At 45.8% G+C, this 115343-nt stretch carries 103 protein-coding genes, 1 tRNA gene and 2 pseudogenes (2 of these 106 cut by a window edge); 65 read left to right on the plus strand and 41 right to left on the minus strand.

Annotated elements, in window-relative coordinates; genetic code table 11:
- The 3 genes and pseudogenes from C9I99_RS01270 to C9I99_RS27375 all read left to right on the plus strand — a co-directional run.
- Positions 1-355 carry the 3' portion of a cation diffusion facilitator family transporter gene (locus C9I99_RS01270; RefSeq protein ID WP_107347031.1) on the plus strand. 569 nt of this gene lie to the left of the window's left edge, so only the last 355 of its 924 coding nucleotides appear in the window; the start codon falls outside the window, past its left edge; its stop codon occupies positions 353-355.
- 150 nt (positions 356-505) lie between these two features.
- Positions 506-892, plus strand: coding sequence for a hypothetical protein (locus tag C9I99_RS01275; protein WP_107347032.1), 387 nt, complete (start codon positions 506-508; stop codon positions 890-892).
- A gap of 96 nt (positions 893-988) precedes the next feature.
- A pseudogene (locus C9I99_RS27375) lies at positions 989-1118 on the plus strand (QacE family quaternary ammonium compound efflux SMR transporter); the annotation flags it as partial.
- Here the strand turns inward: C9I99_RS27375 and C9I99_RS01280 are convergent.
- A complete protein-coding gene (locus tag C9I99_RS01280; RefSeq protein WP_107347033.1) occupies positions 1082-1408 on the minus strand; it encodes a hypothetical protein in 327 nt (108 codons plus the stop codon). The pseudogene C9I99_RS27375 and the gene C9I99_RS01280 overlap by 37 nt on opposite strands.
- Before the next feature lie 9 nt (positions 1409-1417).
- Here C9I99_RS01280 and astB point away from each other — a divergent pair, with 9 nt between their 5' ends.
- Together astB and C9I99_RS01290 are read left to right on the plus strand one after the other, a co-directional pair.
- On the plus strand, positions 1418-2752 hold the full coding sequence (astB, locus tag C9I99_RS01285) for an N-succinylarginine dihydrolase (RefSeq protein WP_107347034.1): 1335 nt from the start codon (positions 1418-1420) through the stop codon (positions 2750-2752).
- Positions 2753-2878: 126 nt separating this feature from the next.
- A complete protein-coding gene (locus C9I99_RS01290) occupies positions 2879-3400 on the plus strand; it encodes a DUF2058 domain-containing protein (protein ID WP_107347035.1) in 522 nt (173 codons plus the stop codon).
- Positions 3401-3548: 148 nt separating this feature from the next.
- Here C9I99_RS01290 and C9I99_RS01295 read toward each other — a convergent pair whose 3' ends face one another.
- Positions 3549-4520 (minus strand): LysR family transcriptional regulator, encoded by a 972-nt coding sequence (locus C9I99_RS01295; RefSeq protein ID WP_107347036.1) that lies wholly within the window; start codon positions 4518-4520, stop codon positions 3549-3551.
- A gap of 286 nt (positions 4521-4806) precedes the next feature.
- On the opposite strand from C9I99_RS01295, the gene fabG reads away from it, so the two are divergent.
- Positions 4807-5541 carry a 3-oxoacyl-ACP reductase FabG gene (gene fabG, locus C9I99_RS01300; protein WP_107347037.1) on the plus strand — a complete coding sequence of 245 codons (735 nt, stop codon included), beginning with the start codon at positions 4807-4809 and terminating at the stop codon, positions 5539-5541.
- A gap of 587 nt (positions 5542-6128) precedes the next feature.
- Here fabG and C9I99_RS01305 read toward each other — a convergent pair.
- The 7 genes from C9I99_RS01305 to C9I99_RS01340 all read right to left on the minus strand — a co-directional run bounded on the left by C9I99_RS01305 (position 6129) and on the right by C9I99_RS01340 (position 13757).
- A complete protein-coding gene (locus C9I99_RS01305; RefSeq protein WP_107347038.1) occupies positions 6129-7133 on the minus strand; it encodes a substrate-binding domain-containing protein in 1005 nt (334 codons plus the stop codon).
- Positions 7134-7177: 44 nt separating this feature from the next.
- The gene (rbsK, locus tag C9I99_RS01310; protein ID WP_107347039.1) at positions 7178-8098 is read right to left on the minus strand and encodes a ribokinase; all 921 of its coding nucleotides are present in this window, start codon (positions 8096-8098) and stop codon (positions 7178-7180) included.
- Between the two features lie 216 nt (positions 8099-8314).
- Positions 8315-9193 carry a ribose ABC transporter substrate-binding protein RbsB gene (gene rbsB / locus C9I99_RS01315; protein WP_107347040.1) on the minus strand — a complete coding sequence of 293 codons (879 nt, stop codon included), beginning with the start codon at positions 9191-9193 and terminating at the stop codon, positions 8315-8317.
- Positions 9194-9422: 229 nt separating this feature from the next.
- A complete protein-coding gene (rbsC, locus tag C9I99_RS01320; RefSeq protein ID WP_107347041.1) occupies positions 9423-10406 on the minus strand; it encodes a ribose ABC transporter permease in 984 nt (327 codons plus the stop codon).
- On the minus strand, positions 10403-11908 hold the full coding sequence (gene rbsA / locus C9I99_RS01325; RefSeq protein ID WP_107347042.1) for a ribose ABC transporter ATP-binding protein RbsA: 1506 nt from the start codon (positions 11906-11908) through the stop codon (positions 10403-10405). The genes rbsC and rbsA overlap by 4 nt, the downstream gene beginning before the upstream one ends.
- A gap of 41 nt (positions 11909-11949) precedes the next feature.
- The gene (rbsD, locus tag C9I99_RS01330; protein ID WP_107347043.1) at positions 11950-12369 is read right to left on the minus strand and encodes a D-ribose pyranase; all 420 of its coding nucleotides are present in this window, start codon (positions 12367-12369) and stop codon (positions 11950-11952) included.
- A gap of 593 nt (positions 12370-12962) precedes the next feature.
- Positions 12963-13757 (minus strand): TOBE domain-containing protein, encoded by a 795-nt coding sequence (locus C9I99_RS01340; RefSeq protein ID WP_107347045.1) that lies wholly within the window; start codon positions 13755-13757, stop codon positions 12963-12965.
- A 137-nt stretch (positions 13758-13894) separates the two neighbouring features.
- Here C9I99_RS01340 and C9I99_RS01345 point away from each other — a divergent pair, with 137 nt between their 5' ends.
- Positions 13895-14260 carry a DsrE/DsrF/TusD sulfur relay family protein gene (locus C9I99_RS01345; protein ID WP_107347046.1) on the plus strand — a complete coding sequence of 122 codons (366 nt, stop codon included), beginning with the start codon at positions 13895-13897 and terminating at the stop codon, positions 14258-14260.
- A gap of 50 nt (positions 14261-14310) precedes the next feature.
- Here C9I99_RS01345 and C9I99_RS01350 read toward each other — a convergent pair whose 3' ends face one another.
- The gene (locus tag C9I99_RS01350) at positions 14311-15342 is read right to left on the minus strand and encodes a LacI family DNA-binding transcriptional regulator (RefSeq protein ID WP_107347047.1); all 1032 of its coding nucleotides are present in this window, start codon (positions 15340-15342) and stop codon (positions 14311-14313) included.
- A 314-nt stretch (positions 15343-15656) separates the two neighbouring features.
- Here C9I99_RS01350 and C9I99_RS01355 point away from each other — a divergent pair, with 314 nt between their 5' ends.
- The 8 genes from C9I99_RS01355 to C9I99_RS01390 all read left to right on the plus strand — a co-directional run bounded on the left by C9I99_RS01355 (position 15657) and on the right by C9I99_RS01390 (position 22413).
- A complete protein-coding gene (locus tag C9I99_RS01355; RefSeq protein ID WP_107347048.1) occupies positions 15657-16100 on the plus strand; it encodes a PTS sugar transporter subunit IIA in 444 nt (147 codons plus the stop codon).
- A 79-nt stretch (positions 16101-16179) separates the two neighbouring features.
- The gene (locus C9I99_RS01360) at positions 16180-16467 is read left to right on the plus strand and encodes a PTS sugar transporter subunit IIB (protein WP_107347049.1); all 288 of its coding nucleotides are present in this window, start codon (positions 16180-16182) and stop codon (positions 16465-16467) included.
- A gap of 9 nt (positions 16468-16476) precedes the next feature.
- Positions 16477-17733, plus strand: a complete 1257-nt coding sequence (locus C9I99_RS01365) for a PTS ascorbate transporter subunit IIC (protein ID WP_107347050.1) — start codon at positions 16477-16479, stop codon at positions 17731-17733.
- A gap of 192 nt (positions 17734-17925) precedes the next feature.
- The gene (locus C9I99_RS01370) at positions 17926-18105 is read left to right on the plus strand and encodes a hypothetical protein (RefSeq protein ID WP_244916296.1); all 180 of its coding nucleotides are present in this window, start codon (positions 17926-17928) and stop codon (positions 18103-18105) included.
- Positions 18106-18236: 131 nt separating this feature from the next.
- A complete protein-coding gene (selD, locus tag C9I99_RS01375) occupies positions 18237-19280 on the plus strand; it encodes a selenide, water dikinase SelD (protein ID WP_107347051.1) in 1044 nt (347 codons plus the stop codon).
- Positions 19281-19803: 523 nt separating this feature from the next.
- On the plus strand, positions 19804-20211 hold the full coding sequence (locus C9I99_RS01380; protein ID WP_107347052.1) for a FixH family protein: 408 nt from the start codon (positions 19804-19806) through the stop codon (positions 20209-20211).
- Complete coding sequence (locus tag C9I99_RS01385; RefSeq protein WP_107347053.1) at positions 20183-21439, plus strand: cytochrome-c peroxidase; 1257 nt, start codon at positions 20183-20185, stop codon at positions 21437-21439. The genes C9I99_RS01380 and C9I99_RS01385 overlap by 29 nt, the downstream gene beginning before the upstream one ends.
- Entirely contained in the window at positions 21436-22413 is a 978-nt protein-coding gene (locus tag C9I99_RS01390; RefSeq protein WP_107347054.1) for a hypothetical protein, read from the plus strand. Before C9I99_RS01385 ends, C9I99_RS01390 begins: the two co-directional genes overlap by 4 nt.
- A gap of 62 nt (positions 22414-22475) precedes the next feature.
- Here C9I99_RS01390 and C9I99_RS01395 read toward each other — a convergent pair whose 3' ends face one another.
- The 3 genes from C9I99_RS01395 to C9I99_RS01405 all read right to left on the minus strand — a co-directional run bounded on the left by C9I99_RS01395 (position 22476) and on the right by C9I99_RS01405 (position 24108).
- On the minus strand, positions 22476-22961 hold the full coding sequence (locus tag C9I99_RS01395; protein ID WP_107347055.1) for a VOC family protein: 486 nt from the start codon (positions 22959-22961) through the stop codon (positions 22476-22478).
- Between the two features lie 115 nt (positions 22962-23076).
- Positions 23077-23379: a hypothetical protein gene (locus C9I99_RS01400; RefSeq protein ID WP_133638200.1), complete on the minus strand. Its 303-nt coding sequence runs from the start codon at positions 23377-23379 to the stop codon at positions 23077-23079.
- Positions 23380-23664: 285 nt separating this feature from the next.
- Entirely contained in the window at positions 23665-24108 is a 444-nt protein-coding gene (locus C9I99_RS01405; RefSeq protein ID WP_107347057.1) for a GrdX family protein, read from the minus strand.
- Between the two features lie 345 nt (positions 24109-24453).
- Here C9I99_RS01405 and C9I99_RS01410 point away from each other — a divergent pair.
- The 3 genes from C9I99_RS01410 to selB all read left to right on the plus strand — a co-directional run bounded on the left by C9I99_RS01410 (position 24454) and on the right by selB (position 27932).
- Positions 24454-24545 (plus strand) — tRNA-Sec (locus C9I99_RS01410).
- Between the two features lie 208 nt (positions 24546-24753).
- The gene (selA, locus tag C9I99_RS01415) at positions 24754-26121 is read left to right on the plus strand and encodes an L-seryl-tRNA(Sec) selenium transferase (RefSeq protein WP_107347058.1); all 1368 of its coding nucleotides are present in this window, start codon (positions 24754-24756) and stop codon (positions 26119-26121) included.
- Complete coding sequence (gene selB / locus C9I99_RS01420; RefSeq protein ID WP_107347059.1) at positions 26118-27932, plus strand: selenocysteine-specific translation elongation factor; 1815 nt, start codon at positions 26118-26120, stop codon at positions 27930-27932. Before selA ends, selB begins: the two co-directional genes overlap by 4 nt.
- A 278-nt stretch (positions 27933-28210) precedes the next feature.
- On the opposite strand, the gene C9I99_RS01425 is transcribed toward selB, so the two are convergent.
- Entirely contained in the window at positions 28211-28945 is a 735-nt protein-coding gene (locus C9I99_RS01425) for a class I SAM-dependent methyltransferase (RefSeq protein ID WP_107347060.1), read from the minus strand.
- A gap of 504 nt (positions 28946-29449) precedes the next feature.
- Between C9I99_RS01425 and C9I99_RS01430 the strand changes: the two genes are divergently transcribed.
- Positions 29450-29710 carry an HP1242/YdcH family protein gene (locus C9I99_RS01430; protein ID WP_107347061.1) on the plus strand — a complete coding sequence of 87 codons (261 nt, stop codon included), beginning with the start codon at positions 29450-29452 and terminating at the stop codon, positions 29708-29710.
- 70 nt (positions 29711-29780) lie between these two features.
- Here the strand turns inward: C9I99_RS01430 and C9I99_RS01435 are convergent, their stop codons facing one another.
- The 4 genes from C9I99_RS01435 to C9I99_RS01450 form a co-directional block, all read right to left on the minus strand.
- Positions 29781-30611, minus strand: coding sequence for a class I SAM-dependent methyltransferase (locus tag C9I99_RS01435; protein ID WP_107347062.1), 831 nt, complete (start codon positions 30609-30611; stop codon positions 29781-29783).
- Between the two features lie 116 nt (positions 30612-30727).
- Positions 30728-32605, minus strand: a complete 1878-nt coding sequence (locus C9I99_RS01440; RefSeq protein ID WP_107347063.1) for a hypothetical protein — start codon at positions 32603-32605, stop codon at positions 30728-30730.
- On the minus strand, positions 32592-33866 hold the full coding sequence (locus C9I99_RS01445) for an ATP-grasp domain-containing protein (protein ID WP_107347064.1): 1275 nt from the start codon (positions 33864-33866) through the stop codon (positions 32592-32594). Before C9I99_RS01445 ends, C9I99_RS01440 begins: the two co-directional genes overlap by 14 nt.
- Positions 33867-33982: 116 nt before the next feature.
- Complete coding sequence (locus C9I99_RS01450) at positions 33983-35200, minus strand: multidrug effflux MFS transporter (protein WP_107347065.1); 1218 nt, start codon at positions 35198-35200, stop codon at positions 33983-33985.
- A 194-nt stretch (positions 35201-35394) separates the two neighbouring features.
- On the opposite strand from C9I99_RS01450, the gene C9I99_RS01455 reads away from it, so the two are divergent.
- The 14 genes and pseudogenes from C9I99_RS01455 to C9I99_RS01515 all read left to right on the plus strand — a co-directional run.
- Positions 35395-36297 (plus strand): transporter substrate-binding domain-containing protein, encoded by a 903-nt coding sequence (locus tag C9I99_RS01455; RefSeq protein ID WP_107347066.1) that lies wholly within the window; start codon positions 35395-35397, stop codon positions 36295-36297.
- A gap of 85 nt (positions 36298-36382) precedes the next feature.
- A complete protein-coding gene (locus C9I99_RS01460; RefSeq protein ID WP_107347067.1) occupies positions 36383-37489 on the plus strand; it encodes an amino acid ABC transporter ATP-binding protein in 1107 nt (368 codons plus the stop codon).
- A 56-nt stretch (positions 37490-37545) separates the two neighbouring features.
- Entirely contained in the window at positions 37546-38748 is a 1203-nt protein-coding gene (locus C9I99_RS01465; RefSeq protein WP_133638202.1) for a B12-binding domain-containing radical SAM protein, read from the plus strand.
- 14 nt (positions 38749-38762) lie between these two features.
- Positions 38763-39398 carry a hypothetical protein gene (locus C9I99_RS01470; protein WP_107347069.1) on the plus strand — a complete coding sequence of 212 codons (636 nt, stop codon included), beginning with the start codon at positions 38763-38765 and terminating at the stop codon, positions 39396-39398.
- 13 nt (positions 39399-39411) lie between these two features.
- Positions 39412-40230: a nucleotide-binding protein gene (locus tag C9I99_RS01475; protein WP_107347070.1), complete on the plus strand. Its 819-nt coding sequence runs from the start codon at positions 39412-39414 to the stop codon at positions 40228-40230.
- Positions 40231-40239: 9 nt separating this feature from the next.
- A complete protein-coding gene (locus tag C9I99_RS01480) occupies positions 40240-41598 on the plus strand; it encodes a nitrogenase component 1 (RefSeq protein ID WP_107347071.1) in 1359 nt (452 codons plus the stop codon).
- A gap of 10 nt (positions 41599-41608) precedes the next feature.
- On the plus strand, positions 41609-42910 hold the full coding sequence (locus C9I99_RS01485; RefSeq protein ID WP_107347072.1) for a nitrogenase component 1: 1302 nt from the start codon (positions 41609-41611) through the stop codon (positions 42908-42910).
- A gap of 6 nt (positions 42911-42916) precedes the next feature.
- Positions 42917-43066 (plus strand): hypothetical protein, encoded by a 150-nt coding sequence (locus tag C9I99_RS27105; RefSeq protein WP_166645345.1) that lies wholly within the window; start codon positions 42917-42919, stop codon positions 43064-43066.
- A 7-nt stretch (positions 43067-43073) separates the two neighbouring features.
- Entirely contained in the window at positions 43074-43802 is a 729-nt protein-coding gene (locus tag C9I99_RS01490) for an ABC transporter permease subunit (protein WP_107347073.1), read from the plus strand.
- A 1-nt stretch (position 43803) separates the two neighbouring features.
- On the plus strand, positions 43804-44505 hold the full coding sequence (locus C9I99_RS01495; protein WP_107347074.1) for an amino acid ABC transporter permease: 702 nt from the start codon (positions 43804-43806) through the stop codon (positions 44503-44505).
- 26 nt (positions 44506-44531) lie between these two features.
- Positions 44532-45437, plus strand: coding sequence for a 4-hydroxy-tetrahydrodipicolinate synthase (gene dapA / locus C9I99_RS01500; RefSeq protein ID WP_107347075.1), 906 nt, complete (start codon positions 44532-44534; stop codon positions 45435-45437).
- 7 nt (positions 45438-45444) lie between these two features.
- Positions 45445-47661, plus strand: coding sequence for a molybdopterin-containing oxidoreductase family protein (locus C9I99_RS01505; RefSeq protein WP_133638204.1), 2217 nt, complete (start codon positions 45445-45447; stop codon positions 47659-47661).
- A 10-nt stretch (positions 47662-47671) separates the two neighbouring features.
- The gene (nifB, locus tag C9I99_RS01510) at positions 47672-49111 is read left to right on the plus strand and encodes a nitrogenase cofactor biosynthesis protein NifB (protein ID WP_107347077.1); all 1440 of its coding nucleotides are present in this window, start codon (positions 47672-47674) and stop codon (positions 49109-49111) included.
- 173 nt (positions 49112-49284) lie between these two features.
- Positions 49285-49542 (plus strand): annotated as a pseudogene (locus tag C9I99_RS01515) (family 1 glycosylhydrolase); the annotation flags it as partial.
- A 71-nt stretch (positions 49543-49613) separates the two neighbouring features.
- On the opposite strand, the gene C9I99_RS01520 reads toward C9I99_RS01515, so the two are convergent.
- Positions 49614-51242 (minus strand): endonuclease/exonuclease/phosphatase family protein, encoded by a 1629-nt coding sequence (locus C9I99_RS01520; RefSeq protein ID WP_243734274.1) that lies wholly within the window; start codon positions 51240-51242, stop codon positions 49614-49616.
- Between the two features lie 526 nt (positions 51243-51768).
- On the opposite strand from C9I99_RS01520, the gene C9I99_RS01525 reads away from it, so the two are divergent.
- Entirely contained in the window at positions 51769-53484 is a 1716-nt protein-coding gene (locus C9I99_RS01525) for an NAD-dependent malic enzyme (protein ID WP_107347078.1), read from the plus strand.
- A 327-nt stretch (positions 53485-53811) separates the two neighbouring features.
- Here C9I99_RS01525 and C9I99_RS01530 read toward each other — a convergent pair whose 3' ends face one another.
- Positions 53812-54147, minus strand: coding sequence for a DUF3392 domain-containing protein (locus C9I99_RS01530; protein ID WP_107347079.1), 336 nt, complete (start codon positions 54145-54147; stop codon positions 53812-53814).
- A gap of 104 nt (positions 54148-54251) precedes the next feature.
- Between C9I99_RS01530 and C9I99_RS01535 the strand changes: the two genes are divergently transcribed.
- The 5 genes from C9I99_RS01535 (at position 54252) to C9I99_RS01555 (ending at position 57482) form a co-directional block, all read left to right on the plus strand.
- Complete coding sequence (locus C9I99_RS01535; protein ID WP_107347080.1) at positions 54252-54389, plus strand: DUF2256 domain-containing protein; 138 nt, start codon at positions 54252-54254, stop codon at positions 54387-54389.
- Positions 54390-54486: 97 nt separating this feature from the next.
- Entirely contained in the window at positions 54487-54900 is a 414-nt protein-coding gene (gene arfB, locus C9I99_RS01540) for an alternative ribosome rescue aminoacyl-tRNA hydrolase ArfB (protein WP_107347081.1), read from the plus strand.
- Positions 54901-54988: 88 nt separating this feature from the next.
- Positions 54989-55438: a hypothetical protein gene (locus C9I99_RS01545; RefSeq protein WP_107347082.1), complete on the plus strand. Its 450-nt coding sequence runs from the start codon at positions 54989-54991 to the stop codon at positions 55436-55438.
- A 124-nt stretch (positions 55439-55562) separates the two neighbouring features.
- Positions 55563-56459, plus strand: a complete 897-nt coding sequence (locus tag C9I99_RS01550) for an aspartoacylase (protein WP_107347083.1) — start codon at positions 55563-55565, stop codon at positions 56457-56459.
- Positions 56460-56744: 285 nt separating this feature from the next.
- Entirely contained in the window at positions 56745-57482 is a 738-nt protein-coding gene (locus tag C9I99_RS01555) for a helix-turn-helix transcriptional regulator (RefSeq protein ID WP_107347084.1), read from the plus strand.
- Positions 57483-57668: 186 nt separating this feature from the next.
- Here the strand turns inward: C9I99_RS01555 and C9I99_RS01560 are convergent, their stop codons facing one another.
- From C9I99_RS01560 to C9I99_RS01585, 6 genes are all read right to left on the minus strand, one after another.
- Entirely contained in the window at positions 57669-59264 is a 1596-nt protein-coding gene (locus tag C9I99_RS01560; protein WP_107347085.1) for a BCCT family transporter, read from the minus strand.
- Between the two features lie 139 nt (positions 59265-59403).
- Positions 59404-59718: a DOPA 4,5-dioxygenase family protein gene (locus C9I99_RS01565; protein ID WP_107347086.1), complete on the minus strand. Its 315-nt coding sequence runs from the start codon at positions 59716-59718 to the stop codon at positions 59404-59406.
- Positions 59719-59803: 85 nt separating this feature from the next.
- Positions 59804-60559, minus strand: coding sequence for a glutamine amidotransferase-related protein (locus C9I99_RS01570; RefSeq protein ID WP_107347087.1), 756 nt, complete (start codon positions 60557-60559; stop codon positions 59804-59806).
- Positions 60560-60567: 8 nt separating this feature from the next.
- Positions 60568-61731 (minus strand): iron-containing alcohol dehydrogenase, encoded by a 1164-nt coding sequence (locus C9I99_RS01575; protein WP_107347088.1) that lies wholly within the window; start codon positions 61729-61731, stop codon positions 60568-60570.
- A gap of 30 nt (positions 61732-61761) precedes the next feature.
- The gene (locus C9I99_RS01580) at positions 61762-63186 is read right to left on the minus strand and encodes an aldehyde dehydrogenase family protein (protein ID WP_243734275.1); all 1425 of its coding nucleotides are present in this window, start codon (positions 63184-63186) and stop codon (positions 61762-61764) included.
- 15 nt (positions 63187-63201) lie between these two features.
- Complete coding sequence (locus tag C9I99_RS01585; RefSeq protein ID WP_107347089.1) at positions 63202-64569, minus strand: glutamine synthetase family protein; 1368 nt, start codon at positions 64567-64569, stop codon at positions 63202-63204.
- A gap of 296 nt (positions 64570-64865) precedes the next feature.
- On the opposite strand from C9I99_RS01585, the gene C9I99_RS01590 reads away from it, so the two are divergent.
- The 3 genes from C9I99_RS01590 (at position 64866) to C9I99_RS01600 (ending at position 66454) form a co-directional block, all read left to right on the plus strand.
- Positions 64866-65543: a DNA alkylation repair protein gene (locus tag C9I99_RS01590; protein WP_107347090.1), complete on the plus strand. Its 678-nt coding sequence runs from the start codon at positions 64866-64868 to the stop codon at positions 65541-65543.
- 133 nt (positions 65544-65676) lie between these two features.
- Complete coding sequence (locus C9I99_RS01595) at positions 65677-66027, plus strand: RidA family protein (protein ID WP_107347091.1); 351 nt, start codon at positions 65677-65679, stop codon at positions 66025-66027.
- A 109-nt stretch (positions 66028-66136) separates the two neighbouring features.
- On the plus strand, positions 66137-66454 hold the full coding sequence (locus C9I99_RS01600; protein WP_107347092.1) for a DUF1496 domain-containing protein: 318 nt from the start codon (positions 66137-66139) through the stop codon (positions 66452-66454).
- Between the two features lie 117 nt (positions 66455-66571).
- On the opposite strand, the gene C9I99_RS27110 is transcribed toward C9I99_RS01600, so the two are convergent.
- The 4 genes from C9I99_RS27110 to C9I99_RS01615 form a co-directional block, all read right to left on the minus strand.
- Positions 66572-66736 carry a hypothetical protein gene (locus C9I99_RS27110; RefSeq protein ID WP_166645346.1) on the minus strand — a complete coding sequence of 55 codons (165 nt, stop codon included), beginning with the start codon at positions 66734-66736 and terminating at the stop codon, positions 66572-66574.
- Between the two features lie 345 nt (positions 66737-67081).
- Complete coding sequence (locus C9I99_RS01605) at positions 67082-67381, minus strand: YfcZ/YiiS family protein (protein WP_107347093.1); 300 nt, start codon at positions 67379-67381, stop codon at positions 67082-67084.
- Between the two features lie 234 nt (positions 67382-67615).
- Positions 67616-69541: a RecQ family ATP-dependent DNA helicase gene (locus C9I99_RS01610; protein ID WP_107347094.1), complete on the minus strand. Its 1926-nt coding sequence runs from the start codon at positions 69539-69541 to the stop codon at positions 67616-67618.
- Positions 69542-69682: 141 nt separating this feature from the next.
- Positions 69683-71269 carry a methyl-accepting chemotaxis protein gene (locus tag C9I99_RS01615; protein ID WP_243734276.1) on the minus strand — a complete coding sequence of 529 codons (1587 nt, stop codon included), beginning with the start codon at positions 71267-71269 and terminating at the stop codon, positions 69683-69685.
- A 387-nt stretch (positions 71270-71656) separates the two neighbouring features.
- Here C9I99_RS01615 and C9I99_RS01620 point away from each other — a divergent pair, with 387 nt between their 5' ends.
- The 3 genes from C9I99_RS01620 to C9I99_RS01630 all read left to right on the plus strand — a co-directional run bounded on the left by C9I99_RS01620 (position 71657) and on the right by C9I99_RS01630 (position 74835).
- A complete protein-coding gene (locus tag C9I99_RS01620) occupies positions 71657-73300 on the plus strand; it encodes a methyl-accepting chemotaxis protein (RefSeq protein ID WP_107347095.1) in 1644 nt (547 codons plus the stop codon).
- Positions 73301-73435: 135 nt separating this feature from the next.
- Positions 73436-74380, plus strand: a complete 945-nt coding sequence (locus tag C9I99_RS01625; protein ID WP_107347096.1) for an SPFH domain-containing protein — start codon at positions 73436-73438, stop codon at positions 74378-74380.
- Positions 74377-74835 (plus strand): NfeD family protein, encoded by a 459-nt coding sequence (locus tag C9I99_RS01630; protein WP_107347097.1) that lies wholly within the window; start codon positions 74377-74379, stop codon positions 74833-74835. Before C9I99_RS01625 ends, C9I99_RS01630 begins: the two co-directional genes overlap by 4 nt.
- A gap of 148 nt (positions 74836-74983) precedes the next feature.
- On the opposite strand, the gene C9I99_RS01635 is transcribed toward C9I99_RS01630, so the two are convergent.
- Positions 74984-75538, minus strand: coding sequence for an ankyrin repeat domain-containing protein (locus C9I99_RS01635; RefSeq protein WP_107347098.1), 555 nt, complete (start codon positions 75536-75538; stop codon positions 74984-74986).
- Between the two features lie 77 nt (positions 75539-75615).
- Positions 75616-77130 (minus strand): catalase, encoded by a 1515-nt coding sequence (locus C9I99_RS01640; protein ID WP_107347099.1) that lies wholly within the window; start codon positions 77128-77130, stop codon positions 75616-75618.
- A 372-nt stretch (positions 77131-77502) separates the two neighbouring features.
- On the opposite strand from C9I99_RS01640, the gene C9I99_RS01645 reads away from it, so the two are divergent.
- Together C9I99_RS01645 and C9I99_RS01650 are read left to right on the plus strand one after the other, a co-directional pair.
- Complete coding sequence (locus C9I99_RS01645; RefSeq protein WP_107347100.1) at positions 77503-78342, plus strand: 2OG-Fe(II) oxygenase family protein; 840 nt, start codon at positions 77503-77505, stop codon at positions 78340-78342.
- A gap of 159 nt (positions 78343-78501) precedes the next feature.
- Positions 78502-78960: a c-type cytochrome gene (locus C9I99_RS01650; protein ID WP_107347101.1), complete on the plus strand. Its 459-nt coding sequence runs from the start codon at positions 78502-78504 to the stop codon at positions 78958-78960.
- A 115-nt stretch (positions 78961-79075) separates the two neighbouring features.
- Here the strand turns inward: C9I99_RS01650 and C9I99_RS01655 are convergent, their stop codons facing one another.
- From C9I99_RS01655 to C9I99_RS01670, 4 genes are all read right to left on the minus strand, one after another.
- On the minus strand, positions 79076-80074 hold the full coding sequence (locus C9I99_RS01655) for a YdcF family protein (protein ID WP_170108141.1): 999 nt from the start codon (positions 80072-80074) through the stop codon (positions 79076-79078).
- A 238-nt stretch (positions 80075-80312) separates the two neighbouring features.
- Positions 80313-82295, minus strand: a complete 1983-nt coding sequence (locus C9I99_RS01660) for a flavohemoglobin expression-modulating QEGLA motif protein (protein WP_107347103.1) — start codon at positions 82293-82295, stop codon at positions 80313-80315.
- On the minus strand, positions 82279-83307 hold the full coding sequence (gene gshB / locus C9I99_RS01665) for a glutathione synthase (protein ID WP_107347104.1): 1029 nt from the start codon (positions 83305-83307) through the stop codon (positions 82279-82281). The genes C9I99_RS01660 and gshB overlap by 17 nt, the downstream gene beginning before the upstream one ends.
- Before the next feature lie 117 nt (positions 83308-83424).
- Positions 83425-83766 (minus strand): MaoP family protein, encoded by a 342-nt coding sequence (locus tag C9I99_RS01670; RefSeq protein ID WP_107347105.1) that lies wholly within the window; start codon positions 83764-83766, stop codon positions 83425-83427.
- 164 nt (positions 83767-83930) lie between these two features.
- Between C9I99_RS01670 and hdfR the strand changes: the two genes are divergently transcribed.
- The 5 genes from hdfR (at position 83931) to ribA (ending at position 87405) form a co-directional block, all read left to right on the plus strand.
- Positions 83931-84791, plus strand: coding sequence for an HTH-type transcriptional regulator HdfR (gene hdfR / locus C9I99_RS01675; RefSeq protein WP_107347106.1), 861 nt, complete (start codon positions 83931-83933; stop codon positions 84789-84791).
- Positions 84792-85131: 340 nt separating this feature from the next.
- On the plus strand, positions 85132-85290 hold the full coding sequence (locus C9I99_RS27115) for a hypothetical protein (protein WP_166645347.1): 159 nt from the start codon (positions 85132-85134) through the stop codon (positions 85288-85290).
- Positions 85291-85400: 110 nt separating this feature from the next.
- Positions 85401-85724 (plus strand): DUF6916 family protein, encoded by a 324-nt coding sequence (locus tag C9I99_RS01680; protein WP_107347107.1) that lies wholly within the window; start codon positions 85401-85403, stop codon positions 85722-85724.
- A gap of 84 nt (positions 85725-85808) precedes the next feature.
- Complete coding sequence (locus tag C9I99_RS01685) at positions 85809-85991, plus strand: restriction endonuclease subunit S domain-containing protein (protein WP_107347108.1); 183 nt, start codon at positions 85809-85811, stop codon at positions 85989-85991.
- A gap of 361 nt (positions 85992-86352) precedes the next feature.
- Positions 86353-87405, plus strand: a complete 1053-nt coding sequence (gene ribA, locus C9I99_RS01690) for a GTP cyclohydrolase II (protein ID WP_107347109.1) — start codon at positions 86353-86355, stop codon at positions 87403-87405.
- A gap of 82 nt (positions 87406-87487) precedes the next feature.
- Here the strand turns inward: ribA and C9I99_RS01695 are convergent, their stop codons facing one another.
- Positions 87488-88249 carry a substrate-binding periplasmic protein gene (locus tag C9I99_RS01695; protein ID WP_107347110.1) on the minus strand — a complete coding sequence of 254 codons (762 nt, stop codon included), beginning with the start codon at positions 88247-88249 and terminating at the stop codon, positions 87488-87490.
- 79 nt (positions 88250-88328) lie between these two features.
- On the opposite strand from C9I99_RS01695, the gene C9I99_RS01700 reads away from it, so the two are divergent.
- Complete coding sequence (locus tag C9I99_RS01700; protein WP_107347111.1) at positions 88329-90680, plus strand: response regulator; 2352 nt, start codon at positions 88329-88331, stop codon at positions 90678-90680.
- Positions 90681-90752: 72 nt separating this feature from the next.
- Here C9I99_RS01700 and C9I99_RS01705 read toward each other — a convergent pair whose 3' ends face one another.
- The 3 genes from C9I99_RS01705 to C9I99_RS01715 all read right to left on the minus strand — a co-directional run bounded on the left by C9I99_RS01705 (position 90753) and on the right by C9I99_RS01715 (position 93915).
- Positions 90753-91061, minus strand: coding sequence for a hypothetical protein (locus C9I99_RS01705; RefSeq protein ID WP_107347112.1), 309 nt, complete (start codon positions 91059-91061; stop codon positions 90753-90755).
- A 257-nt stretch (positions 91062-91318) separates the two neighbouring features.
- Positions 91319-92800 carry an FMN-binding glutamate synthase family protein gene (locus C9I99_RS01710; protein ID WP_107347113.1) on the minus strand — a complete coding sequence of 494 codons (1482 nt, stop codon included), beginning with the start codon at positions 92798-92800 and terminating at the stop codon, positions 91319-91321.
- Positions 92801-93012: 212 nt separating this feature from the next.
- Entirely contained in the window at positions 93013-93915 is a 903-nt protein-coding gene (locus C9I99_RS01715) for a chemotaxis protein (RefSeq protein ID WP_107347114.1), read from the minus strand.
- Between the two features lie 398 nt (positions 93916-94313).
- Here C9I99_RS01715 and C9I99_RS01720 point away from each other — a divergent pair, with 398 nt between their 5' ends.
- The 10 genes from C9I99_RS01720 to C9I99_RS01765 all read left to right on the plus strand — a co-directional run bounded on the left by C9I99_RS01720 (position 94314) and on the right by C9I99_RS01765 (position 109914).
- Positions 94314-96662 carry a glycosyl hydrolase family 18 protein gene (locus C9I99_RS01720; protein WP_107347115.1) on the plus strand — a complete coding sequence of 783 codons (2349 nt, stop codon included), beginning with the start codon at positions 94314-94316 and terminating at the stop codon, positions 96660-96662.
- A 158-nt stretch (positions 96663-96820) separates the two neighbouring features.
- The gene (locus tag C9I99_RS01725) at positions 96821-97000 is read left to right on the plus strand and encodes a hypothetical protein (RefSeq protein ID WP_107347116.1); all 180 of its coding nucleotides are present in this window, start codon (positions 96821-96823) and stop codon (positions 96998-97000) included.
- Between the two features lie 434 nt (positions 97001-97434).
- Positions 97435-99072 carry an ABC transporter substrate-binding protein gene (locus C9I99_RS01730; RefSeq protein WP_107347117.1) on the plus strand — a complete coding sequence of 546 codons (1638 nt, stop codon included), beginning with the start codon at positions 97435-97437 and terminating at the stop codon, positions 99070-99072.
- A gap of 54 nt (positions 99073-99126) precedes the next feature.
- The gene (locus C9I99_RS01735; RefSeq protein ID WP_107347118.1) at positions 99127-100101 is read left to right on the plus strand and encodes an ABC transporter permease; all 975 of its coding nucleotides are present in this window, start codon (positions 99127-99129) and stop codon (positions 100099-100101) included.
- A gap of 9 nt (positions 100102-100110) precedes the next feature.
- Complete coding sequence (locus C9I99_RS01740; protein WP_107347119.1) at positions 100111-101091, plus strand: ABC transporter permease; 981 nt, start codon at positions 100111-100113, stop codon at positions 101089-101091.
- Positions 101088-102044: an ABC transporter ATP-binding protein gene (locus tag C9I99_RS01745; RefSeq protein ID WP_107347120.1), complete on the plus strand. Its 957-nt coding sequence runs from the start codon at positions 101088-101090 to the stop codon at positions 102042-102044. Before C9I99_RS01740 ends, C9I99_RS01745 begins: the two co-directional genes overlap by 4 nt.
- Positions 102045-102054: 10 nt before the next feature.
- Positions 102055-103032 (plus strand): ABC transporter ATP-binding protein, encoded by a 978-nt coding sequence (locus tag C9I99_RS01750; RefSeq protein ID WP_107347121.1) that lies wholly within the window; start codon positions 102055-102057, stop codon positions 103030-103032.
- 61 nt (positions 103033-103093) lie between these two features.
- Positions 103094-106540, plus strand: coding sequence for a hypothetical protein (locus C9I99_RS01755; RefSeq protein WP_107347122.1), 3447 nt, complete (start codon positions 103094-103096; stop codon positions 106538-106540).
- A gap of 16 nt (positions 106541-106556) precedes the next feature.
- On the plus strand, positions 106557-106988 hold the full coding sequence (locus C9I99_RS01760; protein ID WP_107347123.1) for a hypothetical protein: 432 nt from the start codon (positions 106557-106559) through the stop codon (positions 106986-106988).
- 148 nt (positions 106989-107136) lie between these two features.
- Positions 107137-109914: a glycoside hydrolase family 3 protein gene (locus C9I99_RS01765; protein WP_107347124.1), complete on the plus strand. Its 2778-nt coding sequence runs from the start codon at positions 107137-107139 to the stop codon at positions 109912-109914.
- 172 nt (positions 109915-110086) lie between these two features.
- On the opposite strand, the gene C9I99_RS01770 is transcribed toward C9I99_RS01765, so the two are convergent.
- Complete coding sequence (locus C9I99_RS01770; protein WP_107347125.1) at positions 110087-111088, minus strand: LacI family DNA-binding transcriptional regulator; 1002 nt, start codon at positions 111086-111088, stop codon at positions 110087-110089.
- A gap of 909 nt (positions 111089-111997) precedes the next feature.
- Here C9I99_RS01770 and C9I99_RS01775 point away from each other — a divergent pair.
- Entirely contained in the window at positions 111998-113188 is a 1191-nt protein-coding gene (locus C9I99_RS01775; RefSeq protein ID WP_107347126.1) for a carbohydrate porin, read from the plus strand.
- A gap of 82 nt (positions 113189-113270) precedes the next feature.
- Positions 113271-115343 carry the 5' portion of a glycoside hydrolase family 3 protein gene (locus tag C9I99_RS01780; RefSeq protein ID WP_107347127.1) on the plus strand. The gene runs 1173 nt beyond the window's last position, so 2073 of the gene's 3246 nt are visible here — the first part of the coding sequence; it begins with the start codon at positions 113271-113273; the stop codon falls past the right edge of the window.

Below are 115343 nucleotides of genomic sequence, written 5' to 3' on the forward strand. Positions count from 1 at the left end.
GATGATCTTTAAAGCGGCGTTCGAAATTTTGTGGCCTGCCATTATGGAATTGACCGATGCACAGGTCGATGAAGATATCGAGATTAAAATTCAAGGCTATGCCAGTGAAGTGTCTCAAATCAAAGAAGTGCATGCTATTCGAAGCCGTCGTACGGGCAGTACTATTTTATTAGACTTCCATATGCTGGTGGATCCTGACATGCGGGTTGAAGATGCTCACACCATCAGCGAAAAATTTAAGTCACATATCTTGGCCCAGATTGACGAACTGGTAGATGTCGTGATCCATATAGAACCTTATACTTGTGCTGAGCGGGTGATAAACCCATGTTGTGAGGATAAAAGCTGCGATTAATTAGTATCGCGGAGCGTGACAAAAAAGTTCAAATTCTCACTATTGAGAGGGTGTAACAGTAACGCGCTTAGCTATCTTCTAAAAAGTGACCCACAACCATTGACCTAGCAACAATGATGTTGCTAGGTCAGGTCATAAAGGAGAAGCGCCATGCCGTTAATCAGAATCAAGTCATTGCCTTTTGCTCAAGAAGTGAATATTCCTATCACCTTGAATGTGCTTTCAAAAGCGGTTTCAGGAACGAGTGATATCGAGTTAAAACATGTCATGGCGACATGGGATTACCTTTCTCCCCATCATTATGCCCACAACGGTAAAGTGGTTGATTGCCAGCCAGAGACAACACACCCTTTGTTGGTTCATCTCATCGCACCAAACTTCAATACTGAAGAGCAGATTGCCAATATGTTGGAAGTCATTGCCGATACTCTGGCTGACGTCTTGCCGATTGCGAAGGAAAACATCTTTATTAATTTCTCCCCAGCCTACAGCGACGGGATTTATGATGCGGGGCACGTAGTCGAGTGGGATGATTAAGCTGAGCACGGTACTGCGTTAACACCATGTCATTCTCCATGACTTATATATGAAACTCGAATACGATTGGCATTTTCTCTAGGCTATAAGTTTCAGATGTTCAAGTTTATAGCGTCTATGCCATCCTATGATGGCATTGTTTATTGCGATTGTGTGTGAAGTTATTGCCACTTCAATGCTGCCGAAAACTCAACAGTTTCCCCCGATCATGCCGACCCTGATTATATCTTCCAGTGACTTTTTATAATGATCAAGCGCACAAAATAGTAAAAAACCGGCTTGTTTGAAGCGGGCTTTTTTTAAACCCAAAACGCGTAAGTATGTGTTGAGCGATAGGTCGGGAAAGTCGTAACCCGTATCAGTATGCACGATTAAACTCTCAGCACCACGTGGAGGCTGCATAGCCATGCCACAAGAAGCCATTTCTATCTTGCTCGCCAGTATAGCGAGAACATTGTGCCAAGCTTGTTGTAAATGTAGCGAGTTTGTTATTGTGTGCATGTGGTAATCAAACATGGAATGTCTATGAGCGCAGTTGAAGCAAATTTCGATGGCCTAGTTGGCCCGACACATAATTACAGCGGGTTGTCTTTTGGTAATGTCGCCTCGGCAAAGAGTCAAGCGACTCCCTCTAGCCCTAAACAGGCTGCCTTGCAGGGATTAGCCAAGATGAAGGCGCTGTCTGATATGGGGATGGTGCAAGGTGTATTCGCGCCGCAAGAAAGGCCTGATATAGCGACGCTTCGTCGGCTGGGCTTTACTGGCAGCGATCAGTCGGTATTGGCCGCGGCAGCCAAGCAAGCACCGAAGGTGTTGGCGGCTTGTTGCTCTGCTTCAAGCATGTGGACGGCCAATGCGGCAACGGTTTCGCCTTCGGCAGATACCCAGGATGGAAAAGTCCATTTTACACCAGCCAATTTAACCAATAAATTCCATCGCTCTATCGAGCATGAGGTGACAGGGCGGGTATTAAAGGCCACTTTTGCTGATGAGCGACATTTTGTCCATCATCCGGCCTTGCCCAGTGTCGAACATTTTGGCGATGAAGGGGCGGCTAACCACACCCGTTTTTGTCTCGATTATGATCTGCAAGGGGTCGAGCTCTTCGTCTTTGGCCGCTATGCCTTCGATAGCCGTTTTCCTGAACCAAAGAAATTTCCTGCCCGCCATACGTTCGAAGCGTGTGAAGCGGTAGCAAGATTGCATCAGCTGGATACTGACAAGGTGGTTATTGCCCAGCAGAACCCGGCTGTGATCGACCAAGGTGTGTTCCACAACGATGTCATCGCCGTCGGTAACCGCAATATCCTTTTCTGCCATGAGCAGGCGTTTTTAAATCAGCAGGCGGTTTACGATGAACTTAACCTGAAACTATCGGGAAAAATGCGCATTCTCGAAGTACCAACAAAAAGCGTATCGATAGAAGATGCCGTGTCCAGTTACCTGTTTAACTCGCAACTTATCACTATGCCTAACGGTGACAATGTGTTGATCTTGCCAGAAGAGTGCCGAAATAACCCGCGGGTGTGGACATACTTAGAGCACCTCTTAGCCAATAAGCAGGGAATTGATGAGATTAAAGTTTTCGATTTAAAACAAAGTATGGCTAACGGTGGGGGGCCAGCTTGTTTGAGGCTGCGTGTCGCACTAAATCAGGCCGAATTGGCCGCTGTTAACCCACATACACTGATGTCCAGTGCATTGTACAGTCAGTTACACCAATGGATAGAGCGTCATTACCGTGATCAATTGGCTGAAGCGGATTTGGTGGATCCATCGTTGCTGGTGGAATCACGGACTGCGCTTGATGAGCTCACTCAGCTTCTTCAATTAGGCTCTGTCTATCCTTTCCAGCGTTAATATTCTGATTTGTGGTGCGATTGTGCCGCTTATCTTACTGATAGTGGGCAACACAAGGTTGACGTGATTCAAGCGACAAAGGGATAATAGGGGGGATTAAAATTTTATGCCCGTGACGGAGTCGATATGGCGAAACTATCCCTTCAAGAGCAGATGCTAAAAGCTGGGCTCATTGATAAGAAAAAACTTAAGAAAGCGGGTAAACAGGCTAAAAAATCCCGAACATTGCGCAACGAAGCCAAAGCTGCTGTAGAAGCGAATAAGGCTGCCCAGTTGGAGCAAGATCAAGAACTGAACCGACAAAAGCAGGCTGAAGCTGATAAGAAAGCGATCACATCTCAAGTCAAGCAATTGATTGAAATGAACAAAATCGATATCGCCGACGGTGACATCGGCTACAACTTTACTGATGGCACGTTGGTGAAGAAAATTTATGTTAATAAGCAGACGCAAGATCAGCTTGTTAGCGGCCGCTTGGCCATAGCTCGCTACCTAGAGAGCTACGCAGTAATTCCCGGTGTCGTAGCCGATAAGATCAGTCAGCGTGATGAAGCAAGCATCATCGTTAACAATACCTCTTCTGAACAAGAGATTGATGAAGACGATCCGTATGCTGATTTCCAGATCCCTGATGATCTAATGTGGTAAGCCGCTACTCGTAATATTGTTAAAGCCCAGCCCCGCTGGGCTTTTTGTTATCTGAACGTTCTACTTAGCAGTTAAGGAAACCGCGAGCGCTGGCCTTGCCATTTTAGGCGTGGGTGGTATTCCCAGATTCTTTGCTTGTGCTACGGCATCATTGAATGATTTTAGCCGTATCGGCAGGCTTGTTCGTATGTCTGCCATGCGAATACCCTTGTCGTTTTAGTTGTTCGATTTCGGGAACGCGTTCAATGAGATAATCTTTGAAATTGGCGCAACGCGCCGGCATATATTTACGGGGTTTGAAATAAAGGTTGAGCTCGAACTGGCTGCTGACGTAATTTTCTAAGACTGGCAGCAGCGTTTTTCTATCGAGCTCATTGGCAATCAAGCTAAATGGCAAATAGGCAATCCCTCCGCCGTGTACGGCGATATTCTTGAGGATTTCACTGTCATCGGCCTCCACGGTTTGAGTGATCTCAACAGTGGAGTACTCACCATCCAACTCGAAGATCCAACGATTACCTCCAACCAGTGTACTGGCATAAAGGCAGCGGTGGTGTTTGAGATCATCGGGGACAATCGGTTTGCCGTTTTTCTTAATGTAGGCCGGCGAGCAGCACGCGATTAATGGCTCTCGTAGCAATGAACGTTTCACTAGCAAACTATCTTTGTCTTGAAAGCCCCGGTAGGTGGCATTGGCTCGTATCGCAAAGTCTACATCGTGGACATGATCGACCTCGAAAGCTGTTTCGAGTACGACAAAGTTAATCGATGGGTGAAGCAGTAGGTATTCACCGATAATCTGGCTTAGGTAACGCTTGGCAAATAGCGGGGTACTGGCAATTTTGATGGTACCTTTGTCCTCACTGCTCATGTTCTGGACTTCATTGAACACATCGTCAATTTGGGTATACAACAAGCTGAATTGCTCAAACAGCCGCTGTCCGGCTTGAGTTGGGGTGATCTTGCGTGTTGTACGCTTGAGTAAACTGACTCCCATTTTTTCTTCCAACTCGTTTAGCCACCGACTGGCGGCAGAAGGCGAGATATTGTTGTGTTTAGCCGCTTCGCTGATCGAGCCGGTTCTCACAACATGAAGGAAGAAGACAACCTTGTCTAACATGATCACACCTTAAAATCCATTTACCCTCATATATTTATAGCAAAATAATGCAAAAAAATGATGAATAAATGCTCAGGGTGGCGACCGGTACTCTATTTTGAGGCTGCGGGGAAGTAGTCATATTAGCAAAGCTGATTTGCATTAATGTGAGTAATCTATTGGGGTGAATCTTCTAAAATACCAGAATACAGTGAGTTGTGTTGCCCGTCACAACTGCAGGCACTCGCTAATACCAGTTCTAACCGTTTTGATGTCAACAGTTTGGTATTCATACAGGGGAATTAAAATGCTAAATAACAAAGTGTGTATAGTGACCGGTGGAGCCCAAGGGATTGGTCGCTGCATTGTCGAAACCTTTGCGAAAAATGATGCAATTCAGGTGTATGCGTGTGATATGAACGCAGCCGCTATGACAGACCTAGAAGCTAAGTATCCGAACGTTACAGCCGTCGAGCTGAATGTTTGTGATCGCGATAATATTGCAAACTTCGTTGAAAAAGTGAAAGCAGAGCATGGCAAGATCGATGTGCTCGTCAATAATGCCGGTGTGACGCGGGACAACCTGATTGAAAAAATGACAGAGGAAGACTGGGACTTGGTTTCTGATGTTAATTTGAAAGGGGTCTTTAATATGACCCAGGCCATTGCGCCAGTGATGATTGAAGGAGGCTCTGGCTCCATCATAACTATGTCCTCAGTGGTGGGGACCGACGGCAATATTGGGCAGTCAAATTACGCGGCTACCAAGGGCGGGGTTATTGCGATGACAAAGGGCTGGTCGAAGGAGTTTTCGCGTAAAGGCGCTCAAGTAAGGGCCAATTGTATTGCTCCTGGATTTATTGAAACACCGATGACTGTTGATTTACCGGATAAAGTATTGGATTACATGAGACAGAAAACGCCATTAGGACGCATGGGCAAACCGCAAGATATTGCCAATGGTGCCTTGTTCTTAGCGAGTGACAATTCCGCATTTATTACGGGCCAAACATTGAAAGTTGATGGCGGGCTAGTTATTTAAAGCGCTCTACTTGACTGATTGATAAAATCCCCTGCTGTTAGGTAGGGGATTTTTTATGCGTGTTATTAAATCTTTTATGCTTGTATCTCATTGTTATGTAAATATTTATTGTTTTCGCCCAGAGTGAGGTACTCGGTATGTCCAGGCACCTTGACGTTACTTAGGCGCAGCATGTCAAAAATGATTGGAAAAGAAATCATTCTCCCATTGAGCAGATAGAGAAGAGCCGAGTAAGCGAAGTTTAATCCAGTGCGTAATGCTATCTAGCATGATGTTGTCCTTTAGCCAGGTTACAACTGGCTGTGAAATTGAGATCCAAAGTTATATCACGTAAGTTCGGCTTACAGTTGTACGCTGAATTGATTGGTTGGTCAATGAAATAGTGTTCATAATTATGACAAACTGTTAATGACACATGCCGAATTCGCTCTGCTGGGAAGTCACAGAGCGTCAGGTTTGCACGTTGCAGGGCGGGGACATTGATTGGTTAGGCTTGAAAAGCAAAAAAGCCCTTCTGTTAGGGCTTTATATGTATCGAGGGTTCTTGGCTACAGCGTGTGTTGAGCTTTAAGTCGCTTCAGGCATTCCTACGGAATGTACTTTACGCTATCGCGCTCAACCAGCGTCGGCTCAAGTTGGATCACCGTATTGGCTTGATGTTTGTTTTGGATTCTGTCGAGCAGGATATCGACCGCTTGTTGGCCCAACCGGTGTTTAGGCTGGTGGATAGTGGTCAATGACGGGGTAATGTACTTCGCCAGTTTAATGTCGTCGTAGCCGACAATAGAAAGATCGTCGGGCACACGTATGCCTTTTTTGCTGGCGGTGTTAATCACACCCATTGCCATCATGTCATTACACACAAAGAGTGCTGTGGGTAACGGGCCTCTAGCCAAAACGTCGTTAAAGGCAATTTCCCCGCCTTCACACTCGAAGTTCCCTGATGCAATCCACTGTTTATTGACGTCTAAACCGGCTTCTTCCATTGCCTGTACATAACCGGACAAACGCTGTTGGGCGGTCAGCTTATCGAGCGGTCCCGTTAAGCAGCCAATTTGGGTATGACCTTGCTGAATAAGGTGTTTGGTGGCGAGATAGCCGCCGTGATGCGAGTTGTCTTGGATCTTGTCACTTGGAAAATCAATCGGCCCCCAGTCCATGACTACCGTCGGTACAGGCTGGTGGCGGGAAAACAGATCAAACGCCTGACCATCGACCTCACTGCACATCAGCAGCAGACCATCGACGCGCTTTTGCAGCAAGATATCAAGGCTATCACGCATGCGGGCGAGATCCCCCTCGGTGTTACAGAGGATCAGGTTATAGCCTTGTTCATAGCAGCGGCGCTCAACCCCTTTTACCACTTCGCCAAAAAATGGATTGGTGGAAGTGGTGACCAACATACCAAAAGTACGGGTGTGGTTAACCTTCAGGCTGCGCGCTAACGCTGATGGGGCGTAGTTCAGCTCTTTCACTGCCGCCATTACGCGCACGGAAATGTCTTCACTGACAAAGCGGGTTTTATTCAGGACGTGGCTAACGGTGGATGTTGAGACTCCAGCATGTTTTGCTACATCTTTGATTGTCGCCATAGGTTCTCCCTGAACCGTGCCGCAGTGGGCACGGTATCAATTACTTATTGGTGCTCAATAAGAAAGCGTTCCACTTCACGCCGGTGTGGAATAGACGTTTGAGCACCCATTCGGGTGACTGAAATTGCAGCAGCGGCATGGGCAAACCGGATAGCATCGTCCATCGCCTTGTTCTCCTGAAGGCCGGTCAACAATGCACCGTTGAAGGTATCACCTGCTGCCGTTGTGTCTTTGGCATCCACACGATAGCCAGGGACTTGACGGCTTTCACCGTTTGCACTGATCCATACCCCTTGGCTACCCAAGGTGATCATAACCTGCTTGATGCCTTTTTCATGGAGGGCATCGGCTGCCTGCTGCGCACTGATGGTATCGGTAACCTTGATACCAGTCAGCAACTCCGCTTCAGTCTCGTTAGGCGTAATCATATCAATATGTTGTAATAAGTCATCCGATAATGGCTGGGCAGGGGCTGGGTTGAGTACCACGCGGGTGCCTGCCTGTTTGGCCACTTTAGCTGCGGCTTCAATAGTGGCCATCGGTGTTTCTAGTTGCATCAGTAGTGTATCGGCCTGCTTGATCAGGTTGTGGTGCGGTTCGATACGAGCTGGGCTCAGGCAGCCATTGGCTTCAGCTGAAATGGCAATGCTGTTCTCACCGGTTGCCGCTACCTGAATCATGGCAATGCCGGTTGGCATATCTTTCTCAATCATTACGCCATCGGTATTCATGCCTTCTTTGGTAAATGTTTCACGCATCTCATGGCCGAAGCTGTCATCGCCGACACATGCGATAAAGGCAATATCAGCGCCTAGGCGAGCGGCTGCCACTGCTTGGTTCGCCCCTTTACCACCAGGGATCACACAGTAGCTATGGCCATGCAGCGTTTCCCCCGGACGAGGGAAAGAAGCAACTTGCAATACATGATCGGCGTTCACGCTGCCAAGAACGACTAATTTATTCATATTGGGACCTTTCTCATTCTCATTGGCCAAAATGTATGGCTTAGCAGTTAGCAAAGTGGTGGTATGTTGCTAAACGATAGACTTTGAACAGTATCTAGGTTGTTGGGAGGCAGGATATAACCAGAAGTTCAGTTATATCCTGCCCGGCTATTGGCTATTGGCTATTGGCTATTGGCTTTGAACCTTTGCCTATCGCCGCTGGCCTCATGCCTTCTCTTATTCAGAAACCACTTTTAGAGGTACTGGGATGTTTGCCTCAACTTGCTCGCCTTTTAGCATTTTGTCTGCAGTTTCCACACCCAATGCGCCAATCAAATCAGGCTGCTGGGCGATGGTAGCACCAAGCATACCGCGTTTAACTGCTGCGATACCGTCATCTGTACCATCGAAGCCGACGATCAGGATATCTTTGCCAGAAGCTTGAACGGCGCGAAGGGCACCCAGTGCCATTTCGTCGTTTTGGGCAAATACCGCTTGTACATCTGGGTTAGCTGCTAGCATGTTTTCCATGACGTTCAGGCCCTTAGTACGGTCGAAGTCAGCTGGCTGGCTTGCTAGCAGTTCCATACCGCTGCCATCAACGGCCTGCATGAAGCCTTTACCGCGCTCACGGGCTGCTGAGGTCCCTGCGATACCTTCTAGCTGGATAACGCGTGCTTGTTCGCCCACTTTCTCCATGATGTATTTACCGGCCATCTCACCACCCGCCACATTGTCAGACGCGATGTGGCTGACCACTTCACCACGGCTTGCCCCACGGTCTAGTGTCAGGACCGGGATGTTTGAACGGTTTGCTATGCGGATAGCATTGGAAACGGCATCAGAATCGGTAGGGTTGATAAGAATTGCCTTCACACCACGCACCGTCAGATCTTCCACGTTGGATAGCTCTTTGCTTGGGTCGTTTTGTGAGTCAAGAACAATCAGGTTATAGCCCAGCTCTTTTGCTTTGGCCTCGGCCCCTTCCTTCATGGTGACGAAGAATGGGTTGTTCAGTGTTGATACGACCATGGCCATTGTGTCCTGCGCGGCAGCCGTAGAGCTGAATGAAGCTGACAGTACAGCGGCAGAGATCAGGGTTGCTAACTTTTTCATTCTATTTTCCTTTCTACATATGTCGGGTGAAGGCGGGCATAGGGGTACCCGCATACAGAGGTTGTGGTATACCAACCTACATAAATATTTGATCAGTCTTGCAGGTTAAAATCGCTGTTCTCTGTGTTAGAGATTTTATAATTAGAGCCGCTAGTTACTGCAATATCTGCCTTGATAACAACGATTTTTCCTGTGCAAATCCTTGGTCAACTACTTATCCAGATTGGTATTACTTATTTTTATTATCTACAAGGACTGCCAGCAAAATTACCACTGCTTTTGCAATCATTTGGTAGTAGGAGGAGACATCCAATAGGTTAAGGGCGTTGTTCAAGAAGCCGATGATCAGTGCACCAATCAAGGTACCCATGATGCGGCCTTTACCACCGGCGAGGCTGGTGCCGCCAAGAACAACAGCAGCGATAGCATCGAGCTCGTAGCCCATACCTGCTGTAGGCTGTGCTGATGATAGGCGAGAGGTGACGATGATACCGGCAAGCGCGGCAAGCAAACCACAGATGGCGTAAACACCAATCTTAACGCGATCCACATTGATACCAGATAGGCGAGCCGCTGATTCGTTACCACCTAGCGCATAGATGTAGCGACCGAAACGGGTATGGTTCAGTAGGTACCAAACCGCAGCAAAGACAAATACCATCAGCCAGATTGGCACAGGGATGCCCATAGCGTAACCCGTCCCGAACCATGCAAAGCTGTCAGCAACATCAGTAAAGCCCGTTGAGATAGGTCGACCATCGGTGTACACCATGGTTACACCACGTAGCAAGGTCATGGTCACCAGTGTCGCGATGAAGGCCTGGACTTTACCCTTGGCGATAATCACTCCACTGATAGCACCCAGCGCGGCACCGGCCAGCAAGGCCGTCGGTACGGCGATCAGTACCGGTACTTCCATGGCAATTAAAGAGGCAGCGAAAGCACCGCATAGCGCAAGGACAGAGCCAACACTTAGGTCAATACCTGCCGTCAGGATAACCAGAGTCATCCCCACCGCAATGATGGCATTGACAGAGGTCTGGCGCAGGATATTAAGAATATTGTCGACCGTGAAAAAGTTCGGGTTCAGAAATGACACCACGACAATAAGGAATACGAGGGCAATCAGAGACTTTTGCTCGATTAGCCACTCTTTGCTAAATAGCTTGGCGCTACCGGTGTTCTGTTGTTTGGTCATAGCGTTGCTGCTCATGCTGCTACCTCGTTGATTTGTTTACCCACAGCGCAGGCGAGAAGTGTTTCTTGGTCGGCATCTTCAGCCATGAATTCGCCGCTGATTTTGCCTTCGTGCATGACCAAAATACGGTCACTCATGCCGAGTACTTCCGGCATTTCAGAAGAAACAAGAATGATGCTCATCCCTTCTGACTTGAATTGGTTGATTAGCTGGTAGATTTCTTTCTTGGCGCCGACATCAACACCGCGAGTCGGTTCGTCCAGGATCAGAACTTTAGGTCGGGTCATCAAGCCCTTAGCGATAGCGACCTTCTGCTGGTTACCACCAGACAGGTTACCGATGATCTGGTTGCGGCTTGGGGTCTTGATGTTGAACAGGCGAATGAAATCTTCAACTGCGGTCACTTCGTCGTAGTGTTGTAGTTGGACCCCTTTTGACAGTTGCTCCAGTGAACAAATTGACATGTTCTCTTTCACGGATAGGCCGAGGATCAGGCCATCGCCCTTACGATCTTCCGAAATGTAAGCGATGCCATTAGCAAGACCGTCTTGCGGGGTTAATGGGTTGATAGTTTTGCCATCAAGCACAATGTCACCGGACTCACGCTTGAGTGCGCCATAAATGATTTTCATCAGCTCGGTACGACCGGCGCCCATCAGACCAGAGATCCCTAATATTTCACCGCGATCCAAGGTAAAGCTAACATCTTTAACCCCAGCGCCATTCAAGCTTTTCACTTCAAGGCAGGTTGTGCCATGTTTAACATCGATACGCGGGTATTGCTCGTCGAGGCGACGGCCAACCATCATCTCGATCATGGTGTCTTCATCAATATCAGCCACTGCGCGCTGGCCGATGAATTTACCATCGCGAAGCACCGTGATGTCATCGCAGATCTTGAAGATCTCTTTCAAGCGGTGGGAAATATAAACAATGCCGGTACCTTCTGCACGTAGCTCATTGATTACCTTGAAAAGGGATTCGGTCTCGGTGTCGGTGAGGGCGTCTGTCGGTTCATCCATAATGATGACTTGAGATTTTAACGACAGCGCTTTGGCTATCTCTACCATCTGCTGTTCGCCAAGGCTCAGTTCACCAAGCAAACAGCGTGAGCTGTGCTTAACATTCAGACGTGCGAGTAGGGCATCGGCTTCCTTGTACATCTGCGACCACTTGATGCCACCAAACGAGTTGGTTTTTTCGCGGCCAAGAAAGATATTTTCGGCGATGGTCAATTCAGGTATCAGGTTCAACTCTTGGTGGATGATGCTGATGCCTGCTTCTTGCGAATGGCGCGGGCCATTGAAGTTGACGGTTTCACCTTGGTAGCGAATCTCACCGGCATCCATATGGTAGATGCCGGTCAGCGCTTTCATGAGTGTTGACTTACCTGCGCCGTTTTCACCCATCAAGGCCATGACCTTACCTGGGTAGACATTCAGGCTGGCTTTATCCAAGGCTTTGACGCCGGGAAAAGCCTTTTCGATGTCTTTGAGTTCTAGAATTGGCTGAGTCATAGGGAGTCCTTACAGCGAGTTCTTGCAACTAAGGCTTGCGCTTAAAATACGACGCCGGCTTGGAAAATAACATTGGCATACGGGGTACATTCACCTGTACGGATCACCGCTTTACTGTTTTGGGTATGTACTTTAAATGCTTCGTGAGGCACATAAGCGATGGTGATTTTTTTCCCGCACAGGGTTTCTTCTTCACGGAGTAGGGCAATCAGCGCATCGTGGTGCTCTGGGCTGACTTGCTTGAATTCTTCAGCCATCACCACACCTTCAATCTGCATTTCTCCCAACAACGCTTTTACTGTTTGGATGAAAGTCGGGACGCCTGGGATAAGGGCAAGATCAATACGTTGGGTTTCATCCGGGATTGGCAGACCCGCGTCACACACAGTGACTTCATCGGTATGGCCGAGAGTGGCGACCAAATAGGACAGCTCAGAGTTGATGAGTGTGCTCTTTTTCATGCTTGCACCTTAATCATTGGTGGTGGTGATGCTTCTAATGTCGTTGCCAACCTTGGCGGTGTCATCCGTGTCTTAAATAAACATCGAAACGATTACGCAAACGTTTCGATGGCTGTAAATGTAAAAGCAAACGTTTCGATGCGCACTAATTATGGTTGAAAAGTGTGATTGGACGCAGAAGAAATATGCTTTGGGTGAATGTTTTCTGTGCGCTGTAAAAAAATCTAGGCAGAAGGGATGTGATTTTTGTGTAAGGTTTTGCAAAGGTGGCGATTTTACTTTGATATTGGATAGCCTAAAAGCGTATTATTACGCCGTTCTCGTTCTTTAATCACCTAAATGGACTTGCTAGTGATGGTAACCGTGCTTCAACTACAACCTGTATTTCTCAGCATTGCGCCTGTTTCAGTGGCCGTTATGCTGTATGCCATGAAGAGCAAGAAATTGTGGTTAATGCGGTTCTCATTGATTGGAATGGTGATTTCTGTCTTTCTGTTGTTTGCATTTCAGTATCTTGATTACCGTTATCTTGAAAACTGTCTGCTACAAGGGGAAGTTTACAACCCGCTATTGAGCTCCTGCATCAAACTTAACTAGCTTAGGGTCGCCAAGATAACCTGTGCACTCGGGAATACGGCGTAAGCGTCATCCCCGATAACGAGCCTTGTAATATCTTCGCTTCCCTTATCGATCAGGGCGCAAATCTCATCTTCATGATTGAGTGTCAGAGTAACCTCAACCGAGTGGTCATCGCTCGCAATATCACGCACTTTCCCTTTTAGCCAATTCTGCTCAGGTGTGGGTTTAGCTAAAGACGAGGAGAGTTTGATATCAATCGCTGGTCCCTTGATGAGCGCGACGACCTCTTTGCCCGGATGAAGGTCCAACCGAATTGTACTGCCATGGGTAATAGTGGCAGTGAGCTTTATGCCTTCTTGCAAAACGACGGTGATCAAATCATGAAGGGCATGGTTTTCAATTTTCTCTATAGTGCCGAACAGCTGGTTTCTGGCGCTGGTTTGCAATGATAGTTTACTCATAACACCCAGCAGGCTGTGCAGTGGGACAGATTCGTCATTAAGCGCTTCCAATCCCATAGACTGGATTTGATCAAGTAGCTCATACATTTGTACCAGTCTTTGGCCATGATGGGTGAGTGAAGCTCCGCCCCCTCCTTTTCCACCCTTTTCACTCTCGATAAGTGGGGATTCAGACTGGTTGTTCATTTCCTTGATAGCATCATAAGCGGCTTTGTAGCTGATCCCTGCTTGTTTGGCTCCCTGGCTAATCGATCCTGTTGCTGCAATCGCTTTCAATAAAGCGATTCGACGAGGGTTGGCGAACATTTTGCCTTGTTGTGACAAGGTAAGAATTGCGTCGAAATCCATAGAGCTATCCAATCCCCTTTAACCAATGTGTACTAGATCATAAACCGTTGTGATGCTTTGCCGTAGAGTATACCCGACTTTATGTAGTGATTGATTTATAGAACAAAAATATTCAAACAATTAAGGAAAGCGGAACGATGAAAGCAAAGCAAACTTTACTGTTTATTCTGAACGATGCCCCCTATGGTTCCGAGCGTTCCTTTAATGGCTTGCGGTTAGCCATTAATCTTGGCGAACAAAATGAGGCCGACACAGAGATAAAAATTTTCCTGATGTCAGATGCCGTAAGCTGTGCGCTATCCCTGCAAGCGCCGGGAGAAGGATACAATGTGCAGCAAATGCTAGAGATCTTACTGGCTCAAGGTGCCGAGGTGAAACTGTGTAAAACGTGCTGCAATGCTCGCGGCTTATCTACGCTGCCGCTTATCGAAGGGGCTGAAATAGGTACCTTGGATGATTTGTCACTGTGGACATTACAAGCCGATAAGATTGTGACGTTTTAATTGGCATAGGGCTGAAGTGATCAGCCCTTTATATCAGTGCATGAAGTTTTTTAGATCTGACTACTGGCGCGGTTGGTAAGCTGGAAGCCGATATCGATGCTTGCTTGAGGGGGCGTTGTCGAGCCTTGGATTTTACCAACCACTAAGCCTGCCGCTTTGGCAGCCATATCAAGATAGTCGACTTGGATAGCCGTAATAGCCGGATAGCTCTGTTGGCAAAAAGCGGCACCGTCCAAGCAGGTGATAGCCATTGAGTTAGGCACTTTAATGACACGTCGTTGGCATTCGAACAGCGCCCCCATGGCAATGTTTTCATGAGTACAGATGAGGGCATCCAAATCCCGCTCACGTAGCAGAAGCTTGGCTAGGCCTTCTGCGCCTAACTCGATACTGGCTTGCTCATGGGAGGTCAGGAAATGATCGGGCGTTAAGTAGCCTTCCAGCATGCCGGCCTGCCAACCCCTTAATTGCTTGTTGAGGATAGCTTGGTCTCCATGACCACCGATAAAGCCGATATTTTTGAAACCTTGGCCGATCAGTTGTTGAGTCATGACTTTGGCAGCCTGATAGTGATCGACACCGATATTAAGATCGATGGCCAGCGGGGTGAGTTCATTCACCTCGAGCACTGGGATATTACACGTTTCCAGCAGCTTCCTGCCTTTTGCCGATCTTTCACTACCAAACAATACAATCGCGGCAGGGCTGCTAGCCAAAATATTCGCCAGGATATTTTCTTCTTGATCAAGAACATTACCGGTGTAACTAATTTGCAGCTGGAAATTGCGCTTGGCCAATTGTGATTGAAATGGGCCGATGAATTGGCAACAAGCACTCTCCGTCATAGATGGAATTAGCATAGCAATAGTGTCACTTTGGCCAGAGGCCAGCGCACCAGCAGCTTTATTGGGAATATAACCAAGCTCATCAACGGCTTGTTGGATCTTGTCACGCAGTTTATCTGAAACTTGCTCTGGGGTGCGCAACGCCCGCGATACCGTCATAGAACCCACACCTGCGAGTTTGGCGACATCGGCAAGGGTTGCACGGCCCGTACTTCGACGTTTTCGAGGCTCAGCCATCGAATCTCCCTACATCATAAAATAGCTTTGCTAATTCAAACGGATTAGCAAAGATATCTTCTACTTAATAATCAGCGGCTTATTTATTTTACCCTGGTCTAATTATTGTTGAACATGCATTTTAACCTTGTTGATACCAAGGTTCCAACTGGTTTGCTAGCTCTGTGATATTAAAAATGGTAGCGCTATCACAAATTTTGGTAGCGCTATCAGGTAGCGCTACCAAATGTGATTTTGATCGCTTTATTTGTCCACGTCGATCGTTAAAGTGGCGCCATAGACACAAGTTATCCCTTTAATTGACGAGAAGAGCGATGCTGAAAGAACTGCTTACCCCGGATGTGATTACCCTTCATGAATCGGCAGAAAACTGGCAACAGGCGATAGAGCTATCTTGTAAACCCCTGATTGACAATGGCGCTATCGAACCAAGTTATGTACAGGCGATTTTCAAGTCTCATGAAGAAATGGGCCCTTATTACGTCATTGGCCCGGGTATGGCGATGCCGCATGCTCGTCCTGAAGACGGCGTAAACCGTTTGGCTCTTGGTCTTACCGTGATCCGCAATGGCGTTAGTTTTGATGCTGATGAAAATGATCCGGTGAAAATGCTGGTAACCCTTGCTGCGACTGATAGTAACAGCCACGTAGAAGCGATTGCTCAGTTAGCTGAACTCTTTATGAATGAAGAACATGTGGCCGAGATTTGTGCCGCACAAGATGTGGCTGCTATCCGCCGCATTATCGAAACCTATTAATGCAAATGGCTTCGGCCAAACAAATTACAGCGAATTTTTCGCAAACTAATAACGTGTAAGAAGTGAAAGGTAGAATATTATGAAAATTATGGTTGTATGTGGTCACGGTCTTGGTACTAGCCTAATGATGGAAATGAGCCTGAAGAGCATCGTTAAAGAACTAGAAGTGGCTGCGGCAGTTGATCACTGTGACTTGGGTTCGGCGAAGGGTACAGCATGTGACATTTTCATCGGTACTAAAGACATTACTGAGCAACTGGTTGCTCAGGGCGTTGAAGGCAAGATTGTCTCGCTAGATAACATGGTTGATAAGAATGCGATGAAAGAGCGCTTGTCAGCAGCCCTAAAAGAACTTGGCGCTCTGTAAGAGGTAGCGATGGAATTTTTCAGCTTTTTAATGAATGACGTGCTGGCCGAGCCAGCCGTCCTTGTCGGCCTGATTGCTTTGATCGGCCTGATTGCCCAGAAAAAACCAGTAACAGAGTGTATCAAGGGTACCGTCAAAACTATTATGGGTTTTGTGATCCTTGGTGCCGGTGCCGGCTTGGTAGTGACTTCACTTGGTGATTTCGCCACCATTTTCCAAGAAGCTTTTGGCATCACAGGTGTTGTTCCGAATAACGAAGCGATTGTGTCGATTGCGCAGGAAGCCTTCGGTAAAGAAATGGCGATGATCATGTTCTTTGCGATGGTTGTGAATATCGTGATTGCACGCCTGACGCCGTGGAAATTCATCTTCCTGACAGGTCACCATACCTTGTTCATGTCGATGATGGTGGCAGCGATCCTGTCTTCTAGCGGCATGTCTGGTGTACCGCTGATTGCGGTAGGCTCATTGGTCGTCGGTGTGGTGATGGTGTTCTTCCCTGCGATTGCGCACAAGTACATGAAGCAGGTAACGGGTTCAGATGATGTGGCAATCGGTCACTTCTCTACCATGTCTTACGTACTAGCGGGTTTCATTGGCAGCAAGTTCGGTAACAAAGAACACTCGACTGAAGATATGAATGTGCCTAAGAGCCTACTGTTCTTGCGCGATACACCGGTGGCGATTTCTTTCACCATGGGCATTATCTTCATTATTACCTGTCTGTTCGCAGGTGGTGACTTCGTACGTGAAGTGAGCGGTGGTAAGCACTGGTTTATGTTTGCCCTGATGCAGTCAATCGCATTTGCAGCGGGCGTATATGTCATCTTGCAAGGTGTACGTATGGTTATCGCGGAAATCGTACCGGCGTTCAAAGGGATTTCTGACAAGTTAGTACCAAATGCTAAGCCTGCACTGGATTGCCCGGTTGTCTTCCCTTACGCACCCAATGCGGTACTGGTTGGTTTCCTATCAAGTTTCACCGCGGGTCTTATCGGTATGTTCCTGCTGTACATCATGGGTTTGACAGTGATTATCCCAGGTGTTGTTCCCCACTTCTTCGTAGGTGCAGCGGCAGGTGTATTCGGTAACGCAACTGGTGGTCGTCGCGGTGCAATGCTGGGTGCATTTGCCCAAGGCCTACTGATTACCTTCCTACCGGTATTTTTGCTACCGGTGCTGGGTGACCTTGGCTTTGCCAACACCACATTCAGTGATGCTGACTTCGGTATCGTCGGTATCTTGTTGGGGCTGATTGTTCGCTAATTGCACCTGATATAACGCTGATAAAATACTATTAAGAGCCCGCAACGTTTAAGGTTGCGGGCTCTTATTATTTCGTTGATTACGCCGTCTGTGTGTCTTTCGTTGTTGTTTCTTCCGTAACAACCGTCTCGATAAGTTTGTTGAGACGGGGTACAAGGTAAACACAAACCAAGCCGGCTGCTGAAGTGAAAGATGCGGTGGTTGCCCCACCAGAGAAAGTCACTGATGCAGAGATCGGCGGGATTGATATCCTCGCTATCGAAGATGTTTGCCCGTATTGGGATGGGGTGTACCGGCCCTATCGTGCTAGTGGCAAAAGATGATTTGGAACAAGCAAAAAACCAGTTAGTTGAGGCAGACTATATCAGCTGACATGGATTTATGCTTTAAATCCAGATAATTACACTATTCTGCTCCATTGGAATAGATCATCGGGTACTTAGGTGTGTTTCGCTGTTACAGCGTGCTAGGTACCCTTACCGTCCACTTTAAAGGAATTAGAGATGACAGAGAAAGTACGTCTGACACAGATGACCAAGAAAGCCGGGTGAGCCGCTAAAATAGGCCCCAAGGCCATGGCGCAGGTTCTGCAGTCCATTTCACCCCTTTTTCCCGAACAAGCGTATCCCAATCTGATGGTTGGGCTGACGGTAAGCGATGATGCTGCCGTCTACAAAATCAACGACGATGTTGCCGTTATCCAAACATTGGATTTCTTTACTCCAATCGTGGATGACCCCTATGACTTTGGTGCTATTGCAGCGGCGAATGCCCTTAGCGATGTCTATGCCATGGGTGGGCAGGTAACATTGGCGATGAATATCTTTTGTGTGCCAACCGACCTTCCACAAGAGGTTGTCGGCCAAATCCTCAAAGGCGGGGCGGAGAAAGTCCGTGAAGCTGGCGCGGTATTGGTTGGCGGTCATACCGTGGAAGACAGTGAGCCGAAGTTTGGCTTGTCTGTCATGGGCATTATCCACCCGTCTAAAGTGCAAACCAAGGCGGCGGTGGAAAGTGGCGATGTACTGGTACTGACCAAACCGATTGGTACCGGACTTATCTCAACCGCGGCGAAACGCGACAAAGCCAGTCAGGCGGCGATTCAAGCCTCTACTGACAATATGAAAAAGCTAAACCGCAAGGCGGCTGAGATATTTGCCAACTACCCCGTCAAAGCTTGTACCGATGTTACTGGTTACTCACTGCTGGGCCATGCCCATGAAATGGCAGAGAAAAGTAATATCTGTATGCACTTCAAGGCGGAGCAGGTGCCGTTCTTACCAGAAGCTGAAGACTATGCCGCCCAAGGGTTATTCCCTGGCGGGGCGAAGCGCAATCTTGATGCGTATCGTGAAGACATAGCTTTCGACGATGGTTTGGATGAAAGTTGGCATCGCAAGTTGTGCTGTCCGGAAACATCCGGTGGCCTGCTGGCAGCTGTACCGAAAGATTGTCTGGATGCGTTATTAACTGAATTTAGCAGTCAAGATGAACCCTGTTGGGTTGTCGGGTTTGCCGAGGATGGTTCTGGCCTCAAGGTCAGCTAGTCCCGGTATTTAATCAGGTTGTCCGGCTTTAGCCGAAGCCGGCACCTTGCTAAATCAATTCTATCTTGGGATCCCCTCCCAGTGCACTTCAAACCAAGATTGATGACCAAACGGTATTCTAAGTCTAGCCTTGTGTCATTGTTTTATTACATGAGACCAAGCCAGCCGGAAACGGCTGGCTATTTTATTTTTTCTGATAAGTAATAAATATTTCAATTTTGAACGTGGCTAATTAACCACTTGTGAATTATGGTTATTGGTGGTGACTATTGACTAAAATACTATGCAGCTGTGATTGGCTTTTCTTTAATGTGTGACGCTGCTTCATAAAGGAATAATTGCAACGAGAGTGAGACATTCTCAATGGTATTTTTTCCACTTTTTAGATTAAAAATATTATGGATTAATTATATTTAACTGTTTTTTAGTGTGTTGTCATTATATTGATTATTGAATCAATATAAGAGCTGAAAAAGAGAGATAAAATTAAACAACAAAATTATCTAATAGGGTGAATATATTTATGATTTGGCCTCAAAGGCTCATTATCCTCTTTGGCTTAACGCTACATAATGCGTTTGCAACCCCATCAGTGAAACTTGAAGCGGTTAGTGAATTTGGCTGGCTAGCGCAAAGTGTTCAGCCTGCAACAGAGCTGCAGGTTCCAATTAACCAGATACATAGCTGGCACTTGCAGATAACGGGTAAAAAAGGAAAAGCAGCCGATTGCCGTCCACAGCAAGTGAGCGGGGGGATGCCAGCCCATCGTCATGGCTTACCGACGCAACCGCAATGGCACCAAGATATAAAGGCTGGTTGGTATCGAATCGATGGCTTGAAATTTCAAATGCCAGGGGCATGGCAAGTGATCTTGTCATGTAAGGACGACAGAGAGCGGAACCATGAATTTATCTTTGAGTTTATGCTTTAAGGCTTTCACTTTTTTATCATTGTGCACGATAGCGATTGGGTGCCTCGATGAAGAGCTAGCTCTCCGCCATCAATGGAGCCAGGCAGAATTAAAGCAACTGCAGTCTCTGCACTTAGCCAGTCTTCCGACGGTGACGGATCCCGGCAATGCCTACCTAGACAGTGATACTGCAGCAGAGTTTGGTCGGAAACTGTTTTTCTCCCCGTTGCTTAGCCAAGACGGCAATACATCTTGTGCCCATTGCCATCAACCTAAGCATTATTTTACCTCAGGTAAGCCTGTTGATGGAAAGCGTAATACACCGACGGTGGTTGGTGCTGCTGCTTTCTCTTGGCAATTTTGGGATGGCCGAGCTGATAGTTTATGGGCCCAGGCATTATTTCCGCTAGAAGATCCTGGTGAACATGCGCTGACTCGGCTTGAAGCTGTTGATATTGCTCTTAACCATTTTTTAGCAGACTTTATTGGTGTGTTTGGAGAAACGCCCGCATTAACGTGGTTCCTCCAGCAACAAACGTCTTCATTCAGCCATAATGAAAATTGGGAGGGGTTGAGTGAAGAGCAACGAGCTCAGGTAAACCAGCTTTTTGCCTCTATCGGAAAAGCACTAGCGGCTTACCAGGCTCGTCTTATGCCAGATGTCTCTCGGTTTGATCGGTATGTTGAAGCGGTCGTGAGGAAGGACTTTGAATCGGCAAGCCAATACCTAGACCCAGCCGAAGAGGCGGGTCTCCGCATTTTTATTAGCGAGAGGGGAGGGTGTATTCGTTGTCATAATGGCCCGATGTTTTCTAATGGTGATTTTACCGCAACCGCCGTTCCAAAGAGTATTGAAGATGAAGGGCGTCTAGCGGCCATTCCACAAGTCATTTCCAGTGAGTTTAATTGTTTAAGCCAATATGCCGACAGGCAGGGCAGAAATTGTGATGAGCTCACTTATTTAAAAACACAGGGAGAAGAGTTACGCCATGCCTTTAAAGTACCGTCACTGAGGAATATCACCCTGACCGCTCCCTACATGCATAATGGGTCATTTACTCATCTTAGCGAGGTATTGGATTATTATAATCGTTCTCCTCGCAATGGCTTGGGTCATACAGAACTAGAGCCACTTTATCTTTTCCCATTTCAACTTGAGCAACTCGAGCAATTTTTATCATCACTTGAAAGTGGAATAGCTCCTTCATCAGTATGGGGGTTAACTCACGGCAAGGAGAAAATAGAATGAAATTCATTTTACTTTTAGTTTTTGGTTTATTTTCGTTACCCTCTCAGGCCCATGTCCGATGGTTTGTTAACTCGTCGGAGTATACTGATGCCACTCTACCTATTGATGTGTTGTTTGCCTCTATATTAACCTTTATTCTCGGGTTTTGCTTGATGGCAACTATTGTCACCCGAAGCGTGTTGTTGGGCTCTATCACATCAAAGCCTATAATGACCGATTCCTTTTTTTTCTGGCGTATATTAACCGTTGTTATGGCGCTGTTTTTCATTCTTAATGTTGTACTCGGTGAGTTTATTGCACCGAACCTGCAATTAAATACGGGCCAAGAAATGATAGGTATCAGCCTGCAAATCGCGGTGGCAACGGTGATGGTTTTTTCGGTAACAATCAGCGGTCTGGTTATACTCTTCATTGCGCTAGCATCAAGCATACTATTACCTTTTGCGGCCGCGGTTGATTATTTACCCGAACTCCTGGGAATTGGTGGTGCACTGGTACTTATTGGCCCTTATATTTCACCGTTTGATAAAAAAATGTTCTCTGGCATTGTATATCAACTGGGGGGACGGCAGGCCGCAGTAAACTTGTTGCGAATGATGCTGGGTTTACAATTATTGATATTGGGGCTTCACAACAAATTAATGCTTCCCGGATTATCGCTTACTTTCCTCGATATGTATCCACATTATAATTTTTTCCAACTGTTCGGGTGGGAGAGTTTCACCAACCATCATTTCGTTTGGTTTGTTGGATTAAGTGAAGCTCTGCTTGGCCTGATGTTGATTCTGGGTTTAGCCAATCGGCTAGTCGTGGGGTTACTGGCAACCATTTTTCTGATCACAACGTATGTTGCAGGGCCAAAAGATGTGCTGGGTCACCTGCCTATTTTCGCGATTGCATTTATTCTGCTGTGTGAATCGGTCAACAGAACAGCTGGTTTGCAGCCATCGAAAGTAAAAGATTGCAATGCGTAATCTCATCATAGCAAAAAGGATTGGCATCACTGCCAATCCTTTTTATTCAATATCTTACGATCTTATTCGTAATCTGTCGCGTAAGTTTCTTCATAGGTATGCGAGTACAGTTCAAACAGGTTGCCGAACGGGTCTTCTAGGTAAATCATTTTTGCTGGCTTGTTATCATCTTCAGGGTGGTAGCGCATGATGTCCATACGTACTTTACCGCCGAATTGCTCAACCCTTTCAATCACGCCCGCGAAGTCGTCTGTCTGTAGACAGAAGTGGAAAATACCAATGCGTGAGAAATCGACTTCGTGGCGTTCTTGGCGCTCTTTCATTTCAAACAGTTCAACGCCAATACCATCGCTTGTCACAAGGTGTGCAATATTAAAACCTTTGAAACCTTCGCCAAACACGGCGATACACATTCTACCAATGGCTGTTTCGCGTTCTTCAATAACGTTGGTGTTATCCATAACGATATGAAGGCCAAGTGCTTTGGTATAAAACTCAACGGCTTTATCCATACTGCCGACCATGATACCAATGTGATTCATTTTCATAATTCGCTCCAGGCTCTGATGATTGTTGCGTGATTCGTTTTGATGGGATGAGTATATGGAGGAATGATGATTAACTGAAATTATCAAAAATTATAAATATAATAAATCTACGTTATCATTTCTGGCTTTTGTTGTATTTCGCTTTTCGCAGCAAAATCTTTTCGAGATCACGAATAGCCGTTGATAGTTTAATTCCGCTGGTGATAAAACCATGTTCATGGAACAGGATGGAAGGGATCCGCTTTAAGTTATACTGGTAACAATCCGCTGCCGTAGTGATGACGACCTCTACACCGGCGAACTCAATATCATGCACCCAGTTCAGTTGATGCTCTGAACAAACAACAGTCACTCGGCCTACTTGCTCCACCTGGCAAGCGCTGTCATACATGGAGTGTTGTGGCTGTAAATTAGACATGCCATCCCTTTAAAATCGTCTACTTGGGTACAACTATTCTACTTTCTTTTTAATAAGTTAAAGTTAGAGTTATGTCATTTGATGGACTGGTTATTTACGGACTCTACAAGTGCTTCAATTCTTCCCCAGTTAAAATTTACAGGCGGACTGCATACCATTTCAAGCTCTAGGACTAAATCGATGAAAAGGTGAGGGTAGAGCTCTGAAGCTAGCGGTGAATACTGTAAGAGGCTAGATATACCGTTAGCCTCTTACCAAGTTATGGATGATGTACGGTATGTTGTGTTAAACAACGGCAGCTTGATAATCGGCAAACCGGATCCCCAATGCACTTAAGCTGGACTTGATCAGTTGTAGATCAATGAATTGGAAATCTCTGTTCTGTTTCTCGGGAAACACCCGATGAATATCCGCTGCAGTTAACGTCATGTGATCTGGGTTGGGTTTACACAGAATTTGATAACGCTCAATAGCTTGCTCGATGGTGCTGAGTGACTCCATGTCTAAGCCGTCTTGCTGGTTAAGCAACACAATACTCCGATAAGGGGTTTTGTGGGGCTTAACGCTACCCGCTAAAGGATGGGAAACTAATCTTGCACCTTGATGAATTTTGTCACGGGCCAATGTTAATACATCCAGAATATGATCCCGGTGAGTGATGGTGATGTGGGGTGATAAGGTCGCAAGGCTCAAGTTGTTGCTGATAATTTCTAGTCTGTCGTATCTCACGTTTTAATCCATTATTTTTGTTATATCACGCTACATTATAAATTCATTCTCAATGCACAAATTTGATCCTGTTAGTTATTTTATCTAAAAATTAAATCTTGAATGCAAACTAATGTTTCATATAAGTTAATTTGTTGGTGATGTTAATTGGCTGTAATTAATCTGTATTTAAAAGTGATAAAAGAGACAAGGTGCAAATAATAGGTAGGAGAGATAATGTTAACTGGCGCACAGTTAAATACATTTTGTTGCATAATATTTTCACTTTGCCTGTAAGCTCACAGAATGACTAGAACTACCTTTAAAGCAATGATTAATATAGTTATATTGAATTCATCGAAACACGGAAGTGGATGGGGTCTGGTGGCCCTCCTGGTCTTCAAAACCGACGTGAGCCGAATAGGCTTTGGCAGGTTCGATTCCTGCTCCTTCCGCCAACTCATTTCTAACAATTCAGAAATTATAAAACATCGAAAATACGCATGTTTTATTCAGGGGAGAAAATGACGGCGGCATTTTAGTACCACTGATTCTTTTATAAGTCTCCATTTATTATTGTCCCTGACTTTTTCAAAGCCCTACGCAATTCTTAACGGTTGGAATATTTATTTCCGCAGTTTTATTTTTAACTTATGGGGCTTTATCATGGCTGTAAGCACCTTATCGTCAATTCCACAAATTGAAAAAATCCTCCAGCAAACTTTTCTAGCACCTTTCATCGAGCGCTTGAGCCGGCCTGTGGTTGCAGATGCTGTCCGAGAACAAGTCGCACAGTATAAGACGCAGCATTTGCAGGATCCTGATACACATCTATTTTCTCTTGAGCAGTTGTATCACAATATTGAGGGAGCATGTTGGCTGTTAAACCAACAGCGCTTGCAGCGAGTTGTAAATGGTACAGGGGTTATTGTTCATACAAACCTGGGACGCTCACCAATCAATGCTGAACTCTGGCAGCAGGTGGCAGAGGTTAATACCCATTACAGTAATTTAGAAATTGATTTGAGCACCGGTAAGCGAGGTAAGCGCAAAGGGTTGCTCCAGCAACTGATGCAATATCTCGTCAAAGGCGAGAATACCCTCGTTGTGAATAATAATGCCTCATCCATTTACTTGTTGCTGCATGAATTAGCCAAAGGCAAAGAAGTGATTGTGTCTCGAGGTGAGCAAATCCAGATCGGTGGTGGGTTTAGGATCCCTGATATCTTGGCTTTATCGGGTGCCAAGCTGGTGGAAGTCGGTACCACTAACATAACGACGACTCAAGATTATCTCGATGCCATAACCGATGAAACGGCCATGGTGCTGATTGTGCATACTTCAAACTTTAAGATCCGTGGCTTTACCGAATCGGTGGATGTGAAAGAGCTGGCAAATGCACTTCCGGATCACGTTGTTCTCGCGGTTGATCAAGGTTCTGGTACCACGACCGAGCAGATGCCAGAAGAGCCAACTGTTGCCAGTTATATCGATGCTGGGGCGGATCTGGTGTGCTACTCCGGTGATAAGATCCTTGGTGGTCCGCAAGCTGGCATGATCTCGGGGAAAGATGCGTTAATCCAGCAACTGGAAAAGAACCCGATGATGCGCGCTTTCCGCCCGAGCCGGATTGTTTACTCATTGCTGGAAGAGCTGGTGGTGCGAAAGCTTAACCAGCGGGAAGAAGGAAAGGGGGTCGCGGAAACAAAGAGTCATGCCGATCTCACATGTCTTGAGCAAAGGGCTGAAGAGCTCATCACTGGGTTTAATGAGCACATATCGGTTGTGCAATCTGAGATGATCGTTGGTGGGGGATCACTGCCGGATCAGTCTGATCCATCATGGTCAGTACAGATCAATCCACGCCAGCCTGCATTCCAGCGGTCTCCAGAGAAGTTACTTGCCGTAATGAGGCAATGGCCATTGCCGGTGATTGGTGTTATCAAGCGTGACAAGGTCCAGCTCAATATGGCGACGATTGAACCGTCAGAGATTCCATACCTGCGAAGCCAACTGGCGGAGCTACTGCAATGAGTTATGTTGTCGGCACGGCAGGGCACGTCGATCACGGTAAGTCTGCATTGATCAAAGCGTTGACGGGTATCGATACCGCACACTTACCACAGGAAAAAAAGCGGGGTATGACCATTGATTTGGGCTTTGCCTATTTCAAACATCAGAACGGTGAGCCTGTAGGGGTGATTGATGTACCCGGCCACGAGCGCTTTATTCGCAACATGGTGGCTGGGGTGTGGAGCCTCGACATGGTGCTCTTTGTCGTCGCGGCCGATGAGGGATGGATGCAAATGTCCACAGATCACCTCAAAGTGATCGCCTCGATGGGGATTGATAATGTCACTTTGGTGATCACCAAATCGGATCTGGTTGATGATGATATGTTGGCCTTGGTCGAAGAAGAATCTCTTGAGCAGTTTCTCGATATCGCGGGCTTTATTCCTGACTCAGTCACGGTTTCAGCCCACGAAGATAAAGGCATAGAGCGGCTGCGGCAGTATATTTGCCATACGCTTGATAAAGAGATAGACAGCGATCGTGAAGATGCTGAACGTCATGCCCACCTGTACATTGACCGCGTCTTTACCGTCAATGGTGTGGGTACGACAGTAACGGGCAGTCTCTGTGGCGGAGAGTTTGCCGTTGGGCAGAAGCTCTACATGCTGCCGGGTGGTCGTGAAGTGCAGGTGAAAAGCTTGCAGTCGTACCATCAGAATATTGAACTGGCCAAACCGGTTTCCCGGGTGGCGATTGGCCTTAAGGGCATCAAGAAAAAAGACGTCGAGCGGGGCTTCTGTTTGACCCGTCGCAAGGAGAGCTCATTTGTCACCGATGAGCTGATTGTGCGGCTGGACAATCAATTGTTTGAGGGCTCTTCATCTGGCAAGCCGTGCCGAAACAACAGTGAAGTAGAACTGGCCTTTGGCACGTTCAATACACTTGCTAAGATATTTGTCTTCAAGGGTACCAACCTTGCCAGACTACGTCTGAAAGCGCCGGCAAGTTGCTTTTGGAATCAGCGAGCGTTGCTTATTCAGCATGGCGGTAGCCGGATCCTTAATTGTGGCAGCATTGTCTGGTCAGGCGCCGTTGCTAAGAGTGACCGTAACAAACTTTATGAGCTTCTGATGGCGATGCCTGAACACCCTGCCTGGGAAGATTACGTTACCATCAATATGGCTTTGTATGGGTATGCAAAACGCGGTGAGCAAGTACTTGATGAGTCAGGTTATCAAGTGTGTGGTGATTGGCTCTTTACCGCAGAGTGCTTTAACCAGACTCACCAGCACGTCGAAGATACCCTCAAACTAGGCCTGATTGACCTATCCGTGAATGAGCTGAGTGGTAAGTGCCAGATGGCGGTTGCCCCATTATCCGCCGCGCTCGATGTGCTGGTCGAGGAGGGCAAGCTTCGCCGTTCTAATGAGCTTTACTCACTTGGAAGCGGCCAGAATGAAGCCCAGCTATCGCCAACGGCGAAGAAGATCCTTGCGCATATGGATCATGCTGGCCAGCAAGGCTACGAGGCCGACAAAGAGAAAATCCCAGGGGCTCAGAAGGAGCTCAGAAACCTTGTCCGGCTGGGTTTTGCGGTACCGATGGAAGGTAAGATCTACTATTTGGCATCGGTTTACCAAGGTTTAGTTCACGACTTACTTCAAGAGCAGTCAGTGGGTGACCGTTTTGCTATCTCTGAAGCGCGAGAGCGAACAGGACTATCCCGCAAATATATAATCCCACTACTCAACCGTATGGAAGCTGATGGCTGGATCAAGCGGGTTGATAATGACAGGCAAGTGTTGAAAACGCTGGAGACCGAGTGCGTCTAGTGATTATCTATTGGTCAGCTGTTAGGTAGATCAGAGCCGATGCTTAGATTGAGCATCGGCTTTTTGATTTTTGTACGCAGCAAGAAAACCTTGCTGCGTATGTGCGTGATATAACAGCGCTCAAACCTGATAAGGGCATTGAGATTTATTTGGTCTTGATCACACCTATTTGGTCTTGATCGGAGTGTCATAACTAGACAATTCGGCGTTGCGGTATTGACTAATTTAGCAAAACACGAATTAGGTGGCGTATGGACACCTACCACATGGCACCCTTGTTATGTATTTGATATAGCATAGAGGTTTATAACGCCGTTTGGTCTAGTTTGCACAGCCCTTAGAAAAGAGACTAACTTGTGAGTAATAAATAACTTTGGCCATTCCCCAAAACGCAACTGTGCTTGACCAAAGCTATCAAATTGCACCAAGTCCAACTGGTAGTCTTTTAATATCAGTTCCAACTGCCATGGCGATACTGGATTAACATGCCCGCCATTGTAATAATGATCATCATCAAAATATGGGTACGTACCTTTACATATCATTTCTGCAATTGCGTAGTCTGAACCTATGTTGGGTGTTGAGATGACCAGTAAACCTCCAGGCTTTAGCAACTCTCTACAGTTCTTGATAAAATGACGGGTGTTATTGATGTGCTCAATGATTTCCAGTGCAATGATGACATCAAACTTCTTGCTTAGATATCCAGAAAAATCGTTATTTAAGTCAAGCTTATGAAAGTGACATGATGGATGTTCAACTCTAAAGTTTTCCTCGACTAAATCTGCAGAAGTTACACTCGCCCCATTATCAAGTAAACGTAATGACATCGCCCCAGAGCCTGCTGCAATATCAAGCACTTCGGCGTTTTTTAACGTTCGGATATCAGTAACAATCTCAAGTGCGCGTTGATGTAAACCTTTACGAGCGTGTATAGGTAAGCCTTTGTAGCTGTCGGTAGTCTTACACTTACCCTTGGCAGTATCTCGATAAAGCTCAATAAACTGTTCCATAATCTCATCCTAATTCTCAATTTGCATGTCGATTTGAAAATAAGCTCGACAAATTGATTGTTAAAAAAAGCATCAGGAATCAGCATTTTTTATGCCAATGGTGGTTCATTTCTCGTATTGTGAATAACTCCCCACTCAGTAGACACTTGAGTGTTTCGAGTCTAGGACGTTTGTTAGCATGAGAAAAAGTTATTAACTGACTCTTTGATGAAAAGTCAGTTATCGGGCGTAACTTACAACGGATCAAAAACTTGCTGGCGGCGCCTCCGTTGGTATGCCTTGGCACTGGAGTGAGTCAACTCACAGGGGAAGGATTAGAAACATACTTTCCGGTAAGCAGAGCGCAAAATTGGCTTTTAAAGCTCAGAATACGCCACGTCATGGGCAGCACCGATTAGGACAGCACTTTGCAACGCTATTTCGTTCGCGATAAAAGCTAGGACACAGTTTTTCGCCTATGTAGATTCTATACTAGGTGGTACGCCACCTAATGAGGGAATGCCGATGCTAAATGAAAACCATGCGTTTATTTTAGATTTTCCAGAACTCAAATTAGATATTGTCCAGCTCAACCACGATGATCCGACGTTTAAAGCCGAACTCCAGCGCTACCATGAACTTGATTATGACATTCGTCAGTTGGAAATCTCAGGTAGCCCGATTGATGACACCAATATGCATGATTTAAAACACCAGCGTATGGTGTTAAAAGATGTGCTTTATAAACAGCTTACCAAACACCATGAGCAGGCTGGCAACGAATAGAGTCAGCCCAAATCAAAGTCTTGTGATGCATCACAAGGCTTTTGTATTTTATATCAATTCTTTACCGTTGTTACTTTTGAAGAACAATCATGTCTAAGTCCATCATTAGTCCTTTCGAATTCGGATTGTGTGGCAGCGTCTTAAGCTCGACACTGCGGAAGCCCAATTGTTGCTGGAATTTTCGATAAGAGTATTTTCCTGGCTCATTAATCTCTACCGGATATATTGCAATGGAGCGATGGGTTGTCTCTTCAAGTTGACCATGGATATATTTTTTCGTTATACACTCTGATTGCTGAGTGTGCTTGTTATAAGTACGAGAGCTTTTGAATACGGTGCCATCTTCTTTGCTTACACTAAATGTGAAAGGGTTAGACTTATCTCTAGCGAGATTGACGTCATATTTTGGCACGGTCAGGAAGAGTAAGCCGTCATGGTCCAGGCGTTGGTAGAGGCTGTGTAGCACGGCTTGGTTTACGGAATGATCGAAAAAACCAAAACTGTTACCAAAGAGACATATGCAGTTGTACTTTCTCTTTATTTTTTGTTGTGCCAAAGTCTGCATGTCCATTTCGATATATTGGCACTTACCTTCATCGGTCAATGCCTGATGGCGCTTTGAGCTGGCGTTGAACTGACTTTTGCTAAGCGCAAGGAACTGCTTGTTAATATCTATATGATCAACATATGAGAAGGCGTCTTCGTTTGCTAAGGCGATACTATGCGCTGCATTTGGACCGCAAGCGAGGTTTAAAAGAGCGAGGTTCGTATTGCTCCGTTGCCTCAACAGTTGCCTAACAACCGCAATTTCATTATTGATCCTGAAGTCTTCGAAATATATTTGATAATCATAGCGCGATGCTAAGTCGCCTGTTTGATAGTAAGAAAGGTGCCAGCTCATAGTGCTTCTCATGGATCCATCGATTGTGGCTGTTTGCCACAAGGAGAGGAATGTATTTGTGAATAATTAAGTCATGATGAACAGGGCATGACCTTCGGTATATGTTGTCACTTGGTTTAGGACAGCGGCCATTGTCGATACTGGCCTCTGGGTATAAGCAACAAGTCATGCTCGAGCAACTCGGCATTGGTGGAAATATGGCATTTCTTTTTCTTTGCTTCGACCATATCGTAGTTGCGCTTTTGGCTCGCGGCGGAGAGAGGGAGGCTACCGCAGTCAAGATAGCGCACTGCGTAGTTATTATCTCTAGCGGTCGTAACCTTGCCCATGTTGTACCGGCTCGGCGAAAAGGGGATATCAAGCCAGCCGCGGTTAAAGGCGTTAATAATCGCGTCGCGGTAGTCAGTCTGGTGGCTTAGAATCGCTGTGAGAAGCTCAGTGGCCTCTTGATGAATAATCGTCTTTTCAATATTCACCCTTTCCCAGTCGGCTGTTGCTATGTCATGCATAGCACTTTGAATCAACTGGAGTGCTTCGGTGTTGTCTTTCAGGCTTGGAATATTATTGAACTCGGCTGCCGTTTTGTAGAGCAAGCGGTCAGCACCGGCGAGTACAGCCGTCTGCGCTGAGGCATAGATGAGCTGCTCGCTACGCTCACGGGTTGCCGGGAACGCAGCCATGTACTGATGGAATACCGTTTGTATGGTGATGTCATTAAAGCCGTGAGCGGCAGCGGTTTGCTCGGCGAGTTCACCCATCACAGCGATTGCAGCGATATCTTGGCTGCGACAACCCTGCTCAGCGTAGCCGAGCGACACGTTTTTGACCCCATGGCTGATGGCGGTCAGCATTTCAAGGATATTACTGACAATGGCCAGCGAGGGGGGGATCAGGGTGCCCGTCAGGGTACCAAAGAACTCGCGATCAATAGCAACGCCATGATGTTGGTAGTAATAGGCGCATAGTTGATCGACGTAAGCCCAGCGGTTGAGTGACTCGGCAAGTGAATAGTCTTTGTAATAGGGAAGGTTATAACATATTGGGCCTCCCTCAAAAGACGTACAGCCTGCCGCGAGGCTGATTTCAGCAAGAAGCCGAGGATCTTTGGTACTGTGGCGAACTTGTATCGGGGGAGCGACGGCTTGACAAATTGCACTTACTGATTCAACGCCATGATTAATAAGGGGGAATCCGTTAAGCTTGTTCTGCTTTAGTCCTTCCTCGGCACCGTTGTAATCATTGTTTCGGGTCAGCGAGTCTATTTGAAACGAGAGTATTTCGACGCCTTGGGAACTAAAGTGCTCAAAATAGCGCAATTGCTCACCCGCGCTAGAGACGCCAGATCGCGGTTGGAGGACCGGAAGGTGGTAATGCGATTTGGAGCAGCTGACAATATGGCTAAAAGATGGCTGCTGGGCAAGAAAACGCCCGTTCTTTTGCAGATCGGCTGCTGCTTGTCCATTGGGGTGCGAGGCCAACACTTGTGATCTTGCCTGCATGAAAGATCTGTCAGTATCCAGTTCCTCGATGCGTGATAGCGAGTGCCAGTGGATCCCCGCCTGTGCATACTTTGTTTTTGGCTGGGGAAATGCTTTGTTGTTGGAAGTAAACAGCTGCTCTAGTTCCAAATAAAAAGTGGTCAGGTCAACATACTTGGGGTAAACCAAATCGAACCCCTTTGTTTTGAATGCATTGGCAAGATCACCGGGCTCAGCGTCGATGGTCAGATTGCCGCCGATCACCCAAAGCGCTCCCTGTTTGTCCTGTTCGCTAATCGTGAAGCTCTGGAGATATAGCGAAGCATGGCCGTCAAGGGTCGATAGCATCACGAGTTGGTAATCTTTGCTCAAAGACTTGAAGTCTTCCGGGGTGTTTTGGATCCCTCGAAAATCAACATCAAAACCGCGCTCGGCTAAGGAGAGTTTAAGCAGGTAGAGGCCGACAGAGTGAGAGTCTTTGCCTATACCGGCTAACAGAACCTTACAATTGGGCATCTGAGATAACCTCGTATGAAGGTGTAACGGTATATGGGTAATAGGATCTCAGCTTCTCAAAATCGGCACGGAGTGCCGTTTCGTCGTCGTTCCATAACAGCATTCTCCCTGCATTCTTGCACAGGCCCGTGTTGGCATTGACGGCATCGCCGACGTGGTAATTCCAATATGTTTGGAAATCACTCGTTAGCTGAGGAGGGTTGATCCGGTTGACGACCCCCTCCATGGGAGGTAGTGGGTAGATATAGCGAGCAACGTAATTGGTGGGTGTAAACGCAAGATCCATTTCTGGGTCAACCTGGATGAAAATGTGCAGCTCCTTGAGTGGGATGCCGCAGCGCTGAAGATACATCTCTGAAGCGAGGTTGCCTGGTGGACGGTAAGCAATTTCAAGAAATACCAAAGTGCCATCATGTTTCTTAAAGACTTCAAGATGAGTAACCCCATGCTTGATTGGTGCTAGCAGGGCGTGGACTTTCCTGCTCATGATGCTGATGTTGATATGGTCGGGATCGGTTTCCGCCAGCGTGATGCTACCCAGAGCCTGGCCAAGTGTAATGTTAAAGCATGGGGTTGAGTATTCGTTCACTTGCGAATAGATGATTTCGCCGTGCCGGAGTATTGATTCACAATGGTAAAGAGTGCCATCAATAAACTCGTCTATTTCGTACTGGTAACCGTCATCCTGCCAGTTGGCAAGCCAGTGCTCCAGTGCATCCTGGTTATCCAGCCTTGCTGCTCTTACCGCACCGGCTTGATCAATGGGCTTGATAAAACAGGGAAAAGGGATCGTGGCGACAAGCTGGTCAAGATAGCTTGCCGGGGCATTAAGCCAGGTTTGACGACATAATGCTTGATGTTGAGGGATCACAATACCGCTATTGCGTAACCGGGCTTTCATTTCGAGCTTATCGACATAGGATTCATGGTCAAAGTCCTGAAGCCCATAATGGCGTTTTAGCTTGCCGCACAGTGACACGGTAGGCTCTTCAATCGATAAGATATCGAACTGCTCATGCTGGATATCGACGTTAGCCTCGATGGCCTCGGTGATGGCTGAAAAATCATCCATAGAGGGGACTGAAAGTATCGCATCGAAGTAGATGTCCTTGCGTTGCCGGCGAAGGTGACTTCGAAAGCAATTTGAGCAGATGAGATAGAATTTGCCTTTGATGTGCTGGCGCAACAATGCAAAATCGATACTGATATCTGCACTGCATTGGCGATGCAGAAGGTAGATGGTGCGCTCAGGGAACGTCATAATCTTAGGGCTCCTTTAAACCAATCTGACTCAGCTTTCCATCATGGGATACCCCCACCGCATTATCTTATATGCTGTGTTGAGTAGGAGATGGGTAATAGCCGAGCAGGGAAGTGTTAGTTCAATTCGTTTGAAATCAGTAGCTGGTTTTGTCGCATGAAGTACAGAAATTGGCACAAAGCAAACGAGCTACCGACTAATAAAACCAACGCCAGCGGAAGTTGGCTTGATTTGGGCAAATACCCGATCAAAGCACTGGTGAGGACCGAGCCGGCAATCTGGAAAAAACCATAAAGCGATGAGGCGACCCCCGTTATGCCTCGAAAATCAGACAGGGCGCCAGCCATGGCATTGGCAAAAATAAGCCGCGTACCAACCATGAAAAAGCACATTGGTATCACCAAGGCGTAGAGGTTGAGAATACCGACCACACCAATCAATGTCAGGCTCAACGAGGAAAGCAACATGGTAGTGAGACCAATGGCAATCACATGGTCGATTGTGTGTTTATCGATAAGGCGGTTGTTCAACCACCCTCCTGTGATGTAGGAGAGAGTAATCGTGATAGTTAGCCAGCTAAATTGTTCCATAGTCAGACCCAGTAGGCTCTGGAACAAAAAAGGGCTGGAGGTGGTATAAGCGATAACACCCGCATAGGCTAGACAGGTGCACAGACTATAGGCAACGAAGCTGCGGCTGGCGAATAGGCGGCGATAGTTTGCAAGGAGCTTTCCTTTAGTCGCGTCTTTGCTAAATCTCTGCTGATTTGTTTCTGGTAAAAAACGTAGGATAAGTAGCAACACCAATACCGACAGTATTAGCACAAAAATGAATGTGGATTGCCAGTCAAAATACTTAACTAGATAAGCGCCTAATATTGGGGAAAAAGCCGGTAGAACGGCAAAAATGCTGTTAAGTAGTGACGCCGCTTTCGAAACGTCTTTCTTGTCGTACAGGTCAGTCAAAATCACTCGTCCGATAGGAATACTGGCCGCAACGCCGATCCCAAGAACTAACCGACCCAGAAGAAAAGTGGATATAGAGGTAGATAAAGCGCAAATAGCGGAGCCTAATAATGCTATTATCAAGCCGAAAATAATAAGAGGTTTTCGACCATAATAATCAGAAGCAGGGCCGTAAGCGAGTTGGGCGATAGCAAATCCAACGAAATAAATGGAAACAGAGTACTGTAATACACTCGTTGTTGTAGCGAAATATTCTGTCATTAATGGAAGAGCAGGTAGATAACTATCTGATGCTAATGAAGGTATCGTGCATAAAATAACTAGTAATGACAGGATTAAAGTTTTTTGTGCTTTATTTATATCGGACATTCTGGGTCAACTCATATCGAATAGCTAAATTATATATCCTACCTTTTCTTTATCTTGTCAATAAAAACATAAATACAGTAATGCCTTTAACATTGCCGTTGGCAAACAAGTCATAAAATTTAATTTTAAGCGAAAATTATTTGCTGGCGTTTTTTATTGTTCTTTATGTTAATTGATTTTGATCAAGAATACTCATGACTAGACTGTTATTGTTTTTTGAGTTTTATTTTTCATTATCATTAATAACACGTCTGTCAATAATCAATGGAGTTGATGTTTTGCGTAGGATCGTATCTTTTATTTGTATTTTGTTTTCGCTCAGTTCACTTCAGCTTCAAGCTAGGAATTTATTAAATGAAATTAGTGCTAGAGAGGAAATAAATATTGGCGTGGGGTATATGGTTCCGCCGATGAATTATATTGATGATGATGGAGTACATACTGGTTTCGACGTGGATTTAGCGTTAGCAATTGCTAAGCACATGGGGAAAACCGCTAACTTGGTTAAGGTCAATAATAAAACACGAGTTAGTTTTCTGGTTACGGGCAAGGTCGACATTGTTATTTCCAGTATGAACCACACTGTCGGAAGAGATAAGGTGATCGACTTTAGCGACGTCTATCTTTATGACGGTAAGCGTATATTGGCTAAGCGCGGACGCTTTAGCTCTCTACAAGACTTCGTCGGTAAGCGGGTTGCTGTCGTACAGGGAAGCAATGCGCGCACCGCTCTTCATGAGAAGCTCATCGAGTTGGGCGATCCTAATCCACAGATTCTTTCTTTTCAAAGTAACGCAGAGTGTTTATTGGCATTAAAAACGAATAAGGTCGATGGCTACACCAACGACACCGTTATTTTGTTAGGAACGTCAGGCGGTGACAGCCAATATGAAGCCGTCGGCGAGATATTCAGTCCTACATTCTTCTCTATTGGTGTACCAGAAAATCAATCAAAACTGCGCGATGAGGTGAACTTTATTCTGCGGGATATGCACCTCTCAGGCGAGTGGCGAGCAATTTACGACAAGTGGTTTGGCCCATCTTCTCAATACTCCTTGCCCGGTGAGCCTAAGCTGCCACCGATATGGCCAATGTAATTGGTTCGGTAAGGGGAAGTACCTGTATGAGCGTGGCTGTGCCCGTTGATTGTTTCACGACTTGTTGCCTACAAAGTGATGATAGATGATTGAAATTAATAATGTTAGTAAGCACTTTGATGGCGTCCCTGTAATATCGAACGTCTCGTTCGATATCAGATCTAGTGAGGCTGTCGTTATTTGTGGACCGAGTGGGTCAGGCAAGAGTACTCTGCTAAGGATGATCGCTGGACTTACGAACCCCTCGGCAGGTGCCATTTCCATCGACGGTGAGCCTGTCCAACGTCGCACTTTTAACGGGCGGATAGGGCTGGTACTGCAGGAGCCTTTTCTGTATTCGCACCTTAGCGCTGTTAACAATATTGCGTTGGCACCTTGTCGGGTCAAAGGCATATCAAAGAAGAAGGCGCAGGCCCTCGCATTGAACTTGCTGCAAGAGTTTAATTTGCTCGAGAAGGCTGATGCTTATCCCCACGAACTGAGTGGTGGGCAAAAACAGCGGATATCGATACTCAGGGCTTTGGCAATGGAGCCTGAAGTGGTGTTGCTTGATGAGCCTACTTCCGCTCTTGATACCATCAGTACTCAGGAAGTTATTGGGACAATAAAACGGCTGACCGAACGTCATTGTACGGTGGTAGTTGTGACACACGAGTTGAGTATATCCAATATGATTGCTGATCGTGTTGTATGCATGGACCGCGGCGAGGTACATGAGATAAGTACGCCATATGATCTTGTGACAAGGCCGCGTTCGTTAATTGGCAAAGAGCTATTCTCGCAAAGTGTATCTAGCGTATCCACCCATGATCGTATCCGTCTAACAAAGAATATTAATGTCGGAGTGAGGGGCGGGCTTCATGTAGAGCATCTTCCTTTTATTACAGTGATGGAGCGAAAATTAGCAAGCAAAGCAAAATTTCACCACTTCGAAAATATTAGTCCCGAGGTGTTGTTGAGGCTGGGTATTGTCGATATATATATTGACTATTGCTGTGGGCAGAATGTTTCAATAGCCACCAAGTCATATCAATTGCTCGGTAATGCAAGCGATTATCAGGTGACTACATTTGCGAAAGATATTATATGGAATCAATTGGTATTAGGAATGATTGAATCGGATCATCCACCTATTGAACAAACCAGTATGTCAAAACCAGCATTGCACTTAATCGAGACGGCAATAATTTAAGTTCAGATAATATTCTATTGTGCGATAAGCCGAAAAGAGTAATTCGGAGATAAATCTTGACCAATATAAAGATGAAAGAAACACCGGTTAGTGTTCTGGTGTTGTCGACCTATGAGGCTTATTTACAGCCTCTTACCGCAGCAAAACTATCGAGGCAATTAAAACAAAGTGGCTGTGAAGTTAGAGTGGTTGATTGTTTTGTACAGTCTCTTGATACAAAACTAGTGAAAAATTTTGATAATATCGCTATTTCTGTACCATTATCTGACTCAATAACGACAGCGATTAAACTGCTTGATGTTGTTAGGGAATTAAACCCTAAAGCGAAAGTCGCGTTGTTTGGTGCGCATGCGATATTAAATAAAGTCGAGCTTGAAACCCAATATTCCGTTGCGATCCCCTCTGATGTAGCAGGGTTCTTTACGGGATTAAAAACTGTCAATGACCATAATATAATCCCAGATAGAGAATCTTTATTGGGTTTTAAGCATTATGTATACCCGGGTGGACTGATAAACGACAAGGTGGTTGCCAATATTGAAACCACGGAAGGGTGCCGATTCAAATGTACGCATTGTAGTGTGTTTTCACTGGCCAAGGGAAAAGTCCTTTATAAAAAGCTCGAGTGCGTGATGGAAGAAATCGCCTTCGCGGTTGAAAATGGTGCGGAGCACATTTCATTTACAGACCCTGAGTTTATGAATAATGCGACACACACGCCGGCAATTATCGATGCAATGTATCGCTCCTACCCGCAATTGACCTTTGATGTTATTACCCGTGTCGACAGACTGTTGCGCTATAAAGACGCCTTCATTGCCTTTTTTGACAAGGGATGCCGGTTTATCACGACGGCCATTGAATTTCCCGATGACAAGGTGCTAAAGGCACTGCAAAAAGGTTATCGGACCAAGGACCTCGGGGCGTTGGCTGAGCTGATCAAGACGACCGGTATTGTTGTCAACCCAACGCTGATCACTTTTACCCCTTGGGTCGACAAGGCCACGATATTGGCGGGGGAGCAGTATCTGGCCGAGATTGGGCTTACAGAGATCATCGACCCGGTCCAATCGACGACCCGCCTTATGCTAACTAAAGATTCTAATCTTTTGGGCACCCCCCATCTTGAAGGTATCGAGTTGAGCGAAACTGAGTTTGGCTATGATTGGTGCCACCCTGATCAGGAGGTCGATGAACTATACCGTCAACGGGTATCTGCTATGGGCGGCGGCTTCAACCGTTGCTGCGTCCGTTGTTAATGCAAGGAGTGATCATGAACGAAGAGCGAAGAGGTTGTTACAGCGTTACTGCCTTCGATAACAGTAACCAACAAGTCGTGTTGAACTACTTGTACAGCGAACAATTGATACAGCCTGAATCTGGAAGCGAGACCTGTTGTTGCGACACTAAAGATGAGTCGTACTTTAGGTTGAATCCTACCCTTGTACTGTGGTGCAGCGACAGGTTTGGGGATCAGAAGCCTTGTGCCGTGATGGTATTTGAACTGAGTAAACCGGAAGAAAAGTTGGCCAGCCTTGAGCTGATTCATCTTGGTTCATGCAAAGAACCGGATTCAAACATCCGGCTGATGTTGCAGCATGGTTGCCAGCACATGTCGTCGTTAGGCTTCAAAAAAATTGAGTTAAGCCTGGATACTCATCCTTCGTTGACCGAAGCCGCTGTGAGGAGGAGTGGTTTTGCTCAGGAGTGCCGTAGCCTGTCGGCGGTCTTCCACAGTTACCTGCCCATGTATTTTTCCAGTATGGCAGACAGCCAAACAGTTGCGCAGCTACTTTCGGTGGTAAACGCGGGAACGTTTAGTGCGGTAGCCAATTACCAAGACGGCCATATCGTACTGTCCATTGACAGCTTCTTAGGTGCCGAGCGTCACCTAGTCATCCAATCATAAGAGTAGGAATAACATGCTAAAGCTAGCTATTTACGGCAAAGGTGGAATTGGGAAATCAACAACATCTGCCAACCTCTCGGTCGCGCTGGCAGAGATGGGGTACAAAGTGATGCAGATTGGTTGCGATCCCAAAGCGGATTCGACCAAGAACCTCACCGGTGGTGTGAAGATCCCGTCGGTATTGAGTATTACCAAAGACAAGCGGATCCACGAAATCAGTATCGAGGACGTCGTCCATGAAGGCTATAAAGGTGTTTATTGCGTTGAGGCGGGGGGGCCCGAGCCGGGGATTGGATGTGCCGGACGCGGGGTGATCTCGGTACTCGAGTTTCTGACCAAGTTGGACGTATACAACAAGCTCGGCATTGATATCGTGCTTTATGACGTCCTTGGGGATGTTGTGTGCGGTGGATTCGCCGTGCCGCTGAGGGCTGGCTATGCCGAGCTTGTCTATGAGGTTACCTCAGGCGAGATGATGGCAATGTATGCCGCTAATAATATTGCAAAAGGGATTAAACGTTTTGCTGAGCGTGGCGGCAAAGTACGCCTTGGTGGTCTCATCTGCAATGAGCGCAACGCCTTCCTTGAGAAAGAGAATGTTAGCATGCTGGCCGACCGTCTCGGGAGCCGAGTGGTGAAATTTGTACCGCGCGACAACATAGTGCAAGAGTCGGAAATGGTAGGGAAAACCGTATTGGAGTTTGCCCCGGAGTCGGCCCATGCCGACGTGTATCGTCAATTAGCGAGAACCATCCTTGATAATCAAATTTGCAGCATTCCCACCCCGATGGATGATCAGGCGTTTGAGTCTATGTTAAGTGCAGCGCGATAGGTGGATGGGATGGAGATAGATCAAAGGATTGAAACCGCTAGCTCGTCGATTGGGAGATTGAGCGATCTGGTGTATGGCATAGAGAAAGATTGGATCAATATTAATGAAAGCCTGGATATGCACCAGTTTTGCGCCTTCTGGGGGGCGTCAGACGTCTTTAGCTATATCAAAGACTGCGTTGTTCTCACTCATGGAACCGCCGGCTGTATCAACAACCGTCGTTTTTTGATCCCCCAGGGTAGCCAGGACAGTTGTGATACGGCGCCGCACCTCTCTACTGACTTTAAAGAGAACGATGTTGTTTTTGGCGGTGAGCAAAAGCTCGAGCAGGCTGTCAGTCAGGTTATCTCTGATATGCAGCCAAAATTATTGGCTGTGATCACCAACTGCTGCGCGGATATTATCGGTGACGATGTCGGTGGTATTGTCGGGATGGCCTCTGGCGGGGAAACCGAGACAACTTGGCTCGATACCGGGGGCTTTACCGGTAAGTCCTACCGGATCGGAACCGAATACGCCTTTGAGAAGATCGTTGAACTTATGGCTCGCCAGTCGTCTGTACCGGTGAAGAAAAAGAGTGTCAATGTCTTCCTGCGACGGTGGCTTCGTGGGGATACTCAGGTGCGGGAAATCGAAGAGTCTGTGCGTCTTATGGAGTTGATGGGACTGACAGTCAATAGTGTTTTCCACAAAGGGAAAAGCTTCGATGAGGTCATGGCGCTGCGAGAAGCTGAAGTCAATGTTGCCCTTTGTTTTTATTTTGGTATGTCCCTGTTTCAGGGAATGGAGGAGCACTTTGGGACGAAGATGGTTAAAGCCACCACTCCGGTAGGCTTGGACAATACTCTCCATTGGTTAGGCGAAATTGCCTCGGTTTTGGATACCGAATTTTCGCCCGAGCTGCATGATGAAATCACCCAGACCAAGTCGTTGCGCCAGAAAGCCCGTGACAAAATAGGCAAAGGCCGGGTGGCCATTATTTGGACCCAGACTGGAGAGCGGCTTATCGCGATGGCGAAATTGGCACAGGATCTTGGCCTCACGCCGTTGATTGTGGGGATAGACCCGGCAATAGTGCGCGACAAGCTGAAGATCTTCAAAAAGGAGCTTGATGGTCAGTTTGATCCCTATATCACCATTCTCAGTGGTATTGATGAAGTGCGGGCCCTTGCCCATCAACTCGATAACCCAGTGATATTTTGTAACGACGACTATTTTCATGAGTTCGATGTATTCCGGTACCGCTTTGCCAACAATCAGGTATATGGCCTGAAAGGCGCCAAGCTAATCTACCAGAAAATCTGCGACGAGCTCGGACGCAGACGCAGTCGGTACTCGCTTATCAGCGAAGTTACCTATTCGGGTTAAGGAGAAAATAATGCAAGGACTAGCACTTACGGATGACACGCACTGTGCCTATATCGATCCCGCCTCGCGCTGCTCGATTCTTGGGGTTGGTCAAGTCGCCGCACAGGTCAAGAACGCAGCGGTTGTTGTGCATGGCCCAAAGGGATGCCTGTATCCCGTCTATGAAGCCACGCTGCAGAGCAACTTTCCTTACAATTATACCGAAATGTGCGAAAGCAGTGTTGTGTTCGGTAACGAAGAAGTGATCCGCGACAAAATTCTCGATACCTATTACGACAATGCCCCCAGCCTGATTGTCGTGGTGACGACGTGCAGCTCGGAAATTATCGGGGATGATGTTGACGGGGTCATATACTCGCTCAAAGAAGAGATTGCATGCCCGATAGTCAAAGTCGAGGGGGTAGGGTTTAAGAAGAACCATGCAGAGTCCGTCCCCCATGCGATGGGCGTGATCACCGAGCATCTCGCCAGGCCTGCATGCTGCAGTAAACAACCGGCACCCGATATTAACCTTATTCCCCATATTGGGACGACATCGCGCTGGAAGGATGAAGCAAATGCGGTCAGGCAATTGTTGGAAGAGGCGGGATATACCGTGAACCTGCTGTTTTGCGATAGCGAGACGACCGCTTTGGCAGATGCTGGGCGCGCGAAGCTCAATGTGTGTATCAACAGTGAGGTAGGGGAGCCGCTGGCTAAGCAGCTTGAGCAGACGTTCGGTACGCCATACTTGGCTCCAGTACTGCCAATCGGCCTGGAAAATTGTGTGCACTTTATGGATAACGTTGACCACTTTTTTTCTCGCAATAACCATCAGCGTTATGATGACCTCGCTGATACCACCCGGACCTATTTTCGGGCGGCACTGGGGAAAATGGCCAACCTTAATCCTTTGGAGCTTGCCCAGCGAAGTGCCACCGCCGTCATTGGTGATAAGGAGCAAGTCAGCGCGTATATGCATACCTTGAGCCGCGAACTGGGTATCACCCCTTGCCTTGCGATCATTAAGGCGACCGAATTGGACAAGGATCATATTCAGGCGCTGGCTGATGAGTATCGAGACTGTCGTTTTGTGTGTACCGATGACAACATGGTCATTAAAAAAGAGCTCACTGCAGTCAAACCGGCCATTCTCCTGGCTAACGACTTTGAATACCAATTATGCAAAACGTTCTGTGAACCGAGCTACATCAATATCAGCTATCCGGGGGCCCGGATGATACGTATGCGCGAGGAATATCATGTCGGATTCAAAGGGGTACTCATTTTGGCCGAGCAAATCATTAATGCCGTTATTCAAATGAGGTTTTAACCGATCATGAGTCAAGAGCAAGAAAAGAGCAAAGCAGAAAAGCTCCCTCAACCGCAGGAGCGTCAGCTGACAAAAGAAGAGCTCAATAAAAAGTTCGGCTATCAACGCAACAATGACCTGAGCAATATAAAGAGAAAGAGGAGCAGCTGCTGCTAGGTGAATTATGAGCTACGCGTTTAGGTGGGATCTTGTTTTATCACCATTTTGGTTAGATTCACTTTTAATGGGCTTTTACTATACAGCTGGCCTGTTTATATTTTCATCCATGCTATCTCTTATGTTGGGAGGGGCTTTTGCGTTTGCTGAATTATCAAATTACAAGCTAGTATCAAAAATCGCTAAAGTGATTTGCCATTTATTGAAGAATACGCCAGCACCGTTTCTTATGCTTGCATGCTATATCTTGTTTCCAGTTCTGTTTCCCGCAGAGATAAGGGATATGATCAATGGTTACCAATATTTCGGGTTTTATTCAGCGGTTGCTGGATTAACTCTCAACTGTGCGCCTTATATGAGTGATGTTATTAAGTCAGGCTATGGTGCTATTCCAAGAGGCGTATACGATGTTGCCCGTGTTTCGGGTTTGAAGAAATATCAGATCGCATGGTTAATTGTTGTGCCAGGGTTACTCATTTCAATTTTTCCTGCGATGAACTTACGTTTGGTACACAATTTTAAGAATACATCACTCGCGATGCTGATCAGTGTACCTGAACTAACATGGCAGTCCCAAGAAATTGAGTCAATAACGTTTGCGAGCATTGAAGTCACGACCGTGGTTACGGTTATCTACATTGTTTCCAGTCTCTTGATTTCGAGGGCAATTATTACACTCGAACACGTACTTTTCAGCCATCTGCGATGGCCGAGATTTGATCTGCTTGGAGGATAGCTTGGATATAAACGCGCTGTCGTATTATTGGGATCTCATGGTTGACCTCTACTTCGGGCTCGGAGCAACAACCGGAGGTCTGATGATAAACCTCGGCTTGGCTTTGGTCGCCATTCCAACCTGTTTCGTACTCGGCTTGTTGGTGGCATGTCTAAGTGGCAGCCGTTTAATGCCATTACGCGTTTTGAGTAAGTTATATATTGAATGCGCAAAATCAACGCCCTTGATTTTGATGATTTTTTGGTTCTATAGTTTACTGCCTGCGTTTTTTGGGATTGACGTCGGCCTGATAGAAGGTGGCTTTTACGCGATTGTTTTTATTGAAACTGCTTATATGTCAGAGGTCTTTAGAAGCGGGCTTAACTCTATTGAACATAGAGCTATCGAAATTGCCAAAGTTAATGGTTTAAATCGTTTTAGCATTATTGTTTATATTATAGTACCTCAGGTAGTGATTCGTATGTTGCCAGCTTTGATTGGCGTATGTATTTCACTGTTTAAGGATACGAGTGCTATATATATTATAGGTGTGGTTGAGTTGACCCAAACGGGAAGCATCATTGCTAATCGTGATCCAGATTCCTTAATCTTTATCTATATCGTTACAGGCTTAGGTTATTATGTTGTATGCTCGCTATTTTCATTTGTTGAGCGAATTGTAAGTAGTAGATGCGTATATCAAAGCGTAAATGGATTACAGTAAAATAAAATTAATTAAAAAGGACTAATATGAACACTTATGAAGGAATATACGTTCCCCTAGTGACCCCTTTTAAAAATGGGGATATCGATTGGGAGAGTTTGGGTCAGTCAATCGAATATTATATCAGTGTGGGTGTTGCCGGTATTGTTCCCTGTGGCAGCACTGGCGAATGTTGTACGATGTCACATGATGAACACAATAAAGTCATTCAGTTTTCTGTTGAGCAAGTTGCAGGGCGCATAAAAGTTGTTGCTGGAACGGGTTCAAATAGTACCTATGAAGCCATTAAATTATCGCAGGCGGCTGAGCTGGCTGGAGCTGACGCGGTGCTGGTGGTATCACCTTACTATAACCGTCCATCACAAGAGGGTATCTACCAATACTTTGCAGATGTCGCTGCCTCAGTCAATATCGATGTCATTCTATATAACATCCCAGCTCGAACCGGATCTAATATCAGTGTTGATACTGTTGTCCGACTGTCAGAAATTGCCAATATCAAAGGGATCAAGGAAGGTTCCGGTGATATTCAGCAAATGACCGATCTCGCTCATCATTTCTATGATCAAGATTTTGCCATCTTGACAGGCGAAGACACGCTGCTCTATCAGCTTTCCACGCTCGGCGGTAATGGTGGGATCATGGCAGCTGCGTGTGTTTACCCTGAGCCGTTGATCCAGATACATCAGCTAGTCCGTGACGGTAAGTTCCAGCAGGCAAGTGAGTTGGACCGCCTGCTACGTCCGGTTATAAAAGCCTTATTCCTCGAAGCGAATCCCGTGGTCGTCAAGTACGCTGTTTCCCTGAAGCTCGATATACCTTATGAGCTGCGCAAACCTCTGCTACCGGTTACCGAGAGCAATAGGCAAAGAGTGGAGGCGGCGATGCGGACAGTGGATAGCGCTCTGAGCAAGAGTGTGGTACCAGTGTGAGCCCTGCGTGAGTGTGGCAACGCGAGAGGACGATCCGCTTGGCGAGGGGGCGGCGCTAGTCGCAACCTTGTGCTATATGTGTTCGAGTGAGTGTGGCTTGTTGGTTTCGGAAGAAGCTGGCAAGGTTAGAATAAAAGGCAACCCGGCCCACCCGGTTAACCGAGGTAAAATCTGCCCTAAAATCAAGTCGGCACTTAGCCTACTGCACTCACCCAGCCGAATTTTGTCCCCCAAGAAACGGGTTGGCGCCCGGGGGGAAGGGAAGTTTATTGATATAAGCTGGCAACAGGCATTTCGTGACATTGCAACAAAACTTGAGGCGGTCCGTGAGCAATACTGCAGTGAAGCGCTGACGATGTTATTTGGCGAGAAGCCGGATCATGATGTTGCCTATTGGTTCGCTTTTCTCTATGGCACGCCCAATATCTTAGATCACAACAGCCTGTGCGATACCAGTAAACGCTTGGCTTATAAGTCGGTGTTTGGCGAAGAGCAAGAGCGGCCTTTACCTGATCTTCAGCGTCCAGCCTGGACCAACTTGGGATACCGAGAAAAGCACGATTGCCGTCTGCTGATCTTGGTCGGCGAAAACCCGGCTGAGGCAATACGCTATTTTTGGTTTTGGCAAGGGATCTGCGAGGCAAAACGGCAGGGAATGACCCTGGTCGTGATTGATCCTTACCAAACAAAAACCGCAAAACTGGCGGATCTGTGGCTTCCTATTCGACCGGGGACTGACGTTTGTTTGTTGCTTTACTTGCTGAAGATCGTTGTCGAGTCAGGCGCTTATGACCATGACTTTGTAGACGTTCATGTCAGTGATTTTACTAACATGCAGCATGAATTGTCGGCGCCCGTATTGGATGGCGGACTGACGCGATACAGCCTGGAGTGGGCGGCGCATATGACTGGCCTTGAACAGCGGTATTTGCAGCGATTATCAGCGTTAGTCTGCACAGAGAACCCACTGCTTATTTCTGTGGGCAAGAATGGCGTTGCCCACCAATACAGTGGCTTTTGCACGACCCGGCTAGCCGCGATTATCACGGCACTTCGCGGTAGCCTTGATGTGCCCGGCGGACTCTTGCTACGGGATCCGCCGCGCTACAAGTCTCTCAGCAATGCAAGCGACTTGCTAAGGACCGGTCAGGCAGACAAGCATAAAGACTACAGCGGTCGCTTTCCCCTCGCATCTCATGGCGTCGTATCAACGATCCCCAGCGAGATCCTCGATGGTGTAACGATAATGGAAGGGCCATGCAGAGGTCACCAATACCAGACAAAAGCGCTGATTGTAACCCATGGTAACCCGTTGCTTACCGCCCCAGACAGTGCGCAGTGGCGTAAGGCGATGACGGCCAGAAGCGGTGATGGGTACCAGTTATCCCTGCTTGTGGTCAATGATAGTGTTTTGCATGATACGGCACTGTATGCCGATTATCTGCTGCCGATGCGCCATTTCCTCGAAAGGCAAGGGGTCACTGAGCAGGAATCGGCAATCCCGCTAACAGGGCTGCGTCAAATGGCGGTTACTCCGCCTGCGACAACCCGCTCACCGCTCGAAATCTATCAGGGCTTAGCTCAAGCATTCGATTCATCAGATGGCTTTGCCCCTCTGCTGGCATTAGCTGGAGATGATGATTGGTGTGATAGAACACTCGGCAAGGCGGGCGAAACGGCAGGGCTTCGCATGCAGGGAGGGATGCAGGCCAGGCCTATCCACTACCAAAAGTTTACCTCTCAAGGCTTCGCCACCCCCACAGGCAAAGTAGAGCTCTACCCTCATGGCGCTAAGACACTAGCAGAACAGGCTTATTACAGAAATGAAGCAAGCTGTTATGCACAAGCTTCGTCAAAAGCGCGATTTCGGCTGATCACCGGCCGGGTTTTAGGCCATGTCCACTCGCTGACACCGCTGCTTGATGGGGCTTCGGCATCTCCTTATGTATGGCTGAACAATGTTGACGCGCAAGACAAGGGGATAAAAACGGGTGATCTCGTAAAGTTGGATGTTGAAGGTAAAGCCTCGCTTGTAGCCCGCGCCAAGGTGAGCCCGGTCTTACGCCAAGGTGTCGTTAGGGCGCTATACGGCTGGGGCAGCGCACTCTCCTCGACACCCCATAACTACAACATCAATGAACTCATAGATAGTCGTCATTTGCATCCGATCAGTGGTAATGCAATTTTTGGCGCAGTGTGGGTAACAATTAACAAGTTAACTTGAATGAAAAATAATGGATGAAATCATACCCGTAGTTAATCTAGATGCGCACCCTGATAACTCATGTAAATCTCGTGGCTGTACCGTCCCTCGCTCTCAAGACGATAGCCTTAATCACCTGCCGATGGCTGTGCGAGCCAAAATAGAGGATCACCCTTGCTACAGCGATGAGGCACACAACTATTTCGCGAGAATGCACGTGCCAGTTGCCAGTCGGTGTAATATTCAGTGCAACTACTGTAATCGGAAGTTTGATTGTGCCAATGAAACAAGGCCCGGGGTGGTAAGCAAGCGCTTAAAGCCGCTTGAGGCGGTTGATAAGGTGCTTGCTGTTGCCAAGGAGATACCGGAACTTTCCGTCGTCGGTATTGCCGGTCCCGGCGATGCGTTTGCGTCGGCAAAACAGACGATGCAAACCATCACGGAGCTTTCGCGCGTCGCCCCCAACCTCAAGCTCTGCGTCTCGACAAACGGCCTGATGTTGCCCGAACATGTCGATGAACTGGTTGCCAAAGGCGTCGAGCATGTGACGGTAACGATAAATACCCTGCGCCCGGAAGTCGGTGCCAAGATTTATGCGTGGATCTACTATGACGGCCAGCGTTTGAGCGGTGAGAAGGCCGCCAGGATACTGATTGGCCGCCAGCTTGAGGCGGTCTCGATGTTAACTCAGCAGGGGGTGTTGGTTAAGGTCAATACCGTCTATATTCCCGGTATCAACGATCGCTGTATCGCCGAAGTCAGCCGTGAAATCCAACAGCGCGGTGCCTTTGTTCACAATGTAATGCCGCTGATCTCCAAACCGGAATTTGGTACGGCATTCTCCAAAGCCGGCCAGCGCGAACCCACAGCCGCAGAGCTCGATGCAGTACGTGAGGAAAGCTCTGGTGGTATCCAAATCATGAAACACTGCCGGTTATGTCGGGCAGATGCCATTGGTAGGCTGGGGCAGGATAAAAGGGCAATGTTTGAATCGGCGGGTGCGCCTTCGGTTGCGGAACCCCGTTCGTACGATAGCCATTCACTGTTGCGCTATAAGCAGGCGGTGACAACGATCCGATCCCGGCGTAGGGCGCTACGTGAAAGCGTAGATCTCAGCGCACTTGACTCAAGTATCGTTCGGTTTTATGTGGTGGCGACCACAGGCGATAGCCTTATTAATCTTCACTTTGGCCACGCGCAAGAGTTTTTGGTCTTTAGGGTAGATCCCTATGGCTGTTCGCTCCACTCACGGCTTGAGGTCGAGCAATATTGTGCCAATGGTCATGGCAAAGAGGGGGTATTGCTTTCCCTGATTGATAAGCTCAAAGGGTACGATGGTATTTTTGTTGCGAAGATCGGACGCAAGCCCCGGCTGACGCTTCAGGCGGCAGGAATTAACATTATTACCGATTATGCCCATCAGGATATCGAATATGCGCTTAGGAAGCATACTGTCGAGCTGCTTAATTGATAACCCCGAGCCATTGTAGAGCTCTATTGTCAATTTAACGGAATGAGTCTGAGTGACAGGAGAATGTGGCGCACAAGCCTGTTGCTTAATTTACTCATCTTGCTCAAACACCTCAAACGGTCCACAGTCATTAACATATAGATCTGTCGCTTCGTTGATGTGTACGGGGGACTGAGTACCGTATTCAATATCCTAATGATCACTTGGTGCAAGCCAGAGAGGCCATATTGGATGGTGTCGAGCTGATGGGTTTCACCAGTTGGGGGCCAATTGATCTCGTTTCACACTCGACCGCTGAAATGAGCAAATGATATGGTTTTATTTATGTTGAGCGCCATGATGACGGGGCAGGAACACTAGAGCGTAAGTGCAAGAAGAGCTTTTTTTGGTATCAGGACGTTATCAGAACTCAGGGAGGCTCTCTGAAATAAAAATAATTCGTTCGCTGATACGGGCCAACAAAGCCTCACCATAGGGTGAGGCTTATTTAGATAGCAAATGATTATTTGGTCAGATCCAAGTCTACCCACACCATGCGGTGGTCGGAAGAAACCCCTTTGCTATTGCCGAGCTCATCATCATAAACAAGGTAGTAACCGTCCTCACTACCAGCTGGCCAGAATACCCCTGAGCCCTTGACGCTGAGCGTGGCCGACGGAATAACATAGTCCAGGCGAAGCCCGCTTGTGCTTGTAATATTCTCAACATGCGGAGTATCCGCGTTACGGGTACAAATACCTTCATTTAGGCAATATTCGCCCCCATTACTGCTTGGCGCATAGCTACCTAACGTGCCTTCAACATTGACCATTGAGTGCGTGATAAGGTTTGCAATGGTCTCACGATCACCGTCGCCCATTTGATGATCTGCATTCAAATCACCCGCGACAACGAAGTTACTACCAGCTGCTAGGCCACCATATACACCATTGTCATCATACATGTAGTTCTTTGAGTCGATGTAATCGTTCCAGAATTTTAGTTCGGCGCGGTTACGCTCGGTGTTGTGCTTAGCCGGGTTGTCAAAAATGGGTGGTGCTGGATGGGAGACCAAAAAGTGAATAACTTCGCTTCCGCCATTTGGTGTTGGAATGATAACAGGGATATCTGCATGGTTTTTCGATGAAAGAGGGTATTCGGCCCAAGCTTTATCACTGTACCAGTTATCACCGGCTTTTTTACCGTCAGGGCAGATATCAATAATATCTCCGTTTTTATCTTCACCTTCACACGTCACAATTTTCAGGTTGCCTTCACCCGGCATGTCTTTCCATTTGAAGTTTTGGAAAGTTCGCACATTGGCCTCGTCAATTTCAAATTGAGAAAACACCGCAAAGGCGTATTGACCATGGTAGAAACCAAAGCCCCATGCATCATCTCCAGTGCCTGAAGCCGAACCATTAAGGTTCAAGTCATAGTTACTCGGCAGGCCAGTATTGGTTGCAATGTTTTTCTTGTGGGCAAAATCAATTGGTTTTTGAGCATGTTGAGAATGAGCCAAGTAGTTATCTTGGAAGCCATTTAGAGCTCGCATATCTTCGCCTTTACCGTCGTTGTTGAACTCTGCTAGGACAAAGGCGTTAGGGCGTACTCGTTGGATGGTTTCGGCAACATTTCGGATTTGCAGTACTTTTTCAGTGGTTTCAATTTCTTTTTCTGTTAATGAAGCATAGTCATTGTTGTAACGCTCAATGAAAGCTGACTGTTCCTCATGAGTGAATGACATTTCAGTCACCAAATCTTCGTATGTAGCACGGTCAAAAGAAAGGTTAAAAGTGGCAAATCGAGCCTCTGTATATGTGCTAACAGAGTCGCTATTGTTACAGCCAGAAAGAGCGGCAAGGGCAATAGCTGCCGCAATAAATGTTTTCTTCATTGTCATTGTATTTTTGTCGTTCAGAGCTAAATGAGTGACAAAGGCTAAAGAATTTTTTTGCTTGTATCTGTTGATTCTCAATTTTATGTGACTGATTTCAAATAAATCTAATGTAAATGGCTTAATTTTGACCATGACGATAAAAAGTAACCGATTGCTTGTGTGATTAATGTACGTAGAACCGTTTGCTTGCCTACCGCTGGCAAGAGTGTGCAGGGGTATTCTAGATGGTAAAGCTAAAGTTGGGATGTGCATTCCACAAGTTCAAACCTTACAGGAAACAAACATAGATTTTACATTCTTCTGAAAAAAACAATTAGGACTATGACATAGTAATTATCAAATGACTTAATATAAAAACCAGTTGGTTAGCTGTATGTGTGATTATTGCTGTGGGCGTCTTATCCAAGTTCGTCGTAGTTGGATTCAAAAATTAAAATTTAAATCAATATGGAAATGTGTTGATTGCGGAAAAGAGAAAAGGCTATGAAGGATAAGGCGTTGGTTCGAGAGCTTATAAAGCATAAGTCAATAAAACTACTCAACAAAACAAGGAGTAAGCATTTGGATAAAAAGACATTGAAATGTATCAGACAAACTCTCTAACGCATAACGATTAACATTGCCCCTGCCGTGTACATCAATATTTTGCGTTTATTCATGTTAGACAAGCCTTCAACTGTCACATTTTTCATACCTCATAAGGATTACAATTTCTTTTACTTTCTCTTTAGAAGAAAGCCAGATAAAAACAATGAAAATAATGTGAATGGAGGTTGAGATGACGATAGGAAAATACCTACGTTGGAAGGATGAGAATGGCAATGAATTTAGACCCGTATCGCTAACAGGTACTGAATTACTCAATGATCGTACCCTGAATAAAAGTACGGCGTTCACCTATGAAGAAAGAGATGCTTTTCAGTTAGACGGTTTGCTTCCACCACGTGTTCAGACCTTTGAAGATCAATTAAATCGGGTATACGACGGCTTTAAAAATGCGTCAACCGATATTGAAAAGTACCTCTTCTTGCGCGCCCTTCAAGATAGGAACGAGACCCTCTTTTATGCGCTGCTTTCACGGCATGTAGAAGAAATGACACCAATTATTTATACCCCGACAGTTGGCAAGGCGTGCCAAGAGTTTAGCCATCGCTATCAAAAAGCCCGTGGCCTTTACATTACCGAAGATAATGTTGAAAACATGGACGAGCTTGCTCGTCACTTTACCGGTAAGGACATTAAAATTATTGTCGTCACTGATAGCCAAGGTATTTTGGGCCTGGGCGACCAAGGGGTTGGCGGAATGGGGATCCCTATCGGTAAGTTGTCTTTATATACATTAGGCGCGGGTATACACCCAGCGCATTGCTTGCCGATTGCACTGGATGTTGGCACTGATAATCAAGATTTGCTAGATGACCCAATGTACCTTGGTGTGCCACGTCGTCGTATGAGGGGCGAGGAGTACAAGCGCTTTATTCATCAGTTTGTGGTGCAGGTAAAACGTAATTTCCCTAAAGCGGTGCTGCAATGGGAAGATTTCAGTAAATCCAATGCGTTTGATAACCTCTCGGACTACGAGGAATATTTACCGTCATTTAATGATGATATTCAGGGGACGGGTTCGGTTGTTTTAGCCGGTATTCTGGGTGCGGTAAAAATTAAAGGTGAGTCGCTAGTTGATCAACATTATGTTGTCTACGGAGCGGGTGCCGGTGGTGTTGGTGTTGCCGACCAGATCTTTGCGGGTCTGCTTAAAGAGGGATGCTCTCATGCGACGGCGAGAGGAAAAATCTTTATTTTGGACTCGCAAGGCTTAGTGTTTGATGACCGTGATGGGTTAGATGAATACAAGAAGCGTTACGCTAAACCGAGAGCTCTAGCTCAAGGGTGGGAAGTGTCTGAGCACGGTAAGGTGTCATTAACCGAATTAATTGATAACTACCCAGTTACAGTACTCTTGGGGACGAGTGGTATTGGTGGTGCGTTTAAAGAGGGCCATATCCAAAAAATGATGGAATATACCCGACGGCCGATGATTTTCCCATTATCTAACCCTACAGCTAACTGTGAGGCCTTACCTGAAGATATATACCGTTGGAGTGATGGTCAGGCTATTGTGGCGACAGGAAGCCCATTTGCTGACGTGAATTACAGTGGTCAAGATTTTCGGATAGGTCAGGGCAATAATGTCTTTATCTTCCCTGGGGTTGGCTTGGCTGCGATTGTGTCGAAAACCCAAAAGGTGACACTCGATATGTTCACGACGGCGTCATATGCGCTTGCGGAGATGGTTGCTGATGATGATTTAGCTGCAGGGTGTGTTTACCCCCGCATCAGCAGTTTGAAGCAGGTGTCTTTGCATGTCGCCACCCGAATCCTTACCGATATGCAGGCGAAAGATCCGAAATGTGATTTAGCGAACAAAGATATTGTTCATGAGTTAGCTGAGCACACGTGGGAGCCGATCTACTTACCCTATCGCCGGGTATAAAATTACGTGATAGAGATAGCCCGGTGAGTGCCGGGCTTTTTACACTTTATGCCAAAGGTTTAGCATTTCGGGCCACTTCTCCAGAAGCTGATCTGTCTCTTAACGGCTTGTTCAGTATCAGGGGTAAGATGTTGTTAAAGCTTGGTTAATCGATACATTCCAAGTCTAGTGACAGTCAGGGAGGTTCGTTATGCATATGTCGTGCTTTCTATCAAAATTAAAGCAGCTCTTTGTGTTCTCGTTTGTTGCCGCTTCGGGTATTGGCCTGTGGCTGATGATGATGTTTTATATCTTCAAACTGGCCGTGTAACAGCGATAATGCCTTGGTTAGACTTGTTGGCGGTGTCGTTGGGCCCAGACACCGATGACAATAAACAAGATCGTGATAACCGTAATAAGCCAGTGGTTAGCTAACTGGCTTAGTTGCGTTGACAACAATGGCGCGGTGCTGACAATGAAAAAGCCGTAACCAAAGGCATTAATTAAAATAAAAATTATCGTTCTGACTATAAAATTGGTGCCGACTAACTGTTTTCGCATAAACCGATTGATGTCAGCTGCAAACATCACCAGTAAGCAAGTGACGACTGCAGTCGCGATATCATCAACCCAAGGTCGGATCCAATTGCCGAGATCGGTGATCAGTGAAGCCATAAATTCCATAAGATGTAACCCAGAACACCGGACAACTAGCCTGAACAGCTGTTGAGCGGTTTTACAATGTTGATCGTATATAGACAAGACGACCACTATTGAGTGCGGGTTAAATGAAAAAAAGCGACCTACCGCAGAAAATATGCAAAGTCTGTAGCCGCCCGTTTAACTGGCGGAAAAAATGGCAGCGATGCTGGGATGATGTCCGCTATTGTTCAGAGCGCTGTCGGCGGCATAAGTCCGCCAAGTAAGCTTGTCCTTTGGTCGCCAATGTAGAAGCGATCAATCCTGCATCTTGAGCTCACTTGGGTATATACTATCCCCTGAACTCTTTTATATTTTAGATTTATGATAGAAATCTCCAACTCAGTCCAGTTAGGTGATTGGGAAGTCGAACTGACTCCGATACGTGCTCAGGGGGCTGGTGGGCAAAACGTCAATAAAGTCTCATCGGCTATTCACCTTCGCTTTGATATTTCTCGCTCTTCACTGCCTCCATTCTATAAAGAAAGGTTGCTGGCGTTATCCGATAGCCGAATATCAAAAGAGGGGGTCATCGTCATCAAAGCCCAGCAATATCGGACCCAAGAACTCAACCGTGAAGATGCGTTGAATAGGTTGGTTACGATGATTAGATCGGCGGTTGTACAGCAAAAATCCCGTCGTGCAACGAAGCCAACTCGCAATTCACAAAAAAGGCGAGTCGATAAAAAAACACAGCGAGGCCAGACAAAAGTGATGCGCGGCAAGGTGAAGTTTTGACTTGTATTGCAAAATCAAGTTTTAACACTAATGCTGTAATTTAATTAGCGTTACATTTGAAAGTCTAAACGGTTATAGGGAGATAGGGATGTCTGATAATAAAACCCAAAAGTTGTTGCAGCTGTTTTACCGCGAATCGGAGCGCGTCAGGTTACTGGATTTGGATAAGTTACCAGCGCCTGATGGCAAGGAGCAAGATGAGCTGCAAATGTGGTTGGCAGGCAAACGCGATTTTTCTCTAACAGAGATAACCCAGCAACATTGGATTAAAACCTGTTCAGCAGGGTATATCACTGAGCTGTTGTTCCACCCGAACGGTAGCCTGGAAGAATTTACTTTGTTTAGAAGGCAGAAAACCTGTGGTGAGTGGCAGTTGGTGAACGGTATGCTAGAACTGGCTATCTACAAGGACGATAAGCGTTACACCAGCACCGTGGTTGCCAGTCAGGGAAGCAGTATTCATTCAGCCATTGAATATAAAAATGGCCAGCTACATTCCTATTTAAAATTGGTGCAAACACGCCCCCAATGGCATTAGTGTGTATTGGAGCCTGGCACGACCAATATCTTAATAGTGACTTTTTATGCATTTATAATGGAAATGTATTGGAGAAACTGTTATCAGTGGAGGTATTAATTGATGAAGGCGAGTTTGAGCAAAGATGACAGGGACGATTAAATTGAATAAAGTCGCGATTGTAGGTGGCACCCATGGTAATGAATTCAGTGGTATTTACCTATTGCGAAAGTGGCGCGAAACACCGCAACTGATTGCGCGTGAGAGTTTATCGGTTGACACTGTTTTTGCGAACCCCAAAGCGTTTGAAGAAAACAAACGCTATCTCGATAGTGACATGAACCGTCAGTTTGGTACTGATGAGCTTTGCAACCTTGAGCTGGCTAATTATGAGCAAAGTCGTGCGAAGGCCATTAATGAGCAGTTAGGGCCAAAGGGAGCTGCCAAAACCGATTTCATTATCGACCTTCACAACACGACCAGCAATATGGGGCCATCACTGATCCTGTTACAGACCGATGCTTTTAATCGGCAGTTGGGGGCATATGTTGTTGCAAAAATGCCAAATGCTGTTGTGGTGCTGGAAGATCATATCCCGGTTCATGAACATACGTTCTTGAGCTCTATTACTCAGCAGGGTGTGATAGTCGAAATAGGCCCGCAGCCGCAGTCTGTTATCCGCCAAGATGTTTTAGATTGGATGGAAGAAATGACAGGTCACATTTTAGATTTTGTCGATCTTTATAATCGTGACGCCTTGCCTGAGCTACCGTCTAGCTTTGAAGCGTATAAGTACCAGGAAACGCTAAAACTGCCTGAAAATGATCAGGGCGAGCGATTAGGAATGGTCCATCGTAATGTGCAAGATGCCGATTTCAAGGTTCTCCGCCATGGCGATCCTATCTTCACCTTGTTTGATGGTCAGGAAGTATACTGGGAAGGGGACTATGAGGCGTACCCGCACTTTATTAATGAAGCGGCTTACTACGACAATAACCTAGCGATGTCGCTGGCAAAGCGTGTCATGATTGATGTGAATTAGGCGCGAGTAACTTCAAGTTGCTTGGGATAAGCAGTAGCTACATATCGGCTACTGCTTAATTTAATAGGCATATGAGAAATGTTTTAAGCGATTTTGTTATCGTCTGTGATGGGTATGGTGTGAATTCAATCATATGTTGTAATATTTCAAATTTACATATAATTCTTTACAAAGTAAGAGTTAAATCCCTTGACGTTTATTTCTGATTAGGTATTTTATTCGTCAGTTCACCACTGAAAAAATAGTCTATCTTTATTCATTAAGTAAACTTAACGAACTTGAAAAATGAAAATTACAGATGAGCAATATGTTTATGCGGTAGGCCTTAAGAACATACACTGTCCTTTCCCATGTGCTGTCTATGATGAAAATGGCAACTATAGTTCAATAAACAAGTCTTATGAAGAGATTCTAGGGCTGAATAACGAACAAGTTATAGGGTTAAGAAACTCAGAAATTCAAAGTAATTTTAATGATTTCGCTAAGGTTATTGACGTCCAAAACAAATACGTGTTAGAGAGCAAGGACTACCTCTTTTCAATAAACATTATAAAAGTTGGCTCGGATTATAAGGCATATTACGTATCTAAACGACCAATGATCAATACGTCTGGGAAAAATGTGGGTATTGATGTCAGTATGTATAGTACTGGCTTTATTTTTACATTATCGTCTGCCTTTAATGACCCGAATGTTTACTATAATCAAGGTACTGAGATTGACTTTAATACATCAGGATTATGTGAAACGTTTACACCATTACAGGAAAGCTATGCCTATTTTATTATGTGCGGTTTTTCTAATGAATTTATCAGTACTGTTCTTGGTAAGTCTATTAAAACGGTTGAAAATAATATGGCTAGGTTGTTTGATAAGGCACAGCGTCGTTATAGTTTAAGTATAAATAGTAGAAAATCACTTCGTGATTATTTACTGCAAAATAGAATTACTAACTTATCCCCTGCGGGAATAATGAAAAGCACGATTAAAACTTTGAACACAGTACCAAGTATTAATCCCTGAAACGCGTTGTGCATATCTAAACTCTCCCTTTATGGAATGTTTATACAGGCCGTTTAATCTGAATATATAATATTAATATGGTAAACTCCGCTATTCATCCTATTCTGATAAATCCACTTGGTTTGAATAAAGAAAAAGCCGTAGCGAAATGTCTACGGCTTTGTTGTTTTAACAGCGGTATATGGATTAGTTAGCGTAAGCTGAGTGGTAAACTTTCAACTCGCTTCGCATCCCCAAAACCAAGCTTATACACATTACCATCAAGATCAGGGTAAATGGCAAGGCGGTAGAAATAGCGCCCGCCTGCAGAGCTTGAATCGCTTCTGTACCACCAATCCAAAGCAGCATTGCAGCGATAGCACCTTCAACGGTTGCCCAGAAAATACGTTGAGGAACCGGGGCATCAATTTTACCGCCTGCTGTGATGCTGTCGATAACCAGCGATGCTGAGTCAGATGATGTGATGAAAAACACCATGATTAGGACAATAGAGATCACCGATAGGGCTGTGCTAAACGGTAGGGCGTCGAATGCATGGAATAGCGACAATGTGACATCGGTAAGACCATTTGTCCCAAGCTCACCCACTTTGCTTACCACTTGCTCAATGGCAAGGCCGCCGAAAGCTGACATCCAAATGAGGGTAATAGTGGTAGGGATGAAGATGACTGCAGTAATAAACTCACGCACAGTACGTCCCTTTGATACGCGGGCGATAAACATACCGACACATGGTGACCAAGAAATCCACCACGCCCAGTAGAAGACAGTCCAGCCGTGCATCCAAGCTTCATCTTCCCGGCCGTGAGGATTACTCAGCGGTAGGATATTATCGATATAGCCAAGTAGTGCTGTCGGCAGTGTTTTCAAGAAGGTCGAAAGGGTGATAATAATAACGAAGACCAGCAGAGAGAAGGCAACGAGTATATTGATATTACTCAATACTTTAACGCCGCCATCAATGCCTCGGATAACCGAAAATATAGCCAATGCAGTTACAAATGCGATAACCGCTAATTGAATGCCAAGGCCATTTTCAATACCGAAGACGTGGCTAAGGCCACTTGCAGCCTGCTGCGCCCCTAAGCCTAACGAAGTAGCAAGGCCAAATAGTGTCGCTAGTACCGCAAGCACATCAATAATATGACCGAACCACCCCCAGGTTCTGTCACCTAGCAAAGGATAAAAAACAGAACGGAATGAAAGTGGCAGACCTTTGTTGAAAGCGAAAAATGCCATCGATAAGGCGACAACAGCGTAGATGGCCCAAGGGTGCAAGCCCCAGTGGAACATGGTTGCGCCAAGTGCGGCATATGCGGCTTCTTCTGAGTACGCTTCAACACCTAAAGGTGTTTCGTACCAGCCGGTAAAGTAGGCTGTTGGCTCGGCGACACCCCAGAACATCAATCCGATACCCATCCCGCCTGCGAACAACATCGCGATCCAAGATAGGCTTGAATGATCGGGCTTTGCGTCATGGCCACCGATACGAATTTTACCGAACGGTGAAATGATGAGACCAAGACAGAATATTAGGAAGAGGTTGCCGGCCCACATGAACATGTTGTCGAAGCTATCGATGATTTTCCATTTCATGCCATCAAGAGTGGCTTTGGCGGTCTCAGGGTCGCTGACTAAAAGTGCAATGAGAAAGAAGATGATGAGGCCAGCGCTTGCGCCGAAGACAGGGTTATGAACATCAAATCCCCATTTCTGAATGTTGTCCTGACCGACGGTATAGTCGGTATTATCAATACTGTACTTGTCCTTAGTGACAGTCATTATTTCCTCAATTGTTTAGAGTGCAAAGTAAATTTTGTCGGCTATGCTAACAAAATCAATCCAGAAAACCAAATTATTGAGAGTTTTGTCACTTTTGATGCATAATTCTGACGCTAATGCGTGGGTTTTTATTAAGAACTCAAAACAATATATCGACCTTGATAGGTAACGTTTTACCTAACCAAGTTGCCTCGGTTGTGTGATCTGAAAGTGCATTATTGGTTACAGGATGGATCAGCACTGAGAGCTTACCGCGGTTGATATTCAGCCATTCGATGAAGTGATGATTACCATGGTTAAAATGTACTTCAAACATAGGCTTGCTGTGTGGCCCAACTTCACGATTAACCAGTGGAAAAATGGCTTCAATATCTTTGCGCTGAGCAATCTCTTGGTATAGACGCTTCGCAGTGTTGATTTGGTGCTTATCAAAATAGATATGGGCGTGGTACATGGCGCGTTCCTTATCTCTGCCATTACTAATGAAATATCATTGTAAGCCGTGAGGAAAAAGAGACGAGTTGGCTTGTTTGAAGGACTTATTCGGTTTTATTGAAGGAGTGGGGCTCGTTGATAAACTGCCAATAGCGGAAGAACTGAATGATCCACCGGGTCACCTGAAGGTGGTCTGTCGGCTGAATCAACGAATCTAATGCGCTTTGATATGTTGCTGTTGGATAACTGCTCTTTCTGAGTTTCATTAAATCGAAAAGGTATTCAGGGGTGAATTCTGGATGTCCCTGGATACCGAGAAAATGATCGCCGACTAACAGGATGCTGTTTGGGCAAAAATTACTGCCAGCAAGGGTGATACATTTTGCAGGGGAGCGAAGGACTTGATCTTGATGGCTTACCAGCAGGGATAAGGTTTCAGGAGGTTCTGTTATCCAAGGGCAGCGTTGTACTTCCTTCAAATTAATGGTTGCTTGTGCTGTTCCAATTCCCCACCCCTGTTCAGAGCGTACAACTTCGCCGGCTAACGCCTGCGCTATCATCTGATGGCCAAAACAAATACCGACCAGTGGGACTTGCTGGAAGTAGAGCTGGTGGATGAACCCCTGGAAAACATTTATCCATCGACTTTGTTCATAAACACTGTATCGGCTGCCACTGGTGAGATAACCGTCGCACTCATTCAAGGTTTGTGGGTACTGACCGTCAATGACTCGGTAGAATTGAAGTGTGATATTTGGGTCGACAGCGGCAAATAGATTGGAAAACATGGTTGGATAGTTTCCATGTTTACCCTGCAGCTCGGGCCTAACATCATCACACAGGAATACGCCTAATTTCATGTGCCATCCTATAGATCGAGCGTGCCGTTGAGGGCATGGTAAAACACGTTTTCATATTGTTCTTGAGATAGGTGGATGGGGTTTCCACTGGCTGCGGGATCCAGTACAGACTGCGCCGCAATAGCTTTTTGATCCTGAACATTAACGCCTAGATCAGATAAGGTATGAGGAATGTGAAGTTGCTTGCGTAGAGCCAGTATCCATTCAAGCACACCGTCAAAACCTTCATTTTCTAGCTCGAGATAATGGGAAAGCCTTAACATCTTTTCATGAAGATAATGCCGGTTTGCACACAGCACATAGGGCATCAAAACGGCGTTTAGCAGCCCGTGGTGTAAGTTGTAGCGCCCCCCGAGGGTATGCGCTAAAGCGTGCATCGCCCCTAGTCCCTTTTGAAAAGCTGCAGCCCCCATGGTAGACGCGATTAGCATCTGAGTTCTGGCATGCAGGTTGCCCCCATCAATATGTGCAATAGGAAGATAGAGTTTAATTAGGCGCATTCCCTCGATGGCAATTGCTTCGGCCATGGGGTGATAGCTGGGGGAGCAGTAGGCTTCAAGGTTGTGCGATAACGCATCCATCCCTGTGGCAGCAGTGAGATGTGGAGGAAGCTCAACGGTCAGCACCGGATCAAGAATAACCTGTACGGGGAGCATTTTCGGATGAAAGATAATGCGTTTGGATTGACGTTGAGTATCGGTAATGACCGATGCCCTACCGACTTCAGAACCAGTCCCAGCGGTGGTTGGCAATGCAATGACTGGAGCGATAAGGTTAGCGTCGGCTTTGGTCCAGTTCTCGCCAACATCTTCAAATTGCCACAATGGTTGCTGTTGTCTTGCAACCAAAGCGATGGCCTTGCCGATGTCGATGGATGATCCCCCGCCAAGGGTGACTATACCGTCATGATTACCTTCTAAAAAGCACGCAATGCCATATTCTACCTGCTCGCCTGTAGGATTACCTGAAAACTCACTAAAAATAGAACTCGGTAAGTCAGCGGATTGGCAAGATAAGACAAGCTCTCGGACAGCTTGGGTATCGGTTAGTGCGGGATCGACAATAAAGAGGGGACGTTGGATAGATCGTGTCTTGCATACTGAGGCTAGCTGCGAACTGGCATGCTCGCCAACGAGAATTTCTGTAGGGTAGTGCCAATGCAGCAGAGTCATAGGTTAGTCCGGTATGTTAGGTGACGTGATTTATTCGGTCGGATGCTTAAGGTGGAATGATTTAGGCCGAGTTAACGTTTCGAATCCGAGTGTTGATAAAGCGTAGCCTTTTCCTGAGTGTTTAACCCCAGCCCAAGCTAGGGCGGGATCCAGATAATCGCAGCGGTTGGCGAAAAAGGTTCCGGTTTCGATTTGCTCGCCAATGTTGATCGCCCGGTTCATATCCGAGGTGAAAATACAGGCGGTTAAACCGTATTCGCTGTCATTCATTAAATCGATAGCTTCTCGATCTGAATACACCTTCTGAATGGGCAATACAGGCCCAAACGTTTCTTCGGTCATGATCTGCATGTGATGATTCACATTCGTTAACAGCTGCGGCGCGAGATAAGGAGTACCGAGTTTGCTGTTAGGAAAGCAGAGCTCAGAGATATGGGCTTGAGCGCCTTTTTGTTTGGCTTCTGCAATTTGTTGGCGAACATAGTCGGCAGCTGATGCTGAAATCAAAGGACCCAAGGTGGTGTCTTCATCAAGCGGAAAGCCCAGTTGATATTGGTTAATGAGCCGAACGGCCTTTTCAATAAATTCATCATGTATCCGGTAATCGACGTAAATCCGCTCAATGGCACAACATGATTGCCCTGCATTATAGAGCGCACCGTCAACAATGGTTTCGACAGCGAGGTTTATGTCGGCATCATTGCAGACATAGGCCGGATCATTCCCCCCCAACTCAAGGCCAAGCCCGTGAAAATGGCCGGCTGCAGCGATCTCGATATTTGCCCCGCCAGTAACAGAGCCGGTAAATACCACATGCTGAATTTGATCACTGCCGACGGTAGTTTCCGTCGTGTCATGGCTTAAGAATAAATGTTGGAATACGCCTTCGGGGACTTGTGCTTCATCAAAGGCCTGTTGGAAGCGCTGGGCACAAAGTGGCGTGTGGGAAGATGGTTTTAGGATCACACTATTACCTGCTAGCAGGGCTGGAATGATTGAGTTAATCGCAGTGAGGTAGGGGTAGTTCCACGGTGATATCACTAAAACCGTACCTAATGGTTCCCTGGTTATATACCGAGTAAAGCCAGGTTTTTCGGGAATATTGATAGTGGCAAGCGCTTGCTCACTATGTTTAATCATGTACCGAGCTCGCTCCTCGACACCCGTTAACTCACTGCTGCTATGCCGGATCGGCCGACCCATCATCCAGCTCAATTCGCTGGCAATCATATCTCGGTGACTCAATAGCGCATCGATAGCCCGGCTGCAATAGTCTTGTCGTTGGGCTAAAGGTACTTGCTTCCACATTTGTTGAGCGAGATTCGCTTTATCCAGTGTTTGCTGGATATTTTCGGGAGTCGCCATCGCCACAGTCGCGACAACGCTGCCATCGGCAGGAGATATCGTATTCTGGATAACTCCTTGTTGCCTGTCGGTTTTGGTTGAATGGTTCAAGCGCCTTTCCTTGTGTTAAATAATCTCGAAGTAACGGCTGAGCTCCCAGTCAGTTACATGCTTTCTAAACTCCCGATCCTCCCATTCTCGCGAAGCGGCAAAATGGTCGACAAATGCTTGACCAAAGAGTGAAATTGCAGCTTCAGACTGCTTGAATTGTTGGGTGGCATCCCATAGCGTTCTGGGCAAGGCGAGAGTGTCACTGTGAGTTTGTTGGTAAGCATTTCCTAACACCGGGTCCGACGGCTCCCAGCCTTGTTCTATACCAATCAAGCCAGACCCCAAGGCGGCAGCCAGTGCTAAGAATGGGTTGGCATCTGCGGCTCCTATACGATATTCAATACGTTGCGATTTTTCCGACCCGGTGATCACCCGCAGTGACGTGGTGCGGTTTTCGATCCCCCAAGTGGCATCCGTTGGGGCCCAAAACCCCGGGATCATTCGGCTGTAACTGTTGACGGAAGGCGCGACCATACACAGTAGTTCTGGCATTAGCCGCTGCTGGCCGGCGAGAAAATGCCGTTGCAGGGTACTCATCGAATGGGGTTGATTACCGTCGAAGAAGACATTCTGGCTGTCTTGATCTCGCAGGGAGAGGTGTATGTGTCCGCTTTGACCGGGGTAGTCATTACTCCACTTGGCCATGAACGTCGCCATGAGGTCATTCTTCTGGGCCAGTACTTTCATGTAGGTTTTAAACAGGGCGGCCTTGTCGGCCGCATGACAGGCGTGGTCGACCGCGATCGCCGCTTCAATGACTCCAGGGCCGGTCTCAGAATGTATCCCTTCGATGGGAAAATCCATGGTCTCGGCCATCGCAAGGATCGATTGATAGAGTTCGGAGTAGGTCGAATTCCGTATCATCGAATAGCCAAACCAATCGGGGGTTATAGGCTCAAGGTTGCGAAACCCTTTTTCTCGTACTGAGTGGGGCGTTTCACGAAAGAGGAAAAACTCATACTCGAAAGCAGCCATGGGGATCAATCCCATGGTTTTGGCCTTGTTCAGCACCCGACGAAGGGTAGCCCTTGGGCATACCGATTCAGCTTCTCCGGCAAATTCAGCCATAAACAGCAGCATGCCATCCTCGCCTAGCACATCGCGGCAACTGGAAGGGAGAATGCGTACTGGTGCGTCGGGATAACCGGTGTGCCAACCGGTGTAGTGGGTATTGTCGTAGAGTTGATCTTTGACATCCCACCCTAGGACAACGTCACAAAAGGCAAAACCATTGTCGAGGGAAGAGAAGAACTTCTCCTTGGACATGTACTTACCGCGCATTACACCATCGTTGTCGAACAACCCAACCTTGACGTGGCTAAGCTTACGCTCTTCGATGATCTGCTTGGCATCGTTAACCGTTTTGACCTCTCTTGGCACCATAGCGGGTATCCTTTCAGTTGGCTAAGCGGTGTTAAAGTGAATAGGCGAATATGACTGTAATTAGGATTTTTTTATTGTTGTTATAAACCTAGGAAGAGGTCGGACATTCGTCAACTTTATCAATTGAGTGAAAAAGTCTTAGACATACCCAAATAACCTTGAACTGAACACCTTGATGAAGCTCTGAATTTTGCAACTTGAGGTCACTTGGGTATGGGACATTGGTATTGAGCCAGTAACTGTGTTCCAATATCAGCAAAATATACTAATGAAAAGTAAAGAAAAGGAAGTTATTGATGTCACTTGTTATACCGATGGTGATATTCATGCAGCAGCGAATGGCCGAAGCGGGTAATACCGATGATGCGAAAGCCATGCAAGCGTATATGAAAACCGACCAGGATTTTTATGGTGTTAAGGCGCCAGAGCGAAAAGCGATATTCAAGCAAGCTAGAGAGCATACTCAGATCTCTTCTTTCATTGAGTACAAGCGATTGGTGCTATGGCTGTGGTCCGGGGAAAACCGCGAAGAGCAATATCTTGCGATGGATGCCGCCGAATACTACACCTCTTTTCGTACCCTCGAGGCGTTTCCCATTTATGAAGAAATGCTTAAAGAGGCCAGCCATTGGGATACCGTCGATAAAATATCATCGAACCTTATTGGTCCCTTAGTGAAAGAGTACCGAGAACTTGAAGATGTCGTTCGGGAGTGGCGTCTGTCGGACAATATGTGGTTACGCCGCGCTTCACTGCTTATCCACCTTAAGCACAAGCAACAGACAAACCTCTCCTTGTTTGAAGAAACAATTCTGATGCTAGCCAATGAAAATGAGTTTTTTATTCGAAAAGCGATTGGTTGGGTGCTGAGAGAATATGCTAAGACGGATTCGGAATATGTAAAGTCCTTTGTTCAACGTCATCAAGAACAATTATCCCGCCTGAGCCAGCAAGAGGCGTTGAAGAATCTATAAATACGCGAGTAGCTATCAAATTGATAGTCATAAATTCTTTTTACTGCACTGTGTGCAGTTGTTAATATAGCGCAGTATCGTAATCAAAAGAATTACATTGTATTAGGCCCACTAACATAAGAAGGCATTAATTGTGATTGAACGTCAAGAAACTGGTCAGCGTATGAGCCGTATCGTTAAGCATAATGGTACGGTTTACCTGTGTGGCCAAGTGTGTGCAGATGCAACACAAGGTATCACAGAGCAAACTCAAACCATGCTCGATAAAGTAGAGACGCTACTGGAACAAGCTGGCAGTGATAAAGAGCACATGCTTTCCGCGACAATCTACATCAAAGACATGAAAGATTTCGCTGAGATGAATGCGGTATGGGACAGCTGGGTACCAGCAGGTCATGCTCCAGCCCGTGCATGTGTTGAAGCAAGCATGGCGCGTGACGCGTTGTTAGTAGAAATCTCTGTTGTCGCGGCGGTTAAAGAATAATCGCGAGTAACGAATTATCGTCTAATTTGTTTAAGCGAGTTGCTGAATCGGTCGATTTTAATTGTTAGTTGTTTGTCGGCTTTCGGTGTTTATCAAGGAGGATAGGGTGATGAATAAGCGGGATTCGGTTTGGCACGTTTATGGTAAAGGCACTTGCAGCGTCCAGTTGTTCGTGTTTGCTTTGTCCTTGCTATTGGCGTTGCCACTGTCACTTCCAGTGATGGCAAAAGAAATATCGGTAAAATCTCAGCCTGCATTGAGCCTTGAAGGCACATTCAATACTCAGCGTGTTTGCTTCTATCAAGGGCAGTCATATTCGTTGGGTGCAGTGATTGCCATTGAGGGCGTATTGCTGGAATGCCAGCCGGAAAAACACTTTGAATCCAATGGTGCCTTGAAGTGGGTCAAGATTGAAAAGAAGTCGTAGTTAAGACTCAATTGACGATTAAAAAATGCGCCTATAAAGAAAATGCAGCCATATCCCAAAGGACTGGCTGCATTGTCGTAACAGGGGGAACTGTTACTTGAATATCAAATGTCTGGATTAGCGAATAAGGCGACCTGAGTCAGGACCAAGTTTGCCAGTACCGCCTTCATGATGGGCTGTTTTTGCTCCCATCTCTTGCATCAAAAACTCTTTCAATGCCGCAGATTCGCGCTCGTTAGTTGGTTTCCAGTTAGAGATCACTCGTGCTTTATTGCTGTTCATCGAATATTTCCTTTTCTGTCCATGGTATAGCTAAATACCATGTGCTTAGTGATTCATAATGTTGCTGTCATTTTCATACAAAATAGAATCAATTTCCACTATTAATTCGTTTTGCGAATGCACTTTATTTGATACTTATGGATAACAGAAAATTGCTTACAGGCATATCTGACCAGTATGGTGAGCATATATGCAAGTATGTAGAGTAAGTATGTCCTTAGTGAGTGCTTTATTAAATATAGCGGCAAAATGGCACAAAAAAAGCCGATACCACAAAGGAATCGACTTTTCTGCATCATGAGAAAAATGTTGTAAAATTACACATTTTCCATTGTGCTAAGCGTATTAACGCATTAGCGAACGTGTTTTAAGCTCGAAAATTAGCTTTTCTGCGCTGCACTCGAACTGAATGCGTGCCGTTAGCTCAGTGCTGTCATCTTTTAGCTGGCTAACTTCATGCTTGAAGTTGGCATTAACTTCTTTAGCAAGCACTAGGTAGTTAGCAAGTTCAGCTTCCAGTGCGGCTTTGTCACCACCGAAGATTTTAACATCCGCAACATCATCATTTTCTTTAATGATGAAACCCATCTCAGCAGAGACACCGCATGCTTCGCAGGTTTGGTATTCTTGGCTTTCGTTTGTCATGGTGTTTACTCTTTCTCCATTTATATTATACCCAAGTAACTTCAAGGTGCTTGGTACCCTTCGGTAGCTCTGAATCATGCACCGTAAAGTCACTTGCGTTTATGTGGACATCATAAAACTTTGTGATGAAGATCGCTACGGGGTAATGGTATTTTTCATACTACAAATGCCGATTTGCCATCGGACATCGCCCTCCTCATAGAGAGAAGGGCAAGGTATATATGATTAACCCGGCTAGCTAAGGTTTGGATAAAGCCGATGAATTTGGGTCAATGTTTGCTGGAAAGGGTAGTGTTCCATTTTGCCAAAGCCTGATAGCTGACGCGCTTTAATCGTGTTGTGAAGCGGGCTTGTCATGCCGCATAGGAAGCGAGTGATAGCTGCCGCTGAAGGCGCTGTTGGGCAAGCGGATATGAACGGGTCGCACCATGCTTTCAGCATGTTTTCCGACACCTCTGCCAGTTGAGTATCGAAAGGCAGTTGGGCAACACTGCCGCGGCAGACCGAGCAATGACCACATTGCGATGGTGCTTGGTGATCAGCAAAGTAACTGGCTAGTTCGTGGCTGAGACACTGCGGGCTTTCAAAGAAGGCGAGCATGTTGTCCAATCTTGCAATTTCGCTCTGCTCCTTGGCTTTAAACAGCTGATACAAGCGTGCGGCTTCTTCTTTGATGTCGAAGTTTGGTTTGTTAACACGATACACATCGGTCATCTGCTTGCTTTCCAAAGCGATCCAGCCTTTTTCGCTGAAGTAGTCGATGGCTGCGACCACACGATTACGTTCTGTATGGGCGGTTTGCCATAAAGCATCGAAATCAACAGTATGCCAGGTACGTGCTTTTGGCGAGCAGGCAAAGATATGGCTGACGAAGCTTTGTCGCTCGCCTTGGAATTGGTTGATGATAAATTGCTGATCGACAAGTAGCTTGAAGCGGTAGTCGGCAAAGTAGGTGTACTGAGGCTCAATGATTTGGGCCATTTCCAAGTAAACCAGCAGGGTTTTGAGCGGCAACATACGGATATTGCTTTCCTTGGAGAGCCGCAATTGCACCACTTCCCACTGCGGAGCATGCTGCTGGATGTGCCCAAGAACTGTTTCAATCGCTGATTGGTCTGGTGTGTCGCCGTAGACAAAGTTCTCCAGCACATTTAGCCCTGATTTGCTGCCGAGCAGCAGGCAGTCGGAATGCTTGCCGTCACGGCCGGCTCGACCGATCTCCTGGCTGTAGTTTTCTATTGATTTAGGCAGGTCGAAGTGGATTACTCGGCGGATATCGGCTTTGTCGATCCCCATACCAAAGGCAATGGTTGCAATTGTGCATTGGTGCTTGCCCGCCATGAAATCATGCTGAATTTGCTGGCGACGATCGCTATCCATACCGGCATGGTAAGCCTGTGCCATGATCCCTTGTTGTTGCAGCGCTGCTGCAAGTTCTTCTGCTGTCTTTTGCAATGTCACATAAACAATGCTCGGCAGTGATGGATCGCTAGCCAGCGTATTATACAAAGCGGTTTGTTTGTCAGATTCAGGTGTCGGGGCGATGGTTAAATCAAGGTTAGGGCGATAGAAACCGGTGATCACGATATCATTATCGTCAATCCCAAACTTTTGGCCCATGTCGCTGATAACGGCAGGTGTTGCCGTTGCGGTAAGTAACAACACTTGTGGGATATTCAACAACTGGCGATACTGCGGCAGTTTCAGGTAGTCTGGGCGGAAGTTATGGCCCCACTCGGAAATACAGTGTGCTTCATCGACAACCAAAAGCGAAACCGGAACCTGCGAAATGAACTGGCGAAAACGTTCGTTGTTCAGCCTTTCGACCGAAATCATCAGAATCTTGATGCTACCCGATCGTACCCCTTGCATAACGTGTTGTGTATCTTCCCAGCTTTGGCTCGAGTCAATGGATGCCGCCTGTATGCCTTTGCTGTGAAGGAAGTTGATCTGATCTTTCATCAATGCCAGCAAAGGTGAGATCACCAATGTCAGGTGGGGAAGTTGCAAAGCGGGCAATTGATAGCACAATGACTTGCCAGATCCTGTGGGGAAGATCGCGGCAGCCGATTGACCTGCAATGACTTTTTCAATTACGTCATCCTGTCCGGGGCGCAGGCTTTCGAAGCCAAAATACTGTTTAAGGTTATTGAGATACATGAGCAACACACATTAAGAGGGCAATAGCCTGATCATACCTAAGTATGAGGAGATTGCCCATGTGGGGTAACCGGTTTGCTATCAAATTCATGTCAGTTAAATAATGATAGCGGGTACGTTACCTGTCATTGTGTCGTGGTTTTAGTGGTTCTTAAACCTGTCAGCCAGTAAGTAAAAATCATCGACTCGTCGCTTAAGTTCGGCACTGCTCTGTTCGACTTGGCTGACCCCCTCGAGGTTTTGCTGAGATGCATCGGCCAATGCGTGGATATGTTCACTGGTTTGCTGGGTGTGGGACTCTTGGCTCAGTGCCGAGGATGACACCTGATTGACAAGTTCATTGATCGCCTGCATGTGTTGCTCAACAGTGCCCAATGCGTCAGCCCCTTGGGCGGCTTGCTCGACACACGTCAATGTATCGTTATGGTTGTTCTTGATCAGCACTTGCCAGTTTTCGATAGTAGCCAGCATATTGCCAATACTGCTCTGAATTTGCTCTGTGGCCGTTTGAGTGCGGGAAGATAAAGCGCGAACTTCATCGGCAACCACGGCAAAACCTCGGCCATGTTCGCCGGCACGGGCCGCTTCTATGGCAGCGTTGAGGGCAAGTAAGTTGGTTTGATCTGCAATCCCACTGATCTCTGACATCACGGCACTGACGGTACTGGCCTCGGTGCTGAGTTTGTCTGTTGCATCAGTGGCTCGGCGGGCTTGGGTCGATAGTGTATTGAGATTTGACAGGGTTGCATCGAGTTGGTTGCGGGTGATCGAGCACTGCTCTCGGGTGAGGTCTAGGAGTTGATGGCTTTCGCTGGCGTGTAGTGAAATAGTCTGTGCCGAATCGGATATATTATCGATTGCTGTCGCAATGTGCTGAATATTCGTGTTTTGGTCGCCGATCGCATCATTGACCCGACGGGTGGTATGACTTAAAGCATCGGCCAGGTCATGCAAAGGTGCAGCAGAATCAGTCATTCTGCCCAACACAGTACGCATACCCGCTGAGGCCATTTTTAGGTGGTAGTCGACCACCGAAAATGGATCTGTCCCCGAAAAAATGGCTCGGCTGAGACTGTCATATTGTGACTTTAAATGCGCAATTTTCGACGGTATTCCGAATAACTCTTGGCGGAAAAATAGGCCTAATACCAGAGCGGGAGATAGCGTCAACAAGGTTATAATGCTTACACCACTTGTTATCAATACCGCTGCTGGAGGGAGGGTACAAGCGGCTAAAAGCATCCCATATTTTACCGAGCTTGGCAGAGAGAAAGACAAAGGTTTGCTTCTATGCTCCGCTTTGATCAACTGGCGATAAGCCGCTTCAGCCGCTTTGACTAACTGGGCAGCTGGCTTAACCCTTACAGATTGATAACCAATGATATTTCCATCTTCATAAATTGGCGTAACGTAGGCGTCAACCCAGTAGTAACCACCGTTTTTGGTGCGGTTTTTTACAATCCCACGCCAGGCTTTTTGGCCGTGGATATGTTGCCACAGATCAGCAAAAGCAACCTTCGGCATATCTGGATGACGGATAATATTGTGATTTTGTCCGAGTAATTCTGGCTCAGAATACCCTGCAACACGGCAAAAAGCGGCATTACAGTACGTAATGACCCCTTTCAGATCAGTCGTTGAGACTAACTGCTCACCTTCTGCGAATGTGACTTCCTGATTGTGAGCTGGCTGGTCGGTAGCGCTTACGGTTAGTGTTGAGCGAATCACGAGGTAACCTTTATATGTACTTGTTTTTTATTGTTAATAAGACCATAACAATGTAATAAATGGAATTGTTTTGTGTCTTTTGGGTGCGTTATGTTAACTCGGGCTGATTTGCTTGTTTCTTTTCGCATTTAATTGCTTTTGAGGGAGGGGGATTGAGCGTCGGAAGTTGAGTCAGCTGTGCCTCAATCTGAATCATAAGTAAAGTTTTGCAACGACTCGAGTTGCATAAATTACAGAAGCGATAAGAGTGTTTACCGGCAGATGTTAAAATGAGGATTTAAAATATACCTTGCTGATTTTAAACCTCTTTACCGTTTTTTTATTAACCAATAAGCAGTAATAGACTTTTGACTCAGATGTGGGTAATTCATACATTTGGAGTGTACTATGTCTTGGATTCACCATCTAAGCTTCCGATGGAAGTTCATCATCCCGGTAATTTTTGCTGTCACCATGTTTATGGTTTTTTTTGCTTTTGTTGTGTCGGTCTTGATCGATCAAAAGAGAATCAATCACTATATAGAGCTAAAGATTGAACCGACATTGGCGCAAATGGATCTGGGCTACCGCGATCTTTATCAATTAAATACGGCTGCGCAAGGGGTTGTACTTGCCTCGGGTAATACGGACTTTCTTGCTTATAATATCGAGTTGTTTGAAGATAACGAGCCGAAGGCTCTGGGGAGGTTATTATCAGCGCAGGCATTGATTGCCGAAGGTTCAATAGCCGATGGTAATCAAACTATCCTGCATGCCATTCAATCCCAATACCAACAGTTAGTTAAGCATTACGCTTTTATCGTCAATAACCCAGCTCAAGCGGAACAGTACTATTTTACTAACCGTGGAATGATGAATGAAGGGTTTACCGCTTTAATTGATGAATTCATGTTGCTGAGAACGACGATCGAACAAAAGGAAGCATCGGTAAAGCAGGAGTTGGTAGATAAAGTCGACTGGGCCACAACGTTGTTAGAAGTGGGGGTGTTAGTTACGGCGTTGGTATCTCTAGTTGGCACCTGGTTGCTGTCGGGCATCATCATTTCCCCGCTTAAGAAGCTCACCCTAGCCATGAACGATATTGCCAGTGGCGATGGTGATTTAACGCAGCGGGTCAAAGTAGAGAGTAAAGATGAAGTCGGGCAACTTGGCGAGGGCTTCAATGCGTTTGTCTCGGAAATTCATCATACGATAATTGATGTCTCGGCGACCTTGCAAGTGGTGCAAGAGGCTACTGGCAATATTCAGAATGATACCCAGAATGTTGCCATTCATGCCAATGCGCAACAAGAAGAAAGTGCCCATGTTGCTACCGCTGTACATGAGATGAGTGCAACCAGCGACAATGTCAGCCAGCATGCGAGCGAAGCTGCGAAAGCGAGTCAGCATGCCAGTGAAGAATCCAAGGCCGCTAAAACTGTTCTCGAAAATGCGGTCATCTCCATTCATCAGCTATCCGAAGATATTGAAGGCTCCAATCATGTGATCACTGAACTTGAGCGCGATGTTGCAAATATTGCCTCTATTCTGGATGTGATCCGTGGCATTGCCGAACAGACGAATCTATTGGCGTTAAACGCAGCGATTGAAGCTGCCCGTGCCGGTGAGCAGGGAAGAGGCTTTGCGGTGGTCGCTGATGAAGTACGTTCACTTGCGAGCAAAACACAAATGAGTACCGGCGAAATCCAAACGATGATTGAGCGTTTGCAACATGGGGCTAAGCAAGCGGTCGCTGCAATGGAGCGCAGTCGTGAGAGTGGAATTGCCACTGTGAGCCAGGCAAATACTGCCAATGAATCTTTGGATCTCATTAGCCACTCTATCGAAGTGATTAACGAAATGAACCTGCAAATTGCCACTGCGGCTAACCAGCAGAGCCAAGTGAGTGAAGATATCAGCCACAATGTCCAAAAAATAGCGGATAAAAGTCAAGAAGTGGTCGGGAAAGTGAGCGCAACGGAGGCCTCTTTCATACAATTGGCAACGCAATGCCGGAAATTGCGGCAGCAAGTTGGTCGTTTCCAGGTTTGATAAGCATTGATTGTTAGCGAAGCCCCACGACTGTGGGGCTTTTTTATTGAAATTCAGAGAGGTAGCCATTGTACTGAAATAGTTGCATACGGTATTCTGGTTATTAACTGAACGTTGTTTATTAAGGAGAGCAACATGCCGTACGATACTTTGGTCACTGTCGGTATCTTTATCATCGTAGCAATTGTATTTATTGCTTCAGGCGTTAAAACCGTTCCACAGGGCAGTGAATGGACCGTTGAACGTTTTGGACGTTATACCAAAACACTACGTCCTGGTTTGAATTTGATTGTGCCTTTTATCGACCAAGTCGGTAACAAGATCAATATGATGGAACGAGTGCTGGATATTCCAGCGCAAGAGGTAATTTCACGAGATAACGCCAATGTTACCATTGACGCGGTGTGTTTTGTGCAAGTCATCGATGCGCCGAAAGCCGCGTATGAAGTAACCGATTTGGAACATGCTATCCGTAATCTAACCCTCACTAATATCCGTACTGTGCTGGGTTCGATGGAACTCGATGAGATGCTATCACAGCGAGACACCATTAATGGACGACTACTAACCATTGTTGACCAGGCCACAAACCCTTGGGGAGTTAAAGTCACTCGTATCGAAATAAAAGATGTGCAGCCACCGGCTGATCTTACTTCAGCAATGAATGCACAGATGAAAGCTGAGCGTAATAAGCGAGCAGAGGTTCTAGAAGCTGAAGGGGTTAGACAGGCTGAAATTTTGCGAGCTGAAGGTCATAAGCAATCTGCAATCTTGCGGGCGGAAGGTGATAAGCAAGCCGCTATTTTGCAAGCAGAAGCTAGGGAGCGAGCGGCAGAGGCAGAAGCCAGAGCGACTGCTATGGTGTCCGATGCCATTGCCAACGGGGATCTTCAAGCGGTGAACTACTTCATTGCTCAAGGATATACTGATGCGTTGAAAACGATAGGCCAAGCGGAGAATGGTAAAGTTATTATGTTACCTCTGGAAGCGACTGGCCTGATGGGTTCAATTGCGGGGATCACTGAAATCCTCAGTCAGTCAGGGAGCAGTAAAGAAGGAGAGAAAGGTAAGCAGGCATGATCACGTTACTTGAGCAAATGAATGTCTGGCACTGGCTAGCGCTGGGGCTGGTATTGTTGCTATTGGAATTACTTGGTACAGCCGGTTATCTGTTATGGCTAGGCGTATCGGCTTTGTTGGTGGGGGCGATCTTGTTCTTCCTACCATTAGGTTGGGAAATGCAATGGCTGACCTTTGCTGTGTTCTGCTTGTTTACGACGTGGTTGTGGTGGCGCTACCAGCACAAACAAGATAAAGCAGGTGATGAGAAACGCAGCTTGAATCAACGCTCCGAGCAATTAATCGGTCAAACGTGCGTACTAGACAATGACTTCCCGCTTGGGCAAGGGCGCTTGCAACTCGGTGATACGACGTGGACCGCTAAATCAGAGTCCAACATACCTGCAGGCACTTTGGTTGAAGTCATAAGGGTCGAGGGTATCGTTGTCATCATTCAAGAAAAAGTGAGCCAGTAAAATACACTATCTGCTGGCAATTCGCGGTGGTGGCGCATAATGGTAAGTTTATGTTTGTTGCTGCCGCTATATTGAGGGCGATTCAAAAGTGTTTGTTATTTGCTGGTATTGCCTCTGCTTATGCAGAGGCTTTTTTTTATCCGTTTTCTCAATTTGGTTGACCTTCTAAGCTCCTTGCACTGTTTCCACTGTTATCTTCCAGCGTAATATCCGCACCGTGCTCTAGGAGAATGGCCTTTAGTTCTTCACGGCCAAAAAGAGAGGCGTACATTAATGCCGTCTGACCCGCATTATTTGGGCTATCGGCATCGCAGCTTGCTTTTATCAATAACTTTGCAATTCTCACTTCCCCTTTGAAAATTGCAGCCATCAATGCGGTATTCCCTCTATTGTCCTTGAGGCAGGCATTAGCGCCTTTATCAAGTAGCAGCTTGGTTGCTTGGTAGTGGCCGTAATAACTGGTGAACATAAGGGCGGAATAGCCTTTGGCATCTTGGGTATTGATCGGCAACCCAGCGCTGATGAACTCTGTCAGTACTTCAGTATCTGCAGTTCGTGCTGCAGCAAAGTAGTAGTTTAGCAGTTGATGATAACTACTCTTTGGGGAATCGCTTTCATGCTCACTCGCACAAGTGCTTGTGGTGATCAGTAATATTGCGACAGTGAAAGTGACGGCGACGCCTAGTCGAATAAAGTTTTTCATTTTTTGCCAGTGACTTATGATATCTGGAGAGTTGAGTGCGGGAAGCCCGCACTCCGTTATAAATCGTGTTTAGGCTATTACTGAGCGGCCAATTTCTTAACTTTGGCTAGATCGCCATCTACCGCTTGTGTGAGTCTCTTACCATAGTCTGCGTCTGCACGGTAAGTGAAACTAAGGATGGTGTGCTTAACGCCACTGTCTTTCACCGCGCCTAGATCCGCAGCGAAGTTCGCGATCAGGTTGCGTTTTTCTTGTTCGCTGAAGCTCCGATATAGTTCACCGGCTTGGGCAAAATTCATTTGCTTGTCAATACTGGCTTGCTGGACCTGACCTGATAACGTTGCATTACTGTGGCGAGCCTTAGTATCTTCAGCAACCTGGCTATGACGGCTTGGTTGATAGTTGATTTCACCATGGGTATTACCGTGATTTGCGACGCCATCTTGGTTGTAGTTGGTTACCTGCTGCTTTGGCTGGTTAATCGGTAATTGCTGATGGTTAGCTCCCAATCGGTACATTTGGGTATCAGCATAAGAGAATACGCGGCCCTGTAGTAATCGGTCTTCCGATGGTTCGATACCCGTGATCAGGTTTGCTGGGGCCATAGCAACTTGCTCGGTTTCTTGGAAGAAATTATCTGGATTACGGTTCAATGTCATGGTGCCAACTTTGGTTTCGGCAACATCTAGCCACATTTTGGTGGCATCTAACGGGTTGTAGTCGAAATCGTTTAGCTTATCGCTCTCAATTACTTTGATATAGAGATCCCACTGCGGGTAGTTGCCCTGTTCAATATTGTCATGGAGATCACGGGTCATGTGCTGGAAGTCGTTCGACTGGACGTCGGCTACCTGCTGACTGCTTAGATTCTTGATCCCTTGTTGACTCTTCCATTGGAATTTTACGTAGCGGATTTCACCTTCGGCATTGATCATCTTATAGGCGTGTACACCAAAACCATCCATCTCTCGATAGCTTGCTGGGGTACCGTAATCACTGAAGACCCAAGTTAGCATGTGAGTGGCTCCCGCTTCATGCGAGAAGAAATCAAAGAACCGGTTAGGATCTTGAATATTATTTACGGGTGATGGTTTCAGTGAATGAACCATGTCTGGGAATTTAATGGCATCTCGAATAAAAAATACAGGAAGGTTGTTACCCACCAGATCCCAGTTGCCTTCATCCGTATAGAATTTTGTTGCAAAACCGCGAGGATCACGAAGTGTCTCCGGACTGCCTTTACCATGGATCACGGATGAGAATCGAACGAAAACAGGCGTTTCTTTGCCGCTAAACGCAAACGGGGCAGCAGCGGTGATCTCACTGAAATCTGTGCTGGCAACAAATATGCCGTGTGCGCCAGCCCCTCTGGCATGAACGACGCGCTCAGGGATTCGCTCACGGGCGAATCGCTGAAGTTTTTGTATTAGCTGTACGTCTTGCAATAGCACGCTGCCATTGCTACCTGCGGTAACAGAGTTTTGGTTATCCCCAACGTTAGCACCATTGTCACGGGTGAGAGTCTGAGCGCTAACATTCAATGTTGTTGCCAAGCCTAGTGCAATAGCGAGTGCTTTTTGCTTAAGTTGCATTTTTATCATTACCTTGTGTTGTAAAGTGAGGGCAAATATACGAATCACCGGGCATGAAATAAAATTGATACTTCCTATCTCTTTAATAGTTATTACTTATTGATTTAATAAAAGAGTTTATTTGGTGTGCTAACCGACCACATTATTGTAATTACGGTTGAATAGTGCGCTTTTGTTGGTTGAATTCATTTTTTGTATCGTTTGTTGTTTCCTAGTGTAAACAGATTGTTTCCTGGTTGGCGGTGTCGGTGAGTAAGTGCAAACGATAAAATGCAATGCAACCGATTACGTCGGTGATAGATACCAAGCAACGCGAAGTCACTTGGGTATAAAAATAACGAGTTAGTCAGTCAGATAGAAGAAGATAAAAACATGAAATTGGAAGCAGTAGATTATAACGCGCCCGATGCCGCCGAGCGTTTTGTTGAGTCACTTCGACATACTGGTTTTGGCGTTTTGAAAAACCACCCTATCCAGCAGCAGCTTGTTCAGTCGATTTACGACAACTGGCACGGTTTTTTTAACACGGAAGAGAAAGAAAACTTCCGCTTTAATGTTGATACTCAAGATGGTTTTTTCCCTTCAGAAGTCTCTGAAGTCGCCAAGGGTCATAGCAAAAAAGACATCAAAGAGTATTTTCACTACTACCCGTGGGGTCAGTGCCCTGATGCACTAAAAGCTGAGCTTCAGCGTTATTACGAGGAAGCAAACAAGCTTGCGAGCCAGTTGCTAGGTTGGGTAGAAGAACACTCTCCTACTAACGTTTCAGAACTATACTCTCAGCCACTGTCATCAATGATTGATGGTAGCGATAAGACGTTGCTACGCGTGCTTCACTACCCGCCATTAAAAGGTGATGAAGAGCTAGGTGCTATTCGTGCTGGAGCGCATGAAGATATCAACCTTCTGACTGTACTGCCTGCTGCGAATGAGCCGGGCCTTCAGGTGCTGACCAAAGACGGTGACTGGCTGGATGTGCCATGTGATTTTGGCAATTTGATCATCAACATCGGTGATATGCTGCAAGAAGCCTCTGACGGTTACTTCCCATCAACGACCCACCGCGTGATCAATCCTGAAGGAGCGGACAAGACCAAAGCGCGTATTTCACTGCCGTTATTTCTTCACCCTAAACCTGACGTTGTATTGTCAGAGCGCCACACGGCCAACAGTTATCTGATGGAGCGCCTACGCGAACTGGGTGTGATTTAAACCCCGTTGAATGAAAAACCAGCCGGCGGGCTGGTTTTTGACTTTAATCAATTGAGTAAAAATCAGTGCTAATCTTGGCACATCCTTTCTCAATCATCTTCTAAACTTATCATAGCCACAGAATCTGCTAGCAAGTCTAATCATAAAACAGGTGGATTTATGAAATTTTTTTCATTATTACTTGGTACAATATTGACTGTCACGCTGACAGGGTGTGAACCTCCAGAACGCGGAAATACAGCAGCATTTACCTTGCCGCCGGGTAACGCGGCGCATGGTGAAGAGTTATTCCAGCATTATCAATGCTTAAGCTGTCACACGATGGAAGGGTACGAACGCCCTGAAGTGTTGGACGAATCGGATGTGAGTGTGGAGCTTGGTGGTAAGGTACCGAGGCTTAAAAAATATCAAGAGCTGGTTGTATCTGTTATTAACCCTTCCCACCGAATTGCACAAGGGTATGATCCTGGCGAAGTTGTACGCTCAGGCGAGTCCATCATGCCAAGTTACAATGATGTGATGACAGTGACTGATTTGGTCGATCTTATTACCTTCCTTGAAGGTAAATATGAACTTGAACCTTACGAATACACTCAATATGAAGGTTTTTATCATTGATCTAGCCGCCTGCCCGTTTTAACCGAATGGGGGAGGGGGGTAAATAGCCAACCGAGAGGTTGGCTATTTTATTGAGTAAACAAAACCGCACTGACGCTACCGTTGCTCGTGGCAATTAAACCTGACTAACGCTTTCATACTGAAAAGCAGGCAGTCCGTAACCCCGTAACGCATCAATGTAACAGTTGATACGTGTTTGCCCGGTAGGATAACACTCTGGTGATAATCCATCGTTAACGGCAAGATGATCAAAAGCAATGTGGGAGCGTTGGATTTCGCGTTCGGTTTTTTTCTGGCTGTGCTGAATTGTCTCGAACAGTATTTGCGAGCGGTGGACGTGAATTGATGCGCTGACCAACGTTGTATGCTGGATTTGGTTACGTTGCAAAATCGCCAAGCTGTGTTGGGCATTCTCTATGGTATTGGCAGCCATGTCCTCTTTGATCATTCTGTTGGCCATGACGCCATTATCTACAAGCCATGTTTTCATCTGATCGGCTTCAGTTATACCAGCGGTCTCAACGCCACCAGTGACAATGATTAAGCTGTTTGGTGATTGGGTAGCAAGCTTGAGGGTTTGTTCCAGCCTTAGTGCTAATGGTTTGGCAATAGACCCGTCGCTATTTAGCTTGTAGCCAAGAGCCACAATGGCATGTTGTGTATTTTTCGCCGGTTCGAAGTTTATGGGCCGTTGTCGATAGCAAATAGGGGTATTCAGATTGCGTTCGATTATGGCAATAACGTCTGCTAAGGCTTGTGCGCGTAAAGGGGTAAGATGAGAGAGTTGGTCAATATGCTTAGCGACGTGCTGTTGATTTCCTTGATGGTGATGCCAGAGAGTTAGGTAGCTGTGTAGCGTGATCTGCTGCTGGAGACTCGCACTTACTAGTGCTTGGTTATATCCGTCTATCGCCTTGTCGATGTCGCCTTGAAAGCTAGTAACGTTAGCCATGGTCATGAGGATATCGGTTTTGTTATCGTATGTTGCCGAGCGTAATGCGTTTGACAGGTAGTGCTTTACAGCATCAAGGTTAGAGACGGTTTTACCGTTTAAACTAAAGTTGTGACGATGGTGGCTGTTGTAGGCGTCCAGTGCCAGTTTGATATCGTCCATGCTTCTTTCTACCATTTTTGAATTCTTTCACGTATTGATTATCGTATCCTTCATCAACAAGAATGCAAGGTGCCGCTTATGTGAAAATCACAGAAAAACAAAATGTTGATTGTGTTTGAGCTTTACCGTCAGACTAACGGCTGGGTAGTTGAAGTGATGTATGGGCGGTCAAGGTACATAACAGAAAGCCGCGAGGAATTACCCTCACGGCTTTTTTATTCTCGTTGGTTTGCAACGATTACTTAATGCATTTGAGCATGTAGCTGATGATAGGATCGCTGGTATCTTTCATGGCTAATGCTTTTGGCATATAAGCCGGTTTTTTGAGGATCTCGCGAGTGATCAACTCATCAAGCAGAGGCTTGAATTCAAAACCGGTTTTACCAATAAACAACGATGTCAGATCTTCACTGGCATAGGCATGCAATGCATCTTTCAACCCTTTCAGGTAGAGGTAGTCTTTGGTGAAGCCTCCTCCACGGTATGCACGCGCGGTAATGGTGAAAGCCTGATCGTTACTGATCCCGTAGTCATGCTTTAGCACATGGAAGGTCTCGTTGAAGCTTTCACCCTTGACCATCATATCGACAGCGACCACTCGCAATGCCAGCGTTTTCAAACGATGCAGCGGAAAGCTACCTGATAAATGCTCACATAAAATCGCCAAACCTTCTTGGGTATGGGTGTTACCCGGTAAACCCAATTTAAGCACCTTCAACGGCTGCATATCAGCGTTGGCGCTAGTCACCAAGTGAACCCCTAATTCATGGTGGATAAGCGCATCAAGGTCCTTACGGTTGAATTTTGCCGTTTGGTTTACCTTGATTGTCCGGCCACTCACCATTGCACGGGCGATCAGCTGTTTAGAGCCTGCAATTTTACACTTCACCCCATACTCATCGGCGGCTTGCTTAAAAGCCTGAATCGCTTCTTGGGCTGAAATGGTTTCCTCTTCTGGCTCGCTGTATTCACAGGCATGCAAGAAAAAGTTCGCATTGGCGATATCGTTCTGATCCGGCTGGCCATAGTAGCGTAGCGAGTTGTATAGAAACTCATCACTACCAATGCTGGTCAGCAAGTCGATACGAACGGCCAGTTGATCAATCACCTTGCGGTACATCGCCTGGATATCCGCATCGCGAATATCTTCCACCGGTAAACGGTACAGCTGTTCGCGGAACTTGAACGGATCCAAATCCAGCTGTCGATAAGTAAAGTTCAACTGGTAGTCATAAGGACGGTGCAAGAACCGGCGTTTTTCCTGTTTGATATTAAGCGGATTGATATAACTAAGTGTATTCACTCCCCTTGCAATCGAAAACAGTTGGCGATCGAGCTTGAGTACTTCTCGTGGCAGTTTAGATGCCAACACGTTACTGCCAGTAAGCTTCTTGACTTTTGTACGGCGCAAAATGGTTTCTGCGGCGTGCTCAGTCAGTACGTTTTTCATCTCAGCGCGTAGCTTATCGATGACCAACGGGAAGCTTTCACCGCGAGCCTCATCCATGAAGACTTTCTTCACTTCCAGCGGCATGATCAGCGTATTGGTGAAATTGGTTTTCACAAAGCTGGCTTGATACCCCATACCTTGGAAAACATCATTCACTTCGGCAGTGATCTCAACGTTCGGTAGCTCGATGTTGCGAAGCTTACCGACCAAGCTATCAATTTCTTTGCGCCAGCGACGCGTGTTGACCTGCTTTGTGCCGAGGTTGAACACAGGGACATCACGGTCAATTCGCTGATAGTTGTACGAATGAACGTCATACAACAGGCAAAGGCCGAACTGGCTTTCCAGCGTGTCAATCAGGCACGCTAGGATACGGTAATAACTGTTGTGTTTTGCCAGCGAAACCGCACGCTCTTCATCGGTGAGCGCCGTTTGCCAAACCGGTTTGCCCCATGCTTCATCATAGATGCAGTTTTCAGGTGCACGGTTCAAGTCGTATTCGTAGCGCGAGTCTTCACCTTGAAGAACGATAGGCAATGAGGAAATGAAATCACCGGTGAAGGGATCTTCCTCGAAGTAGCGTTCTTCTTCTGTGAGCAAACAGTTTGGCATCAGGTCGCCGCGCAGGCGGTGACCATGATGGATAGCTGTGGCGATATATGGCTGATATTCGCTGATACGAATAGTCAAGCTTCCATCGTTAAGCTGGGCTTCAAACGGCGCTAACTGCTGGATCCTTTCCAGTATTTCCGCTTCAGAAAGTTGTAGCATCGGCAATCACCTGACGAAATTCATTTTTACGCGTAATGCTAACTTCCTTTGCCTTCACAACGGTTTCGGCAAAATCAATCACTTGAACTTGCAACTTGGTACGGTTCAAGCGGTTGATACGGGTGATACCACCAGGGCTTAACACGTTGACTTCAACCAGTTTGCCGTTGATAACATCCAAACCCACAAAGTAAAGGCCATCGCGAACCAGTTTCGGGCCAATGTGCTTACAAAGACGCAGCTCCTGCTTGGTCAATGCATGCTTCACTTCTTTACCGCCGGCATGAATGTTAGATCGTACATCACCTTTGGCTGGCACACGGCGCATTGCACCGATAGGCTCACCGTTTAACATCATGATGCGTACATCACCTTCTTCTGCACCTTCGATGTAGTCTTGAAGAATGACGTAATTCTTGTCATCACCGATGTAGAAGTCCAAGAGTGACTTCACGCTCGACTTGGCACTTTTCTCAACCAAGATGACCCCTTTACCACCGTAGCCATTTAGCGGCTTCATGATCATGCGGTCGTTCGGGGTTTCTTCCAGTACGCGCTCTAAGTATTCACGGTTTTTCGATACATGGGTGACCGGGATGAACTCATTGTTCGGATCCGGCAGCGATGTTGTGTACAGCTTGTTATTTGCCACACGCAATCCATCGATATCATTCATGATAAAGGTATGATCACGAACCGAGTCGAGGAAGTTCAATGCCATGGTGTCCAGCGGCGGGTTAGCGCGCATGAAAATGACATCGAATCCGGCCAATGGTAGTTGGACCTTGCGAAATTCTGCTTTACGGTAAAAGCTAGGGATATTGCTAGATACCTCAGTCTGTTTAAGCACTTGGCAGAATGCGATAGCCGTGCTGTGTCGCATAGTCAGATTATTCGGTGTTGTAATGGCTACCGTGTGACCGCGTGTGGCAGCCTCGTGGATCAGACGTAGTGTCGAGTCATTTTCTGGCTCAACTTTGTCCCACGGATACATAACAAAACAAATTTTCATAGCAGTCGCCTAATTACTGTCAACGTTGACAGAGGTAAAAAGAAGTAAGCCATCGCACGGAGGGTGGATGGCTTATTCGTAATGGTAAATAGTGAGAGTAAAGATGCTTTACTCTGTTTAGATATCGATATCAGTTTCGACATCATCATCATCAAAGTCGTGAGTGTGCTGCTTTCTTTGCGAAACACACAGTGTGTAACTACGTACTTTGTTTGTGGTCTTGTTCACGTATTTAGACCAGCACTTGGCGTAGCTGGTTTGAATCTCTCTACTGCCGCTGATATCGGCAAGAAATTCCTGTTCATTAACCGTTTCCGGAATCAATGAACCATCAGCGAGGCCACGCATAGTGCGACCAAAATTTTCTAGAATTTGAGCTTCGCCAATGGTGAAAACACCTGAGCGGTTGAAACCTCGTGGGAAATTTTTATCGTCGTAAAATTTGCCTACACTTCTCATTGAATATGCTTCCAAACGTGATTTGCGCAGATATTCTTTCAGCTTGCAGATCTTGTAAATCAAAATTTTTTAGTCGTAACGATTAAAATTTTTGATTAAGCTGAAAGGGTATGAAGATGTATTATGATCCCTTTAACCCTTAATCTTCGTCGTCGAGGACGCTAGTGGACACAGAACTACTTAGAACCTTTCTTGAAGTGACCAAAACGCGCCATTTTGGCCGTGCTGCAGACAACTTGTTTTTAACCCAGTCTGCGGTGAGCTTTCGTATACGCCAACTCGAAACCCAACTGGGGAATGACTTGTTTTCTCGCCAACGCGGTAACGTACACCTGACTGCCGCGGGTGAGCGACTTCAGCCTTATGCTGAGGCCATTTTGCAAACCTGGGGACGGGCTAGGCAGGATGTGGCACTGACTGAGACGCTGAATCAGCAAGTAACGGTTGGGGCTTCATCACTGTTCTGGGAGTTCGACGGAATTTCAGATTGGGTCAGCCGAATCTACCAGCATGTCGATGGGCTTGCGTTGCGCTTGGAATCGATACCCCGCCAAAGCCTTGCAAAGCAACTGTTGGATAATAGCATTGACGTGGCGATTACCTCTGAGCCACCAAAGATTGAAAACCTACAGGTGACCAAGGTTCGCGAATATCAGTTGCAGCTAGTCACCAAAGACAAAGATTGCACCATGGAAAAGGTGAAATCGCTCCCGCTGGTATATCTTGATTGGGGAACGCGTTTTTCGGTTGAACATAGTCGGATTGTCGAATTACAGAAGACGCCAATCATGCATACCCATTCCAGCAAGATGGCCATGGAGTTTTTGATCAACAATAAGGGGGTGGGTTTCTTACCTTCTCCTGTTGTGGCAGCCAGTGTGCAGGAAGGTTTACTGTTTCCTGTGGCAGATGCGCCAGTGATGGAACAGTCACTGTATCTGGTATGGCGTGAAGATACAGAAAAAGCCGAGATGCTGGAGTCAATGCTGGCGGTGCCGTTCAATCAAGTTATTGAAAGTGTCTAGCGGGAAAACGAAAAGATCAGACCATAAATAGATTTTATCGTGTCCAGTAAAATTACTTGTTGTACATAAATTGTGGTGATCTCCTATTCTCTCGATATCTCCTCTAAGTTGGAGGAGATAGCGATACGAGAATATAGATGTATATCACAAATGGCATTATGGGGTTGATGACCTTGATACTATTTGTCGCCGGTCCGATGGTATTTAGTATTTTTGTCATGATCCAAAGTTACACTTCAATAAGGTTTGGTAGTGATATTTTGCTGTTGGCATGTGTCGTTGCCAGCGTTCAATCAATCTGTATTTGTTACTTACTCTGGAATGGTTTCAGGAAACAAGCATGGCTAAGTTAGATCAAAAATTCTCTAAAGGGTCTAAGTCAAAAAATAAGTTCGATTTTGAAGGTGATTTTCAAGATTTCGACCAATCATCAAAGAAGAAAAAGCGCCGTATCGCGCGCCAGCGTGACGCTTATCCGGAGTATGACGACAGCTATTGATTCAATGATTTGATGTAATGAGAAAGGGCGCTATTTAGCGCCCTTTGTGGTTTTTAGCGTTCGTGGTTTACGCTTAAAGGCAGAAGAATATCTGTCAAGAGGCTAGCACAATGTCTAAAAACCCAATGTCGATGGAAAATGTACAAAAGCTGGTTGGCGAGCAAGTCAAAGTGTTTGATCAGCATGGTCACGAGGCTGAATTTACGGTTAGTAACGTTACGCAGCAGCCTCGGCACGGTTTTGATGATCTCGGTCGGTTCATCGAACATTTCGTTATCACCTTTCAAGGCGATGGTAGTACCCATTTTCCCGATGGCCACTATCACTTTAAACACCCGAAGTTGGGCGAAGTCGAATTGCATGTCATACACAAACATGATCATGATTATGAAGTGCTGGTGGAAACGGAGTTGGTCATAGGCCAGTCTAGTTGACGTATCTTGATCAATATTTCTTGTTGCAAATCATGTATACTGCTCCAAGTTTGAATGTAGGTACTGCAAAACAAGAGTGAAATGATGCTAGACAATATTTCTATTCCAGAAGATATCGAACAAGAGCCTGAATTGGCTATCCCTTCGATTGAAGAGCAAAAGCGCATTGTTGAAGAGCTAAAGCGCTTAGAAGAAGCGGGTGAGCTGACACCTGAAGTGCTTGAAGAGTTCATGACCGGTAAGCGTACCGTGTCTAAAAGCGAATAATATTGAAAACCAAGTGACTTCGTCGCTGGGTTAGCTAACGTTAAGAAATAGCATCATGAGATGATTCATGGTGCTTTTTTTTATTAATTTTCACATCACTGATTTTCTCCTTCTGACTATTTGAACAGCGTGGTGACTGACACTTTATAATTATTTTGTGGTTGTTGACGCCATAATGAAAACGCGTGTTTAACTATAACTCATTAAATTAAAATGGTTTTAATTTAATGATAATAAACAACCACTAAAATTATTTAATTTTTTTGTTATAGATCTCATGATTTTACTATACTTATTGTATGAAAAAAGAGACAGCGTTGTATTCAATGTTGTAATTGTTCATATATTTGGAGTGAAATGAATGATTGAAGAAATCCAGTTCTATGAGCCCAATGAAGATTACGGTTATTTATCTAATTTTGCTGACAGCCCTATTCAGTTGAGTGAGGTCATTTGGCCAACCAGTGAACATTATTATCAAGCTCAGAAGTTTACCGACCACTCTGTTCAACAAAAAATACTAAATGCTTCAACTCCAGACGAGGCGTTTCAATTAAGCCGTAAATATGACCATTTGGTAAAATCAGACTGGATGGATGTTCGCCATTCCGTGATGCGTTATATTGTTTTTGAAAAATTTCGCCAGAATACACATTTTACCCATTTACTGGTCAGTACGGGTGACAAACTATTGACAGAGCACTCCCATAAAGACAGCTACTGGGGAGATGGTGGTGATGGTAAAGGGCAAAATGAACTGGGTAAAATTCTTATGGAAGTGAGGGATTACTTCGCTCAGCAAGAGCCTTTCAACTACGTGCATTTTGTTGATAGTGCAAAGCTTCCTACCCAGTGGGGGACTTTCCGGATGTATGGGTTTGTTGAGCATGCAACAGGAAAAGAACATTTGGCGCTTGTTTACGGGAACTTGAATGGTGGTGAGCCAGCACTGATCCGTTTGCACTCGGAATGCTTGACTGGAGATGCTTTGTTCAGCGCTCGCTGTGATTGTGGTTTCCAGTTATCAAGGGCAATGGAAAATATTGTCAACGCTGGTCACGGCGTTCTCTTTTATTTAAGGCAAGAAGGTCGAGGAATTGGGCTAATAAATAAAATCCGTGCTTATCATCTTCAAGATAACGGTGCTGATACTGTTGAGGCCAATGAAGCACTCGGCTTTGCGGCAGACATGAGAGATTATTCTTTCTGTAAGGGAATGTTGAGCTTTTTAAATATTGAATCGGTCAAGTTAATGACAAACAACCCGAAGAAGGTTAAAGCATTGGAGAAAGCGGGGATACATATATCGAAGCGTGTTCCCTTACAAGAGGGAAATAACCCGCATAATCATGGCTACTTGAAAACTAAAGCCAGTAAGTTAGGGCATATATTCGATAATACATTTATTGAATAATGTAATTTGAAAATAAATGAGTGAAAAAGCCATCTTAAAGAAGATGGCTTTAATTTGTTGGCGCTTTTAATTCATGAATAGGTTAAAAGTATTTATCAACAATGCTATCCATTTTTCCTGTTGATTTTAATGTTTTTAGCCTCTTGTTAATAAATTTCTGTAGTTCAGGATCCATTTTTGGATCAAAGGCAAGATGTATAGGGTAGTCAGGAATAACCGCATTAAAAGGCTGCATAATATATTTGTCTTTATCTTGATCTTGTTTTTTTAAGTTGTACTTAATACGTGATTTCATTTCTACAAAAGCCGTATCGCCGGGGATTTTATTTATCACGCGAAAGGCTGCACTATAGTCTTTAACCCTGAGTTCGTCGATAGTCCCTGCTGTGATATAGGGCATAAGTTCCGGGTAGTCAAAGCCGTGCAGTAAGACCACGACTTTATCTTCTAAATCTTGCATTGTGTTGAAATTAAAGGGGCTGGCGTTGCTACTGACTAATACATGTTGAACATTGTATATGGGGAAATCAGAGAGGTTTTTGGCCTGAACGCCCCCCCAATTAGGGCTACCATAGGTAATCCAATTCGTCTCTTCCCCTGCTTCCAGTAAGGTGATCATACGGTTGAAGGGGTAGGTGTGGTACTGGATATTGTAATGACTTTGCTCGAATATGGCGTTGACAATATCGGTAACGATGCCTTTGTGATTATTGCCACTTTCAATCTGGAAAGGCTCCGCTTGTTTAGCGATGACATAATAATTGACAGTTTCAGCATTGCTTTCGGAGGTATAAACGGGGAGTACGAATGCGAAAGCTAATGACGATAATGTTTTTTTATTCATTTCTTATCCTTGCCTTAATATTCCATTTTGAAGGTCTATTATTAGATTAGTAGAGGAATAGGAAGATGCGAGTTTAAGGATGAAGGACGTGACAAGACCGTTGGAAAAAAGTCGTCAGCTGAGCTTGGCTAAGCAGTTACTGTTTTTGATTATCTTGTTGAGCTCCCTATTTACATTACTGTCAACTACGTTGAGTTTGTATTTGGAGTATAAAGGCGAGTTAAAGGAGATAGACAACCGGTTCATTCAAATTCAAGATAGTTACCAGTCCAGCCTAACGTCGAGCCTGTGGGTAGAAGACCGTGAGTTATTGATGACACAGGCTGAGGGTGTATTGAGCCTGCCATCTATTTCTTATGTCAAAATCTTTGATCGTGACCAGATTATCCTCGAACTCGGAGAGCCTCTTACCGTGAGCGTTGTTGAGCGGCAGTGGCAGCTGTCGCATCAAACAAGAAAGAAGGCGTTTGTTCTTGGTACCTTAGTTGTCCAATCTGATCTCCAGCCAATTTATCAGAGTCTCTATGATACGTTTCTTTTGCTGTTCTTTGGCCATAGCCTCCAAATATTTTTTATCTGTGTCTGTATATGGTTTATTGCCTATCGGCTGGTTGTTCAGCCGTTGATGAAGATGTCTGTATCGGTAACAAAGTTTGATGAGAAAAATGTTCCGCTTCCGGTGCAATTAACGAAGCGGTGGTTTGATGATGAAATGACGACGTTAGCCACCCAGTATAATTCTTCTGCAGAACACATCCGGCGCCACTACCAAGAGTTGGAGAAGGCAAGAGAAATTGCCGAGCAGGCGAACCTCAAGAAAAGTGAGTTCCTTGCCAATATGAGCCATGAAATCCGTACTCCGATGAACGGCATCATTGGGTTATCGGGCTTGATGCGTGAGATGGAAATGCCAGCGGATCAAAAAGAGTACATTAGAATGCTCCACACTTCTTCATTGTCTCTGCTTGATTTGATCAATGATATCCTTGATTTTTCAAAAATCGAGGCGGGCCAACTGGAGTTGGAATCTATACCGCTAAACGTGTTTGAACTGAACAAGGAGGTCGAATCACTGTTTATTGTTAAAGCGGCAGAAAAAGGCCTGAATTTCAGATGTTCTGTTGACAAGAGTATTAGCCCTATGTTGTCGGGGGACGGGGCGAAGTTGAGGCAAATACTAAATAATTTAGTGAGCAATGCGATTAAGTTTACAGACAAAGGGCAGGTTTCGCTTTCTATTGAGCAGGAGGAAAGTGCTGCGGATCATTGCCGGATAAAATTTTCAGTCACGGATACTGGCATTGGTGTTGTAAAAGAAAAACAAGACGTAATCTTCGAAAAATTCCAGCAGGCAGATGGCAGTACGACAAGGCAATATGGGGGGACTGGTTTGGGCTTGGCGATCTGTCGGGAAATGGTGAAGATGATGGGAGGAGAGATCTGCATTGATAGCCAACCCGGTGAAGGCAGTACGTTCTCTTTCGTTATCGATTTGCCATTTGAAAAAGTGATTATCCCCATAGAAGAGCGATCTATTTTTGAAGGACTGAATTTTCTGCTTGTCGACGACAGCATGTTGAATATGCGTATTACAACGGTGCAACTTGAAGGTTTTGGTGCCAAGGCGGTAAGTTGTCTCGATCCCATTATGGCCATCCCGATGGCAGAGAAGGCACTGGCACAGGGGGCCGGGTTCGATGTGATAATCATTGATAAGTGTATGCCAAAGATCGATGGCTTTGAGCTAGCAAAGCAGTTACAGCAGCACTTTGGGGCTAAATGCCCAATATTGATGATGATATCGGCTGCACCAGAAATGAATGATGAAGAGAAAGCGCTAGCCCTAGGGATAAAATCGTTCCTAACCCGGCCCTATAAAGATGGGCATTTGAAGTGGGCGATATTGAAGATAATCTCTCCACAACCAGACTCCACAGGTAAGGAAAGGGTTCTTGAGCCTGTACCATTATGTTCAGACGGGGACACTGTTCGTGATCATCATCAACAAGTGAGCATGGAAGTGAGCGAAGCCTTACAGCAAGGTGAACCTACGCTACGGGTATTGGTGGTTGAAGATACCCTGATCAATCAGAAAGTGGCGAGGATGATGCTGGAAAAAATCGGTGCGGTTGTTGAGGTTGTCGAAAACGGCCAACTCGCGGTAGATATTTATCAAGAGAAGCGTTTTGATGTGATATTTATGGATTGTCAGATGCCAGTCATGGATGGCTTTGAAGCGACTCGCCAGATCCGTGAAATAGAGAAACAAACCGGAGGATTCACACCGATTGTTGCTCTCACCGCCAATGTCGTGAAAGAAGAAAAAGATAAATGTTTTGCCGCGGGTATGAATGACTTTGTGTCAAAACCTGTGTCTTTGAAGATTTTGAAGCATAAGCTTGAGCAACATGCACCGCTGCCAGTGTCCTGATAGAGAGGGGAGCATGAGTGATTGAAAACAGCGCCGTTTGTGACGCTGTTTTTGATCACCGATATGTTGTCTCTAGCTTAGAGACCAATCCTCAGAAAGCAGCGAGAGGTGTTGGTCATAGAGGGTAATCACAATCGTCAGGGTGTTGTTGACGGTGTCTTCTGATATTTCATCAATAACGTAGAAATCGCTGTTTTTATTTTTTAGTGAGTTATTTACCAGTAACTGTAGGCTGTCATTGATATCACCATCGATAGTGAATGTTTCTACCGCGTTAAGTTGTATGTTATGGACTTCAACAGGGGCAAGCAGCTCAGGGGAAGCGTAAGAAAATGAGGATGCTGTCAGTAATGCAATAGCTGCGAGAGTGCGCGAAATCATGATTCAATAATAAGTTGTCAGTCAGTGGGGTTACTTTGACATGGCTTCAGTCAGGAAATGTCAGAACAAGGTAAAAACAGTAGAAAATGCGCCCTTGAATACGTTCAAAGGCGCTGGGTGCTAAAAGTATATTAAAACGCCGTTCATTTTGCTTGGTTTTCTAGGGGAAATTTTTTTTTGCCGTGTTTTTGACCATTGGTTTTGTTGAATAGATTGTTTTTTATTTGGCTTGCTGAGTGGTTATCATGGTCAAGCGATCATTGATGATTTTCATAGAGCTTATCCAGTGCGACGGATAAACCGTTTTCTGTTACTACTCGGATATGTGACTTATTCAGCAATCTGGCATTGGTGACACCACAGGAATGGGCGATCACCCCTAAGCCGTAATGAATATATTTATTGTAATTGGCGACTCGCAGAGTTTTGTCTTTGACATTGAGTCCTTGTTGTAAACGGTTGTTGTGTGTGGTGATTCCGGTGGGGCAAGTGTTTTTGTTACACTGCAGCGCCTGGATACAACCAAGTGCGAACATATGTCCCCTGGCTGAAACGACAAAGTCAGCACCGAGTGCGATGGCCCATGCTACTTTTGATGGTGTGATCAGTTTTCCAGAAGCGATGACTTTTATGTGGTCGTTTAGCTGATGTTTTTCTAGCCGGGCAACAACCAGTGGCAGGCTTTCTTTGAGCGGTAGACCGACATAATCGATAAGTGGCTGGGGAGCCGCCCCCGTACCGCCATCTGCACTATCAATGGTGATAAAATCTGGTCCACTGTCTTTTCCCCGGCGCTCAATTTCGTCCAATAGCTCGTCAAACCAGCTTATAGAGCCAATAACCGCCTTGAACCCAACGGGTTTACCGGTGGTCTGTCGGATGAAATTAATCATATCGAGTAAATCCCCTACTGAGCGGATATCGATATGTCCGTTAGGGCTGATTGAGTCTTCCCCTTCGGGAATACCACGAATTTTTGCAATATCGGCTGTTACTTTGCCGCCAGGTAGTATCCCACCTTTGCCTGGCTTAGCACCTTGGCTCATTTTGATTTCAAACATTTTGACTTCAGGATGGGCTGCGACTTCTTCAAGCTTCTCTTTGCTGAGGTGACCTTCTGCGTTCCTCACGCCGTATTTGGCTGTACCTATCTGGAATACAATATCGGCCCCGCCCTCTAAGTGATAAGGACTCAAGCCTCCTTCCCCTGTGTTCACCCAGCACCCGGCTATTTTAGCGCCGTGTGACAAGGCTTGGACTGCAGGTTTGGATATCGCGCCATAGCTCATCCCAGATATATTAAAAATAGACGTTGTGGTATAGGGAGTACGGCAGTTGAGACCGATAGTAATAGGGGCGGGCGCAACGGCATCTTCTTCCAGTGTTGGAAAGGCACAGTTCATAAACATGATGGTACCTGTTGGCTCAAGGCTTCGGGTTGAACCGAAAGCCAAAGTACGATCAACATTCTTAGCGGCTTTATAGACCCAGCTTCTCTCTGCGCGGTTAAAGGGCATTTCTTCGCGATCCATGGCGAAAAAATACTGGCGGAAAAACTCACCTTGTTTTTCGAATAAGTAGCGAAAGCGGCCAATCACAGGGTAGTTATGACGGATAGCTTGTTTGTGTTGGCGAATGTCGGATATGTACATGTATATCACCGCTAATACACCTAACCCGACACAGATGATGAATACCCCTGATAGTAGGTTAATACCAAAGATTAACGAGTCGCTCATACGGCCTCCAAGATAAACACTCGCTCTAAACTCAGTTGATGGATATTAGATTAGTTTAATCAGGAATAAAGAACGTGTTGGGTACGAATAATTTCATCTTTTGTCTAAATAGTATTGATAGAGGGGGGGAGAAAAGGCCATGAAAAAAGCCAAGTGTGAGTTGCTTGGCTTTATTAGGAAGTGTATAGCTCAAGAAGTCAGTGGTCTGGCGTTTATGCCGTCGTTACATTATTTTTCTGTGCACCACGTAACATGGCATGGATCAGCTCGTTGGCCTCAAACTTCGTCAGTGCTTCATGCGCGCCGACCTGGTGCGCTTGCGATACACTGATCTCGCTAGAAAGCGAGGTATGCAAAATAATATACGCATGCGAAAGCTCGGTTGTGTTTTGTACCTCAAAAGCAAGCTCATACCCATCAAGCCCTGGCATTTCAATATCACTGACCAGAATGTCAAATGGCGTCCCAGCTCCAGCGGCATGCTTGAGCATTTCAAGTGCATCGTGACCATTAGTCGCAATGAAGTAAGGGATAGAAATACTGTCAAGGGCTTGTGATAACTGGCGTCTTGCAACGGCGGAGTCATCAACCAGCAGAATTTTAAGTGGCCTTAATATCTCACGTTCCATGTCGGTCAATACTGGCTGTAGGCTGCTAGGGTTATCCGGAAACACCTTCGACAGAAGAAGCTCAACGTCCAGCAGTTGAACCAATTTATTATCAACGTTGGTTACACCAGTGACGAATACATTCTTGCCCAGAGCGCTTGGCGGCGCATCAATATTGTGCCAGTTACACTCGGTAATACGGTCGATGCCTCGCACAAGAAAGCCGACTAGCATTCGGCGGCAGTCGGTAATGATGATATAGCTGTTTTTGAGTTCATCTCTAGAGAGTGGCGGATAGCCTACGGCTTTAGCCATATCAATAACAGGGAGGGTGTCGCCACGTAAGGTTGCAGCACCCAATACTGTCGGGTGCGAATGAGGGATAGCGGTTAACGGAGTGTAGGGAACAATTTCTTTTACTTTGAGTGTTCCGATGGCAAAAGACTGCTGATGAGTCAATTTAAATAACAGCATACCCTGAGATTGATTTGTTGCAGCTTTAATCATTGGCCAATCCCTTTTGAAATTTATTGATCACGCTACTGTGCGATGCCTCAAGCAATGTGGAATGCATACATCTTAGCGGTTAATTGTGAGGATGGAACAGGTGGTGGTAGATAAATGACCGGATTTTGATCTTTAGCCACTTTAATTCGCCATAACATACATTTATATCACTTGATGGCTTTTGTGGTGGTTGAATTTTGAACGGCCTTCGTGCTTTTGTCGTTATTTTGCATGGCGATTTCATATTGATTTGAAATGACATTAAAAACGCTATTAAAGGTACCATTTCGCTTTCACGGTTCATGAAAACCTAGCTAACACTTAATGGAACTTTTTTGAAAGCAAAAAAAATGTGCTTTCAATGTTAACTGTCATTAACCATTACGTGGAGAACAAAAATGCAAAAGGGATTACACATGAGTAAGTTGGCATGCGCTATGGCAGCCATGCTAATGGCGGGCACAGCCTCAAGTGTTCAGGCCGCTCCAACCCATGACAAGAATGTTATTGGGTATATTACTCAGTGGGAAGCATGGAAAGGGACGAATGCTGGGTTCAGTGTGAAAGGTGAAGCCACACACTTGAACGTCAATATGGATATTTATTCTATTTTGAACTTCTCCTTCTTTGGGGTTGCCAAGGATGGTTCACTCCATAGTGGTGACCTGCGTAATAAAAAAATCTACCAGCCCAATGCGGTTCAAGAGCCAGGCCCATTACTCCACCCGGACGTTTACTCGAGTTGGGACTTCCATATATTGTGGGGCGAATTAGAGTATATCCATCAGTTCCCCGGCAATGAAGCATGGGAGCAGGATGCTCTGCGTAAAGTGCAAGAGCAAGGTTTTGTTAAATCAGGTAATGGCTGGCTTCATGCGCCAAGTGGCGTCTCTGGACAAATGCCGATCCCACTCAAAAAAGCAGGAGGGGCACCAGGGCTGATTGATCTTGCCCATCAGAACGGGGTAAAAGTGATGGCGTCACTGGGGGGCTGGAGTATGTCCAAGCACTTCCCTGAAATGGCAGCAGATCCGGTGAAAAAAGCCCGTTTCTTGGCTGATGTCGACAAATTGATGGCATTGGGTTTTGATGGTATCGACATTGACTGGGAATACCCAGGTACCGGCGGAATGAACTTCCAGGGGAATCCCGAAGATTACGGCAACTTTGAACAATTAATGGAAGATATCCGTGATCGTATTGGTCCTAACAAGTTGCTCACCGCGGCCTTTTCAGCCTCTACAGGCAAACTAGAAGGCTATAATTGGCCACGCTTGGTTGCATCAATGGATTACTTCAACATGATGACTTACGACCTCAATGGTGGGTGGTCCAATGTTGCTGGGCACAATGCACCGCTGTACCCATACCCGGAAGAGGAGTATCAGGATTTAGATCTTGATCATCTTCGTGTATGGATGGCTGCTAAAGGGATCCCGTCTGAGAAAATCAATTTTGGTGCGGCATTCTATGGCCGTGGTGTTCAAACCACTGAAACCACCGCATATGTCGGGGCACCAACAGACAAGCGTACGGTGAACTTCAGTGTTGACGGGCCGACAGAATCAGCTGTTGACTTAGACAACTGGAAAGAGTTCGAAGGGCAGCCAAACTACAATTACATTATGCAGACCGCAGGCTGGGAACACATGTGGGATGCTAATGCAGAAGTGCCTTATGCTGTGAAGGGCAAGTATTTCCTCAGCTATGATGATGTACCGTCTATCGAGAGAAAAGCCCAGTATATTGTCGATAACCAACTTGGCGGCGTTATTGTTTGGCAGGTTCATGGCGATATCAAATGTGAGGGATCCTTTGTTAACTATGGTTCCAAGCTTAAGCAATGTACTAATCTCAGTTCACCGTTGGCTGAAGCCATCGACAAGGTATTTTCTGGTAATGGTATTGTAAACACCGCACCAGCCTTGACTGTACCGGCCGTGCAGAATGTGGATGCTGGTACTGTGGTTAGCTTTTCTGTGTCTGCAACAGATGCAGAGAACGATCCACTGAGCTTCACCGTGACCAATGCTACAGTGGCTGATAACGGTGATGGCACCGCGACTGTGACTTATCAAGCCCCTAATACTGCGACTGACATACAAGATACGGTTACGGTGAAAGTATCTGATGGGCGTAAGGCCGCGACAGGCTCTGTTGTCATTCACGTTAAAGGCAGTGGTATTGTAGGTAACACGCCACCAGTATTGACAGCACCAGCTAAAGCGACTGTGAACAGTGGTCAAAGTGTAGTGATCAGTGTCCAAGCGGATGATGCTGATGGTGATCTGCTGACTTTTACTGCGAGTGAAGGTACCGTTGTGACCACGCCAACAGGCGCAGACATTACGTTTAATGCTCCAATTGTCACAGTCGATACCGTTGTTGATGTGACGGTTACTGTTTCAGATGGGATTGCCCGCGAAAGCGCAATGATTGCTGTGACGGTACAAGCGGACTCTACCGGCGGTCAAACGACGTGGGATCCAAACAAGGTTTACAACGGTGGTGATACAGTAATGTTCAACGGTGTTAAATATACCGCGAAATGGTGGACCAAAGGTGAAGAGCCGGGTAGCAGTTCTGTTTGGGAGGCCTTTGATGATGGGAGCGTCGGTGAATGGGGAGCAAGCAAAGTCTATTTGTCTGGCGATCAAGTAACATTCAATGCTCAGGCATACAAAGCGAAGTGGTGGAATAAGGGTGATCAGCCGGGTAAGGCTGGTGGTCCTTGGCAGCTGATGTAATGCCTATCACCTAACCGGTTGATTAGCAGGTTAGTTAATGTCGGAATACAATATTCAGGCCCGCAATTTGCGGGCCTTTTCCTTACTAGCAGGACAAGTGACCGCATGACCACTATATTTAAGGTGGTGAAAGGGCGTTTGTTAAAAGGTAGATGGATATGGAATTACGTAATAAGTCAGGTGACGTTGCAAAGCTTGCCGATAATCTCACATTGAAAGAAATCGTGGATATGGGTTTCTCATTAGATATCTGTGATGAAGCATATGACCCTAGTGAACACTGGAAAGTAACGGGTGGCTCAGACAAAGATAAAGCGGGCGAGTACCCTTCAAAATAAGACAGACCGAATAACAAGCAAAAGCCAGCTCCCAAGAGCTGGCTTTCTTTATGCTCGACTTGCCTTACGGTCATTACCGCCTATGAGTGATTTTTTGCAAGCGGTTTCATTTGAACATGAATTGGTTGTGCGGCCTTGTAAGGCTCCCGTAAATTTGTTGTATAGTGAGTATTGTTACGGTTTTTTGGTGATGGCAGTCACTAAAATGTTCTTGCACGTTAATTTCCATCATGATTTTAAGTGTGACGAGAGTATAGCTTTCAACTTTATTCGGTTGTTTGATATGTTCAGCTGGAATAATATCACCATCAAGAAAGCGCTTTCTCGGGAAGGTTATCGAAGTGTTTTTTATAAGAATGTCCCGAGATTTTGCTGTTAAAGGTGAAAGAAAGCGCTTTCTTTTTGTGATTATTCCAAATGTGAAGGATTATGTGATGCATAGCAAAAAGGTATTGGCTTCCTTAGTATGCGGCTTGATGTTAACTGCAAATGGTGTTGTAGCTGATGAAATCAAGCAAGGTGGTACATTGACTGTACCAATTATTGGTACGGGGTTTGTTGAGAACTTTAACCCATATACGACGAAAGACCTGCTTCATGGTGTGATGTTTGAGCCGCTGTTGGTTTTCAATAACATGACCGGTAAGACCGAGTACCGACTGGCTGAGTCTGTTGAGTATTCTGACGATTTGAAGAGCATCTTCGTCAAACTGCGTGATGGATTAACGTGGTCGGATGGTTCTCCACTTACAGCGAAAGACGTGGCATTTAGTTTCAATATGACCAAAGATGCTGCCGCATTTGACCAAAAAGGAATTTGGAGTAGCGGTAACTTGGTCAGCGTAACAGCCAAAGATACAGCAACAGTTGTGTTTGAGCTAACTGAAGCAGATTCGACCTTTATTTGGTCACTTCCTGCTTATCACGTGGTACCGGAGAAAGTGTGGAGCAAGGTTGAAGACCTGACAACATTTACTAACCCTGACCCTATTGGTAGTGGCCCGATGACCACTGTTAAGTATCTGAAGTCTCAGCAAATGGAGCTTTGTCGTAACCCGCATTACTATCTTGAGAATCGTCCATATCTCGATTGTTTGACTTACCGTTCTTATAACGATAATTCACAGATTCAACCGGCATTAATGAAGGGTGAAATTGAATGGGGCTCAAACTTTATTGCCGACATCGATAATACGTTTGTTGCCGCCGATCCAAGCAATAACCACTATTGGTACCCTGCCAACGATGCTATCCATCTTTATGTAAACACAAAAGAAAAGCCATTTGATAACCTCAAGGTGCGTAAGGCTCTGTCCGTCGCACTGGATCGTGAGGCGATTGTTGACATTGCAGCCTACGGCTATCCGACACCGAACTTTAATGCCGGTGGCATCGGTGAACTTTATAGCACGCATATTAGCAAAGACGTTAACGCTAAATATAAAGAGCTTACTCAATACAACCCGGAAAAAGCCAAACAGTTACTGGATTCTGCTGGTTATAAAGACTTGAATGGTGATGGCTTCCGAGACATGCCTGATGGCAAGACTATCGAATTTGATATCGAGGTTGTCAATGGCTGGACTGATTGGATCCAAGTCGTCCAGATGGTAACAGAGTACTACGAAGAAATTGGCATTAAAGCGAATGTGAAAACAGTCGACTGGGCTGTTTATGACAAGTCTTTGAAAGACAGCGAATATAAAATGTCGATTAACTGGTCAATGGTTGCGACAAACCCAATCTTGGCTTACCAAGAGTATTTCTCAACGTCACGTATTGGTAAAACATGGCATGCCGGACATGGGGTTAATTCGCCAGAAATTGATAGCTTGATCGATAGTTTCGGTAAAACCAATGAACCGAAACAGCAGAAAGAAATACTTGATGAACTTCAGGAGTTTACTGCTGAGAATCTGCCGTTTATTCCGCTGTTCTCAAACCCAACTTGGTTCCAGTATAACAGCTCGAAAATTGCAGGTTGGCCTAGCAAAGAGAATCCGTATGTTCAGCCTGTTTGGTACGATGGTGGTAAGCGAGTGCTAATCCTTAATAATCTTCATCTTAAGTAATTGTATAAATAGTTTAAAGGGCCATTTATGGCTCTTTAAACATCGGGGTTTATTATGAGCTTTATCTTACGCAGACTCGGTTTTTATTTTGTTGCTTTTATCATAGCAATTTCTTTTAATTTTCTTCTTCCTAGGCTAATGCCTGGCGATCCTGTCGATGCTTTATTTGCGGCAGCTCAAGGTCGCATGGATCCGGCCCAGATGGATGCGGTACGCGAAATGTACGGCTTCGTCGATGGCTCTGTATTTGAGCAATATATTGCCTACATACAAAGTGTTTTCACTCTGGACTTGGGTCCCTCGGTATTGATGTTTCCCGTAAGCGTAACTGAGGTAATTAGTAACGCTTTGCCGTGGACCATTTTTCTGGCACTAGGGTCCTTGATTGTGGCGCTGATAATCGGTGTTTCTATCGGAACCTATGCCTCTTATCGTCGAGAAGGTTTGTTTGGTCAAATCGTACCGCCGACATTGGCATTTATCAGTAATTTTCCTTACATCGTAACTGCATTATTACTGTTTTATTTCTTTGGCTTGAAGCTGGAAGTGCTTCCGCTCGCCTATACCTATGATCCGTCTTTAGATCCTGGCTTTAACTTAGCGTTTATTGGAAGCGTTGCAAAGCACGCAGTATTGCCAATGGGCTCGATGATTGTCGTTGGTATTTCGACCTGGGTCTTCAATATGCGTAATGCGATGATTAATGTTCTTGGTGAAGATTATGTCACCATGGCTGAAGCAAAGGGCTTAAGCAGTTTGCGTGTTATGTACCGCTATGCAGGAAGGAATGCCATTTTACCGGTAGCAACCGCAATTGCGATGGCGATTGGTTTCTCCTTTGCAGGCTCAATTATGACCGAGGTCGTTTTTAACTATCAGGGGCTGGGTAATATTCTTCTCAAGGGTATTGTTGCTCGAGACTACCCATTGATCCAGGCAATTCTGCTGATTCTTGTTACCGCAGTACTTACGGCCAACTTCGTAGCAGACCTTCTTTACGTCTGGTTAGATCCTCGGATTTCTAAATAAGGTTTGAATATGAGTAAGTTAATAGAATCTTACGACAATAGTATGCAGGTTCAAAAACCGAATAAATTTGTCAAAAAAAGCAAAGAAATACTCTCGACGCTACACGCGTTCTTTCACGGTAATCCGCCTGCAATTATAGGTAGCCTGCTGATTTCGATTGTGCTAATTGGCGCACTGATGGCACCGGTACTGGCCAGTCATGATCCGAATAAGCGTGTAGCGAGACCGCATGTCGCACCCAATGCCGAACATGTCCTTGGTACGACTCGTAGCGGGCGTGATGTCTACAGCCAAGTGTTACATGGCGCACGAAAGTCGCTGGCTGTTGCTTTGTCTGCCGGTATTATTGCGATGACTCTGGCGGTGGCCGTGGGGGTAACTTCAGGGTATATGGGCGGAAAAGTTGATGAATGGCTTAACTTTGTTACCAACGTCTTTTTGGTATTCCCGCAGTTACCACTGTTGATAGTCTTGGCCGCTTTTCTGGGGCAGGTCGGGTCCATGGTTATCACGATATTACTCGGCGTTACCTCCTGGCCTTGGGGGGCAAGGGTGATACGTTCGCAAACGATGGCAATCAGGAACAAGGAATACATTATTTCAGCTGAGGTGATGGGGGAGTCTAAGATTCGGATCATTCTTGTTGAGATTCTGCCAAACCTGATCTCGATTGTTTTTGGTGGTTTCCTCGGAACGGTGATTTACGCCATGGGGTCGGAAGCTGGACTGGGTATTCTTGGCTTAGGTGATGCGACGGAAGTGAGCTGGGGATCAATGCTTTACTGGGCACAGACATCATCGTCGCTATATACAGGAGCGTGGTGGGAAATGATTGTTCCTGCAACGGCACTGGCAATTACCGGGGGGTCTTTAGCACTAATTAATATGTCTATTGATCAGGTAAGTAACCCGAAACTGAAGACTGGCCCACATATGAAGTTGTGGAAGAAACTGAAAAGAGAAGCCGATCAACGCCGAGGTCTATTATGAAAGATGCGCTGCTAGAAATTAATAATCTTTGTGTCGATTATGTTTCTCCAAATGGAGTTGCTCGAGCTGTTAACAATGTTAGCTTGAGTATAGCCCCTGGTGAAACGCTGGGCATTGCAGGCGAATCTGGGTGCGGTAAGAGTACGCTGGCCTTTGCGATTTCACGTTTGCACAAAGCTCCTGCGCTCATCTCCGAAGGTGAGATCCTGTACAAGGATCGTGATGTTCTGAAAATGTCGGATAAAGAGCTGCGCAATTTCCGCTGGAAAGATGTCTCTGTGGTATTTCAGAGTGCAATGAACTCGTTGAATCCAGTCATAACAATTGGTGAGCAACTGGTTGATGTAATCCTTGCGCATAAAAATGTGAGATACGAAGAAGCTTATCAGAAAGCCGTTGAATTGTTGGGTGTTGTTGGTATTCATGGCGATAGGATGAGCAGCTTCCCCCATCAGTTGAGCGGGGGGATGAGGCAGCGGGTGGTTATTGCTGTCGCGCTGGCGTTAGAGCCTAAGCTGATCATCATGGATGAGCCGACGACCGCGCTGGACGTTGTCGTTGAGCGTGAAATCCTAAATGAGTTATATGATTTAAAAACGAAATTTGGCTTCTCGATTTTATTTATCAGCCACGATCTAAGCTTGATGGGTGAAATAGCAGACCGTATTGGTGTGATGTATGCCGGTAATCTGATTGAGATTGGCGACGCAGCCACCGTTTTTGGTAAGCCGTCCCACCCGTACACACAAGGTTTGATTGCCTCATTCCCGACAATTCATGGGCCTAAAGAAAGGCTATACGGTATTCCAGGCAATCCTGTTGATTTGCTTCGGATTCCACAGGGATGTAATTTTCAGGATCGCTGTAGCCAGTGCAATGCCGCGTGTAAACAGCATGAACCTCAATTGCTTAAGCTAAATGATCAGCACTACGCCGCTTGTCATCGGATTTAAGGGATAAAAAATGGAAACGTTAGAGAATAAAGAAGTTGTCCTCTCTGTACGAAACTTGGTTAAAGACTTTCCGATTGGAAGCGGCAAAAACCAGTATATGCGTGCCGTCAATGATGTGTCATTTGACCTTTGTAAAGGCGAGGCTCTGGCCATTGTTGGTGAGTCTGGTTCGGGCAAGAGTACTGGCGCTAGGATTCTGACCCGTATTTACGATAAGACCGGTGGCGATATTTCCTTCAAGGGCAAGCCGCTGCATGAATACACTAAAGAGCACGGTAGCCTGGAATATGCCCGACAAGTACAGATGATTTTCCAGGACCCGTTTGGTTCTCTTAACCCTGTTCACAATATCTACCATCACATAGCTAGGCCGTTGTTGATTCATAACCGAGTTGGCAAACAAGATGTCGAGAAGCTGGTCTATGAATTGTTGGAAATGGTCGGGCTAAATCCGGCAGTCGAAACATCAGAAAAGTATCCTCACCAGCTTAGTGGTGGCCAGCGTCAGCGTGTTGCAATTGCCCGTGCAATTGCCGTTTCACCAGAAGTCATTTTGGCCGACGAGCCAATTTCAATGCTCGACGTATCGGTACGACTTGGGATCTTGAATCTGATGGCGGACTTGAAAGACAAGCACGGTATCTCTTTCATGTACATCACTCATGATATTGCCACTGCGCGCTATTTTGCTGAAAAAACAGCGGTGATGTACGTCGGCCATATGGTTGAGTGGGGTAACAGCGATAAAGTGACTCAAACCCCACAGCACCCCTATACCCAGTTGCTTCTATCTGCTGTCCCTGAGGCTGGAAGAGCAGGGCGTCGTGAGCTAAGTGCAAAGAAGGGAGAAATCCCATTATGGAAACCTGACAGCCAAGGTTGTCCGTTTTCAGCGCGCTGCCCTAAGGCCACTGAGCGATGCCTAGAGGCTCTGCCCTCAGTTACACAGCTAGCAGATGATCATTTTATCCGGTGTCACCACATCTGATTTGATCAGTTAAAAAATTTTGCGCATTAAGAAAGCGCTTTCAAAAGTTCTGGTTAGAGTTATGGAAAGTAAAATTAAAAAGCAATCAAACGAAATTACCGGCAAGTTTGTCACTCTTGATGGTGAAAAATACTATCTTATTGAAAATGTTGATCGTATGGCTCCGTTTTTTATCAGTGTGGTGTCGGCTAGTAACCATTGGTTATTTATCTCCTCAACGGGAAGCCTGACTGCTGGCCGGATAAAGCCAGAGAATGCACTATTCCCATATAAGTCGGTCGATTACATTCATGAGAGCGCCGAGAATACAGGCAGCAAAACCCTTGTTAGGGTAACGACTGAAGAGGGTGCAATGCTATGGGAACCCTTCAATACTCACCATGATGGTTTCTACCAAACTCAGCGCAATATCTATAAAAATGCGGCTGGCGATAAGATTGTTTTTGAAGAGGTGAACGAAGATTTATCTCTGACTTTCAAGTACCAGTGGAGTACCAGTGATAAATATGGCTTTGTTCGGACATCAACGCTAACAAATCATTCCTCGTACAGTGCACAGGTGGAGATCGTTGACGGAATCCAAAATATTCTACCGTCTGGTGCGCCTTTATCAGCAATGCAGGATCGCAGCGCACTTGTGGATGCCTATAAATGGAATGAGCTACTGTCAGATTCAGTTTTAGCGACCTATAGCATGTACGCCAAGTTAAGTGACCGTGCCGAACCGGCTGAGTCACTGCGTGCAACCACCGTGTTCAGCATTGCTGATGACTGTGAGTCAATCTTGTTGTCAAGTGAGCAACTCGGCGCCTTCCGTCGTGGGGGGAAAGTGGAAACCGAAACACTGCGTCGCGGTTTGCGCGGGGCGTATTTTGTTTGCAAACAATGTGATCTTGCCGCTGGTGAACAAGATACTTGGCAGATCATTGCGGATATTGATAAGACTCACACTGATGTGGTCGAATTGAATCAGAGTTTGATAACAGAGAGTGCGGTCGAGAGTGACATCTCTCGCTCGGTCAGAGAGAACCACAAGGAGCTTTTGATGCTGATGTCTGGCAGCGACGCCTGGCAGAAAACAGCAGAAGAAGAGACAACGGTTCACCACTACGCCAATGTACTGTTTAACAATATGCGTGGCGGTGTAGTGGTTGATAACTACTGGGTTGATACGCAAGACTTTGTGAAAACATTGACCCACTCGAGCGTTGCGGTTGCGACTCGCAACAGCGCTTTTCTGGCCCACTTGCCAGAGCGTATCGGCTATAACGAGTTGCTCGGCCTGGCGGAAAAGCAAAATGATAACCAGCTTGTACGCCTGTGCTACGAATATCTTCCATTGACGTTTGGTCGCCGCCATGGTGATCCGAGTCGTCCGTGGAATCATTTCGAGATCAAAGTTAAAGATAAGAATGGTGAGCGATTGCTGTCATACCAGGGTAACTGGCGTGATATTTTCCAAAACTGGGAAGCACTTGCGGTTAGCTATCCGAATTTCATCAAGTCGTTTATTGCCAAGTTTGTCAATGCATCGACCGCCGACGGCTATAACCCTTATCGAATTACTAAAGAGGGTGTCGACTGGGAAGTACTGGAGCCTGAAGATCCATGGAGCAATATCGGCTATTGGGGTGATCATCAGATCATCTATTTACTTAAATTCCTCGAACTCTCGAAGAAGTACCAGCCGCAGGAACTGAGCTCGCTACTTAGCCGTGATATTTTCAGCTATGCCAACGTGCCTTATGAGATTAAAGCTGCAGAAGCGTTGTTTAACGACCCTAAAAATACCGTTGATTTTAATCAAGATCTGCATGACTTGATTAATGGGAAGGTTGAAGAGTTGGGCAGTGACGGCCGATTGCTGTTGAACCATGACGGTGATGTATACCTGGTTAACCTGACTGAAAAAATGATGGTACCGCTACTGGCGAAACTGGGTAACCTGGTTGTTGACGGTGGGGTTTGGCTCAATACCCAACGTCCAGAATGGAACGATGCCAACAATGCCATTGTCGGTAACGGGTTGTCTATGGTGACGCTGTACTATATGCGCCGCTACGTTACCTTCATGCAAGAATTGCTAAGAGATAACCTGAAGGCGGTTGAGCTGTCTTCGGAGCTGGTTGACTGGATCATTGCCACATCACAGATTCTAGCAGAAGCGAAAACCGAGCTTAAACGCAAGAGCATCACCCGGCAGACACGGAAAGCCTTGCTGAGCAAGCTTGCTGGTGCAGCGAGTGATTATCGCACCACGGTTTATGAAAATAACGGTTTCTCCGGTAAAACAAAAGTCGACGGTCAGCTTATCCTGCAGCTGCTTGATGTCAGTCTAGATGTTATTGATGAGGGTATTGCAGCCAACCGACGCCAAGATGGCTTGTATAACGCTTATAATATCATCAGTTACTCGTCAGAAAGTGCCAGTGTTGAAGAGCTTTATCCAATGCTGGAAGGACAGGTGGCGGTACTTAGCTCAGGCGTACTCAGCCCTGAACAGGCGGTGGCGCTGCTCGATAACCTTTACGCGAGTGAAATGTTCCGTGAAGACCAGCAAAGCTTCATGCTGTACCCGGACCGTGAATTAACCTGTTTTATGAATAAAAATAAGGTTTCAGCTTCGCGAATTAATGCTAATGGGCTGCTCAAGAAAATGGTTCACAATAGCGACCACCGCTTGGTTGAACCAGATGCTGATGGTAGCTACCACTTTAATGCAGATTTTGAAAATGCAGGCTTCTTGCTGGCTGCGCTGGATACTATCAAAAGCGACTATAAAGACATTGAGCATGACACCATCAAAGATGTCGTTGATTGCTATGAAGAGGTGTTCAATCACCAAGCCTTTACTGGTCGCTCAGGTACCATGTTTGGCTATGAAGGGCTAGGTTGTATCTATTGGCATATGGTATCGAAACTGCTGCTTGCCGTTCAGGAAAACTATTTCGCTTCTTGGCAAAAAGAGCCTAATTCAAATGCGACCCAGAAGTTGGCAGAGTATTATTATAAAGTGCGTTCTGGAATCGGCTTTAATAAAACGCCTGAGAACTATGGTGCCTTCCCGACCGATCCTTATTCGCATACACCGAAACATGCCGGTGCCCAGCAACCGGGTATGACTGGTCAGGTGAAAGAAGAGATCCTAACTCGTTTTGGGGAGCTAGGGGTATGCATCGAAGAAGGTCTCATTCATTTCAAGCCTTCCTTGTTGAGAAACGTCGAATTCCTCAAAGCGGATAGCCGATTTGATTTCATCAATATTGATGGTGAAAATCAGACAATGTTACTGCCGAAAGGCTCATTGGCCTTTACCTACTGCCAAATTCCGGTGGTTTATAGAGTTGTGGAAGAAAAGGCGGGTGTAGAGGTTGTACTGAATAATAACGATTGTATTCAGTTGCCAGGGGTGTCATTGGATATGGATATCAGCCGCCATCTGTTTGCCCGCACTGGTGAAGTGAAAGTGATCACCGTGTCTATTCCGGCCACCATGTTAATGGGCTGAGAGCTCGGGAGAGTATGTGACTACCAACAAACAATTACTTGAGGTATCTGAATATAACGCGGAAGGTTATTCGCCATTGATTGACTATCAATCATGGCGAGTGGCCATACTGAATTATATTGATGAGCTAGAGACAGACCAGATAGATAATTTTCAATGCCATACCGAAACAGATGAAGTCTTTGTTCTGCTCGCGGGGAAATGCATTCTTTTCTGTGCTGAGACCGATGAAGACAATAATATTATTGATATTTTTAGCTGGGATATGGTGCCGAATAAGGCCTACAACATTAAGCGGGGCGTATACCATACCCATACGCTCAGTGAAGATGGCCAGGTGTTGATTATTGAAAATAGCGATACCTGTGATCGTAATTCACCGAAAATTATGATTGATGACACCGTCCGTAACAAGCTCGGGCAATTAGCATCAGGTTCATGGGGCTAGTTGTTTACCGTTGTTCTTAAAGGTAGTTTAACTGCCTTTTTTCTTAATTCTTGTGTGTGAATACGAATTAGCGACATTGCTCGAAGAGGCTGAGTTAGTTCAGTTGCACTGTTATGTTGCTTACTGATTATTTTTAACGGATTTTAATATGCAGAATCAGCAAATATTACAAGCCCAGCAGCAAGTTGTACCTGTCAGTCGCCAGGCTGGCTGCGAAGGTATTGTTCTGCTAGAAAACCGAGACTCCGTATTGCCCTTAAAGTGTGGTGAAACGGTTTCTCTGTTTGGTCGTTGCCAGATTGATACTTACCGCAGTGGTACGGGATCGGGGGGGGCCGTCAATGTTCCATATGCCGTCAATGCTCTGACTGGATTACGAGCTAACCCTTCAGTGGTTGTTAATGAAGAACTTATCAAAATATATGAAGCTTGGATTGCAGAACATCCGTTTAATGATGGCGGTGGCGGATGGGCCTCAGAACCTTGGTTCCAGCAGGAAATGGAACTGGAAGAGTCCATTGTCAAACAAGCAGCATCGCACTCGGATAAAGCGATTATTTTTATCGGAAGGACAGCAGGGGAAGATCAGGATAATGCTGATGAAGCCGGTAGCTATCGTTTGACTGAGTGTGAAGTCGCGATGTGTGAGAAGGTCGGCGCGCATTTTGATAACGTCATTGTGGTGTTAAACGTCACTAACATTATGGATATGTCGTGGCTTGAAACCGTTAAAAATAATCAATCAATTAAAGCTGTTCTGTATTCATGGGCTGCGGGAATGGAGGCTGGGCACTCTCTTGCAGATGTCCTGTCCGGTGATGTTTCGCCCAGCGGACGGTTAACCGATACCATTGCCTACCAACTCTCTGATTATCCATCGTCAGAAAACTTTGGTCGGAAAGACTGCAATGTATATGCTGAAGATATCTACGTCGGTTATCGTTACTTCGAAACCTTCAATCCTCAGGCGGTACAGTATGAGTTTGGCGCTGGTCTTTCATATACCACCTTTGAGCGCCAGTTAGTTTCATTTGGTGTTGAAGGAAGTGGTATTGATCGGGTCCTACATTTCGATATTGAAGTGACAAATACGGGGGATCTGTTCAGCAGTAAAGAAGTTGTTCAGCTCTATGTTGAAGCACCTCAAGGTCAGTTAGGCAAACCCGCTCGCCAGTTAGCCGGTTTTAGCAAAACGGAAGTACTCGGGCCTGCTGAAAGTACTATCGTAAGCATCTCCGTTCCTATTCAGTTACTGGCGTCATATGATGACAGTGGCGTAACAGGGCATCGAAACAGCTACGTTCTTGAAGCGGGTCTTTATCGGTTTCATGTGGGGGGGAGCGTTCGCCACGCCAAATGTATACCTGCCACTTTTGAATTAGAGCAGCGGCTTATTACCCAGCAACTGTCTGAAGCATTAGCGCCGGTAACAGCGTTTGATCGCCTAAAACCGGCAGGGTTGAAAGCAGACGGAACCTACGAGTCATCTTACGAACCTGTTCCACTCAGATCTATCTGCCTTGAGCAAAGAATTACCGCCGACCTACCAAAAACATATGAAATTACGGGCGATATAGGGATCAAACTTAATGATGTCAAAGCCGGTAAGGCCACTCTGGAATCTTTCATTTCGCAACTAAGTCCAGAGCAACTTGCCATTATTACCCGAGGGGAAGGCATGTGCAGTCCGAAAGTCACCCCGGGAACTGCAGCCGCGTTTGGTGGGGTATCTAATTGTCTATTTAAGTTAGGCATTCCCGTTGCCGCCGCTGCCGACGGTCCATCTGGAATTCGAATGGATAGTGGGCATAAGGCAAGCCAAGTCCCTATTGGTACGTTGCTAGGTTGTACATGGAACCGCGAACTCAATGAACAGCTTTTTTACCTGATTGGAGAAGAATTACAGGCCAATCAGATCGATACCCTTTTAGGGCCTGGCATTAATATTCATCGTCACCCATTAAACGGCAGAAATTTCGAGTATTTTTCAGAAGACGTTTTAATTACTGGAATGATGGCAGCCGCGCAGGTTGTAGGGCTCAAGAAAGCCGGTGTCACGGGGACAATCAAACACTTTGCAGCAAATGATCAGGAAATGGCACGGATGGATGTGGATAGTGTGATATCCCAACGTGCGCTTCGGGAAATTCATTTGAAACCATTTGAAATCGCGGTTAAGCAGGGTGGGGCTACAACCATCATGACGTCTTATAACCCGGTGAATGGTCATTGGGCGGCATCAAATTATGATCTCAATACAACCATCCTACGCAATGAATGGGGCTATACCGGGATATTGATGACCGACTGGTGGGCAAAAATGAATGACCCGGTTAATGCGGGTAAGGAAGATAAAGCCAACACCTCATTTATGATCCGCTCTCAAAACGATCTCTACATGGTGGTAGAAAATGATGGCGCACTGCGCAATGCGATGGGTGACAATACACTGGAGGCATTAAGAAAAGGTGAACTAACCATCGGCGAGCTGCAGCGTTCTGCCATGAACATTTGCCGTTTTATTCTTGACGCCCCTGTGATGAAACGACCGTTGAAAGCCTATGAGCCGATTAAAACCTATGCCGCAAGAAATGAGATAAGTTGTGCCGATATCGTGAATATTGAGGAAGAAATTAAGCTAGAAACAGAGATAAATACGAGGGTGACAGTAAAAGTGACCGAAGACGGTATTTATCAGTGTTCTGGATTAATTCGCTATGATCGAGACTCGTTAGCCCAATCGTCATGCAGCCTGGCCTTAAACGGTGTGTTTAGTATGTCGCTTCCGGTTAATGGTACTGACGGGAAACCGGTGACAGTTGAAGGCTTACAAGTGAAATTAACAGCAGGCTTTTACGAAATTGATATCGATTTCGTGAAAAAAGGCCTGGTGCTAGAGAGTTTGATTTTCAATAAACAGTCATAATTGAAAGATAAGTGCCGAGTGATCACTGGCAAATTTGATGTGGTTGATATTGAACCATACAGCCTCCTAGCTAAGGAGGCTGTTTGCTTTGAGGGTGACCGTCGTAAACGTGTGAATAAAGGGGGGGGGCAAACGGGGAATGGTAGACACTTCCCCGCATCATATACTTATTCTATCCGTTAAGGTTGCTGACCGAGTCCCGGATAATGAGTGCCGGTGTTAATTTGTTGCGTACTGGCTGCTTGTCTTGATTGAGTAATGATAGTACGCCGTTGGCAGCTTCGACCCCCATCTCTTTAACTGGAAAATTCACGGTAGTTAAGCGCGGGCGAATATGCTGACTGTATGTGTCGTTATCGAAGCCAACAACAGAAATATCTTTCCCGATTGCCATACTTCTTTCTGTGCACACATCATATACGGCCAGAGCAATATTATCATTCTGACAAAATATCGCAGTGATCTCACTGTTTCTATCGAGCAGTCTTCTTACCGCTTCATGGTTACCTTCATGGTCGAAGCGTCCTTCAACAATGAGGTTAGCATCATATTTGATTCCGTATTCATTCAGGGCATTACGGTATCCCTGAAGGCGATCGCGGCTGTCAATCTTACTCATTTGACCGGTAATACAAGCGACCTTAGTGTGGCCGTTATCAAGCAAGTGCTTGGTTGCTAGATATCCACCTAACTCATTATCAATACAGATACATTTTTCAGCTAGTTCAGGAATATATCTGTTCAGAATGATGATTGATTCTGTTTGTTTGGCGATGTTTATAAGTTCATCATCCGATAACTTATCGGAGTGAATGATCAGTCCGTCAACTTGTCTTGATTGGAGAAACTGAATTGAGTCTGCTTCTTTATCGTGTGACTCCTGTCCGCTTGTTACAATCAGGTGGAGGTTTTTTTGCCGAACAGTATCTTCGGTCATGTGCATCAGAGGACCATAAAAAGGGCCGTCAAGTGAGCCAACGAGCATTCCTATGCTGTTTGAACGGCTCGATGCAAGAGCTTGGGCAAAAGCATTCGGCTTATAGCCGAGCTTCTCGATTGCAGCAAAAACTTTTGCTCTGTTGGCTTCTTTAACAGTAGGGTGTCCATTTAAGGCTCTGGAAACAGTTGACTGAGAAACTTGTGCCAGTTCAGATACTTCTTTTATTGTAATCAACAGAGATTCCTTAGATGAATGGATTAATTCTTCATAAAACAATACCTTGGCTAAAGTATTAAATGTTCGCTAATAACAGTATGTTACTTTTGAAACCGTTGATAAGATAGATTTTTATCTGATAATTTTGAGCTAAATAACACTTTAAAGCAAGCGCTTTCCTAGAGGCTTAAACAAGCATTTGATATGTAAACTTTTAAAAGTCAGTAGCTTAAGTTGGTGTGGTTAATCTGGGTAGTTAGGTTTGAGTCTTTTCTGGATAGAAAACGCTTGCTAGTAGATTGCTCGCAAGGCTGCTGGCTATTTCCTTCAACCCGATTACGTCAGAACGATACGCAAGCACCGCGTATCGGCATTGGTGGAAAGAGTTTTCTTTGTTTGCGTGATTTGTTGCGCGGGTGTTTAAGTTTTATTTAATATAATCAAGTAATTGTGCTGTTTTTACGTGTATTTACTGGGTGTGATTGGTAGGCGATAGGAATACGGGTTACTTGAGATGGGGAGGGGAGTGATTAGCGTAATGTGATGTATGTCATAAGCATTTTCAGAAATTGGCTGTGTTTTGTGCTTTAAATAGTTAAAAATCATTACCTTAATACCTGTTTTAGTTGTGGTTGCGATTTTTAAGATATAAATATGAACTTGTCGGTGTGTGATTTTGATCTCGTGAAAGCGCTTGCTTTGGTGATAATGATCACTTTATCAATGCATTTTTATCCATATAATTATCATTAAAAGTGGTTAGGGAAGTTAAATACAAGCATTAGCAGCCAAATTGTTCGTTAATTCAACGTTGGTATATAAGGTTAAGCTGTATTTAAAAGACTATCGGCTATTTTTTTACCCCTACAAGAAAGCGCTTTCTTCAATTGCTTTACGGAAGAATCTAGAATAATTATTGGAGTTACAATGAAACTATCGCACCTTTCGCTTGCCTGTTTACTCGCAACATCAACTCTTTCTGTATCTAATATTGCCCATGCTGAAACAGATGATTTTGCTTTTACTGGTTACGCTCGTTACGGTATGCACTATGCAGATAATGGGAACGACTATGTATCTGCAGATGGTCAGCTTGCAGGTAACGCCGCTGGTCGTTTAGGTAATGAAACGAATGGAGGTGAATTCCAGTTTTCTAAAGGCTTTACAGGCGTTAACGACACACAGTGGGATGTCGTATTGATGATGGAAAACTGGTGGAAGTCACCAACGGATTATGGTGATGTTGCACTGAAAAAATTCTATGCTGGTGTTTCTAATGTTTTTGTATCTCAGCCAAATGCATATATTTGGGCCGGTAGAGACTTTCATCAGCGTCCACAGCAGGGGTTGAATGATTACTTTTTCATGACCCATGATGGTCAGGGTGCGGGTATTAAAAACCTAGACCTGGGTAGTGCAATGCTTAACATCGGTTTCGTTGGTCAGACGGGTGAGGGGACTGGTGATAGCGGTAACTATGCACTGACAACTAAGCTGCATGATATTAGCTTGATGGATAACATTACATTAGATATTTATGCCAACTATGGCCTGTCATCTGACAAGGCTTTTGACAAAGAAAATGGCGAAAGAAAGAAAGATGATGCTTACCAAATTGGTACCATCTTCAATATTTACGGCAACAAACTTAGCCTTCGCTATGCAGAGAACGCGGATAATTCGGTTTACAACAAAACGGATGATTTAACAACAATTTACGCGAGTTGGGAGGGGGGGGTATCACTTGGTCAGAACACATCAATGGATTACCAGCTGGCTTACCACAATAATGAAGGTGCTGATGATCTAGCCGATGATCGCACTAACTACAGTGTGATTGTGCGTCCTATGCACTCTTGGAACGATATTCACTCCACATGGCTAGAGGCTGGCTACTCCTTGGTTGATTACGACAATGCTGATGAAAACGCAGCATGGAAAGTGACGCTATCACAGAATATCTCTATTGGTAAGAATGCGTGGGATCGCCCAATGTTACGCTTCTATGCAACAGTAGGTGAAGCAGACAACAAGGTGGCCGGTGATGGTTCCCTAATCACTGGTGACACGACACGTGACACCTTCGCAGTTGGCGCAATGTGGGAAGCATGGTGGTAATCGTAGTTTAGTTAAATAGACAGAGCAGCCAAATACAGGGCTGCTCTTTTTTAAGCTTAACTCAATATAAAGTGGTAATTGTATGCGCCATAATAAAAAAATATTGCCGTGCTTAATTGCATTGGCTCTCATTACCGGATGTAATGATTCAAATAATAGCACTACAAATAATGATTTGATTCAATCTAAAGTTCCTTACTTTGGGGATTGGCCTGCTATTAATAGTGCCATTGAAAAAAATACAGATATTGAAAATAAAATTGTAGAAATATTAGCTCAAATGACTTTAGAAGAAAAAGTTGGTCAGATGATCCAACCAAACCTTCTTGAAGTAACGCCGGAAGAAGCGGCTCAATATAAACTGGGATCATTGCTTAACGGTGGTGGTGCTTGGCCAAATGAGAACAAATATTCGAGCGCGGAAGACTGGGTTCAGGAGGCCGATAAATACTGGCTGGCGCTAGAAGGGGCCTATGAAGATCGCGGTTTCAAGATTCCTTTTATGTGGGCAACTGATGCGGTCCATGGTCACAATAATGTTTTCAAAGCGACAGTTTTCCCGCATAACATTGGTTTGGGTGCGGCAAATAACCCAGACCTCATTTATGAGATTGGTAAAGCAACAGCACTTGAAATTGTGGCAACAGGTCTAGACTGGACATTTGCACCAACGGTTGCCTCACCGCGAGATTATCGTTGGGGGCGTGTTTATGAAGGCTATTCCGAAGACCCAGAAATTATCTATCAATATGCCGGTAAGATGGTTGAAGGTATTCAAGGCGGGGCCGAGGGTCTTGCCGGAGAACGTAATGTCATTTCCAACGTTAAGCACTGGGTGGGTGATGGCGGCACAATGGATGGCGTCGACCGCGGTGAAAATCACTATACAGAAGATTATCTGAGGAATATTCATGCCACAGGGTATTTTGCTGGTTTAAATGCCGGTGCGCAGGTAGTGATGTCCTCGTTTAACTCTTGGCACGGTGAGGAAAATTATGATCAAACTGAAACGGGTGAATACAATAAGAAAATTCATGGCAGTAAATACTTAATCAACGATGTCCTAAAAAACAAGATGGGTTTTGATGGCATAGTGGTTACCGACTGGAATGGCCAGGGCGAAATCAATGGCTGTAGTGCTTCAAATTGTCCTGAAGCCGTCAATGCCGGTAATGATGTGTTTATGGTGACGGAAAACAGTGACTGGAAAGCATTCTACAGTAATGTCATCAGCCAAGTTAACGATGGCACGATTCCAATGGCGCGTATTGATGATGCCGTAAGCCGAATTTTGCGGGTTAAGCTGCGGGCAAACCTGTGGGAAAAACCAATGCCTTCTTTACGCGCACTGGCTGGTCAACAGGAGATACTTGGCTCTGCGGAACACCGTGCCTTGGCTCGTGAAGCTGTTAGTCAGTCCTTGGTGTTGTTGAAGAACCAAGGCGACATCTTACCATTATCAAACGAGCAGCAAATCCTGATTGCGGGTAGTGCCGCTAATGATATTCAGAAGCAGACCGGGGGATGGTCACTCACTTGGCAGGGGAACGAAAATACCATCGAAGATGACTTCCCTGGTGCAACGACGATGCAGATGGCACTTGAGAATGTTGTTGGCGCAGAAAATATCATCACAGATATTGCTGATGCCACCGACAACACCATTGCGGTGGTGGTGATTGGTGAAGATCCTTACGCTGAAATGTTTGGGGATATCAAAGCGAACAAAACCCTAGAGTTTTCTTCACTGAAAGCATCCTACCAAGCTGATTTGAATAAAGTTAAAGAGCTCAAGGCCGCTGGGCTGAAAGTTGTCACCGTGTTTTTCTCTGGTCGACCACTTTATGTCAATGAAGAAATAAATAATTCAGATGCCTTTGTTGCGGCATGGCTTCCGGGTACAGAGGCTGGTGGTATTACCGATGTCTTGTTTAATGAGCAAGACAAGGATTTTACAGGGCGTCTTTCTTACTCTTGGCCGATGAAAAAATGTTCTACAACAATTAACCGTGCTGCGCCGAATATAGAAGACTATGAAACACCGACCACTGAGCAGGATATCACCGGCGAGCACAAGCCTCTTTTCGCCTATGGATATGGTCTGTCTTACACGTCGAGTGATAAATCAGAGTACGATTTAGCGAACTTGCCGCTT

Source organism: Photobacterium lutimaris (assembly GCF_003025555.1).
Classification (GTDB): Bacteria; Pseudomonadota; Gammaproteobacteria; order Enterobacterales; family Vibrionaceae; genus Photobacterium; species Photobacterium lutimaris.

Coding starts and splice junctions, on each gene's coding strand:
- C9I99_RS01345 (WP_107347046.1), top strand. CDS start 13,895: ATGAAAGCAAAGCAAACTTTACTGTTTATTCTGAACGATGCCCCCTAT.
- C9I99_RS01480 (WP_107347071.1), top strand. CDS start 40,240: ATGGAGATAGATCAAAGGATTGAAACCGCTAGCTCGTCGATTGGGAGA.
- C9I99_RS01725 (WP_107347116.1), top strand. CDS start 96,821: ATGGAATTACGTAATAAGTCAGGTGACGTTGCAAAGCTTGCCGATAAT.
- C9I99_RS01555 (WP_107347084.1), top strand. CDS start 56,745: ATGAAAATTACAGATGAGCAATATGTTTATGCGGTAGGCCTTAAGAAC.
- C9I99_RS01695 (WP_107347110.1), bottom strand. CDS start 88,249: ATGAATAAAAAAACATTATCGTCATTAGCTTTCGCATTCGTACTCCCC.
- C9I99_RS01385 (WP_107347053.1), top strand. CDS start 20,183: ATGAATTTATCTTTGAGTTTATGCTTTAAGGCTTTCACTTTTTTATCA.
- C9I99_RS01365 (WP_107347050.1), top strand. CDS start 16,477: ATGGAATTTTTCAGCTTTTTAATGAATGACGTGCTGGCCGAGCCAGCC.
- rbsB (WP_107347040.1), bottom strand. CDS start 9,193: ATGAAAAAGTTAGCAACCCTGATCTCTGCCGCTGTACTGTCAGCTTCA.
- C9I99_RS01705 (WP_107347112.1), bottom strand. CDS start 91,061: ATGATTTCGCGCACTCTCGCAGCTATTGCATTACTGACAGCATCCTCA.
- nifB (WP_107347077.1), top strand. CDS start 47,672: ATGGATGAAATCATACCCGTAGTTAATCTAGATGCGCACCCTGATAAC.
- C9I99_RS01745 (WP_107347120.1), top strand. CDS start 101,088: ATGAAAGATGCGCTGCTAGAAATTAATAATCTTTGTGTCGATTATGTT.
- C9I99_RS01655 (WP_170108141.1), bottom strand. CDS start 80,074: ATGGACGATATCAAACTGGCACTGGACGCCTACAACAGCCACCATCGT.
- C9I99_RS01650 (WP_107347101.1), top strand. CDS start 78,502: ATGAAATTTTTTTCATTATTACTTGGTACAATATTGACTGTCACGCTG.
- C9I99_RS01685 (WP_107347108.1), top strand. CDS start 85,809: ATGCTAGACAATATTTCTATTCCAGAAGATATCGAACAAGAGCCTGAA.
- C9I99_RS01550 (WP_107347083.1), top strand. CDS start 55,563: ATGACAGGGACGATTAAATTGAATAAAGTCGCGATTGTAGGTGGCACC.
- C9I99_RS01755 (WP_107347122.1), top strand. CDS start 103,094: ATGGAAAGTAAAATTAAAAAGCAATCAAACGAAATTACCGGCAAGTTT.
- C9I99_RS01475 (WP_107347070.1), top strand. CDS start 39,412: ATGCTAAAGCTAGCTATTTACGGCAAAGGTGGAATTGGGAAATCAACA.
- C9I99_RS01680 (WP_107347107.1), top strand. CDS start 85,401: ATGTCTAAAAACCCAATGTCGATGGAAAATGTACAAAAGCTGGTTGGC.
- C9I99_RS01485 (WP_107347072.1), top strand. CDS start 41,609: ATGCAAGGACTAGCACTTACGGATGACACGCACTGTGCCTATATCGAT.
- C9I99_RS01400 (WP_133638200.1), bottom strand. CDS start 23,379: ATGTCTAATTTACAGCCACAACACTCCATGTATGACAGCGCTTGCCAG.
- C9I99_RS01275 (WP_107347032.1), top strand. CDS start 506: ATGCCGTTAATCAGAATCAAGTCATTGCCTTTTGCTCAAGAAGTGAAT.
- C9I99_RS01280 (WP_107347033.1), bottom strand. CDS start 1,408: ATGTTTGATTACCACATGCACACAATAACAAACTCGCTACATTTACAA.
- C9I99_RS01520 (WP_243734274.1), bottom strand. CDS start 51,242: ATGCACATCCCAACTTTAGCTTTACCATCTAGAATACCCCTGCACACT.
- C9I99_RS01425 (WP_107347060.1), bottom strand. CDS start 28,945: ATGGAACAGTTTATTGAGCTTTATCGAGATACTGCCAAGGGTAAGTGT.
- C9I99_RS01590 (WP_107347090.1), top strand. CDS start 64,866: ATGTCACTTGTTATACCGATGGTGATATTCATGCAGCAGCGAATGGCC.
- arfB (WP_107347081.1), top strand. CDS start 54,487: ATGATAGAAATCTCCAACTCAGTCCAGTTAGGTGATTGGGAAGTCGAA.
- rbsD (WP_107347043.1), bottom strand. CDS start 12,369: ATGAAAAAGAGCACACTCATCAACTCTGAGCTGTCCTATTTGGTCGCC.
- C9I99_RS01620 (WP_107347095.1), top strand. CDS start 71,657: ATGTCTTGGATTCACCATCTAAGCTTCCGATGGAAGTTCATCATCCCG.
- C9I99_RS01630 (WP_107347097.1), top strand. CDS start 74,377: ATGATCACGTTACTTGAGCAAATGAATGTCTGGCACTGGCTAGCGCTG.
- C9I99_RS01625 (WP_107347096.1), top strand. CDS start 73,436: ATGCCGTACGATACTTTGGTCACTGTCGGTATCTTTATCATCGTAGCA.
- selA (WP_107347058.1), top strand. CDS start 24,754: ATGGCTGTAAGCACCTTATCGTCAATTCCACAAATTGAAAAAATCCTC.
- C9I99_RS01610 (WP_107347094.1), bottom strand. CDS start 69,541: ATGTATCTCAATAACCTTAAACAGTATTTTGGCTTCGAAAGCCTGCGC.
- C9I99_RS01340 (WP_107347045.1), bottom strand. CDS start 13,757: ATGGATTTCGACGCAATTCTTACCTTGTCACAACAAGGCAAAATGTTC.
- C9I99_RS01635 (WP_107347098.1), bottom strand. CDS start 75,538: ATGAAAAACTTTATTCGACTAGGCGTCGCCGTCACTTTCACTGTCGCA.
- C9I99_RS01430 (WP_107347061.1), top strand. CDS start 29,450: ATGCTAAATGAAAACCATGCGTTTATTTTAGATTTTCCAGAACTCAAA.
- C9I99_RS01600 (WP_107347092.1), top strand. CDS start 66,137: ATGAATAAGCGGGATTCGGTTTGGCACGTTTATGGTAAAGGCACTTGC.
- C9I99_RS27105 (WP_166645345.1), top strand. CDS start 42,917: ATGAGTCAAGAGCAAGAAAAGAGCAAAGCAGAAAAGCTCCCTCAACCG.
- C9I99_RS01350 (WP_107347047.1), bottom strand. CDS start 15,342: ATGGCTGAGCCTCGAAAACGTCGAAGTACGGGCCGTGCAACCCTTGCC.
- C9I99_RS01450 (WP_107347065.1), bottom strand. CDS start 35,200: ATGTCCGATATAAATAAAGCACAAAAAACTTTAATCCTGTCATTACTA.
- C9I99_RS27115 (WP_166645347.1), top strand. CDS start 85,132: ATGGCTAAGTTAGATCAAAAATTCTCTAAAGGGTCTAAGTCAAAAAAT.
- C9I99_RS01710 (WP_107347113.1), bottom strand. CDS start 92,800: ATGAGCGACTCGTTAATCTTTGGTATTAACCTACTATCAGGGGTATTC.
- C9I99_RS01670 (WP_107347105.1), bottom strand. CDS start 83,766: ATGAGAAGTGTAGGCAAATTTTACGACGATAAAAATTTCCCACGAGGT.
- rbsC (WP_107347041.1), bottom strand. CDS start 10,406: ATGAGCAGCAACGCTATGACCAAACAACAGAACACCGGTAGCGCCAAG.
- C9I99_RS01560 (WP_107347085.1), bottom strand. CDS start 59,264: ATGACTGTCACTAAGGACAAGTACAGTATTGATAATACCGACTATACC.
- C9I99_RS01570 (WP_107347087.1), bottom strand. CDS start 60,559: ATGAAATTAGGCGTATTCCTGTGTGATGATGTTAGGCCCGAGCTGCAG.
- ribA (WP_107347109.1), top strand. CDS start 86,353: ATGATTGAAGAAATCCAGTTCTATGAGCCCAATGAAGATTACGGTTAT.
- C9I99_RS01305 (WP_107347038.1), bottom strand. CDS start 7,133: ATGGCGACAATCAAAGATGTAGCAAAACATGCTGGAGTCTCAACATCC.
- C9I99_RS01295 (WP_107347036.1), bottom strand. CDS start 4,520: ATGTTAGACAAGGTTGTCTTCTTCCTTCATGTTGTGAGAACCGGCTCG.
- C9I99_RS01440 (WP_107347063.1), bottom strand. CDS start 32,605: ATGCCCAATTGTAAGGTTCTGTTAGCCGGTATAGGCAAAGACTCTCAC.
- gshB (WP_107347104.1), bottom strand. CDS start 83,307: ATGAAAATTTGTTTTGTTATGTATCCGTGGGACAAAGTTGAGCCAGAA.
- C9I99_RS01395 (WP_107347055.1), bottom strand. CDS start 22,961: ATGAAAATGAATCACATTGGTATCATGGTCGGCAGTATGGATAAAGCC.
- C9I99_RS01565 (WP_107347086.1), bottom strand. CDS start 59,718: ATGTACCACGCCCATATCTATTTTGATAAGCACCAAATCAACACTGCG.
- C9I99_RS01735 (WP_107347118.1), top strand. CDS start 99,127: ATGAGCTTTATCTTACGCAGACTCGGTTTTTATTTTGTTGCTTTTATC.
- C9I99_RS01290 (WP_107347035.1), top strand. CDS start 2,879: ATGGCGAAACTATCCCTTCAAGAGCAGATGCTAAAAGCTGGGCTCATT.
- C9I99_RS01700 (WP_107347111.1), top strand. CDS start 88,329: ATGAAGGACGTGACAAGACCGTTGGAAAAAAGTCGTCAGCTGAGCTTG.
- C9I99_RS01380 (WP_107347052.1), top strand. CDS start 19,804: ATGATTTGGCCTCAAAGGCTCATTATCCTCTTTGGCTTAACGCTACAT.
- C9I99_RS01645 (WP_107347100.1), top strand. CDS start 77,503: ATGAAATTGGAAGCAGTAGATTATAACGCGCCCGATGCCGCCGAGCGT.
- C9I99_RS01455 (WP_107347066.1), top strand. CDS start 35,395: ATGACTAGACTGTTATTGTTTTTTGAGTTTTATTTTTCATTATCATTA.
- C9I99_RS27110 (WP_166645346.1), bottom strand. CDS start 66,736: ATGAACAGCAATAAAGCACGAGTGATCTCTAACTGGAAACCAACTAAC.
- C9I99_RS01490 (WP_107347073.1), top strand. CDS start 43,074: ATGAGCTACGCGTTTAGGTGGGATCTTGTTTTATCACCATTTTGGTTA.
- C9I99_RS01535 (WP_107347080.1), top strand. CDS start 54,252: ATGAAAAAAAGCGACCTACCGCAGAAAATATGCAAAGTCTGTAGCCGC.
- C9I99_RS01355 (WP_107347048.1), top strand. CDS start 15,657: ATGCTGAAAGAACTGCTTACCCCGGATGTGATTACCCTTCATGAATCG.
- C9I99_RS01575 (WP_107347088.1), bottom strand. CDS start 61,731: ATGACTCTGCTGCATTGGCACTACCCTACAGAAATTCTCGTTGGCGAG.
- C9I99_RS01545 (WP_107347082.1), top strand. CDS start 54,989: ATGTCTGATAATAAAACCCAAAAGTTGTTGCAGCTGTTTTACCGCGAA.
- astB (WP_107347034.1), top strand. CDS start 1,418: ATGAGCGCAGTTGAAGCAAATTTCGATGGCCTAGTTGGCCCGACACAT.
- C9I99_RS01435 (WP_107347062.1), bottom strand. CDS start 30,611: ATGAGCTGGCACCTTTCTTACTATCAAACAGGCGACTTAGCATCGCGC.
- dapA (WP_107347075.1), top strand. CDS start 44,532: ATGAACACTTATGAAGGAATATACGTTCCCCTAGTGACCCCTTTTAAA.
- C9I99_RS01390 (WP_107347054.1), top strand. CDS start 21,436: ATGAAATTCATTTTACTTTTAGTTTTTGGTTTATTTTCGTTACCCTCT.
- C9I99_RS01460 (WP_107347067.1), top strand. CDS start 36,383: ATGATTGAAATTAATAATGTTAGTAAGCACTTTGATGGCGTCCCTGTA.
- C9I99_RS01720 (WP_107347115.1), top strand. CDS start 94,314: ATGCAAAAGGGATTACACATGAGTAAGTTGGCATGCGCTATGGCAGCC.
- C9I99_RS01715 (WP_107347114.1), bottom strand. CDS start 93,915: ATGATTAAAGCTGCAACAAATCAATCTCAGGGTATGCTGTTATTTAAA.
- selB (WP_107347059.1), top strand. CDS start 26,118: ATGAGTTATGTTGTCGGCACGGCAGGGCACGTCGATCACGGTAAGTCT.
- C9I99_RS01605 (WP_107347093.1), bottom strand. CDS start 67,381: ATGACAAACGAAAGCCAAGAATACCAAACCTGCGAAGCATGCGGTGTC.
- C9I99_RS01640 (WP_107347099.1), bottom strand. CDS start 77,130: ATGCAACTTAAGCAAAAAGCACTCGCTATTGCACTAGGCTTGGCAACA.
- C9I99_RS01765 (WP_107347124.1), top strand. CDS start 107,137: ATGCAGAATCAGCAAATATTACAAGCCCAGCAGCAAGTTGTACCTGTC.
- C9I99_RS01740 (WP_107347119.1), top strand. CDS start 100,111: ATGAGTAAGTTAATAGAATCTTACGACAATAGTATGCAGGTTCAAAAA.
- C9I99_RS01585 (WP_107347089.1), bottom strand. CDS start 64,569: ATGGTGCCAAGAGAGGTCAAAACGGTTAACGATGCCAAGCAGATCATC.
- rbsA (WP_107347042.1), bottom strand. CDS start 11,908: ATGACTCAGCCAATTCTAGAACTCAAAGACATCGAAAAGGCTTTTCCC.
- fabG (WP_107347037.1), top strand. CDS start 4,807: ATGCTAAATAACAAAGTGTGTATAGTGACCGGTGGAGCCCAAGGGATT.
- C9I99_RS01370 (WP_244916296.1), top strand. CDS start 17,926: ATGCGGTGGTTGCCCCACCAGAGAAAGTCACTGATGCAGAGATCGGCG.
- rbsK (WP_107347039.1), bottom strand. CDS start 8,098: ATGAATAAATTAGTCGTTCTTGGCAGCGTGAACGCCGATCATGTATTG.
- C9I99_RS01360 (WP_107347049.1), top strand. CDS start 16,180: ATGAAAATTATGGTTGTATGTGGTCACGGTCTTGGTACTAGCCTAATG.
- C9I99_RS01445 (WP_107347064.1), bottom strand. CDS start 33,866: ATGACGTTCCCTGAGCGCACCATCTACCTTCTGCATCGCCAATGCAGT.
- C9I99_RS01730 (WP_107347117.1), top strand. CDS start 97,435: ATGCATAGCAAAAAGGTATTGGCTTCCTTAGTATGCGGCTTGATGTTA.
- C9I99_RS01470 (WP_107347069.1), top strand. CDS start 38,763: ATGAACGAAGAGCGAAGAGGTTGTTACAGCGTTACTGCCTTCGATAAC.
- C9I99_RS01530 (WP_107347079.1), bottom strand. CDS start 54,147: ATGGAATTTATGGCTTCACTGATCACCGATCTCGGCAATTGGATCCGA.
- C9I99_RS01660 (WP_107347103.1), bottom strand. CDS start 82,295: ATGCTACAACTTTCTGAAGCGGAAATACTGGAAAGGATCCAGCAGTTA.
- C9I99_RS01525 (WP_107347078.1), top strand. CDS start 51,769: ATGACGATAGGAAAATACCTACGTTGGAAGGATGAGAATGGCAATGAA.
- C9I99_RS01750 (WP_107347121.1), top strand. CDS start 102,055: ATGGAAACGTTAGAGAATAAAGAAGTTGTCCTCTCTGTACGAAACTTG.
- C9I99_RS01775 (WP_107347126.1), top strand. CDS start 111,998: ATGAAACTATCGCACCTTTCGCTTGCCTGTTTACTCGCAACATCAACT.